This is a genomic window from Flammeovirga sp. SJP92, assembly GCF_001583495.1.
Lineage (GTDB): Bacteria > Bacteroidota > Bacteroidia > Cytophagales > Flammeovirgaceae > Flammeovirga.
The window spans coordinates 1-115343 of the sequence record NZ_LQAQ01000061.1 but is presented as its reverse complement, the minus strand read 5'-3'; the positions used below and the strand labels follow the sequence as shown (position 1 = coordinate 115343).

The window sequence follows — 115343 nt, the reverse complement described above, 5'->3', positions numbered from 1 at the left end:
TAGAGCAAGAAATGAAGAGGATCTTTATGAGAAAACGAAAAAGGTCAATTGGGCAAAATATATAGATGTTGATGGTACTTTTGCAATTGACAGTACAGTTTGGTCAGATACTTTTACGCATTCTAAGTATGTAGCTTTAAAAGTAAAAGATGCTATTGCAGATCATTTCTCTGAAGTATTTAGAAGAAGACCTAATGTCAATGTGCAGTCTCCCGATGTGTTGGTACATATCCATGTTTCGCAAAGAGAATGTATTTTATCTTTAGATAGTTCTGGAGAGTCATTACACCGTAGAGGTTACAGATCTGAGCAACGTCAAGCGCCATTGAATGAGGTGTTGGCGGCAGGGTTGATCATGTTGACTGGATGGAAAGGTGACAGACCTTTCTTGGATCCAATGTGTGGTTCAGGTACTTTGTTGGTAGAAGCGGCTATGATTGCCAGCAACACACCTCCGGGCTTGAAGAGAAAGTTTGCTTTTATGAATTGGAAGGATTATGATAGAAGATTGTTCAACCAGATTTTCAGAGAGGCAAAAAGAAATAGAAAAGAAATAGAGGTGCCAATTGTAGGTTCTGATATTGATAGAGCGGCCATTGATATTTCATATGCTAATGCAGAACGTTCTGGCTTAGATGAGGATTTAAGAATCTCAAAAAACAGTTTCTTTGACCGCAAACCTATCGGTGAAAACGGTATTATTGTTTGTAACCCTCCTTACGGTGAGCGTATAGGTAAAGATATCGAAGAGCTTTACAGAAAAATGGGAGATAAGCTAAAGCAAGATTTCAGCGGTTATGATGCATGGATTTTCAGTGGTAATATGAAAGCCTTGAAATACGTGGGATTAAGACCAAGTAAGAAAATTCAACTTTACAATGGTTCTATTGAGTGCCGATTAGCTAAATTTGAAATGTATAAAGGAGCGAAAGCATAATAAACTCCTTTTCAAAAATAGAAGAAACCTATCCGTCAATTCAATATGGATAGGTTTTTTTATAGATCTTTTTCAACTTGAATTATGAATAAAGTATTATAAAATTAAATACTTTTTTTGAAGAAATGGGATGAAGTATCGCGTATGTGATAACTATAAAGAAGTGTCTTATTTATAGGTTCTTAGATCTAATCAGAATTTTATAGGCTTTCGGGAATTTAAAAAAAAGGCATTCACCTTTCTCTAGTAAATGCCTTTTTAGTTATCATGAAGGTTTCTTATTATCCAACCATTAATAACGATTTCTTCTTGATTGCTTCAACTGTTTCGTTTAGAATTTTGAATGCATTATTAGCCATGATATTATCGCGATCAAGTGTAGGGTTAACTTCTACCATTTCCCAACAAACCACTTTTTCATTGCTAACAAGAAGTGTATTCAAGTCTTTTGCTTCCTCAACAGTTAAACCGTGTTCAACAGGTGTGCCAGTTCCTCTGCTGATAGAGGGGTCCATGCTGTCAACATCAAAAGAAATGTAAATCATATCACAATCCGCCAGTTTGTCAAGTGCTAGGTTGGCCGCTTCCTGAGTGCCTATTTTCCTCACTTCATCGACAGTGATGTTACGAATATTGTGTTTTTTCATGATTTCATTCTCAGGGCCTTCAGTATCTCTTACGCCAATAAATACAACGTCAGAAGGGTCGATCTTCGCAGATGTTGTACCTACTTTTTTGATATCTTCCCAATATGCTAGTGTTTCTTTTGAAGGATGATTGACAGCATTTTCTTTGTTGTCAATTCCAGAGACCATTGCCAAAGGCATACCGTGCATATTGCCTGATGGAGTAGTGTACGGAGAATGGAAGTCAGCATGTGCATCAATCCAAATCACGCCAAGCTTTTGATTAGGGAAAGCTTTTTTGATACCAGAAATTGTACCTGCGGCTGTAGAGTGATCTCCTGCTAAAACAACAGGGGTTTCACCTGCCTTTAATGTATCATATGTATGATTGCTGACTCTATTCAACATTGTAAAAACGCCATCGATGTGTTTGGCATCTGGATAGTTGTTGTTGTTGAATAAAATATTATTGACATCATCTATATTCTGTACTTTGTGCTCTTTAAAGAAAGTCGATTTTTGATCTAAACTAGCAACGATTAATGCATCAATTCCCATTCCTGCACCTCTAGTACCTGCAGCAATTTCCGAACGAACTGTTAGTAATTTAATAGTTTCCATAAAATGTGTGTATGTAAAAATATGTGGTATGTGTGTTATATATGTCACCATTTATGATTGAATATCCAAAGTGGAGTTAGTATGTGGTAAGTGCTACGAATAGAAAACTATTAGTATACAGTCACATCAATTCCCTCGGAAATTAACCGCAAAATAAATGAGTGTAAGAAATTCTAAAGAAAATGACTACCATTGAAGGTAGTAGAAAGGGTACAGAATTATGAAAATGCCAACAACTGGGATGGATCAAAGGAAAGATCCTCCATTACATATAGGGTATATGTTTGTTGTGTTAAATCCATTTTGGCAATAACTTTTTAAGTTTAATTCTACGCAATTATATGTTTAAAAATTATTATCTGCAAAAAAAAACTTTAAAAAACTTTTAATGCGGAGGTGAATTTTAGCGTTTTGAAAGTGTTATTTTGTCGTTCTATGGTATTGTAAAACAGTTTTTTATAGGTTATTTGATCTTGTGGCAATTACTTGAAATAAATTTTACTTTGAGCTATTGAACTATCCTTCTATATAATGAATCAATGGTGGTAACTTAACAAGTTTGCATCGAAAAACGAATCTCATTCTATCCTTATTCTAGGATTATATTTCATTAATTGTGGTTGAAGAGAGAACATTATTTATTTATAAAAAAAATAGATTTAATATGTAGAAAGAGTACACTGAATTGAGTACTAACTCTTTATTTAAAACCCGCTTTTTTTGAAATTCTAACCCATTCTGATTTTATAGAAATATGATTTTGAAAGTGATTATTAATGAGTTGTTCATTGCAAATACCTCTACTTTACTTAGCTATAAGAAATTTGATATGAGATTTATTACGTTACTACTTTTCTCAATGATCAGCTTTTTGATTGTTGAAACGCATGCTAGTACCCAAACTATTCATGGAGGGCATTACAGAAACTTTTTTATCGCATCTGGAGATACTGTTGTTGTGTCTGGTGATTTATATTTTGATCATGATTTTCAACACAACGGTCATAACTATTCTTCAGATGGAACGCATCACTCTAACTTTAAGATAGCGGAAAAAGGTGTTTTAATCGTTCAGGGTTCCTTGACAATTGACGGGTATGTAACTCATATCGCACAGCATGGGCGACCAAGTTCACAGCATAATAATCTTCCAGTGAGCGTATCAGGAGATATTTTGGTACAGAAAGATTTGAAGACCAACGGAGCAGTGCAGTTTAATGCATCACCAAAATCTAACTTAATTGTATTAGGGGATATCATCAAAACTCAGAATGTTTTTGGAGGCAGGCATGGTAATGCATCGATCAATAATGATATTATTGGTGCAGATCAGAGCCACCATTATTATGGGGAAAATACGAAAACAGATTCTCATTTTTTTGCAGGCCAAGGAGCTTCTGTATCTAGAATTACAGAAAATAATAAAGATAGAATTCCTCAGAACATAAAAGATATGATTCTTACTTATGCTCCAAATACTGGTGGGGGAAAAGCATTGCCAGTCAATTTGGTATACTTTAAAGGTGCTGTAAATAAAAACAATGTAGTACTGAAATGGGAAACTGCTTCTGAACAGAATTCGGAAGTTTTTATTCTTTTGAAGTCCAATAATAATGGTAAAAAGTTTGAGGAAATAAAGAAAATCAAAGCTGCAGGAAACTCAAATACTACTTTAAAATACAAATATACCGACAAAGGGGTGTCCTATGGTAATCATATTTATAAATTGGTAGAGAGGGATTTTGACGGTAAAGAACAGACTTGGACGCAGCTAATTAATGTGTCTTCTCATCTAGTTGATGATAGAGTGGTGAATGTCTATCCAATACCTTGTAAAACAGTATTGAATATTGAAATGTATAACTTGGGTGAAAATGATGAATTAGAAATTGAATTAATTCATGCGTCTACTGGGCAAAGAATTCAAGTAGTTCATGAGGAAGAATCTGAAGAATACCATCAACAATTAAATGTAGTTAATATCGAAAATGGTATTTATTTTTTAATGGTCAATGATAATGGAAAGGGCGTTTTTAAAAAAGAAATTTTAATACAGCATTAGATGTAATTAAATAATCCCTCACCTCTATTTTAGTAGTTTAGGAGTGAGGGATTTCTCAAACTATTATTTATTTGAAATCGATAAATTATAAATTTTTGAATCAATTTTTTTTCGACCGCCTATTGTAGTGTATTCACTGATGATTTGAATCTTTTTGTTTACACCATATCCTTTTGGGATATTAATTTCTACTATACCTTTTTGATCCAGCATCTTAACAGGTCTAAGTTTATATTTTGATGGATTTATAGACTTTACCTTGGTGTTGATGTCGTCTGCGATATAGAAACTCACATTTTTTCTTTTTTCAGATAACGTAACTTCTAAAGTGACTTTATTATGCAATGCTGTGTCATCTTTTTCCTTCACCATAATAGCGGGGTATTTTGTTTTTAACTTACCAGACTTGTAATACTCTTTTAAGTCAGTGGTTGGTTTACTATTCTCATACGAAGCGATAGATTTTAGTTCGCCATCTTTGTAAAAATATTTTCTAGTTTTTATTTCATTGTTTTCATAAAAAGCTTCTTTGTAAAGGGTGCCATTAGTATGGTACATTTTGCTCACGCCTTCTTTCTTGCCCATTACATAATTGATTTCCTGCTTCAATTTACCTGATTTGTAATACGTTTTGGAAAGTCCATCTTTTACCCCTTTGGTATAGTTTATTTCGGCTCTTTTTTTCTTAGAATTATCATAATTGTAAACATGTAACCCTTCTTTTATTTCATTAGAGTAGGGTGAGGCTTTAACAATTTCATCCTCTTTACTTTCTTGAGGGGTGTCACATGCAAAAACACAAAATAGTAAGCTGATTAATAAACAATAGTTGAATTTCATTTGCTTTGAAAATTTATAATTTCAGATAACATTAAAATTAATAAAAAACTCATTACAATGTTGATATTAAATCACACTGTAATGAGTTTAAATATTGAAGAATTTATTTGATCACTATGGCATTTTTACCACAAATGCATCACTAAAACCAAGATTTCTAATCCTTAATTTTAAAGACTGAGCAGTTTCAGTTGTAGGCACATTACCTACAGTATATTTATAAATCTTCTTATTATTTCTGATGATCTCATGTTCCTTAATTAAATGGCCTTGGCTTAATAACTTCTGGAAATGAGGATTTGTGTTGGAAACTTTTTTATTAGTAGCCAATATTTGGATGCTATAATTATCACCCTGAGGTGTGCTAGACTGTCCATGAAAACTTTGGAAACCTTGGAAAATAGCATTGGCAATTTCCTTTTGTCCTTTTTCAGAGTTGATATATTTTCTCTCATAAGGGTTAGAAAGGAACCCGCATTCAATTAGCACTGAGGGCATACTTGTATTTTTCAATACATAAAGATTATAGCCTCTGTCTTCTCTGTTCATCAATCCTCTTGATTGAATCAGTGTTTTCTTTTCAATACTATTCAATAGCACTTTTGCAAGAGCAACACTTACTTGATCTTGATCAGTGTCTACATGAGCTTTGGCTCCAACAATCCATTTGTTAGGGTTGGAATTACTATGAATACTCAAAAAGTAATCCGCTTGTGCTACTTCAGCAAAATCAACTCTGTCTTCAAGGCTGATGTACTTATCACTTGTTCTTGTATAGTAAACTTGAATATTGGGCATATATTGACGCATCAACATACCAATCTTTTTTGCTATACGAAGATTAATGTCTTTTTCGTGCATATACGCACTTGAACCTCTGGGTTTTCCAGGGTCTTTCCCGCCGTGACCGGGGTCAATTACCACCACATACGTTTTCTTGCTCTGTGCTTTGACATTTGTTGTTAATCCAAAAAGAGTAAAAAGTATAAGAGTGATAAAGATTGTAGTATTAAATTTTTTCAGTTTTTCCATTTTCTTGTTAAGGAGTAGGAATGTTGTGGGTTTGAATCAAATGATCTATAAAATTATCCACACTTTCCGAAACTACTTGATAACAGTTTTCAAACCCTGAGATCCCTCCATAGTAAGGGTCATCCACATCTTTATTTGAAGCTTGATTGTCGAATGTTCTCAATTTTGAAACTTTAGATAATTGCACATCATCATTTGCTAGTCGAGTAACGTTGGTGTAGTTACTATCATCCATTACAATAACGTAGTCAAAGTGATTTAAATCTTCTGTTAAAAATTGTCTAGCAATAGAAGCGAGCTCAACACCATGTTTTTGTGCTGTTGATCTCATTCGGGAGTCGGCTCTTTCACCGGCATGCCCTGCATATGTACCTGCAGAATCTATTTCAAAATACGCTTCTAAACCTCTTTCTGCTACTTTATGGTGCATTAGACCATCCGCAAGAGGTGAACGACAAATATTACCAAGACAAACAAAAATTACTTTAACAGTAGAGGTCATCAAAAAATGTATTTATATAAATCTATTATGTAAATCTAATTAAAATTTGAATCAATATGTTCTGTTTTTAAAAATTATGCCAATAAAATTGAGAAATATCAGTTTTGATCGGATTTAACTTAAACTTATCGTATTTTATTTCTAAATGTTAGTACTAAAATATAGCTTAGTATCGTAAACCATTTTTTCAGCTCATAAGCATTTTCCATTTTTCTTTGTAGGATATAATTGTGAGCGAACTATTTTTATATCAAAACAATGAAACAATTTTTACTAAAAGTGCTCTATTTCTTCTTATTTCTAATAGTTGCATCAATAGTTTTCTTTTTTTGGGCTAAATCTCCAAACCTTGAAAAATCCGATTATGCAAAAGTAGTTCAGTTTGATAATTCTCAGAAAACAGAGGATGATTCAACCATCAGTATTATTTCCTACAACATCGGTTATTTATCAGGGATGACCAACAACACTTCAGTGAGACCTACAGAAGAGTTTTATCAAGGAAATATGGATAAAGTGTTGAAAGATCTGAGAGCACATCGTCCAAATATTTTAGCCTTACAGGAAATTGATTATGGTGGAAAGAGATCTTATTATGTAAATCAGTTTGAAGAAATAGGAAAGAAGTTGGGTTATCAAAATGGCGGTATGACAATCAACTGGGATAAGACATATGTGCCTTTTCCTTATTTTCCTCCTTCAGTTCATTTTGGTAAGATGTTGAGCGGTCAAGCTATCTTGTCTGATTACGTAATTAAGGAACATGAGAGAGTAGAGTTGGCTAGGGTGAGAAGTCATCCTTATTATTATTCGGCGATGTATCTGGATCGTTTAGCAGAAAGGATATTGATAAATGTTGGGGGACAGGATGTAATGGTTTTTAATGTGCATACTGAAGCCTTTGATGTACACACAAGAGAGTTGCATATCAGTTTCTTGAAAGATTGGTTTTTGAGAGTGGAAGAAAAGATGCCTGTAATTATGGTGGGCGATTTTAATAGCGATCCTACTTATAAAGAAAAAGGTGTTTTAGAATTTTATAATGATGATAGAATAGGGGCAATGTGTTCAAAAGAAGGTTTATTAAAAGAAGGAACACTCACTTATCCAACAGATACAGCAGTTGAACAACTAGATTTTGTATTCTTCTCTACCAAACATTTTGAGTTGGTGGATTGGAAAGTTCTTTCAGAATTTGGTCAAGTTTCAGATCACTTTCCTGTGTTTACAAAGTTGAAACTAAAAAAATAAATATTTCCTCAAAAAGCATTCTGTAAAAGAGTGCTTTTTTTATTAGCTTTGTCAGCTTATGAAATATGCTGTAATTGATCTTGAGACAACAGGAGGGTCAGTAGCCCAAGGAGGAAGAATTATTGAGATAGCCATCATTGTATTAGAAGATGGTGTTGAGATTGATCGCTTTGAGTCGTTTGTGAACCCTGAAATGAATATTCCGCCATTTATCCAAAACCTTACTGGAATAAAGAATGGTATGGTGAAGAGTGCTCCAAAGTTTTTTGAAATAGCCAAAAAAGTAGTCGAAATCACTAAAGATTGCTTGTTTGTAGCTCACAATGCTGATTTTGATTATAACTTCGTGAAAGATGAGTTTAAATCGTTAGGCTATAAGTATAGAAGAAACTCTGTTTGTACTGTGGAGTTGTCAAGAGTTTTATTGCCAGGAAAAAAGTCTTACAGTTTAGGGAAACTGTGTGATGAAATAGGTATACCTCATAATTCTAGGCACAGAGCGATTGGTGATACAGAGGCTACCGCAAAGTTATTTCAGCTATTATTACAGCAACAAAAAGCCAATGAAGTCATTGAAGAAATGACAGAATATGATGTCTACTCTTCAAAGAAACATTATCAACTCTCAAAAGATAAAATAGATAATCTTCCTGATGAAACAGGAGTGTACTATCTCTACAACGCAGAAGAAGAGTTGATTTACATCGGTAAAAGTAAAAATATTAGAAAAAGAATCCTCCAACACCTTTCTAATAAGAGCACACCTAGAGCCATAAGGATGGCTGAAATGGTAAGAGATGTGAAAACTACGCTTACAGGAAGTGAATTAATTGCATTGTTATTAGAATCTGACGAAATTAAGAAACACCTTCCAAGGTTTAACAGAGCACAGCGTCGTGCGAAGACCTTCTTTGGTATTTATCAGTCTTATGATGACAATGGGTATATCAATTTCAGTATTGCTCCTTTGTCTGAAGGTGATCATCCTGTAACAACAACTTTTTCAAGAAAAGAAGCGGAAAAGATTCTGGACAGGATGGTGGATAAAAACAATCTTTGTCAGAAATTGGCTGGCATTGACCACAGCGATAAAGCTTGTTTTAGGTATCATCTGAAAAACTGTAATGGTGCGTGTATAAATGAGGAAACTCCTGAAGAATACAACAAAAGAGCACTACAGGCTTCGATGAGGTTCAGCTACGGTGTTCCGAATATGTTCTTGATTGACAAGGGGAGAGAAGAGGATGAGAGAGCTGTTGTTCAAATTGCAAAAGGGATCTATAGAGGCTTTGGGTATATCAAGATGAATGAAAATTATTCCCCAAAAGAGCTTGAAAAAGTGATCACACATTATGACGACAATGCTGATGTAAACAAAATAATCCGTGGAATTCTTCGAAAGAAAAAAGGTATTGAAAGAAAAGTTTTTTATTAAGCTATCACTTACAACATTCTCATTATTATTACTTCAATTGCAAGCGGTAGCCAATGAAGGTGTTTTGATGTTTAGCAATCAGAATATTGATCTTGGTTTAGTAAGTCATGAAGTAACCTATCATATTGTCATTCCTTTTAAAAATATCGGTAAGCAAGAAGTTCAACTTCTTAAAATTGATACGGATTGTGGATGTTCTAAAGCATCGTTTTCTCAAAGTAATATTGCTCCCGGGGACTCTGCTACAATCAGTGTTGACTTTAAACCTACAGAAGGAGAGTCGCCATTTTATAGAAGTATTATATTGTTGACGAATGGGAAGATTTCACAGTATACCATTTCATTACAAGGAGTTGTTGCCCATGCTGCGGAAGGAATATTGGTCAATAAAGAGTATATCACTCCCTGGAAATATAAAAAAAATGCAGTTCCATTACTTTCTAAATATGCATTGAAAATAGAAGGTAAGAAAGGTGAAACAATAAGCTATCCATTGTATGTCACCAACTTGGGAGAAAAACCTCTGGTACTCAATCAATTTGATACAAAAGGAAAAGCTGAAACAATGCAATACCCTAGAATGGTGCAGCAAGGAGAAGTTTTGATGATTCCTCTTCAAATAAAGCTTACAGAGAGCGGTGTCTTTCGAGACTATTATAAACTAATAACGGATGAGAAAAATATCCTGATCCGTTTACAGACTATTGTAAATTAAAATGCCAATTGTTAAACCTCAAAAGTACAAAGTGCCTTTCTGGCATTTCAATGGTCATTTGCAAACCATTCTCCCTTCTATACAAAGAAAAATAGAAGGAATCACTTATAAGCGAGAAAGAATTGAGCTTGAAGATGGGGATTTCTTTGATTTTGATTGGTTGAAAAATGGAAATCAACGCTTGGTAGTGGTCTTGCATGGTTTAGAAGGTGGTACGGACAGGCATTATTGTAAAGGTATCGCTAAACTTTTCTCTGAGCATCAATGGGATGTTTTGGGATGGAACTGTAGGTCTTGCAGTGGGGAAATCAACAGACTTCCTCGATTTTACCATCATGGAGATATCAAAGATGTAGAAGTTGTTTTAGCTGAAATAGAAAAACATAATTATAAGGAAATCGCTTTTGTAGGTTTTAGCATGGGTGGTGCTATTTCTCTCAATACATTAGGAACACCTTCTTTGAATTTGAGTAAAGTAATTGGTGCAGTTGCAGTATCCACACCTATTGATTTAAAGACCTGTAGTGATGAGTTAGAAAAAAGATCAAAGCGATTTTACAATCAAAAATTTTATAAAAAACTAAGTGCAAAAGTCGTTGCTAAAACTAAAGTAATGGACGGATTAGATGATACACAGATTCAGGAAGGGAAGATCAATTCTCTTAGAGATTTTGATCATTTCTACACAGCTCCTTTACATGGTTTTAAATCCACTGATGACTTTTATTATCAGGCCAGTCCTGAAAGAAAAATACATAATATCCAGAAGCCAGTTCTTCTTCTAAATGCATTAAATGACCCTTTCTTAACCAAAGAAAGTTACCCATTTAATCTAGCAAAAGAGAGTAAATACCTATATTTGGAAGCTCCAAAAAAAGGAGGGCATGTTGGCTTTTGTAGAGATAAAGAATACTACACTTATTCTGAGCAGAGAAGCTTGGAATTCCTAAACAATTGTTCGGCATTTTAGAATTTAAAGAAATGAGTATGATCAAGTCAAAAACAATACTTCGACTCCTAGTTTTATTTAACCTGTCATTTTTAATGTTTTCATGTCTTTCTAAAGAAGGAGCAAAATCTGATCTAGAGAAGTCATACCTGCCAATGGCAAAAGGAAAGCCTGGTGAAATGGTTTTAGTAATGGATTCAGTACAATGGAAACCTCAAGATGGTGTAGGAGCTGATTTATACAAAATGGTATTAGGGAAATCAAGGGGAGTTTTACCTCAGCCTGAGCCACAATTTACAGTAACGCAAGTGATTCCTTCAGGTTTTACGAGTATCTTAAAGCAAGCAAGAAATGTATTAATTGTTACCACTTTTGATCAAAACACCAGAGAAAGTGCAGTATTGAGATCATTTTTTGGGAAAGGTGTAATTGAGAAACTAAGAAAGGAGCAGGATAAATTCCATTTCATCAAATATGATGCTTGGGCACAAGGACAAACAGTGGAACTTCTATTTGCTAAAGATGAAGCAACATTAAGAGAAATATTAAAAGACCCTGCTAAGCAAAGGATGATTGCTGAACCTTTCCATGATTTAGAAACTAAAAACCTTCAAAAAGCAATCAACAAAACTTATTCAAGAGTGACGGACAAGTTTTTAAGAAAAAACATGAATGTCTCTATGAAATTATTAGATGGTTATAAAGTAGCTCAGAATGACGAAAATTTCCTTTGGTTAAGACATCCAGAGCAAAGCTTTGATAAAAATATTTTCATTTCAAAAGTGCCTTACACTGACCAAAAACAATTTGATCCTGAGCAAATTGTATTGGATAGAGATAAGCTTGCTAAACAGTATTTATATGGAGATCCAAGCAATCAAAACTCTTTTGTTGTTACAGAGAAATTGGTGCCTGTTGAATCTCAAAATACAAAAGTAGATGGACGTTTAGCAGTAGAGACAAGAGGGCTTTGGAAAACCAATAATATTACGATGGGTGGCCCGTTTGTAAGTTATACTTTCACGGACAAGTCTGGAGCTTATTTATACTATGTTGAAGGCTTTATTTTTGCTCCAGGAATGGATAAAAGAGAGCTTGTGAGGGAAATGGAAGCCCAATTAAAGACATTCAAGGAAATAGACTAGAGAATTTAAATATGTATTATTATATTAGGGGGAAGTTAACGAAAAAACTTCCCACTTTCGCTGTGTTAGAAGTACAGGGAATAGGGTATGAAGTTCGTTGGCCTTTAAATGCATTCAGTCTTTTGAATGAAGGAGAAGAATGTACTTTATATACTTATCTATATGTGAAAGAAGACGTTCAGCAGTTGTATGGATTTGCAACAGAGAACGATAGAAGCTTGTTTTTATTATTGATAAGTGTTTCAGGTATAGGACCCTCCACTGGATTAGCGTTTTTGTCTTCTCTGTCTTCATCTGAAATATGTTCTGCTATAATGCAGGAAGACTCAAAGACCATTCAAAGTGTAAAAGGCATTGGAGCCAAAACAGCACAAAGAGTAGTGATTGAGTTGAGAGATAAAATATCTAAGTTACAGTATTCAGGAGAGTTAACGCAGACTACTGTTGCTGCAGCGCCAGATAACGCTAAAGTGGATGAAGCTATGGACGCACTTGTAGCCTTAGGTTTTACAAGAGCTGGAGCACAGAAATCGATTAAGCTGATAATCAAGAAAAATGGTTCTGACTTGTCAGTAGAAAAATTAATAAAACTAGCTTTGAAAAATAATTAATCTCCTCAGCCTATAGATAAAACTTATACTTTTTGAGCACTCCGCGTGCATTTAAATTATCAACATAATCTGACCTCAATTTGTTTCGCTTTACAGTTGCAACTATTGTCAACGTACTTTTATATATGTTCGTTTTTACGAACGCCTATTCGTCTTCAACTTATAAAAGTACCGCATACGAGGTTTTTCAGCAAGAAGGACCTCAGGGGATAAGTCAAGAACAGGACACAAGTAAATATGTGCCCTCTAAGCCTTATGAAAAAGATAGGTTCGGGGATCCTATTGCCTCTCCAGAGCGTAAATCTCCATTAATCAGTACAAAACCGAATACTGAGACGAGTATTAGTATTGATTCTACAGGTAAAAAGTATAATGTCAAAGAGACATTGAATGGAGATCTGGATTACAGAACACCTTCTTATATAGAATATGATGCTTATAAAGATTACCTCTTTAAAAAGCAGATGGCTAACTATTATAATAACCTTTCTGTCGCTCAAGATGGGAATGATGCGTTGCCGGGTAAAGATGGCGGACGTTTGATTCCAGAAATTGAGTTAGGTAGAATGGCTGACTTTCTATTTGGTGGCAGTACTTTAGATTTCGAATTGAATGGTAATGCCATGCTTGATTTTGGGTTTCTTTTTCAAAGAGTAGATAATCCACAAGTGCCTGTTACACAGCAGAGAAATGGAGGTTTTAATTTTGATCAGCAAGTAGGCTTAGGAATGGTAGGTAAGATTGGTGACAAGATGGAAATGACAGCCAATTTTGACACCAAAAGTACTTTTCAGTTTGATCAGCAATATAACATGAGTTATACTGCTTATGATTATGATATCATACAAGATATTCAAGTAGGTAATGTAAGTTTTAATGTAAGAAACTCTTTGATTACAGGTGCTCAAAACCTGTTTGGTGTTTACTCAAAGTTACGTTTTGGCAATCTTTATGTAAGTAGCGTTTTCTCTTCTCAAAGAGGATCTCAAGAATCAATTACAATTAGAAATGGAGGGCAGAATAGAGAGTTTGAATTTAGAGCAGACACTTATGATAATAACCGACATTTTTTTATTGGACATTTCTTTAGAGGTAAATATGAAGAGGCATTAAAAACAACTCCAAATGTCATTTCAGGTGTTGTTGTCACAAGAATGAAAGTATATGTGACCAATAGAAGTAACGATACTGAAACCCAAAGAAATTTAGTGGGTCTTACCGATTTAGGTGAAGCTCAGCCGTTTAATTCAAAATGGTTTGATAATTCAAATACTGATCCAGCAGCAGGCAATAATGCCAATACTCTATATGAAGCTGTCAAAAAATTGGACCGTCAATCTGACGCAATAAAAGGACAATTAGAAGGACTTGGGTTGCCAAATGGATCCGAATTTGAGATATTAAGAAGTGCAAGGGAGCTTTCACCAACGGAATTCCAATATAATCAACAATTAGGCTATATATCACTTTCATCTCCTCTAAGAAATGATGAAATTTTAGCTGTTGCATTTGAATATACATATAATGGAGTAGCTTATAAAGTGGGTGAATTGAATGAAGATTTACCAAACCTGGCACAAGATGAGGTGATGTTCATGAAACTATTAAGCCCCTCTACTATCATTACAAAGGTACCTGATCCTAATGATCCAACAAAAGAAGTTGTATTTCCAATGTGGGATTTAATGATGAAGAATATCTACTCTTTACAAACATCAGGAATACAAAAAGAGGATTTTCAATTTAGAATTATCTACAGAGATGATGCAACAGGTATAGATAACCCAAGTATTCAAGAAGGGGCTATTGAAGGTGTTCCATTAATCGAAGTGACAGGTTTAGATCGTTTGAATATGAACTTAGAACTTCAAAAGGATGGTAACTTTGACTTTATCGAAGGTGTGACCATAGACCCTCAGAATGGGCGAATTATCTTCCCTGTATTGGAGCCATTTGGTTCTACATTAGAGAATAAGTTAAGTTCAGATGGTACCTCGATTCAAGATAAGTACGTCTTCAACGATCTTTATGATAAAACGCAAGCAGATGCAATTCTGAATACTAAACAAAATAAGTATTTCATGCTTGGTAGTTATAAAGGTGGTTCTTCAAATGAAATATTATTGCCAGGTATTAACATTGCTGAAAATTCAGTTGTGATTACAGCTGGAGGCGTGACCTTGACAGAAGGAGTTCAGTATACTGTTGATTATCAATTTGGGCGAGTAACAATTTTAGACCAAGGAGTATTAAGCTCAGGTAAAGATATTCGAATCACCTACGAAAGAGCAGATTTATTTAACTTCCAAACTAAAACACTAGCAGGTGTTGACTTGGAATATCACTTTAGTGAGGATTTTATCATTTCAGGTACATTATTACACCTTTCAGAAAAACCACTTATTTCTCGTGTAAATGTAGGTAGTGAGCCTATTAAGAATACAATGTGGGGGCTGACTATGGATTATACAACTGAATCTAGATTCCTGACTAAATTAGTAGATGGAATTCCTGGTTTAGACACTAAAGAAAGGTCGACATTCTCTTTTAAAGGTGAGTTTGCACAGTTAATTCCTGGAACTCCATCATTGATTGGTACCGATGGAACAGGTTACATAGATGACTTTGAAGGAGCTGAAGTACCTTATGATTTAGGTTTGAATCCTACCTCTTGGGCGCACGGAAGTACTCCACTTAAGGTATTGAAAGATCAAGGTTTTGAGGATAATCCACCTATCACGCCAGAAGATTCATTGAAATACAATGATCGAAGAGCATTATTATCTTGGTATAATATTGATAACGTTTTTTATTATACATCAGGCAATACAAGTAGACCTTCCAATATTTCGGATGAGGATATGCAAAACCATTACGTCCGTTTGATTCCTTATAATGAAGTCTTCAAAAACCGACAGGCCAATCAGATCAATACCAATGAAGTAACATTTGATTTGGCCTATTATCCAACAGAAAAAGGTCCTTACAATTACAATACGAATCTTAATATAGATGGGACACTTAAAGATCCAACCAAAAATTTTGGTGCGATCACGAAAGCTATTACTACTGATGTAGATTTTGATAACTTGAATGTTCAGTATTTGGAATTCTGGATGATGGACCCTTTCATTCAAGGACAAAATGCGTTGGTAGAAGGTCAAAATAACAATACGGGTGGTAAACTATATATTGATTTAGGTAGCGTTTCTGAAGATGTAGTTCCTGACGGAAGACATTTTTTTGAAAATGGTATGACGACAAACAAAAATCTTCTTAACAAATCAGTTTGGGGGTACTCGCCTACCACACAATTTGTCAATAACGTATTCAATACAGCAGTTCCAAGAGCTGCACAAGATGTTGGTTATGATGGTTTGACTAGTGAAGAGGAAGCGGATTTTTTTGAAGACTTTGTAACAAAAGTTTCTGGAGTTCTATCGCCAGAGGCTATTAACGCTGTTCTTGCCGATCCATCGAGTGATGACTTTAGATATTATTTAGGTGGAGATCTAGACGAACAAGACCTTAAAGTCTTAGAACGTTATAAACGTTTTAATGGACCCGACGGTAACTCACCAGAAAATTCTGGGGGTACATCTTTCACTCCATCTAATACGAATTACCCTAACAATGAAGATTTAAACGGAGATAATACACTCAATGAACTGAATGCTTATTACGAGTATGAGTTTGATATGCGTCCAAACCAGCTTTCAAATAGTCCTTATGTAGTGGATAGGGTAACTTCTGAAGCACCAGATTCAAGAGAATTGGTGACATGGTATCAAGTACGAATCCCAATTCGTGATGAAAGTCAATATGAAAAGTTTGGTAGTATAGACAACTTTAAATCAATTAAGTTCATCCGTTTATTTATGACAGATTGGGAACAGCCTGTCGTACTTAGAATGTTGAATTTCCAATTAGTAGGAGCACAATGGAGACCTTATACATTGAATATTGATGATGAAGCAGGTGATCTTTCTACTGCAAAAATGAATATTTCATCCGTTAATATCGAACAAAATGGTGTAACAGATGAAAGCGGTAAAATTCCTTATGTCTTACCTCCAGGTTTTGAAAGAGACTATGATGCTACATCAACGGTGACAAGAAGAATTAATGAACAATCTCTCCAAGTTTGTATTGATGATTTGAAAGATGATGAAGGAGTTGCTGTCTTTAAGAACTTCAGTTTGGATCTTGTCAATTATAAGAGGATTAAAATGGAGCTTCATGCTCAATCTGATAATGCAAAAGATGAAGACTTAAGGGCATTTCTAAGGGTAGGTACTGATTTAGTAGAAAACTATTATGAAATTGAAGTCCCATTATATATCACTCCAAGGTATTCTACAACACAAAATGCAATTTGGCCTAGAGAAAATGAAATAGATATTTCTCTAGAAGAGTTATACACTCTGAAAGCGGAAAGAAACAGATTACAACCCAAAGAAAAAGATGAAATTTATCCTAAAGTACTATCTGAACCCAATATAAGAAACTATAGAGTAAGAGTAATTGGTAATCCTGATTTGAGCGCTGTTCAGACTGCAATGATTGGTGTTCGAAATCCTAAAACGTCCAATGTGAGTCCTTACAATGTATGTATATGGGCTAATGAATTAAGAGCAACTGAATATAGTACATTCTCAGCTTGGGCGGCTAATGCATCTGTAGATGCAACCTTGGCTGATTTTATGAATGTAAAGGCCAATACAAGGTATAGTACTGTAGGCTTTGGAGGAATTCAAGATAAAATAGGTGATCGTCAGAGGGAAAGTAATCTAGAGTTTGGTATTTCAACAAACATTAATTTAGAAAAGATCTTTTTGAATAGGATAGGTCTAACGATTCCTATATATATGAGCTATGATAGAAAAGGATCGAACCCATATTTTGATCCATTAGATCCTGATACACCATTGTCAATTTCTCAAGATGGATTTGAAACAGCTTCTGCAGGCAGTTATTATGCAGATCAAGTCCAGTATTTTGAAGAATCTAGAAGTATCAATATATCTAATTTGAGTAAAGTAAAGATGAACCCAGAAGCTAAGAGTTACCCTTGGGATATAGAAAACCTAAGTTTAAGTGGGTCTTATTCAGATACTCATATGCGAGATAAAAATACTGAAGCCAACGATAGTAAACAGTGGAGGTTAGGAGCAGCTTATACCTATCAATCTCCTTTGAAAACATGGGAACCATTTAAAGAGGCTGATATGGGAGAATGGGGAGCTATTGTTTCTGATTTTAATATTATGCCTATTCCTACTTCTTACTCTATAAGAGCGAATTTAGACCGTTATTATCGATATACACAGTTCAGAACTCTTAAGTCTGGGACAAAAGAATTTACCACTGAAGGTATTCTCCCTACTTATGAAAAGTCTTTCAGATTTAATAGGGGATATAATATAGGTTGGAACTTTGCGAAGAGTTTAAAAATTGATTACACTGCTGATGCTCAGGCTTTGATTGATGAACCCGAAGGTGCAATTGATAGCGATGTAAAACGTGATACAATTATGAGTAATCTTCTGAATTTTGGTCGTATGAAACAATTTAATCAGACTATTGCTGGTACTTATAATATTCCAATCAATAAAATACCAGCTCTCGATTTTGTGGGAGCAAATGCAAGGTATACTGCTAATACCAATTGGACTGCAGGAACTTTAGGGATTGCAGATACTTTAGGTAATGTAATAGGTAATGAACAAACGATTTCATTTGGTTCTAAGTTAGATTTCAATGGTATTTATAAAAAAATTGGATATGTCAATCACTTAGAAAATGGGGTTTCATCTCGTTCTCGAAGCAGGTCTAGATCTAGAAATTCTAACTCTAAGAATAAGAAAGATAATACAAGATTGGCTTATGAAAAGATCAAGTTAAAAGATAAACTCAAAAAGTTAAGAGCAAAGCAAAAGGAGTTAAGAACTGCTGATAGTGATAAGAAGAAAGCAGAAAAAGAGAAGATAGAAGGAAAAATTGTGAAGCTTAAAACAAAAATTGAAAAGTATAAAGCAAAAGAAAAAGATGTTGCTCCTTTAGAATTGAAAATTGAAGAGTATAATACTCAGATTGCTTCACTATCAGAGAGTCAAGAAGAGTTAGAGCAAGAAAAGAAAAATACCAAGCTTGCAAAAATTGATGAGGAAATAAAAAAATATGAACAAGAACTCTTGGCTGTCAATAAAGAGTTGAAAGATAGAGAAACACCTCGCAAATCTGGAGGTGAACAGCTTGCTGATGCGGGTATTCGTTTGGCTACTATGATCAAAGATATAGATCTTAGTTATAATGAACAGAACAGAACAATTCTTCCAGGGTATATGCCAACTGCAAAATATTTGGGATTTGATGAGAACTTTGGAGCTCCTGGTGTTGGTTTTATTTTGGGTAGTCAAGATCCAAATATTCGATTTGATGCTGCTAAAAATGGCTGGCTTGCTCCAAGTGAATATCTTAACCAACAGTTCATGCAGACACGAAGTGAGAATTATACAGTAAGAGCAAATCTAGAACCTTTTAAAGATTTGAAAATTCAGTTATCTAGCGAACACCGAACAACTCAATCTTATACAGAGGTGTTTAGATTTGATGGAACAACACAAAATTACGAATCATTATCTCCTCAAAGAACAGGTACATTTGGTATGAGTTTCTTTAGTTTACCAACAGCTTTCAGTACTCCAGATGCTAATAATCAGTCAGCAATATTTGATCAGTTTGTTGCTAATAGAGAGGTTGTTAAGAATAGGTTAAATGCAACAAATACACAAGGTCAATATGGCAATAATGACCAAGACGTTTTAATTCCAGCATTTATTGCAGCTTATACAGGCCAAGATGCAGGTAAAGTTGGCTTATCAGCATTTCCTACTTCAATACCTATTCCCAATTGGGATATTCGATATACAGGTTTGACGAATATTAAAGGTTTAGGAGATATCTTCAAAACCATTACCCTTTCACATAGTTATAAGTCAAATTACACTGTAGGTAATTATAATTCATCTCTCTTGTATGGTGCTACTGAAATTGGTCCAGATAAAGGTATCAACGATCAACCTACAGCTAGGACTGATGATGAAGGAAATATTGTCCCTGTATATGTGGTGAATCAAGTAAATATTGAAGAACGCTTTGGACCTTTGATTGGTATTAACATCAAATTAATGAATGATTTACAAATCAAGTTTGATTATAACAAAGGTAGAATGTTAGCCTTGAATTTATCCAATGCTCAAGTCACAGAGCAATTGAATAATGATTTTACAGTGGATATTGGTTACACAAAAGCCAACTTGAAACTGCCATTTAGATCAAAAGGTAGAACTACGGTATTGAAAAATGATATTACTTTTAGAGTTGCTTTTTCAATTCGAGATAACCAAACTACGCAATATAGAATTGATGAGGATAATGTGGTGACTGCAGGAAATATGAACTTAGCTTTACGTCCAACTATTAATTATATGTTGAATGATAGAGCAAGTCTGCAATGCTATTTTGATAGAACGATCAACGATCCAAAAGTTTCCAATGCATTTAGAAGAACTTCTACAGCATTTGGCTTCCAGTTCAAGTACTCGTTGACGCAATAAATTATTGATATTCAAATATAAAAAATGCCATCACAAAATAAATTGTGATGGCATTTTGCTATTTTAAAAAGCTAAAATTAAAGGTTTCCTCTCAAGGCCTGTTCTCTTTCAATAGCTTCAAAGAGTGCTTTAAAGTTTCCTTTTCCAAATGACTTTGCACCTTTACGTTGGATGATTTCAAAGAAAAGGGTAGGGCGATCTTCTACTGGTTTAGTGAAAATTTGAAGTAAATAGCCTTCCTCATCTCTATCTACAAGAATATTGAGGGCTTTTAATTGTTCAATTTCCTCGTCAATATCACCCACTCGATCTCTTAGATCATCATAATAATTATCAGGAACATAAAGGAACTCAATCCCTCTATTTCTTAATTCTTGGACCGTATAACAGATGTCATCTGTAGCAACTGCGATATGTTGCACGCCGGCTCCGTTGTAGAAATCCAAGTATTCTTCAATCTGTGATTTTTTCTTTCCTTCTGCAGGTTCATTGATTGGGAATTTGACATAGCCATTTCCATTTGAAACTACTTTGGACATCAATGCGGTGTAATCTGTTGAGATGTCATTGTCATCAAAAGTGAGTAATAGCTTAAAACCCATTACATCTTCATAAAAGTTGACCCATTTGTCCATTTCTCCTAAATCTACATTCCCGACACAATGGTCTACATATTTGAGTCCGACTGTTTTCGTAGGGAAATTTGACTCTCGTGCTTCAAATTTAGGAAGAAAGGTTCCTTTGTAATTTTTGCGTTCTACAAAAGTATGAACTGTGTCTCCATAAGTTTTGATTGTGGCCATTACCACTTCTCCATCATTATCAGCTAAAACTCTTGGAGTATGCACAGGAATAGCTCCTCTTTTTACGGTTTCTTCAAAAGATTTTCTTGCATCATCTACCCAAAGTGCAAGTACTTTTACACCGTCTCCATGTTTGTGTACATGATCTGAAATTTCTGAGTTGGATGAAAGTGAAGTTGTAAATACAAAACGGAGTTTACCTTGTTGTAAGACGTAACTACTGCGATCTCTTACACCAGTTTCAGGACCTGAGTAAGCAATGAGTTCAAAGCCGAAGGCAGACTGATAAAAGTAAGCGGCCTGTTTTGCATTTCCGACATAGAATTCGATGTGATCGGTTCCGTTGATTGGAAGAAAATCAACTTCCTCCATCTGTTTTGTACTAGACGTTAGCATGTGAGTAATAATTAAATTGTTATTTATGATATATGTGTTTGAGTGTTTATCAGAAACATGCTTCAAACCTTAAGTACTTGAAGTGAAAATGATCCGTTTTAGCTTGTGAGAAAATTAATAATTGAGGAAGATAGTGATGCTTTAATCAATGAAATTAAACTCACGCTATGAAAAGAGATAGATTAACACTAAAAGTGGGGGTTATGCATGCTCTAATAAAAGTATAGAGCCAAAAAAAGCCTTTATGTTCCTTGAGTAAATGAAATGCACGACTTAAGTCATGTCTTTCAACATGGAAAATAAAGGCTTTTATATATTTAGTGTTGTCTCATAGATGAGATTAAAATTTCTTTAGTAATGTGTTTTTATATACGTTGAATAAATATAATTAGTTTAATTGATCTTTTAAAATTCTAAACTCAACAATTGGAGAAATTCTTTCATAAAGAATATTATATACCGCTCTAGTTATCGGTAAATCATTCTCAATTTCAAGACGTTTAGCAATTTCAAAGATACTTTTAACTGCATAATAGCCTTCAGCAACCATTTGCATCTCCAACTGAGCGGCCTTAACTGAATAACCGTGGCCAATCATATTACCAAACGTTCTATTTCTACTGAACTGAGAGTAGGAAGTCACCAACATATCTCCCAAATAGGCTGTGCCTAATAAATTACGTTTGATATGATATGCTGCTTTAAGGAAATATTGAACTTCTTGCATGGCATTGGAAACGAGAACAGCTTGGAAGTTGTCACCGTAACCCAACCCGTGAGCAATACCGCAAGAAATAGCTACTATATTTTTCATCACTGCAGAATATTCAACCCCATAAATGTCTCTGATTGAGGTGGTTTTGATGTACCTGTTACTCATTGCTTCAGATAAAGCCGTGCCAAATCTCTTACTGCCTGAAGCTATTGTTAAGTAAGCCTGTTTTTCCATTGCTACTTCTTCAGCATGACAAGGACCTCCAATTACAGCTACTTTTTTATGATGCACATTAAAATTCTTTTCAATGTGTTCAGTGACTAGAATATGTTTTTCAGGAATAAGACCTTTAATTGCTGAAATTACAAATTTATCTTTAAAATCTTCTGGAGTAAGATCTTTAATAGCATCTAAAACAAAAGCGGCAGGAACAGCTAATAAAATTGCATTGGCACCTCTAATAGCATCCTTAATATTACTATATGGTTTTACTTTTTCACTCGAGATTTTAGCTGAGGGTAAGTATCTAGGGTTTGAATGGTATTGTTTGATGTGATTGATATCATCTTGGTTTCTGATCCACCAATGCAAAGTTGTCATACCTCCATCAGATAAAATTTTTACCAATGCAGTTGCCCAACTTCCTCCGCCAATCACAGCTATCTTAGAGATATCTGGTATCTCCTGTTGATTATCAGTGATTTGTATGTTTTGAATTTCTTTTCCCACTCTATTATACGGTAAATTTTAAGTAAAGGTAATAAATACACTTTAGAATGCAGGTCATTTCACACTACAATAATGCCTATTTAAATTCGGCTTTACAATTGAAATCCAATCAGATTTTAATTATTGCCTGAAAATAGTGATACGAATTTCATTTTAAATATTACGTAATTTTGTCAATAATTAAAAATGTATGTTAATTTGTTTAATTATTTCAATTAACTATAGATTTAATTCAATTTTTTGTAATTTTGAAGTTATTACTATCTGAAACAAATCTGATATGAAAGATATACAATCATTAGAAAGCTGGTCTGTAGTAAAAAATGGCGGTCCAATCGCCATTGCAGGTCCATGTAGTGCAGAGTCTGAGGAGCAGTTAATGGATACTTGCCGTCAGATTACTGAAGAGATAGGTATTACGCTATTGAGAGCGGGTATCTGGAAACCAAGAACTAGACCAGGATCTTTTGAAGGTATTGGTGAGGAAGGTTTGAAGTGGTTTGCAAATGTGAAGAAGGAATTAAACATGCCTATCACTACTGAAGTTGCTAATGCTCAGCATGTTGAGTTAGCACTGAAGTATGGTGTTGACGTGCTTTGGATTGGTGCTCGTAGTACTGTAAACCCTTTTACGATCCAAGAAATTGCTGATGCATTGAAAGGTGTGAAGGATGTTCCTGTAATGATCAAGAACCCTATCAACCCTGATGTTGCTCTTTGGAAAGGTGCTATCGAAAGAATTTATGGTGCTGGCGTACGTCAAATCGCTGGTATTCACCGTGGTTTCTCATCTTTTGAGAAAACTCAATATAGAAATGTTCCAATGTGGAAATTAGCAATCGCTCTTAAAACTGAGCTTCCTAATTTACCATTGATCTGTGACCCATCTCATATTGGTGGTACACGTGACCTTATCTATCCTGTATCTCAAAAAGCAATCGACTTAGACTTCGACGGTTTAATGATCGAAACTCACAGAGATCCAGATAATGCTTGGTCGGATGCTTCACAACAAGTTACTCCTAAGCGCTTAGCTGAAATCCTTAATGAAGTAAACATTAAGAAGAGCACTACTGACGCTGAAGAAGTAAATTCTAAATTAGATGATCTTCGTGGTAAAATTGATCGTTTAGACAACGAGTTATTAGAAGTATTATCTCAAAGAATGAATGTTGTTGGTGAAATTGGAGATTACAAGAGGGAAAACAACTTGACTGTATTCCAGGCAGGTCGTTGGATCGATATCTTCCAAAATCGTCCAGAGCAAGCAGCGAAGTTAGGATTAAGCAAAGCATTCATGGAGCAATTATTCAAATTGGTTCACGACGAGTCTATCCGTCTTCAAACTGCAGTTGTAAACACAGAAAAAGCGTAACGAACGCTCTGTTTTTATAGATATTAAAGGCGGTTCACTTTGGTGTTTCCGCCTTATTTTTTTGATCTAAAAGCCAATCGGCACAAATTAATAGAACGATGAGTATCAATAAAGTATCTATTTTAAAATCTGTTGATCAAAATACTTTTGAAGGTTTAAAAGGATACACCAATTTAGCAGTTATTGTAGACGAAAATACAAAGCGAGACTGTTATCCAATTGTAAAGGATTTATTGCCTGAACATCTACTTATTGAAGTAGTAAGCGGAGAGGAAAATAAAAACTTAGAAACCTGTCAGCATATCTGGCAAGAATTAACCAATGCTAGTTTTGATAGAAAAGCGGCGGTATTAGACCTTGGTGGAGGTGTGATTGGGGATATGGGTGGTTTTTGTGCCTCTACCTACAAAAGAGGAATAGATTTCTGGCAAATGCCAACTACACTTTTATCTCAAGTTGACGCTAGTGTTGGTGGGAAATTAGGTATAGATTTTGGCAAATTGAAAAATCATATTGGTGTTTTCAGAATTCCAGATATGGTATTGGTATATCCTGAATTTATTAAAACATTACCTCAGAATGAATTACGTTCTGGTTTTGCCGAAGTGATCAAACATTGTTTAATCGCAGATGCTGATCATTGGAAAACGGTTTCATCAAAACCTCTCTCTGAACAAGATTTGACGACAATTATTCCTCATTCTATCAATATTAAGGATGGAGTGGTGACTTCTGACCCTACAGAAAAAGGATTAAGAAAAATCTTGAATTATGGTCATACTATCGGTCATGCTATTGAAAGCTACCTTTTGGATATTCCTGGCAGAAAATTATTGCACGGGGAAGCAATTGCTATCGGAATGATTGCAGAGGCGTACCTTTCTGTGAAGTTTACAGGCTTAAAGGAGGATGAATTAAAGCAAATTCAAGAATATATTTTATCAGTGTATGGTAAGGTTGAGCTTTTAGAAAGCGATTTAGAACATCTTTATGCTTATCTGCTCCAAGATAAAAAGAATAGCGGTAAGAAATTGAGCTTCTCATTACTTTCAAAAATTGGTGATTGTACTTTTGATCAATTTATTGAATGGAATGATATTGAGGAAGCGATTCGATATTATATTGCTTTATAATATAAACAGTATATAGCACTGAAAGCTCATTTTGATAAGAAATGGGCTTTTTGTTTTATAAACCAAATGATGTGAATATCAAGTTATTTTTATCAGACTCAATTTATTCTATTACACAGTGTGAGAGGTTGTATTTTCTTTTTTGAATTTGATAATTAGGTTAAAAGCGATGGCTATATATGGCGTATTTAATTGATGAAAAATGCAACAGAAACACACTGTAAAGTAGATTTTAATTGAGCTAATAAACTCTTTTATAAGGCAAAAGAATGGCCTGTAGCTATTATGAGGAAGTTAATTTCCTGTAGAAACTAACACTGGGTGAATAATTTTTTGAATTAGACGGTCTGCTTGTTCACGGTAATGGAAATTTTTCAGCTTCCATCCTCTGTTTTTAGCAACCATTTCTAATAAGCTATGTTCTTCATTAAGAAAATTAGTGATTGTAATGATTTGTATACTTTTATCTACTTTATTTTCAGATAATTCCACAAAAAAAGAATGCTTTTCTGAAAGGTTAAATGGAAATTTTAAATCCTTGCTGTCGATCAATAAAATTCTCTTGTTTTTTAATAGTGGGGCTATTTCTTGGATGGCATGTAAGACATCATCTTTTGAAGGTACTTTAGCTAACTTCAAAAAAACATAATTAGGTGTAGCAGAAATACTGTAATTCATATCCTTATATTTTTTCTTTGTTGTGCATTGTTAGACAAAGTTAAATAAAAAAATCATTCTAATGACATAGCTTACCTAAAAAAGGTGATCTAAGTCAGTAAAATGATTTTTAGCAGGAATTAATATGAATTATTTACATCTGAACATTCTCCAAAACATCAAATGGAAGTGGAATGTCTTCTTTGCTGTCTCCAATACAAGTTCTGACATCAATTTCAATTGATCTTGCTATAGTAGAGATTGGAACATCATTCGCAGAGCCTTCAAATGGATTCTCACCTACAGTACCTATTCTCTCCATAGTATGAAAAACCCACGATACCATAGCGGCAAACGGAATGCCCATCCAAACTAATAACCCTCCAATAAAAGGATGAATACCAATCAGACTTTCACCAAGTTTGGCAAATTCTGGAACTAAACCGAATGGTAAAATGAAAATAAAAATCCATACAAAAAACACATTCAAAGTGGCGTATTGTCTTGGATAAGGGAAGTTTTTGATCCTTTCAGATTTCCCTTGCAGTGCCAGTAAAGTTCTTAAAATATCTTCCAATTTCAGAAAAGAGAACTCCCAAATCAGTCCTTTTTCCTTAAGAGAACGTAAATGATTGGATTGTAGCTTAATAATATGTGCCGCTTTATTCCCTCCTACATCCATGACTTTCTTAAGTTCATCAGGCTGTAAATAATGGGCTAAAGCTTCTTCCTCAGGAACTACAAACTCAGGTGTATGAATTTTTTGAGCCCATTCTCTATTGGTGGGATGATCCATAAAACTCTCCCATGGCTTTTTAGCTCTCATCGCATAACGCAATGCCGTCAGCCAAGCCATATGTCGATGGACTAATATCCTTTTCTGTTTGGATAATTCTTCTTTGGAAAGTTCCTGCCCTTCTTTTGCGTACTCATTAGTGACCATGTCTCCAACGTATATTGCAAATGTTCGGGAGTCATTCACTATTCCTCCCCATATTTTCCGCCCTTCCCAAAGGCGACCATACACAGCATTATTCCGAAAACCGATCACAAAAGCCAGAGCCGTACCCACTAATGCAATTGGAGTCCAAGGCATAGCAATCCATTTTTGTTCTAAAACTTCATAAATGAAAGTAACTGTTGTAGCAAGCATCACAAAAAACAATGTTTCTTTTCGTGTCCAAAGAAACATTTCAGATACCGAGAAGTATTTTTTTATCAGCATAGATTCGAAAAAATAATGTTTTTACGTATCTATGAATCTAATCATTAAATGGGAATTATAAAAAAGAGATTATTTATTTTTGACCATCTATTGAAACTATCATACAACTTGGATTTGTTGAGTTTACAATTGATTTAGCTCGTATAAAATAATGAATTCCTCAAATTTGTTGTCGGATAAGATTTTAGCTGTTTCTCCCCAGAAATATTCAAAGTGAAGGTCATCTTTCACACCCCAACATCCTGTTTCCTGGTTAATTATTATTAATTCTTGTTCTTGATTGCTGTTTATTGGCTCCCCTTTATAAATAAATTTCATTGAGTCTCTCTCAAATAAAATAGGTTCACCTATTACTGCTATTATATTTTCGAATTTGATATTTGTTTTATAAATATCCTGTTTTGAAAATGTATACGTTCTGGAGAATGTATCAATACTAATTTCATTTGGAAATACACGAATAATATTTTTCTCTCCAATTATATTTTTGGGAACTTTCATGGAATACTTTCCATCTTCTTGGGTGAATGTGGAATACACCTGATCTAAAGTTATCAAAGTTACTCTCATGTGTTTAAAGTCAACCTTATCTTGATCATAGGAACATTCTATTTGCCCTTTAATAGTTACAAATTGATCAGTATTGGTAACATCAATTTTATCTTGATTGGAAGGGGTTAATGATTGGCTAAAAGCTTCGGTGCTCAATGTTAAAGAACTCGCTATGATAGCACTCATCGCTAATTTATAGGGAGAAAATTTAAATGTTTGCTTCTTTCGGAGCGGTAAGAAATTTTGGCTTGGTTTGATTCTGATACAAATGTTTTCACCCTTTTCCTCAAAAAGATTTTCAACTTCAGGAGTAGACAAGTCCGTTAAGTCATACACCTTTTTAGAACAAACTTTGCAAAATCTACCTTTTTCAGCGGGAGTCATTTGATCCCAGTTCTCATGACAAGGATTGGGTATGGTTAAAAATTTTTTCATGAATAGTTTACTTTAGAAAGAGTATTGTTTTTTGAAAATTATGAGGTACTATTTATATGGAAGAAAAACTATCAATTCTCTTCTGAAGTTCTTCATTAATTGCTAACCTTAAAGCAACATGATCTTTATCCATATTTTCTGGAAGCCACTTTTCGCTTCTTTCAGTGCCGTCTTTCATGAAAAAATAAATATAGAGCCGATTATGCTTTGCCTTTTTCACTTCAAATCGTAGAATGTCTTTATAAAAAACTTCCTTTGTTTTGAATTTCACATTAAAAATTAATTTATCCTCCTCAAAACTTATAAAGGAAAAAGGCCACGCTTTTTTAGGTTTAAAAAGGAAGGTAGGATGTAATAGAATAGATAAACTTGCGAGACTAAAACCAATGGCATCAATAGGATTCACACCTCCCAACCCGAAATGATAGTAGGCGTAGGCGATTTGACAAGTTTCAATTATTCCTACAGTAGGTGATACTATTTTGATAAACCAATGAATAAACTTGTTTGACTTGATTTCAAGTTGACCCATTGTACTTACAGGAATGTATACGTCTTTTTTTCTTTGAAAGGGAAGTAGTGTTTTATTCTCCGTCTTTTGTAACATTAGCTTTTTAGTTTAGTTCATTAAATAAGTAAACCAAACTTTTTTTTAAGTGATTAAGAAGGATTAGATCTCAGGTTTTTGTGATGAAATAGAAAGATCTATTTTTACTCTTCCTTCATTAATTATACAAAAACTTAGTTTGCTTATTCTCTTATAAATCTAAGAAACATTTGCGGGGTTCAAAAAGAAAGTTTGATTTATGTTTTTATCAATTCTCTTTTGTATCAATACTAACAATCCATTAATTGTATTTTCGTCTGTTTCTTTTATTTCATGTCCTAATAACCAAGGAATGCGAGTTGTAGAGCCGTCTTTATGGGTAAAAGTAAGATAGCTTTTGGAAGATTTTTTGTCTCTGTCTTCAAAGCTCACCACATCGTTCAAGTTGATACTTTTGCTACTCACTCCTAATCGATTAACAATAAGTTCTTCTCCATCAAAATATATAAAACGCTTATACCAAGAAGTGGGTGAATTTTCTAAAAAGGGTTTAATGGCCAATAAAAAGCTAGCTTCACCAAAGAATAAGAGATCATCAAACCAAAAGTTTTTTAAAAAAGAAACAATGGTAAAATCTGTAGTGAATAACTCTTTCAGATAGGATAAAACATCAAAACCTAAGGCCAAAGCTCCTGCATAAGTTATGATTTGAGTGAAAGTAAAACCTCCATAGTACTTTGGCTTTTTTACTATTCCATTGAGGTCGAGGGGGATATAAACGTTTACACTAGACATAAAAAAATAGATAGTCAAAGAGATAGTATTTATTTACATGTGTTTACACGTTGTTTTCTTGAAATAGGTTGCATTTTAAATGTTAATCTTGTGAGAATAATGATAAATTTTATTGCTATTATCTATTTTTTCAAGATGGATAACTGTTTTTAATGCTATAAATACCTGTTGTTTTTTGTTTTGTAATGGTTATTTTTAAACTTATAAGTAATTGATAGTTAGACACTTGTGTTTTTATTGTGTTCAAATTGAGTGGAAGCCCCTATTTACAAAGTCTTAATATCTCCTTAAAATTGAAGTCATAAAGCAATTCAATTATTTAAACTAAATCAAAGATGAAACGACTATTATGGTTTCCGTTAGTTGTCTTATTCTGTATAGGGCAATTTGCGTATGCTACGGAGGATTCGGCTCCTACTGCATTTGTAGAGATTGGAGCAGGGCAAACACCAACTACTGATCCAATTTACTCCAGCTGGAAATATGCTTGGGGTAGTTTTTTATATAAAAGTGACGACTTAGGAGAAGCTAAAACTATCAGCAAAATTTCATTTTACGGATATAAGAATTTCGGTGGATGGGAAAAATCGTTTGCCAATCAACAGATTTATATCTCTTTAGTAAGCAGAGATGATGTGCCGTTATCGTATCCAGATTTGAATAATTATACAAAGGTATTTGACGGAACTGTAACGTATCCTCCTAATGGTGCAGATTGGATGGATATTGATATTGAGGATTTTGAGTACGACGGAACGAGTGATATCATCATCCACTGGCAGAATCATTCGGGAGAGAGTTATGTTACTTCTGGATTATTTTATGGTACAGTCAATCAAGATCATCAAGCAGTGAGCGGTAGTGATAATAACTTCCCGACAGGGGTAGCAGGTTGGAGGCCTTTTAATAATGCTACGCCGAACATCAGATTTCATTATTTAGTGAGCAATGATACACCATGTACTCCTTTGGCCGTATCACCTGAAAATAAGGATACTAAAGTAAAAGTAGATCAAGCTTTAGAGTTTAGTTTATGTAATTCAGATCGTTATGATTTCTATTTAGGTACTGAAGAAGACAATTTGCAACTTATTGTTTCTGATCAAGCAATAACAGAAGATGGCACTTACACTTACAATAGTCAGACATTATGGGAATCTAAAAAGACTTATTATTATAAGGTGGTTGCTAAAAAAGGAGGTAAAGAGATCTCTTCTCCAGTTATCTCATTTACAGCTCAAAAATATATTGAAGAGTACCCTTTTATCGTTGATTTTGAAGATTTCTATATCAGTCAAATTACAGGTAATAGGATAAATAGAACTATTAATACCAACTTTCCTGATGACTCTGATTGGGAGTTCGATGAATATTGGAATACTGGTGATATTGATGGTTTCCCGGAAGGAATTTACAAAGGTGAAATGACAGGTTACGTTTCTGCTTGGAGGACGGGTGATTATTCACTTATAACTCCGAGAATGAACTTGCCAGAAAACAGTGAGATCTCTTTTTATTGGAGAACGGGCTCAAACTCACCATCAAGTGGAACTTATTTAGAGATCTCTACAGATGGAAAGGAAACATGGTCTGAAGTAGCATCAATGATGCTTGAAGGAGATATGAAAGAGTATAAATACGAATCTTTCAGTCTAGGAGATTATTCTGGTGAAAATGTTTATATCCGTTTTAGATATCACGAAACTTCTAGCTGGAGCCCAAAATACTTCTGGATAGATGATATCGTTATAAAAGAACAAAAAATGGAGCCTGAGATTCAAATTGCTACGGATAAACTTACTTATGCTTCCGTAAGTGTTGGCAGTAAGATCAGTCAATCGGTAACAGTGACAAATACAGGTAAGGCACCATTGATTATCAGAGGAGGTACTTCTACAGGACCGTTTTCAACAGATTATACTGGAACGATTGATATTGGAAAATCAGCGGATATCAAATTATATTTTGAACCTACTTCTGCAGGTGATTTCGAGAATGTATTCACTTTTGAATCGAATGCAACTTCAGGTACTAACGATATTACATTAATAGGAAATGCTTATCAACCGCTTACTAATTTCTTTGAGAATTTTGATAACAGCACTGAGATGCCGGCTAAATGGAGTCAAATCAGAAGTAGCTGGGACAATTACACAAGTGTACAAGTGATTGATGGTGCGCTTGAGTATTTTACAGGTCCGCATTGTGCTCGTTTGATGAACTTGAATGATTTTGAATCGAATGTGATTTTAGTATCTCCAGGGGTGAAAAACTTTGATACCAACAGAATCGTTTTCCAAGCAAAAAAATCAAATGATGCATATGATTTGACGCTTGAAGTAGGTTTAATGACGGACCCAACAGATTCTTCTACTTTCGTATTGAAAGAAACATTTGAGTTGACAAGTGCATATAAACAATTCAATTTACTATTCAGCCATGCTGACAAAGGGCCTTACATTGCTTTCAGACATGGAGGAAGAGAACAAAAAGTAACAGCTGCTTTAATTGATGATATTTCTTGGGAAAAAATTTCAAACGGATTCCCACTTGCTGCAGTTCCAGTATCGCCAGCCTCAAACGCAGTGGATGTAGACATCATGAAAGGTTTGAAATTAGCATGGAATGATGGTGGTGGAGCCACTGAAGGATACAAAATCAATGTAGGGACAGATTATCCGCCTACCAACATGATTGCTGATAAAGAAGTGGACTTAGAAACGGCTGAACTTAAATTAGAAAACTTAGAATATAATACCCAATACTATTGGCAAGTAGTGCCTTATAATAGTAATGGTGAACTGCCTAATGCTCCAGTATGGTCATTTACAACCATCCCTGATCCAACTGTTGAGACTCTCCCATATCTTGAAAATTTTGAGACAATGAAACAAGGAACGACAAAACCAATGGGTTGGTCAATAGACGATTTGAATCTTGACGGTAACGAATGGAAACAGATTACAGATGATGGATCAAATGATTTGGTGAAGGGTTCTGGGGCAATGCAGATTTCTGGTAAAAAAGATGATATTCTGTATTCGGTGCCTCTAGCTTTGGAGAAAGGTACAACTTATGATTTATCGTTCTCTATTAGAACGGAATTAGATGAGCTAGAAGGAAAATGGCACACGGAAGAGTTAGAGGTGTACTTGGTAGAAGATAATAAGAAAACGGCTTTGGGTGAAGAAGCGTTAGTGAAAACTTCTACCGTGGAAGATGCATGGAAAGATGTGAGCGTTACGTTTGAAGCACCGAAAACAAAATCAATGTTTATTGCATTTTATGCTAAAACTACAACGCCTACAGGTGTACTTACTTTAGATAATGTAGAGTTGGATATTGCAAAAGAAAACCCAATCACTTTTACATCTACGCCTATCGAAACAGGAGCGATTTATCATGAATATAGTTATGTAATTACAGCTTCACATAAAGAAGAGAAAGCACTTGAATTCTCATTAGAAGATGCACCAGAATGGTTATCAATTGAAGATCATGGTGACGGAACGGCGACTCTTTCAGGAAAGACAACTAAAAAAGGAACTTATTATGTAAGAGTAAACGCCACTTCAGGAGAGCAATCAGCTAGTCATCAGTTTAATTTAGAAATTGAAGATATTGATAATCCATTAGCCTTCACTTCAACACCTGAATTATCCGTGAAAGTATATGGTACTTATGAATATGCAATTGAAGTAGATTGTGCAATTGATGAGGCAGTTACTTTGGAGTTGGTACAAGGTCCTCAGTGGTTGTCATTAGAAGAGATGGAAGGAAAGTATACGCTCAGCGGTACGCCTGATGCTACAGGAAGTAATGTGGTGACATTGAAAGCCTCTGTTGCCTCTTGGGAATTAAGTCAATCGTATTCACTGAAAGTGGAAGATATTGATAACCCATTGATGTTTACTTCTGTAGACTCATTATTTGTGATGGAAGATGAAAGCTTCGAACACCAAGTAGTGGTTGAAGGATTAGAAGGATTGACGATTTCATTAGCATTAAAAGAAGCAATGGAAGGGGTAGAATTAACGGACAATAACGATGGAACGGCCACGCTGACAGGTAGTTTGATGGAAACTTCAACAATTGTGGTTGTAGCTTCTCAATCGAATTGGAGCATCGAACAAGAAATTGTAGTGACGGTAGAAGAGAAGCAGGTGACGGATGCATCTCTTGATGTAAGCACGATTATGTTGTATCCGAACCCAATGACTGATCAATTTATCCTCAAAGGAGCTGAAAAAATTGAAAGTGTTTATATCTACAGTTTAATCGGTGAAAAAGTAAAATCTTACGAAGGCTTATCTCAAGCATCACAATTCCAGTTTAATGTATCTGACCTTGTAAAAGGATGGTATGTTGTTCAAGTGAACAGCGGAGGGGCTACGAAGACTTATAAGATTCAAAAACAGTAACTCATACTAACCATAATATAGGCTGTCAACTTCCAAACAAGTTGGCAGTCATTACCTTCCTATCTATAAATTTTATAATGAAAAAGAACTTTATTTTCCTTTTACTATTTTGTGTACTGGGGATGAACACCTACGTTGGTGCCCAAACAAAAAATAGCTTAGAAGAAGTAACTTATAATGGCGTTGCAGTGGAATTGCCTGAAAATGCCAATTCTTATTTTTCGAATAAAAGAACATCTCAAACTTCTGATCAATCTGCCTACGTTATACTTCAGTTTTATCAAATTCCGAACAAAGAGAAACGTTCAAATTTGATGAACAATGGTGTTTTGCTCAACGATTATTTAGGAAACAATGCCTATTTAACGGAGATCAATTCATTGAATAGCAGTATAGATATTAGTACTATTCGATCTATAGTAAACCTTGTAGATGTACAGAAGTTAGATCCATTGTTGATGAAGTCAGAATTGCCAAAATATGCAATGTCGGGCAAGCACTCCATTGTATTGGATTTACTTTTCTTTTCTGGGGTGAATACTCAAAAAGTACAATCAGACTTAGAAACATTAGGCGCTGAGGCTATCACTTTTTCACCTTATTTCAACAAAGTAAGATGTCAAGTGCATATTGATCAACTAAAGGAAATCAATGCTTTTTCTTGGTTGAAGTATGCAGGGCCAATCCCTCCAAAAGTGGAGAAAGACGATATTGTAGGGCAGAAAATGGTGGGCCAAGATGCCTTGATGGGCTATTTGGGAGCTGATCAGATGCTGACAGGAGAAGGTATTACGGTTGGTATTTGGGATCAAGATGTTGAACCTCACCTTGATTTCAATGGCAGAGTAACTTCACATGAATTAGAAGACCACCTTTTTGCTCATGGTAATCACGTGGCAGGGATTATGGCCGGCCGTGGCTTGGTAGACCCTATGGGTGTGGGTATTGCTCATAACGTAAAGATTGAATCTTGGAATTTCAATATAGGTAGAAATGGCTTGACAACTGGTGAAGAAATGATGGGTGCCGCTTTAGAAAATGAAGTTTCTATTACTCAAAACTCATATGGTATTCCTCACCCAGGTGGTTTTTTATGGCCTTATATCAACAGTGATGCTGAATTGGATCAAGTGACTTGGGAACAGCCTCATGTATTGCATGTTTTTTCTTCTGGTAATTCAAGAGGTAATTTCCAATATGGGACAAGTTCTAAAACAGCAAAAAATATCCTGACCGTTGGAGCGCTAACGCAAACAGGAGCAATGAGTAGTTTCTCTAGCTGGGGTCCTGTAGATGATGGTCGACATGGTCCACACATTGCGGCAAAAGGTGTTGATGTATATTCATGCTCATTTTTTAATGATTATGAGTTGATGGATGGTACTTCTCAAGCGACTCCATTGGTGTCAGGTGTGGCTATTCAACTTTATGAATTATACAAAAAGGAAAATAGTGAGTTGCCTAGAGCTGATTTGATCAAAGGGGTGCTTTGTAATACAGCTACAGATTTAGGTGAGGCAGGACCAGACTTCGCTTACGGCTATGGTGAAATGAATGCTTTGAGAGCGGCGAAAGTGATTAAGAATAATCATTTTGCATCAGGTAATGTAGAGACAGGTGATCAAGAGACTTTCAAAATCTGGGTGCCAGAAGGGACGGGTCAGTTAAAAGTAATGCTTTCGTGGAGCGATTATCCAAGCATTCCTTTTACACCCAATGCTTTGATTAATGATTTAGATTTAACAGTAGTACACAACGGGACAACAACTCTTCCTTTGGTGTTAGATGCTCAAAATCCATCACAATTGGCCACAAACAAAGAGGATCATTTAAACAATATTGAGCAAGTGGTGATTGACCTTCCTGAATCAGGTTACTATGAATTTGTGGTGAATGGTAATACAGTTCCTCAAGGTCCTCAAAACTTTAGCATCACATGGGATTTTGTAGAAAAAGGAGTGACTTTATTATCTCCAGTTGGAGGTGAATCTTACGTAGCCGAGAAGGAAATGATGATCTATTGGTCAGCTCCTCAAAATAATACTGACGCGTTTGTTGTTCAAATCTCAGAAGACAGTGGAATGAATTATCAAACTGTTGCGGAATTGGCTCCAAGTGCTAGAAATTATACTTACGCTACTTCTTCAGAAGCAAAAGGTAATTTGAAAGTAAGAGTGATCAATGGTAAATATTTTGATGAAAGCACCACTGGATTTAGTGTTATTGGTCGTCCTGAAATTGTAAGCAGTTCATCAGATGTGATGAGCTGGACAGGTGTTGTTGGAGCAACTTCTTATGAAGTAATGAGAATGGAAGAGGGAGAAATGAAAGTGATTGATGAAGTAACCACCACACAATTTTCACCTGAAGCAGGACAGTATTGGTACGCCGTAAGAGCGGTCAATAAAGAGAAGAATATAGTTGGAGTACGATCGAAAGCGGTTGATTTGAGTGTAAAAGGAGCAATTAGTAATTTCCCTTTTGACGAAGGCTTTGATGACGGAGCTTCCAATTATTTGACCATTGAAAAATCAAAAGCGGGTAACGCAACGATCAACTACGATACTGAAGTGAACTCTCATTACTTGAAATTTGAAGGAGGACTTACAGGCGCCACTTTTTACGGTGATGGTTCTACGCAAGAGGTTTGGAATGCCAACCCGACATTTATTTCAACAGCGACGCTAAAAACCGAAATTCCTGATGGGATTAACTCATTATTATTCACTTTAGATGCTAAAATGGCTTACTCTGTTTCTAGAAACCAAAGTATTTTCAGAGTGTATGTCAACGGTCAACCTGTTTCAGATATCAAAGGCCAAAGTTATTTCTTGGGCAGTGAAACAGCCCTTCTGAAAAGAGAAAAAATGTACTTTGATTTAACGGACTTTCTTGGCGAACCTATTAAGATCGAATTGAAAGCACTTTGCCGTTACCCATCAGGTGTGATCTCTTGGGCTATTGAAGGAGATCAAGTCGGTATTGATAATATTCACCTTTCTGAAAAAGCAGAATACGACGTGGCTTTATTGGAAATCGATCATCCTAATCATTCATTACGTTTAGAAGAAGCGGAGGTGAAATTTATGATTGCCAATATTGGATCAAAAAATCTAGAGACGTTTGATTTCTCTTATGAAGTCTACAAAAATGGCGTATTGAATCAAGAAGAAAAAGAAACGTTTAGTACTGAATTACCAACTTTCAATACTAAAAACTACACGTTTGTTGCCTTAGGAGATTTTTCTGAAGAAGATGCTTTATATTATGTAAAAGGTAATGCAGAGCATGCTAACGACTCCAAAATTGAAAATAATACGCTTCAAGGAAGTGGATTCTATAATTTCGGTTACATCGTTCCAATGGCCGCTCATGATTACACACAAACAACTACAGTAAGTGATGATGTTGTTTTCACAGATGGCGGTACAAGAGTGTTTAATTATCCTGATAACACAAGAAGTGTCCACAATTTTGTTCCGGCTGATCCAACGAAAAAAGTAAAAGTCGAATTTACTTCTTTCCAATTGGAGGAAGGGTATGATTACCTGTATGTATTTGATGGAACAAATGCCAGAGGTGAACCAATTGCAGTCTTGAACGGTGCATTAGGCGATAATAATCAAACTACATTTACTTCAACAGTATTAGGCGGTGGATTAAGCTTCTTATTTTATTCTGATGAAGCAGTTAACGAAGAAGGTTGGGTGGCTACGGTATCTCAAGTAGAACACAGTGTTGATTTCGATGCCGGTGTTACTGCAATTCAGCACCCTGTTACTCATGTTGGCTTAACAGGTGCAGAGAGAGTATATGTAACAGTATCTAACTTTGGTAAAGAAGACATTTCATCTTTCAAGGTTGCTTATACCATTAATGATGGTACTCCAAGAGTTCAAAATGTAAACCGTCTTCTGGAATCGGGAAGATCTGTAGATATTGAATTTGATGAGCCAGATGTATTCAACACTTTTGGAATTCAATACGAAGTGAAGGCTTACACTATTTTGGAAAATGATGGAGTAGGAAGAAATGATACTTCAGTGGTAAGGTTTAAATCAGATTATGAACCAGCGCTAGGATTTGGTGGTGTGTTTATCACGAATGTAATGATGGGTGATATCAATCAAACCTCTGGCGATAATATGTATGAAGATTATTCAGGGCAGGAATTAACAATCAAATATGGTGAAACTGCGGAATTGATTGTAACCAAAAATGATGGTTCTGGTGCAGGTAAATATTGGATCGACTGGAATTTCAACGGCAAGTTTGAAGAGGAAGAAGGGTTTGAGTTCGAACCTATCAATCCTCAGCAAATGAAAGGCATCATTGATCCGCCTTATGATGTTGAACCAGGCAAAAAGAGGTTGAGAATTCGTGTTTTATCATTTGGTGAAATGAATCCTGAAGGAATTGTTTTTACAGGAGAAGTGGAAGATTATTCCATTATTTTAGAAGGACAAGCACCAAAACATGATCTAGCTGTAAAAAGCATTGAGCTTGAAAAATACATAACACCGGATGCTTACGCGATTCCTGTCATGATTGAAAATAAAACACCTAACTCGGAATCATACCAATTGAAATTGATCGTAGATGGTGTTGAAAAAGAGGTGGTTGAAGTGAGTGGTCATGAAGGTAAATCAATGAAGGAGGTTTTATTTTCTAGCATTGATTTAGTAGAAACAATTACCGAAATTAAAATTGAGTTAATTTCTTCTACAGATGAAGTAATTGGCAACAATATTCTTCAGAAGACAATTAATGTGCAACCATTGAATACTGTTTTTGCTTATAATATTTTAGGTGCAGAAGGTGTTTATCCGGGACCGATCAGTTTCCATATGCAGAACATCAAACAGCCAAGAAATATCAAGCAGGTGAATGGATTTTATGTCTATGCGGGTACAATTGCCAAGAACAAATGGTACAACAGTTCAACTGGCGGAATGCTTTCTACAATTGATCCATTTACGGGTGAAATCAGCAATATTGGCTTCTCTGATATTGAGTTGAGAGATATGTGCTACAGTGAGCCGAAAGACAAACTTTACGGTATGGCATATTATACACCTGAAATTTACAGTATCGATAGAGCAACGGGAGCGTCTACTTTGGAAGGTACTTTAACGAATACATCCATCAAAACCATTACTTGTGATATTTCAGGAGTGCTGTATGGAATGGATCAACTTGGTAATATCTATATCATCAACGATGAAGATTGGACAACAACAAAAATCAGTTCACTACCAATTTTCACCGGAACTTCTCCACATCCGCACCTTTTCTTTGATCATAATATTGGTAAAATGTATTTGGCATCAAGAGACAATCAGCTCACGACAGACTTCTATCAAATATGGGAAGTAGATCCTTGGTCTGGCTCTCTTAAGGAAGGCGTGATCAACGAAGGTTTGAGCAAAGCGATTGGTTTCTCTATGTTCTATGATAAAAAAACTGCAGAATCATTACACAGTATTAATAGTGTAAAAATTCAAGGATTATCGACTTTCGGGACAATTGATGAGGAAAATAGAGAGATCAAACTGATTCCAGCAAAGCAAATGGATATTGCGGAGTTGACATTACAATTCTCTATTTCTCCAGGTGCTCAATTATATTATAAAGGCAAACAAGTGGATTACACTTCGGTATTTGACCTCACAGCTCCAATTGTGGTAGAAGTACGATCATTTGATCAATCTAATGCATCATTATGGTCTATAGAATGCTTGCCTCCATTAAATGATGAAGCAGAAATCACATCTTATGCCATCTCAAGCTTGTTGAATAATGATCTTGTAGCTGACATTGAAGGTGTAGTAACCACTGATGGAATTTCAATCGATGCTCATAAAGAAGATAATCTGACAAACGCATTGGTATCTATCGAAAAAGCAAATAGATCTATCATCTTAATGGGATCAGATACATTGATGACAGATGAAACGAAAGTGAATCACTCTGATGATTTTATGCTGAAGGTAGTTTCAGAAGATTTAAGTAAAACAAAGTACTATACAGTCACTACTGCGAGACAGCAAAATGATCAAGCGGAACTTCAATCTTTCACCCTTCTAGCAGGTTTAAATGATCACCTTGCAGATGATATTGAAGCTGAAATCACTGATCAGGAGATTTTATTGGATGAGTCGCTGTTTGACATTGAAGGAAAGTTGGTCATCAGTTTCAAATTATCTACAGGAGCGGTGATGACACAAGATCAATGGATTCAGACGTCAGGCGTGGATAGTTTAGTATTGGAAGAAGGTTTGGAGTTTGAAGTTTTCTCAGAAGATAAATTAACAAAGGAAACTTATACTGTAAAAGTGAAAGACAGTACTGATCCAACATCTATCATTACTTTCTCTAAAGATGTGATTAATGTATTCCCTAATCCTACGGAAGGAGAGGTGAAAGTCAAGCATCATGAGGCAGGGACTATTTTTATCATGGACATGAATGGTAAAAAAGTATTTACTCAAGAATTAGGGGTAAGTCAAAATCAATTGAATTTAAGTCATCTATTATCAGGGATGTATATTGTCCGATTTGAAGGACAGACATCAGAGTTATGGTTGACAAAACTAATCATCAAATAGATTTGAATAGAGCGTGATTTAAAGTGGGCTATAATTTTGTAGCCCACTTTTTTATATTTTATCAGTTTCCATAAATTCTGCTAGTATTTTTCGTTGCTTTACTGCAAAAGTGAGTAATTGATTGTTACCTGTTACTTCCAGCTTTTTGCAGATATTATATCTATGATTCTCAATGGTTTTGATGCTTTTGAAAAGCTGATCAGCAATCTGAGGAGATGACTTGCCTTTTGAAATAAGCCCCAGTACTTCTAGCTCCGTTTTGGTTAATTGGGTGACTAAAAGCTTATTTTTTCGTATTCTATCAATTTTTTTTTGATTGATCTGAATGAATTGTTTAAATTTCTCACAAGTGAACTTTTCATTCTGTAATACAGCGTCTATACAGCTCCTTATTTCTTTCATCGCATTTTCCTTGAAGATATAACCGTCCACATCAAGGCTTAATGCTTCTTCAAAAGTAAACAGGTCACTATGACTTGTGATAAAAATAACTTTTGTATTAGGTGCTATAGATTTTATTTTTTTAACCATCTCAACACCATTCATTTTAGGCATTTCGATGTCGGCTATAATTAATTGAGGTGATAATGATACGGCTTTTTGATATCCGTCTTCACCGTCTTCTGCTTGACCAATGATTTGAGTATTAGGAATAACGTCAATAATTGGAATAAGAGCTGAGCGTACAATAGGGTGGTCGTCAACAAGTAAAATTGAATTGGTATTACACATTATAATTGCAGATTGTTAAGTTTATAATGTTATTTAGTTGAAAATTTTGAAATAATCAAATATTACAATATACATTTCCAACTAATTTAAATCCTCTTTTTTATTCTATCTCATGATTAACAAACTACCATATATTCTTTCATCTCTAATAGTTTTATTGATTACTAACGCTTACGCTGAAGAAACACCTAAGTTTTACAATGATTCTGCAGAAGATCTTTTTTATGACTCTCCTTTAGAAAGTTATAAAATGGCAGAGAAGGCTTTAATAATGGCCACTAACATGTCATCCACGCATGAAATTGTACGCGCTTACGTTAACCTTTCAAGGTATTATACTTTTAAAGAAAACTATCAGAGGTCATTGGATAGCCTGTATGTTGGGGTGGAATACATCAATGAAATTCCAAGAGAAACTGCAGAACAGCTTTTACTTTCTATAAGTCAAAATCACTTGATATTGCACAGTAATAACCTCACTTTTGATCAATTTATCAATAGCAATGATGAGGAGGTTTTCTGGCGAAAAAATTATAATGTATTAATCAAACTATCAGCCTATTATTATAATAATTACAGCTATTTAAATGCCAATGATAACCTTCAAAAAGCATTGGTTTTAGCTCAAAACTTAAACGACAGCAGTTGCATTGCGGAGGTGAATTATCAGATTGGAAGATTGGCCGTTGCGATTGAGAAATATGACCGTTCCTTAGTTTATTTTGATAAAGCACTTCCTTATACAATTGAATCAAAAGATTCATTGAGAGCATCAAAAATCTATAGTTATATGGGAGAAAGTCAAATGCTTCTGAAAGAGTATTCTACTGCCGATTCCCTATTTTTACTAGCACTATCTTTCTCATCCAAAAGTACCAAAAACCATTATTTAGTGCTTAAAAACCTTGGTAAATTTAATTTTAACCAAGGAAAATATGCCGTCAGTAAATCCTATTATCTTCAAGCTTTGGGAAATATGGGAAACAATTATGATTCTGATAAAGCATTTATTTTCAATGAACTTGGTGATATCTCTCTTTTAGATCATCAATTGGCTGAAAGCAAAATGTATTACGATTCAGCTATTTGGTATTCCAAACGTTTCCAAGATTTTAAAAACTTAGAAGAAGCATTAGTAGGTTTATCAGAAGTAGCAGTAAAAAGAAAAGATTTCAAGTTATCCAACGAGTTATTAAGGAACTCAAAAATTGCCCAATCCAAAAGTACAGAACAGAAAGAAATGGAAGCGATCTCCTATTCCAATGCTTATTTTGATACTTATTTTAAAGAATTACAGATCATTGATTTACGACAAGATAAATACATTAAAGACCTTATTCTAGAACAAGAAAAAGAGAAAACCAGCCTCCTGATTGTTCTTTTAATTGTGGTGCTGTTGGGCGGTGTGCTTTTAGTATTATGGTTTATTCAAACCAGAAAAAATGCAAAACTTGAAAGAGAAAAAGCAAAAGTAGCAAGAGATCACAACGAAGAATTGATGATGATTAATAGTGTATTGTCTCAATCTCAAAAAGAACTACTCAATGCCAATCAAATTAAAGACAGAATGTTTTCAGTGATTGGGCATGACGCAAAAGGCCCTTTAATTAGTGTAAGAAACCAAGTTTTTGGCTTGATCGGCAAGGTGGATAAGGAATCTACCGTGTATGAAGAATTAGTCAATTCTGAAATTCTAATTGATAACGTCATCCGATTAATCAATGACCTTCTGAACTGGGCCATGTTGCAAGACGAAAAAATAGAGTTAAATATAGAAAAAGTAGATTTTAAAGAGATTCTGGAAGCCAACCTAAGCTTATACCAGCAGGTCATCGACCGTAAAAAAATTGTTTTTGATATCGATTTACCTTCCAATACAATATTAGATACCGATTATCAATTGCTAAGTTTTAGTGTGAGAAATCTCTTGTCCAATGCCATGAAATATTCTCCAGAAGGAGGTGAAATAAAGATTTTATCTCAAAGAACTGAAAGCAGTTTTACCCTTTCAATAACAGACCATGGCCCAGGTATCACAGAAGAAAAAATGGATTCAATATTTAGAATGCCCGAAAGTTTTGTGGCCCCAAGCCCAGATCGAGAAGGTCTAGGTTTTGGATTGCCAATGACTGCCAGGTTTGTGAAATTATTGAAAGGAGAAATTTCATTAACATCTGAATTAAAACAAGGATCTACATTCTCTTTGGAAATTCCTTGTTTAAAATAACAGATGAGAAGTTGGTTGTATTGTAAACTAAGCTTTCATTATCTAGTTAATCGACATTTCTGCAAGCTTTTTATGTCCTACTTTCAAGCTTCTTTCTTCTTCATTTTTCCATTGATGAAAAACGAAGCAAAAAATCTAGGCTTAGAAGTCAAAAGCTAAATTCCATTCCTTTCGCCTAAATGATTTTAAACTCGCTAAAGCTCAAACAAGAAAATCATTTTTAACGGCTCAATCCATGGAATTCTTAACGCTTTTCCCTTCAAGGCCGGGGGAGCACTACCAAACTAAAAATGGTAGAAAACCCACTGGCGCGAATGTTAAGCGAAAGCGTCATTCGTGTCAACGGATCATCAGAAATCTCCTGATTTCTAATAAAAGAATAAATAACTAAAACTTGGTTTACATTGTATCAACTTCCTTTGCCTTCAAAGCCTTGAATTTTTTGCTTCGTTTTTGTTTCAAGACAAAAGTGAAGAACAAAGAAGCTTGAAAGTAGTACTCTGAAGGTTTACACCACTTACTTTTAAAAGAAATAGATTCTATAAAAATCACTATTTCTTTGAATATTAATCCCTTCTTGTAAATAATATCGAAGATCATCAAAAGTTAGTTTCTGATTTAAAAACAAATTACGATATTTGCGTGATCTGTACCCTTGTGTGCAGGCAAAGCAAAAAAAATTAGACAATTTCATTCTATAATCAATGGGATTTAAGGAATACAAAGGGCTTGATCTAGTTGCGGCGAATAAAGAAGTCCGTCAATATTGGGAAGAGCAAAATATCTTCGATAAGTCTGTCTCTACAAGAGATGGCAATCCATCACATGTTTTCTATGAAGGACCTCCTTCAGCAAATGGTGCACCTGGTATTCACCACGTAATGGGCCGTGCTGTAAAAGATCTTTTCAATAGATACAAAACATTAAAAGGATTTCAAGTAAAGCGTAAAGCTGGATGGGATACTCACGGTTTACCGGTAGAGTTGAAAGTTGAAAAAGAGTTAGGCATTACAAAAGAGGATATTGGTACTAAGATTTCTGTTGATGATTACAATGCAGCTTGTAAGCAAACTGTAATGGAATTCAAATCACAATGGGATGAATTGACAAAGCAAATGGGATATTGGGTGAACCTTGATGATCCGTATATCACATTTGACAAGAAGTACATGGAATCTCTATGGTACTTGTTGAAAGAATTATACAATAAAGATCTTCTTTATAAAGGATACACAATCCAGCCTTACTCTCCAGCAGCGGGTACTGGTCTTTCTTCTCACGAATTGAACCAGCCAGGTTGTTATAGAGATGTAACGGATACTACAATCACAGCACAATTTAAAGTAGAAAAAGACGACAAGTCTGCTGCTTTATATGAAAATGCTCACGGTGATGTGTATATCCTAGCTTGGACAACAACGCCTTGGACACTTTCTTCAAATGCTGCGCTAGCTGTAGGAGAGAAGATTGATTATGTAAAAGTGAAAACTTACAATGCGTATACACATGAGCCAATCACAGTGATCTTAGCCAAAGATCGTTTGAATGCTTATGTAACGAAGAAGCAATTGGATGCGGACTTCGATGCGTATGAAAAAGGTGCAAAATTAGTTCCTGCTCAAGTAGTAGGTGAATATAAAGGTGCTGAACTTGTAGGTGTAAAATACGAGCAATTATTACAGTTCGTAAAACCTGAAGGAAAAGCATTTGAAGTAATCCCTGGCGATTATGTAACTACTGAAGACGGTACAGGTATCGTTCACATCGCTCCAACTTTTGGTGCAGATGACCAGAGAGTAGCTAATCAAGCAGGTATTTCTCCAATCGTAGTATTTGACGAAAAAGGCAATCCACTTCCATTAGTTGACAAAACAGGTCGCTATGTAAAAGAAATGGGAGAGTTCGGTGAGCAATTCGTAAAAGCAGAATACGAAGAAGACGAAGTATCTGGTGCGAAGGATTACAAATCAATGGACGTTCGTATTGCTATCAAATTAAAGACGGAAAACAGAGCGTTTTTAGTAGCGAAGTATGTCCATAGTTACCCTCACTGTTGGAGAACTGATAAGCCAGTATTGTACTATCCATTGGATTCATGGTTTATCCGTACAACTGTTGTTAAAGACCGTTTGGTTGAATTGAACAAGACCATCAACTGGAAGCCAAAAGCAACAGGTGAAGGACGTTTCGGAAACTGGTTAGAAAACCTAGTAGACTGGAACTTGTCTCGTTCACGTTATTGGGGTACACCTCTTCCTATCTGGAGAACTGAAGACGGTAACGAAGAAATTTGCATCGGTTCAGTAGCAGAATTAGGAGAGCAAGTAAAGAAATCAGTAGCGGCAGGCGTAATGCCAAGAGATCCGAAGTACATCACTGACAGCGGTGAATTGACGGAGGAATTTGACTTACACCGTCCGTATGTAGATGATATTATCTTAGTGTCAGAAAGCGGTAAGCCAATGACTCGTGAATTAGACCTTATCGATGTATGGTTTGATTCAGGGGCGATGCCTTATGCACAATGGCACTATCCATTTGAAAATAAGGAAGTATTTGACGGATCTTTCCCTGCAGACTTTATTGCTGAGGGTGTGGATCAAACACGTGGTTGGTTCTTTACATTACATGCGATTGCAGGTATGACTCAAGACAGCGTAGCGTTCAAAAACGTCATTTCAAATGGTCTTGTATTGGATAAGACAGGTACTAAAATGTCGAAGCGTTTAGGTAACGTGATCAACCCATTCGAAACAATGGACGAGCACGGTGCGGATGCGACACGTTGGTACATGATTTCTAATGCAAATCCATGGGATAACTTGAAGTTTGACTTAGAAGGCGTAAAAGAAACAAAACGTAAGTTCTTCGGAACGTTATACAACACGTATTCTTTCTTCTCATTATATGCTAACCTAGACAACTTCACGTATTCAGAAGCTGAAGTTCCTATGGAAGAGCGTCATGAGTCAGACCGTTGGATCTTATCACGTTTGAACACGTTGATCAAAGAAGTGGATGCCGCTTTAAATGATTACGAGCCAACGAAAGCAGCAAGAGCCATCCAAGCGTTTACAATCGAAGACATGTCGAACTGGTATGTAAGATTGAACCGTAAGCGTTTCTGGAAAGGTGAGTATGCTTCTGACAAAATCGCCGCTTACCAAACACTTTATACATGTTTGGAGACGATCTCAGTATTAATGTCGCCAATCGCTCCATTCTTCTCGGATCGTTTATTCCAAGACTTGAATGCAGCAACAGGTAAAGATCAAGCAGAGTCAGTACACTTAGCGTTCTTCCCTAAAGTAAATGAAGAGTTGATCAACATTGACTTGGAAGAAAAAATGCACTTGGCACAAGTAATTTCATCGTTGACGCACTCTATCCGTAAGAAAGAGAAGCTGAAAGTACGTCAGCCATTACAACGTATCTTGATTCCAGATGTAAACGCTAAAGTAACGGCTCAAATCAAAGCTGTTGAAGCAGTTATCGCTCATGAGGTGAACATCAAAGAGATCGAGTTCTTGACAGAAGAGAACGAAGGTATGTTTGTGAAGCACATCAAACCAAACTTTGCTACATTGGGTAGAAAGTACGGTAAATTGATGAAAGGCATCGCTGGAACAGTAAACCAAATGTCTCAAGACGACATCAAAGCAATTGAATCAACAGGTTCTTACACATTTGATGTTGACGGAAACGAAGTTGTTCTTGGAATTGAGGATGTATTGATCACTTCGGATGATATCCCAGGTTGGTCAATGGCAAAAGATCAAGGTATTACAGTAGCATTAGATATCACTTTAACAGAAGAGTTGAAGAAAGAAGGTATCGCTCGTGATATTGTAAACCGTGTGCAAAACATCCGTAAAGACACTGGTTTAGAAGTACAAGACAAAATCAATATCGTTGCCGAAAAAGGTGATGAATTGGTAAACGGAGCTTTTGAATCATTCAAGGATTATATCTGCGAAGAAACACAAGCAGTTTCTCTATCAGTTGAAGACAGCGTTGCAGACGCAACAGTACTTGACCTTGACGGTGTAGAAGTAAAATTAAAAGTAAGCAAGTAATCTTAGCTTACATATTGATATTGAAGACGGGTAGCAGAGATGTTACCCGTTTTTTTTTGTGCTTGTCAAAAATCTATGTTATAGGTACCATGTCGCAAGTGTTAAGCCGATAGGCGCCACTTGTGACTAATCATTGGCGAAGTCTCCCGACTTCGATATTCACAAAACAAATATGATATCGAGCTTAACTTGATATTTGTTTTAAAATTGGTTTTTGATAGGTTTCGAAGTCAGGAGACAATATCCAATCACAGGTAATGCTGTTGCTTAACACTTGTGATATGGATTTGCAAGGCAAACGTTTTCCATTTTATATTAATTCCCCCTGATTCATAGTTTAATCATCAAAATCCAAATGAAATAGGAGGAATGATTTTGATATCCATTACTTCTTCTGTCTTTGGGAAAATTGAATTGCCATTTTTTCGTCAAAAGTTAACTCGTCTTCAATTTTAGAATAGAGAGTGAATTCATTGAAAATGATTTTATCCTCATCAATAAAAGTCACTTCTTCATTGTTTTTATCAAGTAAACCTTTGCTTCCTACTTTGATTCCAAACTCTTTTTCAGCATAAGGAAATAGTTTTTCATTTGCTTCAATTTCGCCATGCGGAGATAAGTTTCCTTTGAACTGAGCCTTATGTAATGTAAATATTACTTTTTTCATAATATTGATTATTAATTAAACATTTGTTTCCATTTTATATTAGCCAAAACTTTTCCAAACTAAAAATTCATGAAAAAATGTCTATATACTAAACATTTTGTCATGAATTGCTTAGTTTTAAACTAGAAGTGTAGTAAGAAATAGTGTATTCCAATTCAATTTTAATTTACTTTTCGTTTTAGCGTTTATAAATGTCGAATAGTAACAATGAGAATATAATATGACATACTTCAAATGTCGCAAGTGTTAAGCCGATAGGCGCCACTTGTGACTAACTATTGGCGAAGTCTCCCGACTTCGAAATACACATTTCAATTCAAAATTTTTAAACAAATATGAAGTGAGCTAAATTTTGACATTGCTTATCTAACAATTTATTTTAGTGTTGTTTCGAAGTCAGGAGACTTCGCCAATACACAATCACAAGTGACGCTATCGCTTAACACTTGCGATATTCTTACTGATTTTGTTATCTTTAGAATTAGAAAATAAAGCAACAAAAACTAACGATTCATGAGCAGAAACTATAAATTTTTCGATCAGACAGCATGCTATTTTGTAACGATGACGGTCGTTCATTGGATTGATGTATTTTCAAGAAAAGAATACAGAGATATTTTATTTGAAAGCCTTGAGTATTGTAAGAAGGAAAAAGGATTGATTGTCCATGCGTATGTAGTGATGAGTAATCATGTACATTTAGTTATATCATCAAAAGGTAAAGTGAAACTAGAATCCATAGTTCGAGACTTGAAAAAGTTTACTTCTAAAAATATCATTAAGTCTATTCAAGGTAATATTTCAGAAAGTAGAAGGGATTGGATGTTATGGATGTTTGAAAGGACGGGACAACGGAATAAAAACAATTCAAAATATCAATTCTGGCAACAACATAATCATCCGATTATTCTCAATAGTTCTGATATTTTAAATCAGAAAATTAATTACATACATCAAAACCCTGTACGTAATGGTCTTGTTGTGGAGGCGTCTGATTACCTCTATTCTAGTGCTCGAAATTATGAAGAGAAGAAGTATGTGATATTTGATGTTGAAATGATTTAGTTTTTGGTGTATTTCGAAGTCGGGAGACTTCGCCAATATGCAATCACAAGTGACGCTGTCGCTTAACACTTGCGATATGGTTATGTAATAAAACTCTCAAGCCTTCTATTATCACCATGTTTCTTAGAAGTAATCCCTATCATATTGCAATTAAAGTTTTTTAGTTGTAAATTATATGTCCCATTTAATAAACCGATTAACGATATGGAACTAAAAACAACTTTAATAGATGCGTTAGAAATCGCATTAATAGAAGATCAAAACAAGGAAAATAGAAAAGAAGCTTTCAAAGAATTAAAGTATTATGAGGATTTAATTATGAAGTTAGATGTATCATTAGGAGTGTTTGAAGCTTCATTTATTAGGGATGCCCATAAAGATCATCTGATAGAATTTTTAGATTTAGCGTATACTATTAAAAAAGAGGAAAGATTTAGGGAACTGAAAGAAATTCTAAACAAATTATTAATTCAAGTAACAAAATAATATAAGTCGCAAGTGTTAGTCCATGAGCTGTCACTTGCGATTTTTTTTATATGAGAATCTATTTGGTGATCTAATTTTAAGGCAAACTTTTTGAGGGGTACTTAATTGAATTTTTTTAACTATCAGCTACTATGAAAACATACACAAACTTTATACTCTTATTGTTTCTGTTTTCCTGTGAAAATCATAAGCAAGAAATTGAGTTCTATCAGCAAAAAATAGCAGAGTTGGATTCCATCAACCTTATCTTAGAAAACAAAGTAAAGGAGGGGGATATTCAAATTAATACCTTGAAAGGTGTGACGGATAAATGGGATCAAGAAGCTTTAAGGGAAACAAATGAATTATTGTTAGGGCAATTTAGAACACTTAAAATGGACTTCAATAGATTGTCTAAAAAAGGGAAAACAGATCCTAAGATTTTTTATCCATTCTTAGAGTTTAATTTGCCTGCAAAATTATATAAATCATTTCAGCTTCTTTCTGATACTTATCGTATTTCACTAGCAGTAAATCCCTTTTATGTTAAAGGGCATTTTAATGAAGATGAAGTAGAGGATTATGCCATTTTCATTGAAAACATAGAGAATAATAAGCAAGGATTGGCGGTTTTTATGGGAGGAGACTTTGAAAAATACTATGTTTTTGGTGCTGGATATGAATTGAATAAAGATGGTTTTGATCTAAACGGAACGCTGGCTTTATCAGTTACAAATACTGCTAATGTATGGATAAAAGAAGATGAGCCAGAGCCAGTAATTAAATCTCCTCAAGTGATCTATATTGGTTTTACCAATTTCTCTTCTTCTGTTGCTTACTTAGAAGATGAAAAATTAAAGCTTTACTGGCAGGCAGACTAATATTCAAGACTCAAATGAAAACAATCATGAAATATTTTTATATCTCTTTTTTCTTTCTACTTATTTCTTGTGGTCCTTCGAAAGAAGAACTAGCACAATATCAATCGCAGATAAAAGCTTTAAATAACAAGAATACCTCACTTCAAAATCGTTTGCAAGAACAAGAAAGCCAACTCAAATCCTTAAATAATTTGGTTTCTCTTCAAGAAGAAAATGATAGTTTACCTCAAGTTATTAAAGAATTGGATAGTAAACTTACTAGTTTACGTATTAATGATCAGTTGATTGGCTTTGAAACCACTTTTCCTTATCATTTACCAAATGGGATAATTAATACGATGAGATCTTTATCTGAAGAGTATACAATTATATCTGATATCAACCCATTCTTTTTGGAAGTACACTTTGATGGAGGTGAAAGTTGTGGAGAATACTTAATACGTATAGAAGATGTTGCTTTAGAAAGGGGAGGTTTTATTTTATTAAAAGAATGCAGACCTGAATGGTATATGGTATTAGGTGCAGGTGAAAATTCTGGTAGTAGTGGTAACGATCTTAGTAATATTGTTGCTTATTACATTGAAGATGCAAAGAATGTAAAGGTGAGTTATGGTGCTGAACAAAAGAAAGTAACTCCTCCTGGAGAAAAAGTGGTTAAATTTCGCTCCTCTGATGGAACTTCTGCAGTATTTTATAGTGGTGAGGGGGAATACAAATGGGAGTGGTTAGAAGATTAAGATAAACCTATGAAATTCTTTATTTAAGAAAAGCAGGTTCCCTAAAATTGGAATAATACAATTAAATAAAAAAAGATCATCACAAAATGATGATCTTTTTAATTCCTTTAATAACCCAAAAACTATTTCTTATTGCTGTTTTCGTGTACTAAATAACAATTTTTATTTCACTAAAGCAAGAAATAATATAATTAAAATGCTTTTGGAGTTAAATATTTTCAAATCTACATCTTTAAACAAGGTGTACATCGTAATTTAAGTTAACTCGACATTTGATTTTTGAACGACCGATATTCCGTTCGAAAACACTTCCTCGATTACGTTGTATACCTTCTCTAACTCGTCTTTTGTGATGGTATAGGTTGTATTGATGTATACTACATTACCCAAGGGACGTAAGAGTACATTTTCCGACAAGAAATATTTATATAATTCATCTTTGATCGAATTGAAGTATGAAGTCTCTTTTTCACTATCATATTCGATGGCTAGGATCGTTCCCGTTTGCCTTACAGACTTACAGAAATGAGCGGATTTAATCTTTTCTCTAAAGACTTTATGAGAAGCAACAATATTTTTAATCTGTGTTTGCCTTTCCTCACTCAGCAACATTTCCAAACTTTTCGAAGCTACTGCACAAGCCAATGGATTTCCAGTGAAGGAATGACCGTGGAAGAACGTCTTCAATACATCATCAGTCAAGTAGGCATCATAGATCTCATTGGTACAAATCGTAAGGCTCAATGGCATAATTCCTCCTGTCAATGCTTTGGACATCGTGATGATATCAGGCGTGTTGTTTTTGAGGTGATGCGTTGCGAAGAGTTCACCGGTTCTGTAAAAGCCAGTCATTACCTCATCAGCAATACATAATGTACCATGATCATGAGCAATTCCCATCAATTCATCCAACCACTCACTTTTGTACATTCTCATCCCTGAAGCCCCTTGAACAAGCGGTTCAAAAATAAAAGCACAATACTCTTCCGTTTGACAAAGTGTTTCCATGCGAGTTCTCACTTCTTCCCAATTTTCTTCTGTAGGGAAAGGAAGGAAATCCACATCAAATAGATAATCTTCAAAAGGCTTAGAGAAGGGTGAGCGATCTGCCATAGATAAGGCTCCAAAAGTATCACCATGATAGGCTCCCTCAAAAGCAATCACCTTTTTACGAGTATGTATTCCTTTGTTGTAGAAATACTGAATGATCATCTTGATCGCTATCTCATTGGCAGTACTTCCGTTATCTGAAAAGAAAACACGAGAAAGGTCACCTCTCAACTGAGGAATAAGTTGCTCTGCCAATTTTACTGCAGGTTCGTGCGTAAAACCTGCAAAGATGATATGATCTAAATCTAAAGCCTGTTGCTTTAAGGTCTCTGCTAACTCTTCATTGCCATGCCCATGAATATTGACCCACCAAGAGGAAACCGCATCTATAATTTCAGTTCCGTCTTCCAATATGATTTTAGTGCCTTTCGCTCTTTTTACTGGAAGTGGTGGAGGAGCCAATGTTTGAGCCGTAAATGGATGCCAAATACAACTCTGATCTCTTTCTACTAAACTCTTATGCATGTGCTGAAACGGTAATAATGTTGTTGGCAATTAAGTTTTCTCTGACGATCAAAGCGTACTTTTTAATGGTTTCGGCCTCAAGGTCTTCTAATTGAGGTAATCTTAATAGGCAAGGGACATTCGCATGTTTAAGAATCACGCTTTCTGTGTCCTCATTTTTCTCTCCATTAAATACGATTCCGACCAAATCAAGTCCTCTTCTTTGGATTTCACGAATGGATAATAAAGAGTGATTGATACTTCCTAAGTAGGTATTGGATACTAATACGATGGGCAAATTGTACTTCTCAGCAATGTCAATGACCATTTCGTCATCATTTAATGGTACCATCAAACCACCTGCACCTTCAACAATCATGTGTTCTTTAGAGTGCTCTGGCAATGTGATGTTATCCAACGACACTTTGATATTTTCTCTTCTAGCTGAAGCGTGAGGAGACATTGGATATTTTAAAAGGTAAGCCTCAGGTATTTTATCAATCTTCGTTGGAAGAAGTTTGTGTACTGTTTCTGTATCTGTAGGAAATCCTGCTTGAACAGGTTTCCAATAAGAAGCTTGTAATGCTTCAGTAAAAATAGCTGAGACTACTGATTTCCCGCTATCCGTACTGATGGCTGATATAAATAGGTTCATGATTTTATTTTTTTAAGATGAAAAACAAAGGGTGATAAGTGAGTGTGACCTTGTCATTTTTAGAAAAATGATCTTGGTATTCTGTATTAAACCGTTGTAAGATTCTAGCATTCCATACTTTCTGATTTTTGGCTGTACCATTTACTCCAGTGTTTTTCATGTGTTTCAATACTGCTGTTCCTGAATCAAAAAGGCATTCTTCTTTCCACTCCCAAGCGTCAAGTAATTGGAAACCATTTTTCTGTAGTAAGAACTTCCATTCCTCCATAGATAGGTACTCCAAACCTTGATTAAGTAATGCTTTAATTTCTAAAAAATTGGAAGGTCCAAAAGTAGAAAAAGCAAAATGTCCTTCAGGTTCAAGTGCATTATAAATTCTCTTCAAAAGTGCATCAATATCTTCCATCCATTGTAAAACAGAAGTAGAAATGACCAAGTCCAAATGTTGAGGAAGTGGAATATTTTCTATATCACCCACTTTAAATTGTAACCTTGGAAACTCCCTCAAAAGTTGATGTGTACAAAGCGGATCAAGATCATTGACGATATAATCACCACTGATATTTTTTTCTATTTGTTTCGTTAGAAAACCAGAGCCACATCCAATCTCAAATGCCTTATGAAAATGCGTTTCACGCTTTACAATTTCCTTATAAAGCTCGTTGGTAATTTCTTTTTGGATAAATGCCTCTTTATCATAAGTGCCTACATTTTTTCCAAAACGAGAAGCTACTTTTTGTTTGTCTACAGTAATCATAAGCTTAATGTTTGATTGAGTTGACCAATGCTCTCCCATGTGTGATAATGATGGAATGGAAAGTGATGTGTATCGATTAGTTGCGGTGTGATTCCCTTGGCAATCCATGAATTCATCAAATTGTCAGAGGGGAAAATTCTATCTTTTTGACTTACTAAAACTTGGTCAAAAGTGACGGTTTTCGATGGGGATTCACATTGTCCTAAGAAAGCGAGTTCCTCTTTTAATGAATCGATTTCTCTATCGTTATTTTCAATAAATGAGGTATACACCAAACGATCACCGATCATTCTAAACGCAAACTTCTCCCAAGATTTTTGAGATAAAAGCTGAAGGGTTCCATTAAAAATTGCGGTTGGAATTCCTTCTGTATCATCCACCGGTTTTAATGAACCGTTGATGGCAATAGAGTAATTATAATCAGAGTAAGTTTCCATAAATCTTGAAGCCACAAGAACTCCAAAAGACCACCCAATTACTATTTTTTCTTTATAGGGAGTAATGGCTTCAATGATACTGTTGAAATCAAGGTTTTCATATTGACAGACCATCAAAACATCCTTTTCAGAAGTTAAGTTTTGCTCGAAATAATGCCTGCTTTGTCCCCAACCTGCAAAAAAGATAATGACGCTATCAGAATCCTTTTTATTTAACCAATGTGTCTGCATGTGTTTCTGATTTTTTGTAGTGATTAATCATGTCCAATACCTTGTCTATCTCTTCTTTGGTATGATTGGAAGTGATAGAAAGTCTCAATCTCGCGGTTCCTTTTGGAACTGTTGGATAACGGATAGCACTCACAATAATTCCCTCTTGATTTAGAGCCTCGGCTAAAGCCAAACAATCTTTATTGTCTCCAATTATGATGGGTTGAATGTAGGTTGTAGAAACAGTGTCTATTCCTGATTCCTTCGCTTTTTGAATAAAGTAATTGGTGTTGTTCTCCAATTGTGAGCGAAGAGTGCCTGCTTTTTGGGTTTTCTTCCAAGTAAATAACAACCACGCAGTATTAATCGGAGGCAGGGCTGTAGTGTAGATAAAAGAACGGCAAGTATTGATTAAATACTCCTTCCATTCTGCTGATAGAACCACAAATGCACCCACTGCACCCAATGCTTTTCCACAAGGTGCAACAATCACATCAATGTCATCAACTTTGCCTTCTGCTTCACATAAACCCAGTCCATTTTCACCAAAAGCACCTACACTGTGTGCTTCATCAATGATCAAATGACAGTTATATTTTTGCTTTAACGCTACCAATTTCTTTACATCACAACAATCGCCATCCATGCTGAAAAGGGCCTCAGAGACAATAAATACCTTATTGAAATTATCTCTGTGCTTTTTTAGAAGTCGTTCTAAGTGATCATAATCCAAATGTCTGAATCGCTCAAACTGTGCTCTCGCCAACTTCAATCCGTCCACTATACTTGCATGATTCAGTTTGTCCGATAATATCAAATCTCCTTTTTGCGGAAGACTTGACATCAAACCAATATTGGCGTGATAACCACTATTCATCCATAAACACGCTTCTTTTCCATACGCAGAAGAAATTGTATTTTCCAGCTCCGTACAGATACTAGAATGTCCTTCCAAAAGGCGTGAGGATGCACTTCCAAAGCTGAAAAAATCAGATTGGTTTTCTTTTAAAAACGCTTCTTGAAGTCCTTTGTCAGACGCAATACCCAAATAATCATTGGAAGTGAAACTGATAAAGTCTTTCCCTTGGTATTGCACATGACCTCCATCTTTACGGTCAATCTCTTTCAAAGACCTGTATTGATGGGTTTCTTTAAATGCCGATAATTGTTGTGATAGCTCCATCTTGTGTGAGGTAAGAGGGAAGAGGTAAGAAGGAAGAGGGCAGATGTCATTTTACCTCTTCACTCTTACCTCAACCTTTTCTTCTAATATATTACAGCGTCTTTCTCCAATTTTGTTTTCGCTTCTTCTTTGAAAGATGCTCTTGGAGACAAACCAAGTGTTTTGAACATGATCATGTCCACATCTTCCTCAGGGTTTGGAGTAGTAAGTAATTGATCGCCGGCGAAGATGGAGTTAGCACCAGCCATAAAGCAAAGTGCTTGTGCTTCAGTACTCATTTCAGTTCTACCTGCAGATAAACGAACCATTGCTTTCGGCATGATGATTCTAGCAGTAGCAATCATACGGATCATTTCCCATGTAGAAACCATTTTGTTGCCTTCCATTGGCGTACCTTCTACAGGAACCAATGCGTTTACAGGAACTGATTCAGGGTGAGTAGGAAGACATGCTAAAGTAGTCAACATTCCGATTCTGTCTTCGTCTGTTTCACCTAACCCGATGATACCACCTGAACATACTGAAATCTTTGCTTTTTGAACGTTTTTGATCGTCTCTAAACGGTCATCAAATGTTCTTGTCGTAATTACTTGTTCGTAATATTCTCTACTTGTGTCTAAGTTGTGGTTGTAAGCGTAAAGTCCTGCTTCTTTTAATGCTTCCGCTTGCTCTTCGTCCAGCATTCCTAAAGTAGCACAAACCTCAAGACCCATTTCATTGATTTGACCTACCATGTCCAATACTCTTTCGAAGTCTTTGTTAGATCTCGCTTCTCTCCAAGCCGCACCCATACAAAAACGAGTAGAACCATTTTCTTTGGCTTGTTTCGCTTTGTTGACTACCGACTCAGTGGTCATTAATTTATGAGGCTCAACATGTGTATTATAGCGTGCAGATTGAGAGCAGTAGCTACAGTCTTCTTTACATCCACCAGTTTTTACAGAAAGTAAAGTACATACCTGTACCTCACCAGTTTGTTGATATTCTCTGTGAATAGTTGAAGCTTTGTACATTAACTCCATTAAAGGTAAGTGATAAATTTCAGCTACCTCTTGTCTAGTCCAATCATGTCTAATACTTGCTTGCATGTCATACTTAATTTTGTGAAGTCTAAGTACCTGGAATTAAGTGAACGGATATTTTATCTTATCTTTTTTATCCTACTCTTCGTTAGATTTTTATCACGTAGCTATGGCTATGCTCTTCAAATCTGCCTCGATTAGAATAAAAAATAACAACCTAAAATGATCCCTTAACTTCTTTCCATGTACATATGCCATGTCAAACTATATTCTTCTATCAAGTTCTAAGATAAATCTTCATTTTCTATTATCTCATCACCAACCTATCCTTAAAATTTAGGATGTAGAAGTCTATAGCTTAACCGACGGTTAAACGACTTCTTGGTTATGAAAAATTTGATAATAGAATTCCCTTACGAGTATTGGACTCGTCAAAAAGAAAACGATTTATAAGATTAAAACTTAATACGTGTTGGAGGGAGGATATTCGAGAAAAAGTAGTTTTAGTAGAATCTAGCAAGTTTTTGTATAGACTGGCAGATCGACTACTTTCAGAAATACTCTGTGGGTTGCTCAACAGCGTTAATTGTGAAATTTCTAACTCACTTAATAGGAAATCATCCTCTTCAGGCGGATCATCTAAAGCGAAGTTTTGTCTGATGACAAATTCACGAATTAAAGTTGGAGCATTCAAATGTAGGCACACGTTCAGTGTACAAATTTTAATTTCCCTTTTGAGAGAATTAAAAATTGCATAGTTTTTACGCGACCATCTCTTGAAAAATACCATTGCAAAATTAACTTTTAATTCATTTGCAAAGTAAGGAAGGTTTTAGTTTAGTTCGGTAAGATTAGTCAGTTTTTTAGGAAAACTTATATAATTTGTGTCATCAAACTTATGAAATAGAATTTTTGTCACTCTTCTTAATACGTGATTGAGTGGTTAAAAGGTAAGTGATTCCGAACATAATGATCATTCCACAATACTCATAGATATTGTTCATAAAGCTTAGATCATTGAAATCTAAAAACCAAATGTTTCCGATTCCTATAAAACTTGCAATAATAACTAGGGTCCATCTGTAAATATTCATAATTATATGTAGTTGTAAGTTGCTTAGGTTTATTCTAACATGATATACAAAAATATCTTCGGGTGCCGTGCTTTACAAAAATATACTGTTAATGAGTTTTTACTTGGAAGTAGTTTTTGGTGATCTGTGTCATTTAATTGTGAATGTTTTGTTTTTGTGATATTTAAAACAATAAAATTTTGTCATTTTAAAAAAGACCAAGCATCTCACTTGGTCTTCAATATTTTAGATTTCCACTTTTGTTTTATTGTATTTTCTGATTTTATAAAGGTGTTTCCCAAAACCAAAAGCTCCATCTAACACAGAAGCTGTGGCCACTCCTCCCATCATAGCTCCCACAACACCGGTAGTACAGATGTCGCCACCTGTGATGTAAAGTCCTTTGAATGGTGTTTGAGGTTTGATCCAGTCGCTTAAAAAACGTTGTGGTGTGTGTGCCAATCCATACATTCTTCCTGCGAGTTTAGAGGTGAAGTTCTCCATCGTTAGAGGTGTGGATAATTCACAATAATCTATTAATGCACTAAATCCCGGATGTTGTTTTTCAACACAGGCAATTAAGCCTTCAGCAATTTTACTTTTCAATGCTTCATAATCTTCTCCTCTTTTCTTCCAAGGCTCATCTTTCCATTTTTCAAAAGCTTCAAAATCTGCAAAAGTGACAATTTCAGCGGTGTGCTGTTCTGGATTCTGTTCTTTTAGAGAAGGAAAGGAAAGGTAACAGCTTTCAATTTCTCCACCTATAATATCATTTCTAGTTTCATAAGTAGCATCATGATTATAGGAACCAGAAATCCAATAATTTTCTCCTTTAACGCCCAATTTTGAAGGGTTTTCTTTCAATCCAATGTAAAGAGAAATCGCACTCATTCCTCCTGAAAGAGCTTCTAGTTGAGGAAGGAAGTTTACTTTTTCTTTTACCAAATGATTAAAAGTGCCATGGAAACCAACTGAAGAAATAATAACTGGAGCAAAGTATTCTTTTTCTGTAAAGGATTTTCCATGTTTTTCTTTCACTTTCACACCTACAGCTCTATCCTTCTTTATAATGATCTCTTCTACATCTTGATTGACCATTAATTTGCCTCCACTTTTTTCAATAGTCGGTTGAATGTACTTTGCGATATTTTTAGAACCTCCTTCTGGATAATACCCGCCGTAAAAATAATGTGTTACAATCAAACAATGCATTCCAAAAGCACTTTTTGAAGGTGGTAAACCAAAGTCTCCCCACTGTGAACAGAGCACGGCTTTCAATTTTGGATCTTTGAAATTCTGATCCATATACTCTTTTGTGATGGATAAAGCCAGTGCTTTTCCTTTTTTTGGTTTGTAGAGATTGCCGAGTATTTTTAGTATTGGAACTTGAAAGGAAGAGGCATAATTTCCTTCCATCCATTTTGATGCAATTTTTACATCTACAAAATATTTTTCAATCGCTTCTTTTTCTTCAGGAAATTGGGCGATTAGTTTTTCTTTATATTCTTCTGGATGAGAAGGAACATCAAACGTAAAGTCAGGGTAAACAAATTTCTCAAACACATGAGGCATTTTGTTCCACTTTAAGTTGTTTTCAGTAATGAAGTTAAAAATTTGTCGAGACATACACCTTTGGTCCATATTTCCAATGTAGTGGACACCAACATCAAAGTGATATTTCTTTCTTTTGAAAACATGTGTTTGCCCTCCGATTACCCAGTGTTTTTCGAGTATCAGTACTTTTTTCTTTTTGATTTGAGAGAGGAGGGAAGCTGTGGTCAATGCACCAATGCCGCTTCCTATAATTATAGCGTCATAGTTATTATGATCTTCTCTGACAGTCATGTTAGTCGATTTTAAGTGTTATTGGTTGAGTGTTCATTCAATATACAAATAATAATCAACTTGGTACATAAGAGCATGTTTGAAAAAAAACCTTGATAAAAGTAATTTCTTTCATCAAGGTTGTTATGATTGATTATTTATTATTGAATTATTCTCCCTCACCTAGTTCATAAGTGGTACTGCCGCCAAACAATCCTTTAGGGAATACTTTTTTGACGAAAGATTTTTGTCCTTCTTCAATTTCTTTGATTTCATGATTTGCTTCTTTCAAGGCATCTTGCCAAGCAGGACCGAAGCCCATCATATTGCTATTCAGTTTATCAATAGCCGTTTGATATGCATGAAAAGTAAGCAATTCTTGTCTGCCGGGTTTATTGATTAGAGCTTTGTTGCTTACCCTCAGGTTTTCATTTTCTCTTTTCAGTCTTTCAATTTCTGATTTTTTACCAGAGATTGCTTCAGCATCAATTTCTAATTTATCATGAAGGTGGTTTTTCAGTCTTTTAATTTCACTTTTTAACCCGGATTGTTTTATCCAATCTTTTACTTGAACTAATGCCGCTACAGCCAGACCAATTCCAAGGCCAATCAATACTGATTGAATATCAAATGTTTCCCACATAGTATTTTATCTCAAAAGTGATGAAAATGAAGGGCTTGAATTCAATTTTCATTTTCGTATCCATAATTTACGAAGTTCTGATGTAAATGTTTAATATAAATTTCCTTCTTTTAAGATTTATACATTCATACAACATTATTCACAAATGGATGTTTATGGAGTTGTAGTTATTCTACGCCTCCCATCACTAAAAAGCTTCACCAATTCTGAAGTAAACGCCCCAATCATCATTCCCTACTGCACCGTCAAGTCCCACGTTCATATGATTTTTAGGGAAAACATTGAATCGGTATCCTACACCGACGCCTGGCAATAAAGTACCGTTTTGGCTATCATCATTGGCACCCGCTACTGTTGCTAATCCTCCAAAAAAGTTGATAGCCATTTTTTTATGGAAATTCCACCGGTATTCTGCCTGTAAATTATACATGGAATTTCCTCTATATTTTCCTTGGGTGTATCCTCTGATGTCACTCTCTCCAACAATAAACTGCTGGTTGAAAATTAAATCTCCGATACCAAAACCGATATAAGCTCTAGTAGCCAGTACATCTTTTCCTCTTCGGAAAGCAAAGTATTTATTAAAATCAATGGAGACTTTTGTGTTTTGAGTTTCATTCCCCAAAAATTCTGGGTTCATATCTAGATTAATATTACCAATATGCCCTTTGTAGGGGTAGTATACATTATCTCTATGGTCATAAGAAAGAACAATTCCGAGGGTTTGTAAATTAGAGGCAAGTGTGGTGTCTTTTATAACGTCAAATGAAGTGTTGAAATCAGTATTCATATAATTAAGACCTAAAAACAGGTGTTTAACAACTCTTCTTTGCACTTCTATTTTGATAAAATTCACTCCTGTATTATAGTCTACAAAATCACCTCCAATAGGAAAAGGTACATAAGTTTGAAAGTTGATACTTCCTAAACCTGCAGCAAATGTGATTCTGTATCGGTCTTCTTTCAAATAAAATCTAGAGAATACAAGTCCAAACCAAGAGTCATTGGTAGTCCACATCCCCAAAAGTCCTGTCACTGAAGAAGGTGAAATGGTATCTTTCTGACTTAAATTATACATGGCCATGGGCAATGCTCCAATAGAAAACCCCAATGACCTGTTGTAATTAATATAGGGAATCGGCATGAAGTCAACTTTTTTATCAGTCCTTGTATCACCTCCGCCACCTCCTGTACCAAAGCTTTGAGCGTGAGTTGGGGTATTACAGATGAAGAATAAAGATGCAATAAGAATAGAGAGAAATAGTTTCATTGACGAGGTTTTTTTTATTAAATATAACAGAACTAAGCCATAGTAATAATGATTTCAGACAAAAAAAATCCCTTTAAAGTAAAATACCTTAAAGGGAAAAATTGGTGATTTAGTTTTAGTTAAGTTGTCAAAGGCTAGAAAATAAACCCGATACCTAGCTCGAGTAAATTATCTTCTTTGGCGGCATATGGTCCCGTTGCTCGATTGTTTCTGAATTGGTAGTCAATCTTAAAAGCAATCTCCTCTCTTGGTTTGAAGTTCAAACCTACTGTGATAATGTCTGAATTAAAATGGACCATATTTGCATTATTTTCAGCTAAGAGGTTTTTATTGTAATCTTTGTGTGTATTGATATATTCGTATCTAACAAACAAAGGGATTTTTACATGATGCGGATCGATAAGCGCATTCTTTTTTCTTAAGAATGAACGTTCTCCAAATAGGGATAATAGATCATAGCTTCCTTCCACAAGGTAGCCTACATTTTGGTTGGCCATTACTTGACCTACGCCTCCATTACCCATTTTTGTTAATTCAAAAAGGTCATCAGTGCCAGACATAAAACCATGAGTAGCCAATGCCATAAACTCCCAGTTCTTTTGTTCATATCTTGCGTAAGCAGTGTATAATTGTGCCACAGCATCAGCGGTTTTATAATCTCCTGTAGAAGTTTGAATCGTTTGATTATTTCCTGCCTGTCCCACATACATTGAAGCGCTTAGCGTCCAGTTTTTTAAACCAACATAATTGATTTGTCCATTGTAGGCATAAGTAGAAAATGCTTCACTGTCAAATCTTGGTTCTCTACCTTGACGAATAAAACTTCCACTTAAAAAGTGTGACCCATCTAAACCTTGCGTAATTCCTGTAGCATAGTTGAAGCTTGGTGAGATAACTCCATAAGCACTGACACCCATACCCATCCAAGTTGACGGAACAATGATTCTTTCTACATCCGAACGGTTTACAGATCCAAACATTACAGGCTCATCATTATTATTGATATAACCAATATTCATTGGATATAAACCTGCTCTTACGTTGAACGATTTATGGATGGAAAAATCTAGGAACGCTTCTAAGATCAACTCAAAATGACTGTTTCCAGCAGGATCTTGAAGGTATTCGATCATCACTTCTGAGTTCCAGATAATTTTATCTGTAAAACGGTAGCCAAAGAAAGTGGAGAAACGGTAAAGGTTGTTGTATGATAACTCAATATCATCTTCCATGCCTAACGGAATATCATTTCTGTTGACATAAGAAATCTCACCAAAACCAGAAACACTCCATGGCTTTTCAGAATAAAAAATCTTAGAAGCGGCTTTAGCAAGCCCAGGTTGTTGTTTGAATTTAGTTTCAGGCTCAACTTCTTCATTTACTTCTTGTGAAGATTCTTGAGCATATATAGTACTAGAGAAAAGGCTTAGACCTAATCCTAGCAAGAATAATATCTTTTTCATGATAGAGTGGTTTGCTTCTATAGCATAGAAGTAATTGTAAATTATTGAATGGGCGATATAGGATCGCTTCGAATAATTTAGAGTATGTCAGGTAACTATTTATTGTAGCAACAAATAGCAACAGACATGCCCTTAAGCCACTCGTGGAGGGGGAGGAATGATGTCAGCTGTTGGAGTAGGGTAGCTTTGATCTAAATAGAAAAAAATCAACTGCTCTTTAAAGATCAATTCTTTATCTTCCGCTTCATGAATAAGCTGACAAGCTTTTACAAAGGTAAAGACCTTAGGAATAAAACTTTTGGATTCGTTTTGAGAAAAGGGGTTGTCTTTGATATTGTCTAATTGACCGTCCCAAAATAAGTTGACAAAAATCTCAAAAAAGGACTCTACTTTATTATCATAAAGCGTGTGCTCTTCAGTAGAATAGTTGGCTTGAGAAAACAATACAGCATCAATGTCCACACTGTAATTCAATGTGTGGAGTGCCACCCATATAGTAAATAGGTGTCTGAACAAATGCTTATATGTTTTAGTAAATCTCAAAATTATTATGATAGTAGTATAAATCCTTATGCAAATGTAACGTAGAAAAGTTGGAATAAACTGAAGTCTTTGACGTTTTTTAATTCTGTCAACATCTGTAAATTAACCTAAATTGTACTTACTTAGTTAATTTGCTATAATTTGTAATTGTTTCTAAATGATTGTTTTGATGTTTTTTAACATCAACAATGTGAAGAATGTAGTAATTGCAACGATTATCTGCCAAACATGAATTATTAATGTTTTTCTTTTTTACATTTGCTTAGTACAATTTTAACGCATCTTTCAAATACGCTCTTAGAAGAGGAAAAGCGATTGATAAATTTATAATCAATGTCGAATTATCAAGAAAAACTAAATCAAATTTCTCAACAACTACAACAATTAAATTCCAAATCTCAAAAGTTTTCAATGATGAGATTGGTGACGGTAGTTGCGGGATTATTTGTGTCTTATTTTGCCTTTCAATTTTTTGAAGAGGGTGGTCTTTTTATCAGTATAGTTACAATTTTCATAGTATTCATTCTTCTTGTGAGAAAGCATACTGAGGTTTCAAAGAAAATCAATGAACTAGAATTGCTTCAACTTTTAACCCAAAATGAGGTAAACATAAAAAGTGGTGAAGCTAACATTTATGATGATGGCGAAGATTATCAAACAACCGTTCATAATTATGGTCATGACTTAGATGTTTTTGGCAGGCACTCTTTGTATCACTTTATTAACCGTTGTTCAACACAATGGGGGAAAAGTTTACTGGCTTCGTTTTTTGCACAAGACAGCCACGCTACGCCTACTGAGGAAATTGAAAAACGTCAGAGAGCAGTAGAAGAGTTAGCATCAAAAGAGTCTTTTTCTGATCAGCTTAAATTATTTCTTTTTGATAATGTAAAGCAGAAAAAGGTCTTGAATATTAATGCGATCGCTTTGAAGAATTTTAAATTCAATAGAGAAAATTTCTTCAAAGGGTATTTATTTTTAGTACCGGTTGCCTGGTTGTTGATTTTTGTAAGTGTGAGCACCACTTTCGAATATTCTAAAGAAGCAGCTGCAATTTTGGTTTTGGGTAACTTCTGGGTAATGGGAAGAATAGGCAAGGATATCGCATCATTTATGGCTTACCTTGATAGTACATCAGAGTCTTTATCCCGTTTGGCAAATGCTATAAAACTGATCAGTGAAGAGGAATTTAAAAGTGATTTATTAGCTCAAAAAATCAAAGAATTGGAAGGAGGAGATTTTTACACTCCATTACTCCAACTCTCAAATGACATAGAGCAGTTGTATATCAGAAAAAACATGCTGGGTCTAGTGGTGCTTTATGTGATCATTCCCTTTGATATTTTAGTAGTCTTTAAAATCAGAAAATGGTTCAATAGGTATCCAGATTTATTCGATAAGCTTTTTGACGTAATTGGTGTGTTGGAAGCATACAACAGTTTGGGTACTCATAAAAGAAATCATTCAGAATGGACAATGCCAGCCTTTGAGCAAAGTGGTGATTTTGTTTTTAAAGGTACAGATTTGGGACATCCATTGATTTTTGAAGGAACAAATGGTATTCAAAGTGGTGGTGTTCGTAATACTTATAGTTTAGATCATACCAATAGAATCAGCATTGTTACAGGATCAAATATGTCGGGAAAAAGTACATTCTTAAGAGTAGTTGGTGTCAATCTTCTTTTGGCTTATGCTGGTACAGTTGTTTGTGCTTCTTCTTTTAGAATGGGTAAAAAGCCAAGGTTGATCACTTCCATGCGTATAGCAGATTCTCTAAGATTGAGTGAGTCTACCTTCAAAGCAGAACTAGAACGTATACGATTAATCATTGATGCTGTAAATCAGGGTGGATGTGATTTATTTTTAGTTGATGAAATGCTGAGGGGCACTAACTCTGTCGATAAGCTGAAAGGATCATTTGCCTTGCTCCAAAAATTACAGCAATCCTCTGAATCACATATATTGGTAGCTACTCACGATCTTCAGCTTTCTGAGTTTGAAGATAAGAAGCCGGATATCACAAAGAACTATCATTTCGATTTCGATTATACTAATAATGAATTTGATTTCGATTATAAATTAAAAGATGGAGTCTGTGAAAAGTTTAACGCTTCTCTATTACTTAGTGAGTTAGGGTTAGATACTGAATAATTAAATCCATATAAAAAAACAGGACGTTGTAATTGAAACAACGTCCTGTTTTTTTATTTATGCTTTAGTAATTAAAGCTACGGCATGAACTGCCATGCCTTCTTCTCTGCCTACAAATCCCATTTTTTCGGAAGTTGTAGCTTTAATAGAAATATCTTCTTCGTCTACGTTCATCACTTCAGCCATACACTTTTTCATGGCAGGGATGTGAGGATTGATCTTCGGACGCTGTGCAACAATTGTGCAGTCAACATTCCCAAATTCCCATCCTTGTTCACGGACGATTTTCATCACATCTTTCAATAATATTTTACTGTCAATGCCTTTGTATTGAGGATCTGTATCTGCAAAATGATATCCAATGTCTCTCATGTTTGCGGCACCTAATACTGCATCACAGATAGCGTGGATAAGAACATCTGCGTCAGAATGTCCAATTAAACCATGTGTGTGATCTAACTGAATACCACCTAACCATAATTTTTCACCTTCACCTAATTTGTGAACATCGTAACCTTGTCCTACTCTTATTTTCATAATAATATTTTTTTTACAAATATAATTTTTTTGACAAGGAATAAAATGCTTAAAAGGTAAGACCGAAGGCTAAATAAACACCAAAGTTATCAGAAGTTGGTGTGTGATAGGTGGTTCTCCAAATGGTATACACTCTCATCACCTTGAAAATATTTTCAACACCAGTACCTACTTCCACGTAAGGCATGGTTGGATCTAAAGGTTTAGCTTCTCTGTTTGGGTTGTATCTTTCTCCCTCCAAAAGCTGAGGATGCACACTTTGATTTTGATTTTTCTCAGTAAGTTCACCATATACCACATTACAGATGCCTACAGCTCTCCATCCTAGTTTTTTGACCAACGGAATCCTGTTTAAGATGTTGCCTTCAAAACGGTGGATCAATTGAAAAGAGGCCCATTTATCTCCGACAAATTCACCCAAGTTCATAAGGTTGAAAGCGAATTTGTTGTAAAGAAGAGGTACATTATTACCAAATGGCATAGCTAACAGCGGGAATGGTGTTTTTGTAGGAATGTAGCCGGCAGTCAGTGTATAAGTGGAAGTTCCGTATTTTCCTAACCTTGCTTTTTGATCAAGGCCTACTCTAAGTTGCTGGAAATTATAATTACTGCCGAATAGGTTATTGAGTCCAATAGTATAATCAATTGTGATTCTTGGTCTATTGTCTTGAGAAATCTTCTTTCTGTTGTGAGTACGTGTAGCAACGTATTTATAACCTAAACCATAAGTGAGTTTAAAGAAAAATTCAGAGCCATTCAAGCGATCAAATACGGGTTGATTATCAATGAAGTCACCATCCATTTTGTAAGGGAAAAGAGGATCTATAATTCTTTTGGTGAATTTAGCCTTGACATTTAGACCTCTCATGATGTCTGTCTCATACCATATATTGGTGTTTTGCTCCATGTAAGGGTAACGCATGTCTCCCCAGCGCAATGATGCTAAGAAGATAGGCCTGCTATTAAAATTAGCCTGGTTTACACTGACTCTACTTAAGTCATTGAAATGTTGCACTCCAATGATACTCCACTTTTCTTTATTAATAATAGCCCTAGCAGTAAAACCGTATTTCCATTTTTTATCTTTTACACCATAAGCTCCAAAACCGCTGAAAGAGAATTTATTGCTGAACTCATTGTTAGTTCTTAAACCGAACTGTAAGCGATGTTTTTCAACACTATTACGAGCATAAATAAACGGAAGTGGACCAAGTTCTATAGGACCGTATTTTTTGTGGCCACTAATAATCATATCACCAATACTGGCCAGCATTTTTACTCTAGGAGTGTCTTCTGCGGAGTCGATCATGGAGAAAACTTGTGCGTCAGTACTTGATAGTTCTTCATGTCTATGATTATTCCAGAATTCTTCATTATTACCGTCAAGATAAGCATCCGTGGCCACTATGACAGGCTGTTCATAAAAGGAACGAGGTTTGGGTGCATTGATGACAAAGTCCTTATTTCTAATATTAATTTTGATCTTTACTTTAGCCCATTTGTCGGCAATTTTACCCACTGAGACAATAAAATCCTGATCTTGTGGCAACCAAGCAGTATTGCCATCTTCTACTACTTGAGGAATATAATTCTGATCGATATGCACACTGTCAATAAAATTGATGTTAGCTCCTTGGCCCAGCATACCGTCAATTTTCACTAAAGCAAAATGATGAGTGGAATCGGCAATGTACAACGTTCCTGCAAAAGCCAAATCTTCTTTTCTACGGGGCTCAAATTCGATCTTGTGACAATTTACTCCATTTATCTCTACTTTTTTAGGGTCTAAAGTGTAATCATAGAAGTTCTTCCATTCAGAAGTGATGGGGGAGATGAAGGTCTTTCCTACAAATAAAAAATTGTTTTCATAGAGATTGAAATCCACAAAAGAAGAACCTATAATTTGAGTAAGCATTTCATCGTCGTCAGGTCCAACACTTCGGATTCTTGATTTGATGATTTGTTCCGTCTTTGAATCAGGATTCTTAATATAGTACATATTTGAAAGCACTTCAGAAGCAAAAACAGGAATGATAGGTTGTCCATTTTCATCCACTACTTTTTCAAAGTTTTCGAAGCTGTCCAATATGTCCTGTACTACTTTTTTCTTTTTGAAGTTTTCATTCACATTCCCCACCCAAATATTGGTTTTTGTGTAGCTTTCGTACTGATAGGCTTTTAATTTTTGCCTGTCATTAAGGGATTTGTTTTTTTGGACAGCACGTAAAATAGCCCATGCAGGATTTTCCCATTTTTTAGTACGGATAACAACCTCGTCTAGCTCTTTAGCAGAGGTTTTAAGCTTAATGGTAATCTTATTTCGGACATTCTTCTCATTCAACCTTTTTTTCTGAGTTGAATAGCCCATAAAAGAAGCGATTAGGACCTTTTTATTAGCGGGTAAAGGTACATTGACCGTAAAGTTTCCATCCATATCAGAAAGTGTACCGATTGTAGTCCCTTCAATATAAACACTTGCGTATGGAATCGTTTCGTTTGTTTGTTGGTCAATTATTTGCCCAGTTACTTTAATACTGTTTTGGCAAAAAGTATTTATTGAGATCAGTAAAAAAAGTACTACTGAGATATATCTAGTCAAAATGATAAAATTTAATCTTCTAAACACATAGAATCACGAAAAAATTAGATAACTCTGTTTGTCTGGTAAAAAGAAATCTATATAAGTGGTAATTCGTAAAATTATTAAATAAAGTTAAGCTCAACAAATATTTGCAAACTATTTGTTAAACCGTTTAAAGAATTCAAAATTTTGATAAACAATCAAATACAACCACCCTTTATTATTCCTATTAAAAAATGATTGTTATAGTAGATGTGAAGTTTCATTAATTATTTTTCAATGAATCGTCTTTAAAGTCAAATGTTTTTTAAAAAATACGGTATTTCACTGTCAAGTAGAAGAGATCAACACAAAAAGGCTGGATTACTTTTGACCAAGTATTTTGTTTGATTAACTTGCCGACCAATTTACTTTTTTGGAAAAAGAAGAACTATGCTAGCACTTTTATTTTATCTTCCTTTCATATTAACATATGCACTATTGGGGGTTTATGCGGAACGAAAAGTTTCTGCATGGATTCAAGATAGAATGGGGCCTGTGAATATTGGTCCATATGGTTTGTTACAAACCGCTGCAGATATATTGAAATTATTAATGAAGGAAGATATTATTCCTAAAGCCGCGGACAGACCTTTATTTAAGGTAGCTCCAATTTTGATTTTTATGCCTGTATTTGCAGGTTTCGCTGTTGTGCCTTTTACCAATGGTCTTTATGGATCTGGAACTGAGGTAGGTGTTTTTTATATATTGGCTATACTGTCTCTAGAAGTATTAGGTATTTTAGCGGCAGGATGGAGTTCTAATAATAAATATTCCTTATATGGTGCGATGAGATCGGCGGCGCAAATGGTTTCTTATGAAGTACCTTTAGGCCTTGCTGTTTTGTGTGCAGTAATGACAGCTCAGTCGTTGAACACTGAAATTATTTCATTACAACAAGGTATTTTTACGGTAGATCAAAATTATCTTTTTGGTTTGAAAGGTTTAGGGGTTGAAGTGACACAGTTAGGTGGTTTTTTAAACTGGAACATCTTTAGAAATCCATTTTTGATCATCGCTTTTTTTATATTCTTTATTTCTTCATTGGCAGAAGCTAATAGAGCTCCTTTTGATATTCCAGAAGCAGAATCAGAAATTATAGCAGGTTATCATATTGAATACTCAGGGATGCGTTTTGCATTTATGATGTTATCAGAATACGGCGTGATGCTTTTAGGGTCTGTATTAGCAGTAGTACTTTTTTTAGGTTCATGGAACACACCATTTATTAATATAGGTCCTGTACGTTTGGCTGATTGGACTTCGGGGACTATGGGAGAAATATCAGCTTATGTTTGGGGATTTGTATGGTTAATGAGCAAAGCATTGTTCTTAGTATTTGTACAAATGTGGATCAGATGGACATACCCTAGATTAAGAGTGGATCAATTGATGACATTATGCTGGAAATACCTTACACCGGCAGGTTTAGTACTGGTGTTTATCACGGGTGTTTGGAGGTTGTTAATGATATAATCCAATCAAATAGAAGCCTTCAGCTTCACTTGTTAGAATAATAAATAAAAAGTCCTATTTACATTTTCTTAATTTGTAAATAGGACTTTTTGTATTTAAAAGGATGGAAATTATAACTCGAATAAAATTTTCAAGGCCATCCATAATTCCCTTTTCTTATCCACATCCAATAGGAGTTTTGTCAGCCCGTCCGCCGCCACAGCTTGATGACCGTCAATTTCCGTAGGGATGTATTTTGCTATTTTTTCATTAGAAAGTGGACTTTCATTGTGATTGACAAAATACAGGAAATATTGAGGTTGCAGTTTATTAACCAATGCTTCTAGATTTTCTTTCTGTTCTAAAACATTGATGACTGCCACTTCTTGAAGTGTAAGCTGTAAAGCTCCCAATATTTTTAATAACAATTGAAACTCTTTACTTCTAAAAATATCAACACCACTATGCTCAATAAAAATGACGATATGTCTTTTATTTTCACCATAGTAATCAGTAGGAAGTTGTTTTCGAATCACTTTTTTAGGAGTGATTGCTGGAGTTTTTTCTGTTTCAGAAGCCTTTTCTTCTACCTTCTCCTCTTCCTTTTCAAGCTCTTCCTCAGGGATCTCTATATCTTCCAGCTCTTCGGGAAACAGATATAAAGTATCAAACATCTGTGAGATAAAACCTAGTTCGTTTTCCATAAGGCAAAGATAAGATCATTTGATTTAAAATAATTTTTTTATCAATGAATTATGTTTAATTTTTTTGATATATAATATTTACAATTATTTTTGAGCATAATATTTTTTAGACAAACCTGATCGAACTTTATAAATTATGACATTCAGCTCACAATTCAAGCAATTAGGGAAAGTAGCTTTAGCATGTGGTTTAGCAACTTCTCTTGTAGCGTGTGGTGGTTCATCTGAAACTGCACAGAGTAAAGAAGAAGCAAAGAAAGAAATCGCAGCTCAAAAAGCTACAAAAGCTGACTTCAATCTTATTCTTAACAATGCTCCTGAGCCAACAGCAATTCCTGTATTATTAGAAAGAAGTGGTGCTGAGTTTGATGCTACTCTTTTAAATAAAAGAGAGAGTGCAACATCTTACACACTAACTGAAGCCTCTTCAGCATTAAACTTTGGTGTTTATATCTCTGATATTGCTTATTTATCAGCTTTTGGTAAAGCACAAGAAGCAATTGATTACTTTACAACAGCTAAAACATTATCTGATAAATTAGGTATCTCACAAGCAATGGGTGAAGACTTAAGCGAAAAGTTAGAGAAATCTTTATCAGATAAAGAAGCAATGTTGAAAGTAATTTCAGCATCAGAAGGAAAAGTAAAGCAATTCTTAAATACTAATTCACAGTATGACGTTGCAGCGTTAATCGTGACAGGTACAACTTTAGAAGCTTTACACATTTCATTAGGTTTGGTACATAACGCTCCGGCGGATCTTCCTGAAGCGGCTAGAGATGCATTATTAGTAGACTTAATGTCTTCTATTGCTAAACAACGTTCGTCAATTGACGCTATCGTTGAGATCTTAGCACCATTGCAAAATGGTAGTGACAAAGCAGTAGAATATGCAAAGTCATTCAAAGCATTACAAGCAGAATATGACAAGCTTAACTTCGATGAAAAATTGAAAGACAACAAAGGTGGATATCAGTTAAAAGCTGACGATCTTAAAGGTATTTCAGTGATTGTTGAAAAATTAAGAACAATGACGGTTTCTGAATAGTTTTTTAGAATCCTATAGATTTAAGAGTCCTGTGTTTGAAAACACAGGACTTTTTTTGTTTCTTTATAATACTATTACAACAACTGAATGACGACGTAAGCATCCTATTTCAGCTTTACGAAACAATCTTACTTATGAACGAAAAAGTATTAAAATCTCTTACCAAACTCTTTGCAATCATGGCCTGTGCTGACGGATCTATTGATGAAGCACTGGAGATTTTAGAGGAATACTTAAAAAATACACTTCACGAGAGTAATACCAATACATACGTTGAAATATTTGAACTGCAAGCAAGACAGAATGTCGATGAAGAGTTGATACGATCAATTGCACTTTCGGCGGCTAGAGATCTTACTCTGAGGCAACGTATTGTAATGGTCATAGACTTATTGGAACTGGCTTATTCCAATGGAGTATTCTCTGAAGAAGAACAGGCAATCATGAGAGTGATCTGCGACGCATTCAACCTTGACTTTAACAGGCTGGATAGAATGCAGAAGTTTATGAATACGAACGATGTACATAAACTCTCTGAGATAGAAGGTTGTTTGACTATTACCAATGATAAAGATTTTAAAACAGAAGGAAAGCATCTTTACAGAAGAGATGTAGATGTTCCTTTGGCTGTACTTTACATGCCTTTGGCAAGAATGTACTTCGTGAAAACGACTAAGAAAGGTCAAATTTTTGTGATTAACGGAGAAAGAATGCAGACAGGAAGAGCCTATCCGCTAGATGTGGGTGGTGTGATCCGTATTAATACTCCTAAAAGTGGTTCAGTGAACCTTTATCATTCTGAGATTGCCGCCATTTTTATTGGCAGTGAGTCAACAGACCCTATTTCATTTGAAGCTAAGAAAATCAATTACTACTTCGGGAAAAAGCAAGGTCTGCATGATATTGACGTCATAGAGGAAGGAGGAAACATGGTGGCTCTGATGGGGGCTAGTGGATCAGGGAAGTCTACTTTGCTCAATGTATTGAATGGTACACATAAACCTAAATACGGGGAAGTATTGATCAATGGTATTGATATTCACAACAGTCCCGAAGAAGTGAAAGGTGTATTGGGGTATGTGCCTCAAGACGACCTTTTGATAGAAGAATTAACTGTATACGAGAATTTATATTATGCAGCTAAGCTAAGTTTTGCTCATTCTGATCATGATGAAGTAGAAAAAATCATCATGAGAACAATTGAGAACTTGGGTTTGTATGCCGTAAAAGACCTTAAAGTTGGTAACCCACTGGAGAAAACTATCAGTGGAGGACAGCGCAAACGATTGAATATTGGTCTTGAACTGCTCAGGGAACCGAGTGTACTTTTTGTAGATGAACCTACTTCAGGGCTTTCATCTCAAGATTCAGAAAACGTTATTGATCTCTTGCGTCAGTTGACAAACCGTGGGAAGTTGATCTTTGTAGTCATTCATCAGCCTTCATCAGATATTTATAAGATGTTTGATAAATTGTTGGTGTTGGATGTTGGTGGATACCCTGTTTACTACGGAAATCCGATTACTGCGGTAAGTTATTTCAAAGAAGAAGCCATGTATGCAGATGTTGAAAGTGAGTGTACGCGATGTGGTAATGTGGATTCTGAAGAGGTTTTTGAAATCATTGAATCCAAAGTATTGGATGAATATGGTAGAAGGACTAGAAAGAGAAAGTGGAAGCCGGAACATTGGTTTGAACGCTATAAAGAATATGTAAAGGTTCCTAAGATTGATACTGTCAAAGAGCCACCTAAAAGTGTGTTAGATCTTCCTTCAAAAATAAAGCAATTCAGAATCTTTGTTTTAAGGGATTTGAATACAAAACTTAATAATAAACAGTATTTGGTGGTCAATTTACTGCAAGCACCGTTGTTGGCCTTGATGCTGTCACTGATAGTTTATTTTTATCATTTAGATGAATTAGGTAATAGGGTAGATTATGTATTCAGAGAGAACATGAACATGCCTTCCTATATCTTTATGGCAGTTATTGTCGCTCTCTTCCTCGGTTTGATGATCAGTGCGGAAGAACTTATTAAAGACCGGAAAATACGGAAAAGGGAAGTTTACTTATCACTGAGTAGGATATCCTATTTATGTTCTAAAATGGCTATTCTTTCAGGAATGTCAGCAATTCAAGTATTAGTTTTTGTATTGATTGGCAATACCATCATGGGCATAGGGTCAATGTATCTGGAGTATTTCGTTATGCTTTTCTCCACTGCTTGTGTGGCCAATATGATTGGATTGAATGTTTCCAGTGCATTTAAATCTGTGGCAACGGTTTATATTCTGATTCCAATTATCTTGATTCCTCAATTACTTTTGGGTGGGGTGGTTGTGCAGTATGCTAACATTAACCCTGTCTTCAAAAATCAGGAAGGTAAAGTTCCCATGGTGGGTGAATTGATGGCTTCAAGATGGGCCTTTGAAGGATTAATGGTGGAACAGTTTTCTGATAACTTATTTGAAAAACATTTCTTCACGTTAGATACTGAAATTCACTCTGCAGATTATTTAAGGACGTATTATATTCCCACTTTAATTAGTAAATTGGAGGACTGCAAGTTGTATCTTCACAATAAAGAAGAGGATAAAATTACACGCTCTAAGTTTGAAGATAACCTTGTACTGTTAGCCCATGAATGTAAAAACTTCGAAAATGAAGATGAGTATGGAGCTGAAATGGATTTTAAAATCGATTTTGATCCCAATGATTTCACTTTAGCAGATGCTAATAAACTTCATCAATTCTTCTTAGATGCAAGAGAACATGTTAACATGGCTTATATCTATTGGAAGAAAAAGAAGGAAGAAAAAGTACAAGATTTATTGGATAAGTATGGTAAAGAAAAGTACCTTGATCTGAGAGATACCTATACTAATGATAAAGTCACAGAATTTGTAAAAAATATAATTGCAGAAAAGAGAATTGTAGAATACGGTTCTAAACTTGTGCAACGAATTTATCCAATCTACCACGCACCCAATGAAGCGAAAGGTCCTTTTGATTTCAGAACGCACTTTTTTGCACCTCAGAAGCATTTTATGGGCAACCTTCATAAGACCTTCTGGTTCAACATCGTCATCCTTTGGGTAATGTATATTTTGCTCTTCATAGCCTTGTATTACAAGCTATTGGATCGTTTTGTGAAATGGATAGAAATAAAATTAGCGAATAAGGATACAATAAGAGTTTAAACGTGAACGTTTATTCATAAATAAATTTTTGTTATCTTTCAAAGACAAAACTTTGTGGTGGCTAAAAAAAAGCGCACCTTCGAAACCTTTAAACACACTTTATAGAATTAAATAAGATGAAAAGAGCATTTATCGCATTTCTACTTACAGTTATGTCAGTGGTAACTGTCAGTGCACAAACAACAGAGATTTCAGATGTAGTTCTTCAAAACTCAGTGCAGGAAGACGGAACTCAACTTCAACTCAATGGTGCAGGAGTAAGATCAAAGTACTTCTTATCATTGTATGTGGGAAGTCTTTATTTACCTGGAAAATCATCAGATGCGAACAAAATCTTATACAGTAGTGACATGAAAATGATCCAGCTTGATATTATCTCAAGTTTGATCACTGCAGAAAAGATGGAGGAAACTGTAAGAGCTGGGTTTAAAAACTCTTTAGGTGGAGACACTTCTAGTTTACAGTCCGAAATCGATAGTTTTATCGCTGTATTCGGTGAGGAGATTGAAGTGGGTGACATCTTTAAATTTGTTACTTCAGGTCAAGAATTAAAAGCATATAAAAACGGTAAATTATTAACTACTGTTACTGGTGCAGAATTCCAAAGAGCACTTTTTGGAATTTGGTTAGGCAACAAGCCAGCAGACAAAAAGTTGAAAAACTTAATGTTAGGTGCTAAATCATAATTCATCAGAAGTATAAGAGCATGTTTGAAACATATCTCTTTTGATAAAATATATTAGCTAGACATACTCTAACTGATGTCATTTAAAGGTTTCAATTTCCTAGGTGGAGGTTGAAACCTTTTTTATTGAGATGAATTCCAATGTAAAGGCTCATTTTTAGTGTGCTATTAAATATTTTAACTCTTTTGTAATCATCAAAATGAGGACATTTTCCGTATATGGTTTAATATTGCTTTTGAACTTACAATAGAGATAAATAAACTATGAAATATACTTTTTTTAATCGCGACTTATCATGGCTTCGTTTTAATGAAAGAGTTTTGCAAGAAGCTCAAGATAAAAGAAATCCACTGTATGAAAGAATTAAATTTTTAGCGATTTACTCCTCAAATCTTGATGAATTTTTTAAGGTGAGAGTATCAGATATCCGTCAAATTAAACATCTAGATAAAGAATTAAGAAAGAAACTGATTACAAAGCCAAACAGGCTATTAAAGGAAATAAAGAAAGAAGTAGATAGACAAGGAGAATTACTGGGTCGTATTTTCAGAAATGAAATAACTCCTGAATTAAATGCTCTAGGAATTCATATTGTATCTGCGGTAGAAATAAGTGATGGGTATAAAGAATTTGCCATTGATTATATTAGCAATAAACTTTCAGAACCCTTAGCGATAAAAGAAGATTTTTCATCTGAAGAAGAATGCCTTTTCATTGAGAATGAAAAATTATACCTGATTACAGCAAAAACAGGTGGAGGGATTATTTGTGTGCAGGTGCCTGAGGGAAATAGATTTATTGAACTTCCTACAGCAGAAGGCCATAAGATTGCTTACATTGATGATATTTTGAAAGTATACCTTGAAGAAAAATACCACAAGACTTTCTATGAGCTTAAAATCTCAAGAGACGCAGAATTATACATTAAAGACGAATATTCAGGCAACTTATTAGAAAAAATCAAAAGTTCATTGTCTAACCGTAATGTAGGGCAGATTACAAGGGCTTTGATTGATGCAAAAGTGGATAAAGAAACAGATACACAATTACAGACTGTTTTGGATATCAATGATACTGATATTGTTTATGGTGGTGTATATCATAAAATGAAAGACTTCTTTGGCTTTCCTAATCCTATTGGTGAACAACTGGAAAATAAGAAACTTCCGCCTATTGATCCTAAATTTATCAAAACTGATAAACCGCTGTTTTCAGTGGTTAAAGAGAAGGAGCGGATATTACATTTTCCATTTGAGTCTTATAATGGCATTTTGAAGTGGATCGAAGAAGCATCTGAAGATAAGGATGTGACCACAATAAAGATTACTTTATATAGAGTGTCTTCGGATTCCAAAATTGCGAAAGCGTTGCTTAGAGCAGTAGAGAATGGTAAAAAAGTATTCGTATTCATTGAAACGAAAGCTCGATTTGATGAAGAGAATAATATAAAGTGGGGTAAAAGATTGGAAGATGCTGGAGCAAATGTACGTTACAGCTATCCGGGTATTAAGGTGCATTCCAAAATAATGTACATCGAAAAAGAAGCAACCAATGAGTGTTTTGCCTATATCGGCACTGGGAATTTCAATGAAAGAACTGCATCAATTTATACCGATTTTGGTTTGCTGACAGCTGACGTAAATTTAGCACAAGAAGTACATCAAGTTTTTAGAGTGCTGGAAGGAGACCTAATAGTACCAAAAGTGAAGCATTTGCTAGTTTCTCCATTTACATCAAGAGCAACTTTTGATCAACTTCTTGATAGAGAAATGAAGAAAGCAAAGAATGGGGGAGAAGGAAGGGTGTTCTTAAAGCTCAATAGCATTGAAGATACGAAACTGATCAAGCATTTATACAAGGCAAGTAATGCAGGTGTGAAGATACGCTTAATTGTGAGAGGTATCTGTTGTTTGATTCCAGGTGTAGAAGGTCAAAGTGAAAATATTGAAGTAATAAGCATCATTGACCGTTTTCTGGAGCATTCCAGGGTTTATATTTTCGGATCAGGAGAAGATGAGAAAATGTATATTGGTTCTGCAGATTGGATGACTCGAAATATTGATCATCGTATTGAAGTTATAACTCCGGTGTTGGAGAAAGAGAATTACCAGATCATTAAAGATATAATGCAAATACAATGGGAAGATAATGTGAAAGGAAGAATCATTGATGGTGATCAGATCAATGTGCATTTAAACCATTATTCTCATCAAGAAAGCTCACAGGAACGTACTTATTTTTATTTAAAAGAGAAAAATGAGGATGTAGTGTAGCAAATTTCTAGCATACAAAAGGCCCACTTTGTCGAGTGGGCCTTTTGTTATTTAATAATATAACCTTCAGCGACGCTTTCATATACTTTATAATTTCGGAAGGTTTTATATTCAAATTGATTACTTATGCTATCAGATATTGTTTCAAGTGAATCTTTTAGCTGTTCATTGGTGTTAAGATGTGGGTCAATAATATAAACATCCTCAAAATTCAATAGGGATGTAGAGTCGGCATCAAAAAATAAATGCCATTCCGGTAATCCTGACCAGGAATAATTTAAGTGACTTCGATTGGATACATAGTTTTTAATTTTGTTTTCGTTCCGAATTTCTACAATGGATTCAATTACCTCTTCCATTTTCATCGAGTTAGTAACAGCTTTCCAGTTACAAATTATAGTATTTGTGAGGGTGTTCCATTCCACAAATGCTGATTCATTTTTAAATACAATCATGTTGGAAGCGATTGTTCATGATTAATGGTTAAAATATTTATAGAAAAGATAGCGACTAAAAGTCTTCATCTTTTGTTTTAACAATGTATGAAATTATTTCATAAAATATTAGTAGCCAGTACCTTATTATGTATTTTTTAATATTTTTATTAATCACCACAATTGAGTGAATGGTCAGATACATCAAAATTCATGAATCGATAAGAGTAATGCCACCATTCTGTCGAAGTAGGACCAAACCCGTATTTCCACATAGTGTCGGCCAATAATTGCCTGTTTTCTAAGACGTTATGTGGTAAATCCTTATAAGCAGGCCATGCTTCCTTACCGAAAAAATCATAAGGAGTGCCCATTTCTACTTGTTTGCCGTCCATGGTGCAAAGTGTTAAATCTACCGCTGAACCTCTGTTGTGCCACGAGCCTTTTCTAGGGTCAGCCACATAGCGGCGGTCAGGATAAACTTCCCACATCTTCCATTGTACACTTAATGGACGGTAACAATCAAATAATTTTATTCTATAACCCTTTTTAAGAAGTTCATGTTGTACCTTTATAAGTTGTAAGGCCACTTTTTTACGAAGCATTGCCTTAGAACAAGGGTAGAGGACCTTTTTTGTGAAATTGTTATCAGTAGCATAACGTATGTCCAGTACAAACATGCTGTCCATTTTGATCAATTCAACAAAAGCAGAATCTGATAAATCAGCAATAGATTGCCAGTATTTGTCTTGTGCTACCTTTTTTTTGATAATTGAATGAATTTTTTGATCCATTTTAGTATCAATTGCCAAAGGTATCGTATATAATAAAGTATCAGTTACTTGTGTTTTGATACAGCTGTTTGTTAATAGAAAAAGTAAAAAAATACAAACAAATTTGTTCAACATTGGTTGTTTAATTTTAGGAGATATACATAAATGAGTTTTTATAAAGGAGAAGAAATTTTTTTAGGGAAGCAACTTTTAGGTGAATTGTATTCATGTAATCATGAAGCACTCAACAGTCCTGAGGTCATGAAAAAAGTGATGGAAGAAGCGGCTTTAGCTGCTAATGCCACTATTGTACAATCTGTTTTCCATCATTTTTCACCTTATGGAGTTTCTGGTGTAGTGGTGATACAAGAAAGCCATTTTGCCATACATACATGGCCTGAGCATCAGTTCGTTTCGGTTGATTTTTACACCTGTGGAGAAACCGCTTTTCCTGAAAAAGCAATGGAGCATTTGATTGAAGTTTTATCTCCATCGAAATACGATTTGAAAGAAGTGAAAAGGGGAGAATTAAATAAAATTGAAAAATTCATTCCTGAAGAGTAAATTTTTTAATTCACTCAATTAAAGTTCTTAAATTTGCAATGTTCTCAAATTAAAAATACACTAATGGAAGTTACTATAGATCATAAATCAGGCTACTGCTTCGGCGTTGAGTTTGCAATACAAATGGCAGAGGAAGAAATGGATGATTCTGGAAAATTGTATTGTTTAGGAGATATTGTCCATAATGATATGGAGGTGAAACGTCTTCGTGAAAAAGGTTTAGTAGTGATTGATCGCGATGAATTGAAAGATCTAAGTGATTGTAAGGTATTGATTAGAGCACATGGTGAGCCTCCTGCAACTTACAAAACTGCAATAGAAAACAATATTGAGTTGATTGATGCATCTTGCCCGGTAGTGCTGAAACTGCAGAACCGTGTAAAAAATGCTTACGATAAAACATCAAGTCAAGAAGGGCAGTTGGTTATCTATGGCAAACCTGGACACGCTGAGGTAATCGGTTTAACAGGTCAAACAGGTGATAACTGTATTATAGTGACGGGAATCGAAGATTTAGAATTAGTAGATTTCAATCAACCTGTGACGTTATTTAGCCAGACGACAAAATCCACAAAAGGGTTTTATGAACTGAAAGCTGAAATCGAAAAGAGAATTGATGAAGTGCACGGAGAAGGTGCTCATGAGACATTGTTTAATGCAAATGATAGTATCTGCCGACAAGTTTCAAACAGAGAGCCTCAGATGGTAAAATTCTCTGGAGAAATGGATGTTATTATCTTTGTGAGTGGTAAGAAGTCTTCCAATGGAAAAGCATTATACAATGTGTGCTTGAAAAATAATCCAAGAAGTTATTTTGTCGAAAATGAGAATGAAATTGATTTGTCTTGGATTGATGTAGGAGATAAAGTTGGTATTTCAGGAGCAACTTCAACTCCAATGTGGTTGATGGAGCAAGTGAAAGCTTATTTGGAATCACATGAGAAGTTTGCGGTTTTAAGTTAATTTTAACCTGTTAAAAAATATTAAGAAGAAAAGCAGAAATGCTTTTCTTTTTTTATGTCTGCATGTTTTTGCTTGTTGTTGACGATGTTAGATTGGAGTGAGAATGCTGTATTGAGTTGAATTTAAGTGTTTTATTGTTGTGTGTGCATGTTTTTATTTTTTTTGATAATTCGTCTCATGCACCCTTTTTTTGCCTGTTAATAACTGTTTTCATTAAAAAGTTGTAATTATTTACATTTATTAATGAAGATAATTCAAATAGTGTTTGCGTGTTTATGCGTGTTTTTATATGTTTGTGGTGTAATCAAAACACTTTATTCATCTAGTCACGATCATAAAATGCTAAAAGAAGAAAGACAACAATTTATTTTGGATGAAATCAGAAAAAACAATAAAGTTTTATCATCTGAATTGAGCATTTCCCTGAATGTATCAGAAGATACAATCAGAAGAGATTTGCGTGAGTTGTCTGATTCTGGAAAAATCAGAAGAGTGCATGGAGGTGCAGTGAAAAATGCAGATAGCACCGAAGAGCATTCAGATGTATCTTCTTATATTCCATTCAGTTATGAAGATAGAGAAGTCTATTCAAAAGCTAAAAAAGAAGTAATCGCTGATAAAGCAATTTCTTTGATCAAAGATGACTTAGTAATTTTGATTGACGGTGGTACCACCAACTTGGAGATTACGAAAAAGTTGCCAAAAGACTTGAAAGCAACCATTATCACAAACTGTTTACCTATAGCAACAAGTCTGGCTCCTTATCGTTTTCTTGATGTTTATTTCTTGGGAGGAAAGTTGCTTCCAAATGCTTTGGTAACTGTTGGTTATTCTGTAATCAATGAGTTGTCAGACATTAAAGCAGATTTATGCTTTATGGGAACAAGAAGTATTGATGTCAACCGTGGTATTACTGATATCGATAGAGAAGAAGTAGAAGTGAAAGGGGCAATGGCAAATGCCTCAAGAAAGGTGATTTCAGTAGCAGCTTCAGATAAGTTAATGACTGCTCAGCCTTTCTTAGGTGTTAAGCTAAAGCATGTGAATACGATTATTACGGAACTTAATCCTACCTCCGATGTACTGCGACCGTTTGTAAATGAAGGAGTCGAGGTCATTTAGTCCAAATCGCATGAAGCATGAAATGAAATGAATTAAAAAAAGCCCTAAATACACAACAAAATCAATTACTAACACTGTTTATTTATCTGAATTCACTTTTTAGAAAGAGTGGGACTGGATTCCTATTCCCTAATTTTTCAAGATGGTAGTTCTTCAAATGACAAAGAATGGTTGAAATTGTGTATTAACTTCAATCTGACGACAGACAACACGAATTTCGATTCTAAATTTAAATTTTTTTTACAAAAAAGGCTTTAGCTACAGTAGGTGAAGGGGACGCTCTATACCTAAATGTATCAAACTTTATTTTCGTATCTAATTCTATTCTTTTGACAAACATGAAAAAATGTCTACTAACGTTATTAGGCATCCTTTGGATGTTAGGTAACACCTATGCTCAGGAGCGAGCAGTAACTGGTATAGTTCAGGACGCTACAGACAATTCGCCACTTCCGGGCGTGAATGTCTTAGTAAAGGGTACTTCATTAGGTTCTGTTACAGATCTTGATGGTAAATTCACAATCTTATTAAAAGAAGAACAGAAAACATTAGTATTTTCATTTATAGGTTATCAAACACAAGAAGTTAATGTTGCTTCATCATCTAAAGTTAATGTAAAATTAGACATTGATGCTGAGGAACTTGATGAAGTAGTTGTGACAGCCTTAGGTATTGAAAGAGAGGAAAGATCTCTTGGTTATGCCGTACAAGGTGTAAAAGCAGAAGATATGGGCAACGGTGCCGCTACCGGTAACATGATGAACTCATTGTCTGGTAAAGTGGCAGGTGTACAAATCACTCCTTCTAATGGTGCAGGTTCTGCTTCAAAAGTGATTATCCGTGGTAACGCTATGTTAGGTGGTAATAACCAACCGTTATATGTAATTGACGGAGTCCCGATTTCAAATAACATCTTAGCAGATGGTAGCGATGGAGATGAGTCAGATATCTCAACAGGTGACGGTCTTTCATCATTGAACCCTGATGATATTGCTGAAATGTCAGTATTGAAAGGTGGTTCAGCAACAGCACTTTACGGTTCAAGAGCCATCAATGGTGTAATCTTAATCACAACAAAGTCAGGTAAAAAAGGATCATCAGGTGTTGATTTCTCACAAGGATTCTCAATGGATTTCATTGGAATTACTCCAAATGAGCAAAGCGTATACGGTAACGGTTCAGATGGCCGTTTAGCTTCAGATAGAGATCAGTTAGGGATGTGGGGGCCAAAAATCGAAGGACAATTAAACACAGCTTATTATGACGGTAAGGAAAGAGCACTTACGCATTACAATAATTACGATGATTTCTTCCGTACAGGTCTAACTAGCAATACATCGGTAAGTGCTTATGGATCAACTGAAAAAGGGTCTATCCGTTTCTCTTACTCGAATATGGATAACCGTGGTATGGTTCAAAACTCGACTTATAAGAGAAACACTTTCTCAATTAAAGGTGATGTGAAATTGAGTGAGAAAATTAAAGTTGATGCTCGTCTTAACTACACCAATCAGAAAGCGAATAATAGATTGGTTATGGGTAGTTCAGTTAACTCATATATGTCAATGTTAATTGGTATGCCTTCTACAATTTCACACCACTGGTTGAAAGATTACAAAGATGATTTAGGTAGACCAATTGGTTATACAAACCAAGATCAAAACCCTTATTGGTATATTCATGAGCGTAAAAATGAGGATGAGTTGAATCGTGTGGTAGGTATGGCTTCAGTAACTTATGACATCACAGATGACTTAAAAATCTTAGGTCGTACAGGTATTGATTACGGTGCAATGAGATTGAATTTATTAGATCCATTATATTCTCCATGGCAACCACAAGGTAGAGCGTTTGAAAGAACGAGCCTTGAAATGGAATCAAACTCAGACTTCTTAATTTCATACAACAAGAAAGTAGGTAAATTTGATATCAATGTGAACGCAGGTGGTGCTTATTTACACCAAATCAGAAACTTCACAGATGTAGGATCATCAAAATTCTCATCATCTGACTTCCAAAACCCTGGAGCAGGTAGTGATGTATTCCAATCGTACTCTACTTATGAAATGATGATGACATCATTATATGCAACAGCTTCAGTAGGTTACAATGGTTATTTATACTTAGATGCTTCTGTTCGTAATGACTGGTCATCAACTTTACCAATGCACAATAACTCATTCTTGTACCCTTCATTATCAGGTACTTGGGTATTCTCAGACATGGATTGGAGTGTTCCTGAGTGGTTATCATTTGGTAAGTTAAGAGCTTCATGGGCACAAGTTGGTTCAGCAACAGATCCATATAGCTTGTATTTACAATATGATATTGATAACTGGGATCACAACGGCTTAAACTTCGGTAACATCAAAGGAAATGATATTCCAAATGCCAACTTGAAGCCAGCAATCCAAACTTCTTATGAATTTGGTATGGACTTAAGATTATTCAATGATAAGTTAGGAATTGATGTTGCACGTTACTCATCATCTTCTGTAAATCAAATTATCCCAGTATCTATTTCAGATGTATCAGGATATGACAGAGCAATCATCAACGCAGGTGAGATTGTGAACAGAGGTTGGGAATTTGCAATGGATTTCAAAGCAATTGAAAAAGGAAACTTCAAATGGACTACAGCTGTAAATGCGGCATATAACTATAACGAAGTAGTTTCATTAACAGAAGGCGTAGATTTCTATGAAATTGCTTCAGCAGGTGGTATTTCTATCCAAGCCAACCCAGGTCAAGCTTACGGAGCATTAGTTGCGAAGAAAGCATTAAGAACTCCTGAAGGAGGATTTGTAGTAGACGGCGAAGGTCGTATCATGCAAGAAGATGAGCCTTCAATCATCGGTAACGGTGTACAGCCTTGGATGGCAGGTTGGAGAAACACATTCAACTATAAAAACTTAAGCTTATCAATCCTTATTGACGGTAAGTTTGGTGGCGATATCTACTCTTCAACAAATGCTTCAATGTATGCTTCTGGTAAGCATGAAAACACAGTGGCAGGAAGAGAAGAATTCTACAACGGAGGTACTTGGAACCCTGGCAACCTTTACACAGCTGTGGAAGGAGATAATGGAGATGTTACTTATGAGAAATTTGAAGGTAACGTAGATCCACAACAGTACTGGGGCCGTTATGGAGGAATTGCAGAGTTTAACTTATACGATGCATCTTTCATTAAGCTTAGAGAGGTTTCAGTTTCGTACATGTTCCCTAAGCAATGGATGCAAAAAACTCCAATCAAAAACTTAAGCCTAACTGCTTCAGCATTTAACGTAGGTTACTTATGGAAAAGCACTCCAAATGTTGACCCTGAAGCAAGTTTCAGTTCAAGAAATGTATCGGGTGTTGAGTCAGCGACTTTAGCACTTCCAAGAACATTGAACTTCAAGTTAAATGCTAACTTCTAAAAGTTGAAAAAATGAAATTAAGAAATATATTATTAGCGGCTACTGTTGCTGCATCATCACTAATGGGTTGTACTCATAGATTTGAAGAGATAAATGACAACCCTTGGACATCAAACGACATCGATGTAAAACACATCATGGCCTTTTCTCAAGCAAAAATGTATGCTTCAGGTCATGAAGCTTGGAGATCTTCTATCATTATGGGTGGAGCTTATGCTCAAAATACAGCTTGTGCTTACTCAACAGGTATAGGTTTCACTACCAATGATGGTTATACAGAACCTACCTTCTCATTATTGTTCAAAGATATCATCAAGAACATTGAGGACTCAAAAGTAAGACTTGAGCAAGAGGAAGGAGTGGATCATTACATCGCTCAGTTTGATATCATCAAGGTGGTGAATATGCTTCGTGCTACTGAACTGTATGGTGATATTCCTTACTCAACTGCAGGTAAAGGCTTCACAGAAGGCATCTATTATCCAGTATACGAATCTCAAGAGGAAGTATTGGAAATGATGGTGACAGACCTATTGAATGCAAGAACTGCCATCAAAGCTTCTTCAGCTGAACAATTCACTTCTCACGATGCGTATGATGCCTCAACTGATAAGAAAGATCAGTACACTAAATTAGCCAACTCTTTATTGATCAAGATTGGTATGTTGATGTCAGAGGCTAACCCTTCTAGAGGTGCTGAGATCTTCAAAATGGGTTACAATGATGATGGAGGTTACATTTCATCATGGGCTGATGCTTCTTATGTAAGACACGTTGAAGCAGGTGGTCCTTGGGGACAGCACGTAAACGGTATTGGTATTGCTGTTGAAGGACAAGTAGGTGGTTTCTCTCACGCATATCTTTCTGAAGTAGCATTGAAATATATGCAAGCTAATCATGATCCACGCATCTTCAGACTTGTAGCACATTGTGACGTTGTAGGAGGCGTAAGTAAAGCTGTAGATAACCCTTCATTATACCACAATTTTGATCCATTTGCACAAGCAGGAGCAGAAGGAGAGTTCAAGAAAGTACACTTCAGAGGTCTTCGTTTTGGTGACAACGGTGATGGCAACAGAGGTTTGTTTTATAGAAAAGATACAGATGCAACACAACAAGCATCTTTTTGGAGAAATCAAAATGCAGGAGATAGAACGGAGTATACTTTCCAAAATGAAGGACAGTTTATCACACTTGCAGGTATGAACCCAGCAACGTTCAACAGAACGATGCCTTCTATTATTGTAGGTGCGGATGAGATTGCATTCTTAATTGCTGAGGCTTCTACTATTCCAGCTTACGGTATCAATGATAATGATGCTTTTAGAAGAGGTGTAGAATTAGCGATTTCAAAATATGACGCTCTTGGTTTTGGTGGTGGAGATTATGAGAACAATTTCTCAAACCTTTACAAAGAACAAACTAACCCAGATTACAATCACAATGAGAACAAAACTCAATATGTGAATGATGCAGTGGCAAGATATAATGCAGCGGCAGATAAACGTGATATTGTAGTAACGGAACACTGGTTATCGCAAATCGGAAATGGATATACTTCATTTACTTTAGTCAACCGTACTGGAGGCCCTTCATTCTTGAACAAAGTTGTTCCTGTAGAAGCAAGAGATTATGATCTTCCTTCATATGATAAAGATCCAATTGAAAATACAGATGCAAATTTAGATGGAACATTTGAAGTAGTATTGCATAGAGGGGGTGTGACAGATTATGTAAGACCATCACGTTTCCCTTATCCAAACAAGGAGTTGAACGCGAATGGTGACAATGTGAGTGTTGCAATGCAAAGACAGAGGGGTTCAATTTCTGAAGCTACTCACTTTATTGCAGTGCCACAATGGTACAGTAAAAAATAGGAAAAAAGTTTGAAAGCCTGAGAAATCAGGAGTACGGTTAAACTAATAGATGAACACATTGAGGCTCAACATTTTTTGTTGAGCCTCTTTTTTTATGAATTATCATTGAAGTATTGAGTAAAAAATAATATTACATCATATAACATTGCTGATAATAAGTGTGCTTTGATTTTTTCTTTCGCTTTTACGGCCAAAATGAACTTTTAGTTCTGTGTGATTAGAATTATTCTACGACTTCTTTAAATAGTGATTCAAAAAATACAGAATACTTTTCTTTCTATAGATTATTAAAAAATAAACACTAATTTAATTCAATAACTCAATTACATTCTTAACCAAAAAGGTCTAATCAAAAATTATATAACTAATTTATTTCTATTCAATCTACAATGAAAAAATACTTACTTATGTTACTGTGCATCATGGTTATGCAGAGTAATTTGTTGGCACAAGAAAAAGTGGTGACAGGTACTGTAAAAGATATTACAGACGATTCACCACTTCCGGGTGTTAATGTTTTAGTTAAAGGAACTTCCTCAGGTACTGTGACAGACTTGGATGGGAAATTTACCATACAGCTAACTGATGATCAAAACGCACTCATTTTCTCTTTTATAGGCTATCAATCCAAAGAAGTTGATGTTTCTACAGCGACAGACATTATGGTCCAATTAGAAGTTGATGCCGAAGAACTTGAAGAAGTTGTAGTAACAGCTTTGGGTATTGAACGTTCGGAACGCTCGCTCGGCTATGCCATGTCGGAGGTGGGGTCCGAGGAGTTAGGTTCAGCAGGTAATTCAGCCAATGTGATGAATTCTCTTTCTGGAAAAGTGGCTGGGGTACAAGTAGCACCTGTTTCTGGTGGAGCTGGCTCTTCTTCAAGAGTGGTCATAAGAGGTAATGCGGTCCTAAGTGGTAATAACCAACCGCTTTATGTGGTGGATGGTGTGCCTATTTCTAATAATCAAGTCAAAGATGCAGGCGATAGTTCTGATTCTGGAGATGTAAACACAGGGGATGGTTTATCTTCCATCAACCCTGACGATATTGAATCTATGTCCGTTTTGAAAGGTGGTTCTGCTACAGCACTTTACGGATCAAGAGCCATAAACGGTGTGGTATTGATCACCACTAAATCGGGAACTAAAGGAAAAGCATTGGGAGTAGATTTCAATGTGGGCGTTACTTTTGATGCATTGGGAATTACTCCAAAAGATCAAAAGGTGTATGCTCAGGGTACAAACGGAACGCTTCCTCCTGATTCAGACCCTAAATCAGTAACAACAATGTGGGGCCCGAAAATTAATGGTCAAAGCATGCGCTTTTTTGATGGTGTAACAAGACCGGTGGGTGCTTATGATAACTACAGAAGCTTTTTCCATACTGGCCGTACTTGGAATACCAACATTGCATTGACTTCAAGTAATGATAAATCGACGGTACGTTTTTCTTATGGAAATATGGACAGTAAAGGGCAAGTGGATCACTCAACGTATAAAAGGAATACCTTTAACCTAAGAGGGAAAACACAAATGATCAATGATAAGCTTTCCCTTGATGCAAGAGTAACTTACGTCAATCAGCAAGCGCATAACCGTTTGGAAATGGGTAATTCGGTGAATAACTACATGGCCAATTTTATCCAAATTCCGAATACTATTAATGAAGAATGGCTTCAAAACTACAAAGATCCAACTACCGGAAGACCTATTGGTTATAATAATGACGATGAAAACCCTTACTGGACTTTGAACGAGGTGGTCAATCAAGATCAGCTGGATAGAATAATAGGTATGGTGAGCTTGACCTATGAGTTTACTGATTACTTAAAATTGATGGGTAGAGCTGGTACAGATTATAGTACTTTCCGTCAGAATGTTTTACAGCCTTTGTTCACGCCAAGGTTTTCTCAAGGTAGAGCTTTTGAAAGAACCAATTTGGATAGAGAAAACAACTTCGATTTTTTATTGATGTTCCATAAGCAGTATGGTGATTTTGATATTACCGCCAATGCCGGAGGTGCTTATATGCACAAAGAGGTAGATTATACAGACTCAGGATCTGAAAACTTTACCGCTATCGATTTTCAGAACCCTCTTGCTGGTTCTTCAAGATTTCAAGATTTCAGAAAAAGCGAAAGAGCAATAGCGTCAGTGTATGCTACAGCATCGGTGGGTTATAAAGGATATTTGTTCTTGGATGTTTCTGCAAGAAATGACTGGTCTTCTACACTGCCATTAAATAATAATTCATTCTTCTATCCATCTTTATCAGCATCATGGATTTTCTCAGACATGGATTGGACCATGCCGGATTGGTTCTCCTTTGGTAAAGTTCGTGCTTCAGTAGCACAAGTAGGTTCAGATACAGATCCTTACAAACTTAATCTGAGATATGGTTTAGATGGTTGGAATCACAATGGAGTAAATATTGGTAATGTTGAAGGGGGGGAAATTCCAAACAGTACTTTAAAGCCAGCCATACAAACCTCTTATGAAGTTGGTATTGATCTTCGATTCTTTGAAAATAGATTTGGATTGGATTTCGCTTGGTATAAATCCTCTTCAGTCAATCAGATTTTGGGTGTAGACATTTCAAAAGGTGCAGGATTTGAAAGAGCGCTGATCAATGCAGGTCAGATCGATAACTCAGGTATAGAATTAATGCTGAATTATATGCCAATCCAGAATGATAACTTCACTTGGGATATCACATTGAATATGGCTTATAACGACAACGAGGTGGTATCACTAACGGAAGGTGTCAATTCATTCCAGTTATTATCCTTAGGAAGTGTGTCTGTACAGGCAATTCCTGGAGAATCATATGGTGTGATTGTCGGTAAGAAATATAAAAGACATCCAGATAACAATAGCATCATAGTGGATGACAGTGGTAGACCAGTGGCTGATGATGGCGTTCATATCATTGGTAACGGTGTACAACCATGGATGACGGGTTTACGAAACTCATTCACCTATAAGAATGTATCTTTCTCATTCTTGATTGATTCAAAATGGGGAGGAGAGATCTATTCTTCAACAGAATCTAATCTCTATAATTTAGGTAAGCATGAATCCACGCTGACGGGCAGAGATGAATTTTATGACCCTAATCAAACTTGGAATCCTGGAGGTTTAGTAAGAGAGGATGGTTCACCTTTTACAGACAATATTGATCCTGAACAATATTATGGAGCTGTATCTCAAATTTCAGAGCATTTTATTTATGATGCATCATTTGTAAAACTAAGAGAAGTGACCTTGTCGTATCGATTCTCAAATGATTTGCTTGGAAAAACACCGATCCGAAACCTTTCAGTATCAGCCAATGCCTTTAACCTGTTTTATTTATGGAGAAATACGGATAACATAGATCCTGAATCTTCATTTACTAGTGGAAATGGACAAGGTATTGAGTTTGCCAACTTAACGATCCCAAGAACTTACGGGTTTAAATTAAATGCTAACTTCTAAATTCTCTTTGATAATGAAATTCATAAAATATTTTAGATATAGTATTCTTTCCTTGTTTATGCTGATGGGCTGTACCGATGAGTTTGAGGAAATGAATAGAGATCCATGGAAGAGTAATGATTTGGATCCTAAACACCTTTTTACATTCTCCCAGCTTAAAATGTTCTCTAGTGGACATGAAGGTTTTAGAGGAAATCTTATAATGTCAGGCCCGTTGTCACAAAATTTGGCTTGTAATTATACTCAAGGTTCTGGTTTTAGACGGAATGATGGTTTTACAGAAGCCACATGGAGTTTGATTTTTGGTGATGTAGTCAAAAACATAACTGATATTCAAAGCCGATTAGGTGAACAAGAAGGTCAGGAAGGGAAAATTGCACAAGCACAAATTGTCAAAGTGGTGAACCTGCTTAGAATGACAGCCCTTTATGGCGATATTCCTTACACAGAGGCAGGGCAGGGTTTCACTGAACGAAATTTTTATCCAAAGTTTGATGATCAGGAAACGGTATTGAATACGATGGTGACAGAACTTGAAGAAGCAAGAAGTGTACTCCTGAATTCCTCGACAAATACAAACCTGTTTACTAATACGGACGCGGCGGAATTGTATGAGCCAAGTACAGTAGGCGCAGAAAAATACGTGAGGTTAGCCAACTCATTACTGATGAAAATTGGAATGATGATGTCACATGCTGATCCTACAAAGGGACAGGAGGTTTTCTTGAAAGGTATGAATGGTGACGGCGGTTATATTACAGATTGGTCGAATGCTGTGTATGTCAATCATGCAGATGTAGGTGGACCATGGGGACAGCATGTCAATGGAACAGGTGTGGCAGTGAGAGGCGAAGTTGGAGGTTTTTCAGGACCTTTTATGAGTGAATTGGCCTTGAAAAACATGCAACAGAGAGAAGATCCAAGGTTATTCAGAATAGCATCTCACTTGACTTTGGATGGTAGTGCTTATGTGAGTATGGAAGATACTGCACGCTACACCAATTTTGATCCATTTGCTCAAGCAGGAGGCCCCAATGAATTCAAGGAAGTTCATTTCAGAGGAATGAGATATGGTGAAAATGCTTTTGGAACAAAAGGATTATTCCATAATTCAAGTACTGATCAAGTAGTTCAAGCGGCGTTGTGGGCTGACCAAACAGATTATGAATTTGAAGGAAAAGGACAGTTTGCTACGCTAGCAAGTTTAGCCCCCGCAACATACAACAGAGTAACACCTTCTATTGTGATTGGTGCTGACGAAATGAACTTTATGTTGGCTGAAGCGGTAATCCGATATGGGGTGGCAGGGGATGCAAAAACCTTCTTCACAACTGCGGTAACTCAAGCTTTATCAAAATATGACGCTATCAATTTTCCAGGCAAAGAGTTTGAAATGAAGATGGAGGAATTATATAAAAGGCAAACCAATGATGCTTATAGCCATGACGCCGCTGTGGCAGCCTATATTGCCAATGCGAACCAAGCCTATGATGATGCCACAGACAAATTGGAGGTTATTGCTTATGAAAGTTGGATTTCGAATATTGGAGATGGTTACAACGCTTTCGCAAATTGGAACAGAACCAACAAACCTTCTATTGTACGAGCAACATTATCGCAGGAAGATGACGGAACCTATAATTTACCTTCATACCCAGGTGACCCATTATTGGAGACATTAACACCTTCTGCAACACCTGAAAATGTGCCTTTGCATTTGGGTGGAGTGACCAACTATGTAAGACCTGCAAGGTTCCCTTATCCAGATCGAGAATTGACGGTTCACCCTTCAGAAACCAACAGAGTCATCGAAGAACAAAGAGCCAATTCGCCAAGTAATCCTGACTTTATAGGTATAAAACAATGGTATAGTTTCCGATAAGTGCAAATTTGATCAAAGATATATCCTCTAGCATTCAGTTGCTAGAGGTCTTTTTGTATGGTATAACATTCATAATATTGAACAGAATAACATTGCTCTGTGTTTATTTACAAAGGTTAGCAATTTTATGCGTGTTTTTGCATGTTTGAATGCGTGATTATTACTGTTTTTTTTTATTTTTGCTGTACAAAGAACACTTTATGAGAACCGCACCATTATTGGTCTTACTAAAAATTTATTACCGTGTCGATCTTACAATACATAAAAAATACCTTGAAAGTGGCTGCCATCGCACCTATGGTTGTAATGACAGCTTGTACTACTGATATGCCGAAACAGGCAGAAGAAAAGAAATTAGTAGATTTTGTTGATCCTTTAATAGGCACAGGTGAGCATGGTCACACCTTCCCGGGTGCAACTTTGCCCTACGGAGGCGTGCAGTGTAGTCCTGTCAACGGCGTGAGCGGTTGGGACTGGGTAAGTGGTTATCATATTTCAGATTCATTATTAGTAGGTTTTGGTCATTTGCACTTGAGTGGTACAGGTATTGGAGATTTAAATGATTTAATCGTGTTGCCTACTGCTAAAGCACATGCTTTGGATCCAATGGAGCAAAACCGCAATAAACTGCCTTATACACAACGTTATTCTCATGATAATGAAGTGGCAAAGCCTGGTTATTATGCTGTTTTATTGGAAAATAGTGGCATCAAAGCTGAAATGACTACAGGGACAAGAGTTGGTTTTCATAGATGGACTTACCCTCAATCAGCAGAAAGCCCTTCTATGATTGTCAATCTGGGTTTTGCAGTGAACTGGGATGGTGTAATGAAGTCATCATTAGTACAACTTGATGATTATAGAGTGCAAGGGGAGCGTTTGTCAAAAGGTTGGGCTGAAGATCAGAGAGTGTATTTTGAAATGAAATTCTCACAGCCAATTGAGAAAATTAATATTGAGAAAGAAGGAGAAAGATTAGTAGGTCAAATCTTTTTCAAGAGTGTTGATGCACAAAATCAAATCACAGCCGCAGTGGGTGTGTCTTCAGCTACTTTAGAAGGTGCTCACGTAGCTTTAGAGCAAGAAGCAGAAGGTTTTGACTTTGATTTGAAAAAGCAGAAAGCAAGTGATGTTTGGGAAGAGGCTTTAAATCAGATCAAAATCACAACAACAGACGAAAAGTCTAGAGAAATTTTCTACACTGCATTATATCATACTAAAATTGCCCCTGTGACACACTCAGATGCGCAAGGTAATTATAAAGGTGCAGACCACGAATTGCATCACGCTAACGGTTTCAGATATTACAGTACTTTCTCACTTTGGGATACATTCCGTGCTGTTCATCCATTATCAACAATTGTAGAGTCTGAAAAAAGAAATGCAGATTTTATCAATTCTATGCTAGCACATTTTGATGAGACAGGACTTTTGCCGGTATGGGCATTAGCAGGCAATGAAACGAACTGTATGACAGGTTATCATGCCATGCCTGTTTTAGCAGATGCAGTCTTAAAGGAAATTGAAGGTGTTGATCCTAAGCGAGTTTATGAAGCGATGAAAGTGACATCAATGCAAGATGAGCGTGACTTGAAAGCCTATAGGAAATATGGATTTATTCCTTCTGACAAAGGAGGAGAGTCTGTAACTAAGACTTTAGAATATGCTTATGATGATTGGTGTATTGCTCAAGTGGCGAAACATGTTGGTGATGACGCTGGTTATGTACAATACATGAAACGCTCGGAGGGCTTCAAACCACTTTTCGATCCTAAAACTGAATTTATGAGAGGTCGCTTGACGAATGGTACTTTCAGAACTCCATTTGATCCAGCAGAAGCAAACCATAGAGAAAATACAGATTATACAGAAGGAAATGCTTACCAACATAGCTGGTTTGTATTACAAGATGTGCAAGGTTTGATTGATTTATTCCCTTCTAAAAAAGCATTTGTATCTAAATTAGACGAGTTATTTACCGTTTCCTCAGAATTGACAGGAGATAATGTTTCACCAGATATTACTGGTTTGATTGGTCAATATGCTCACGGAAATGAGCCATCGCACCACATTGCTTATTTATATGATTATGCTGGTGAAGCATGGAAAACACAAGAAAAAGTTCACGAGATTCTTTTTACACAATATGATAATACTCCTGAGGGAATCAGTGGAAACGAAGATTGCGGGCAGATATCAGCATGGTATGTGTTCAGTAGTTTAGGTTTCTATCCTGTTAACCCAGCACAGGGAATTTATGTGATTGGTACACCGATTTTCGAAGAAGCTGTAATTAATACATCCAATGAAAACCAATTTAAAGTAGTTGCTAAAAACGTATCAAAAGAGAACAAATATATCAATAAGATTACGCTGAACGGTAAAGTAATTGACCGTTTGTACATCACTCATAAAGAAATTATGAGCGGTGGGGAATTAGAATTTGAAATGACCAATACACCAAACAAGCAATTGGGAGCTCAAAGTACTATTCCTATGAAAGCATTCTAGAGATTAAAAATTATTAACCATTATTGCTCAAAGTAGGAGCTTAAAAAACAAGGAAAAGGAGTAGCTACGATTCTAATATGTAAAATGACAGCTTTCTTTAGAGGTATTATTACATACTATTTGACTCCTTTTCTGACTTAGGATTATGAACGTAACATTAGAAATTTGCTCATATACTGTTGATTCCGCCATCAATGCCCAACGAGGAGGGGCAGACAGGATAGAATTATGTGGAGGAAGATTAGAAGGAGGAACAACACCCAGTGAGGGGATGATGAAATTGGTAAGAAAAAGTGTAGATATTGATGTTTACCCGATTATCAGACCCAGAGGTGGCGACTTCTATTTTACCGATCTAGAGTTTGAAGAGATGTTGGAAGACATCAAAACCGCTAAAAGATTAGGTATGAATGGAGTGGTGATTGGGGCGCTTACTGCAGATGCTGAAATAGATGTAGAAAGATGTAAAGCACTGGTAGAAGAAGCCAAACCTTTGGGTGTCACTTTTCATAGAGCTTTTGACATGGCAAGAGATTCTCACAAAGCACTAGAAGACTTAATCGGTCTTGGTGTGGATAGAGTATTGACGTCAGGTCAGATGATGACGGCTCCTGAAGGAGTTGAGGTATTGAAAGGTTTAGTGGAGCAAGCAGATGGTCGTATTGAGATTATGGCAGGAAGCGGTGTTTTACCAAAAAATGTAAAGGAAATTATAGAAAAAACTGGGGTAACTGCAGTACATTCTTCTGCTTCGAAATTGGTAGATAGTCAGATGACTTTCAAGAACAATGGAGTAGCAATGAGTAAAGAAAGTACTGGCTCAGAATATTTAAGAGCGGTAACATGTGATAAAACAGTGGAGTCGCTCAAAAATGAAATAAATAAATAGACGACAGCAAATGAAACAGCAAATTCTTCAACTACTCGCTTTAACTGTATTAATGGTAAGCTGTGGACCTAAAGAAATTCCATCTATAGGAGACAAAGTTTATCATGTATTTGATCAAGAGCACCTTTACTTTGATCCTGAATTGACAAAAGACGGCATTAGAGTAAGTGATACGCAACCCTTCTATATTGAATCGGGACGTATCATGCTTCGTAAACTAAATATTCCAAAATTCGAACGTGAAACCAAAGTCTCTATTATAGTAGAGGAAACTTCAGCAGGTGATCGTTGGGATAAGGCAGGGTCTGTGTTTGTAATGGATGCCAATGGAGTGAATATGTTGACGGTAGCTCAAAAGCAATACAAGTTGAAGCATAGCGATGATGCCGAACAAACGGATAATTATCCGGGTATGATTGCAGAAGGAGAATACAAACCTGCTGTGGAATTGATGCGTTTTATGACTCCTTTTGGAGTGGGGCATTATTCAAAACAAGATACTTCAAAATACCCTAACAGAATGCCGGTTTATATTGATGGATGGGCAGAAAAAGCGATGTGGAAACAGGATATCACTCAGCTTTTACCTTTATTAGAAGGAGAGGTGTATATCGGTGTTCACATTGACACTTGGACCAAAGAGGGGTATAAAGTAGATGTAAAATTACGATTTGATGAATCTGAAAATGCCTATGCACCTGCCAAGAAACGTTGGGTAGCTCCAGTATTGAATTCTGTAAGATATATTCCGCCTCAAAGAGGTTGTGATAAATTCCAAAGAGCAGATGTGGGAACTTCAGTAGAAATTCCTGCGAATGCTAAAGATGTTCAGTTGGCGTATATCACTACAGGTCATGGTGGACATTCTGGAGGAGATGAGTTTGTCCCTACAGAAAACATCATTAAATTAGATGGAGAAGAATTCTTCAAGTTCACACCTTGGAGAACGGACTGTGCCTCTTTCCGTAGATTCAACCCTACATCAGGAGTTTGGTTGAAGAAGAGAAATGTAGATTACATTGATTGGGAAGCCAAAGGGTACAGAACGAAAGAAATTGAAGAGCCGGAAGCATCATCGGATTTGTCAAGATCTAACTGGTGTCCAGGTTCAGATGTACCACCTATGATCATTCCGATGGATAAAATTTCGGGTCAACATGAGATTACGGTGAGTATGCCAACAGCACAAAAACTGAAGGAAGGAGAACAAAACTTCTGGTTTGTTTCTGCTTACTTGTTTGGTGAATTAAATTAATACCAAGAAATATAAGACTAGCTCAAGGCATGATCGCCTTGGGCTATTTTAGCATAAATGAAATAAGATGAAGAACATTACTTACCTAACTTACGCATTTCTATCACTACTAATTTTGAGTTGTTCAACAGATTGGGAAAGCCAAGAGCAATTGAAAAAATCTTATCCTTTACATTCCGATTGGGAATTTAAACAAGCCAATAAGGAGCAATGGTACCCTGCGACCGTTCCGGGAGTAGTGCACACTGACTTATTTCAAAATAAACTAATTGAAGATCCATTTTACCGTCAAAATGAAAAAGACTTACAATGGATTGAAGAAGAAGATTGGGTTTACAAAACAACTTTTGATTTACCGACTTCTTTCAAAGAAAATCAACATTTTGCTTTAAATTTTGAAGGTTTAGATACTTACGCTGATGTTACTTTAAACGGTAAAAAAGTCATCTCTTCCGACAATATGTTTGTGGGATACAATAAAGAAGTAACCTCACTATTAAAGGAGAAAGGAAATGTACTGGAAGTCTATTTTCATTCACCAATCAAAATAACAAAACCACTTAGAGAGCAAGCAGGCTTTGAATATCCTGCCGACAATGATGCAAGAGAGGAAAAATACAGTATCTACTCACGTAAAGCACCTTATTCATTTGGTTGGGATTGGGGCCCACGTTTTGTGACTTCAGGGATTTGGAGACCTGTAGAATTAGTGGTTTGGAATAGTGCCCAAATTAATGACGTTCACTTACAGCAAGTGAGCTTGACAGAAGAAAAAGCAAAGTTGAAAGCTACGGTTGAAGTAAAATCAAGTGTAGTGGGAGACGCCAATATCCGATTGATAAACAATTCATCAACATTCTCTTCTCAAGAGAAAAAAGTAATGTTGAATAAAGGTTTGAATGTGATCGAATTGGAAGCAGAAGTTGAGAACCCAGAATTATGGTGGCCAAATGGTTTAGGAGAGCAAACAAGGTACGAAATCATCACACAATTGAATGTAGATGGCAATTTTGTGGATCAAGAATCACATAAAATTGGTTTTAGAACTGTGGAAGTGATCAACGAACCGGACAGTATTGGTGAAAGTTTCTTTGTGAAAGTCAATGGACAGCCCGTATTTATGAAGGGAGCCAACTATATTCCGCAGGACAGTTTCTTACCGTCAGTGACAAAAGATCGTTACGATTGGATGATTGAAAGTATGGTAAGAGCACACATGAACATGGTGCGTATGTGGGGTGGTGGTATTTACGAAAGTGATTACTTCTATGACCAATGTGATGAGAAGGGACTTTTAGTATGGCAAGATTTTATGTTTGCCTGTACAATGTATCCGGGGGATAAAGACTTTATCAGAAAAGTAAAAGAAGAAGCAGCTTACAATATTAAGCGTTTAAGAAATAGACCATCATTGGCTTTATGGTGTGGTAATAATGAAGTAGGTGTAGCTTGGGACAACTGGGGCTGGCAAGATTCTTACGGTTGGTCTGAAGAGGTACAAGCGAAATTACTAGAAGATTACAATAGATTATTTAAAGAAGTATTGCCAGAAATGGTAAAAACATATGATGAAGGCCGTTTCTATTATCCTTCATCACCAATTTCAAACTGGGGTAATTTAGAAGACTTCACAATTGGCGATAACCACTTCTGGGGAGTTTGGCATGGAAAATATCCATTTGAAAGCTTCAAAGAATACGTTCCTCGTTTTATGAGTGAGTATGGATTCCAATCTTTCCCTTCATTCAAAGCCATCAAGAAATTCACCATCGAAGAGGATTGGGGCTTGGAAACGGATGTCATGAATACACACCAGAAAAGCTATACAGGTAATGGTTTGATTAAAGTCTATATGGAAAGAGATTTTAATGTACCCACTGACTTTGAAGATTTTGTTTACGTAGGACAACTACTTCAAGCAGATGGTATGCGTCAAGGTTTTGAAATTCACCGTAGAAGAATGCCTTACTGTATGGGTACGTTGTACTGGCAATTAGATGATTGCTGGCCTGCTGCCTCTTGGTCTTCTATTGATTATTATGGAGAGTGGAAAGCATTACACTATGCGGCGGAAAGAGCCTTCGAGCCACAGTTGATTTCTACTGATATTGAAGATGAATTACTGACAGTATGGTTAGTAAATGATGAGTGGAAGGAAATTGGTGCAACATTGAATGTAAAATGGAATACATTTGATGGTAAAGAGCTAGTAAAGAAGTCGTTGCCCATCAAGGTAGACGGAAATACTTCTAAGGTAGTTTTAGAGAGTACATTAGAAGAGCTTTTAGGGAGAAAATCGACTTTAAAAGAAAGAAAATCAATGTATTTGACGTTGGAAGCAGAAGATGCAAACGGAAAAGTTATTGCTAAGAACTACGCATTCTTCTTTAAACCAAAAGATCAAATCCTTCCAAAAGCAAACATCAAAACAACTGTTGTAGAAGAAGGTAATACCTTAAAAATAAAATTGAAGTCGGATGTATTTGCTGAAAGCGTAGCATTAAGTCTAGCAGGAGAAGCAACAGCACATTTCTCAGATAATTACTTCCATCTTGAAGCAAATCAAGAAAAAGTAATCACACTGGAAAGAACGACGATCAATGCTGAAGAATTGAAAAAAGCATTAGAAGTAAAATGCTTGAATAATATTTAAGATATACCCCTTGAACCAAATAATATTAGTCCATGGCAATTGTCATGGGCTGATAAGGTTCTTGTAGAAGCGTAGTCAACTACGCGACAGGGAAGCAATCCAAAGAGTAAATAAGGGAGAAATCCCACTCTTAGAAGCGTAGTCCACTACGCCAACAGCACATAAAATAACCAAAAAACAATCCTAATTAACCAACACGAACCAAGTAGAACGAAATGAAACGCAGAGATTTTATCAAAACCACTGGATTATTTACTACAGGCCTATCAATGGCTGGAGGTACAACGATGGCCTCAACATTATTTGAAGATAAATTTACATCACATAGACCTCCTGTTGCGGAAAGAAAATTCACATCAGAGGCTGTTGAGAAAATCATCAAAAAGGTAGCGAAGAAAATTGGGGATGACGAACTCAGATGGATGTTCACCAACTGTTACCCTAATACAATAGATACCACAGTTGAATTTACCATGAATGAAGACCGCCCAGACACCTTTGTGATCACCGGTGATATTCCTGCCATGTGGTTGAGAGATTCAACAGCACAAGTTTGGCCTTACCTTCCTCTAGCCAATGAGGATGATAAGCTGAAAACCATGATCAAAGGTTTAGTCAATCGACAAGCAGAGTGTGTTTTATTGGACCCTTATGCAAATGCATTTGAGAAAGACCCGACTGTAAAATCAAAATGGGCTGAAACAGATATCACAGATATGAAGCCGGGTACCCATGAGAGAAAATGGGAAATTGATTCATTATGTTATGCGGTAAGATTAGCCAATGGTTACTGGAAGAAAACAGGAGATGCCTCTATTTTTGATGCTACTTGGCAGAAGTCTGCGAAACTGATTGTAAAGACTTTCAAAGAGCAACAACGTAAAGACGGAGTGGGGCCTTACACATTCTCAAGAGTGACTCAAAAATACGAAGATACCATGGCCAACTGGGGTGCAGGTGCATCTATGAAACCATGTGGTTTGATCGTATCTTCATTCCGCCCTTCTGATGACTCAACTTTATTACCCTTCCTTATTCCATCCAATTTATTTGCGGTAGCATCATTAAAACAATTGGCGGACATTTATACAAATTTAGTGAAGGATAAAGCATTTGCGAAGGAATGTTTAGCTTTAGCTGAAGAGGTAGATAATGCCATTAAAAAATATGGTACAAAAGACCATTTGGACTTTGGTGAAATTTTAGCCTTTGAAGTGGATGGTTTTGGTAACCAATATTTTATGGATGATGCCAATGTTCCAAGTTTACTTTCAATGCCTTACTTGGACTGTATGGATGCCAATGATCCTTTATATCAAAGAACAAGAGACTTTGTGTGGTCAGACAGCAACCCTTATTTCTTTAAAGGAAAATATGAAGGAATCGGCGGTCCGCACGTAGGTTTGGATTATGTATGGCCAATGTCTATTATTCAGAAAGGATTGACTTCAGAAGATCCAAAAGAATTGAAATGGTGTTTGGAACAATTGAAAGCGACGCACGCAGGAACAGGATTTATGCATGAATCTTTTCATAAAGACAATCCTGAGAAATATACACGTTCATGGTTTGCATGGACCAATACTTTATTTGGTGAGTTAGTATATAAAATTTATCAAACTCATCCTGAATTACTGAAATAAAATAAACGGACATCAAAACTGATATCAATGGGTTTTTGATGCTAGAATACCTAATAGAAAATGATTTTAAGAATAATCTCTATCCTCAGTGTTATCACTCTTTTTGTAGCCACTTCAACCATGGCTCAGAAGTACCCAACACCTGAAAGTTATTTGTGTTTTCAATCCTCAGCACCAATCAAAATTGATGGTGTTTTAGATGAAGAAGACTGGGCAGATGCTGAATGGACACAGGACTTTGTTGACATTGAAGGAGACAAACAACCTAATCCTCCATTTCAAACAAGAGTAAAAATGTTGTGGGATAAAGATTATTTGTATATCGCAGCGGAGCTGGAAGAACCTCACCTTTGGAGTACAATCACTGAAAGAGATGCAGTGATTTATCAAGACAATGATTTTGAGGTATTTCTTAATCCTGTACCAACGTCTTCACAATACTATGAGTTTGAAATGAACCTGCTCAATACTATTTGGGACTTGATGATGACAAAGCCTTACAGAGACGGCGGAAAGTATATGAATGCTTGGGATATCGATGGCTTAAAATCAGCGGTGAAAATGTATGGTACTTTGAATGATCCTACTGATAAGGATGAAAAGTGGACATTGGAAATTGCCTTCCCATGGAAAGTAATTGGACAAGAAAATCCCTTAGCCATTTTCCCAAAAGAAGATACACGTTGGAGAATCAATTTTTCAAGAGTAAACTGGGACTTGGAAGCAAAAAAAGGGGAGTATGCCAAAAAGATCAATCCTGATACAGGAAGACCTTATCCGGAACACAATTGGGTATGGTCGCCTCAAGGAGAAATTGCTATGCACATGCCGGAACAATGGGGTTATCTTCATTTTACGGAAAGTAAAGCAGGAGAGAAAGTCAGTAAAGAAATCAAAGAAACGGAAGGGGAAAGATTACACCGTCATTTGTATGATATCTATTATAAACAAAAAGAGTTCTTTCTAAAAAATAGAGTATATGCCAAAACCTATGAGGAATTGGGTGGAGTGGATAAAATGCATTTTGAAGGAGAAGAAGTAACTCCAAAAATGGAACGAACACTTACTGGTTTTCAATTGGTATTGGAAGTCCCTCAGGAAAAGAAAATTTACATTATCAGAGAAGACAGTTCAACTGATATAATTGAAATGAATTAGAGTATATTTATGATTGAAGCGAATCAAAATTGATTTGAAATATAAAAAGTATGATATAATGTTAGGGTGACTTGTAGAAGCGTAGCCTGCTACGCAATAGTCTGAAAATGTGCGTATGTTGATTTTTTTTTGATAAAGTGCAATTAAAAAATAGTACATCTTTTTTTGACATACACGTAGCAGGCTACGTTGCTACTGAGGTCCTATACAGCAATTTGAAATTTTGATAAGCAGAAAGAAAAAGAAATCTTATAAATACTCGTAAAAACTACTACACATAAAATGGAGAAAAGAGAATTTCTTAAAATCGCAGGACTAGCAACAGCAGGGGCCGTGTTAGGACTTCCCGTACTAGCAAAAGGTAAAAAGCTTCCAACACGTTGGATGTGGCTTCACTCGCACGATGATTGGACAGACGCTCAATGGGAAGAGAAATTAGATGTACTCAAAGACTGTAACATTGAAGGTGTTCTTTTGGGAGGAAATGAAGCTTCTTACAAAAGAATGTATCCATTGCTGAAAGCCAGAAATATTGAGATGCACGCATGGATGTGGACACTCAACAGAAATGGAGATAAAGTAGCCAAAGAAAATCCAGATTGGTACGCCGTAAGTGGTGATGGACGTTCATGTTATGAATACCACCCATATGTTGATTATTATCAATGGGTGTGCCCATCAAAAGAAGAAGTACAAGACCATATTGTAAAACAGGCCGTTTCTTTGGCAAAAATTGAAGGAGTAAAAGGAGTTCATTTGGATTATGTAAGATATTCTGATGTTATTCTCGCTTCATCACTTCAGCCACTTTACGGTATAGTACAAGATAAAGAATACCCTGAGTGGGATTTCTGTTATTGTGAAACGTGCCGACAGAAGTTCAAAGAAGAGTCAGGCATTGATATCAAAGAATTAAAAGATCCGACAGCATCAGAAGAATGGCGTCAGTACAGATACGACTCCGTTACACATTTAGTAAATAAAATCTATGATGCTGTACATAAAGAAGGAAGTATGCTGTCAGCAGCTGTTTTTCCTTACCCAGACTTAGCTAGAAAAATCTGCCGTCAGTCATGGGATGATTACAAGTTGGACATGGTGTTCCCAATGATCTATAATAATTTCTATGAGGAACCAATTGACTGGATCAAATTCGCCACAGAGCAAGGTGTTTCTGATGTGAAAGGGAAGTTCAAAGAGCCACTGATCACTGGTCTTTATACACCTGCTTTACCAAAACAAGAGGATATGGAAGAAGCCATTAAATTGGCCAAAAAAGGTGGAGCCAAAGGTTTTGCCATCTTTGACTTGGCAGGAATGCAAGAACCGCATTGGAAAGCCTTGAAGAATGTGAAATAACTCCTTCTGATTTATATATATAGCTTTATCCCGATTTCCGACTTTGTGTTGGAGGTTGGGATTTTTTTATTGGTGTCAGTATTCGAAACTAGAATGAATTTTGCCTTGACATAACTATAAATGAAATAAATACAGCAATCTATCTTAATCTAAATGAGAAAACTAACATTATTACTTCTGCTATTAAATATAGCTACATTCTTTAATGCACAAGAGGTTCAAAAATCAGAAAATGATTTAAATGAAAAAGTAAATCGACACCTTATTCCATTGTATTCATCAGCTGTAGCGGATTCTACTTTTGAAGACTTAATGCCTTTGAAAGAGATGATTGGTGATGATAAAGTAGTATTTATTGGTGAGGCATCACATTTTTTAGGCAATCACGTCGCAATGAACTCACGCCTTGCTCAGTTTTTGATTCAGGAAATGGATTTTGATTATATCCTTTTTGAATCGGGCTTTTATGATGTACAAAAGGCACAATGGAACATCAAAAAAGGAAAAGATGTTTATAGAGAATTAAGCTCTTCTGTATTCGAATTTTGGAGTTCTGCCAATGAATTTCAAAACCTCAGAAAAGATATTGAAAAGTACCATGTGAAAGTGGGTGGCTTTGATTATCCTTCACGTGAGGTAGGGGAGAGTATTTATTATGATTTAAAAGAATATCTATCAAATGAAGTAGAGGAAGAACTCTTACTGGATTGGTTTGATGCTTATCAGGTGATTTCAAGGTGGACTGTTCCTAAAAGTCTAGCTCCTTACAAAAAAGCTTTTCCCATCATTAGAAAAGCGATTGCTCAAAAAGAAGTAGGCACTTCTCGACGCAAAAAACAGCAGTCCTTTTGGTTAAGAGTCTTAGATTCTCAAGATGAGTTTGTTCAATTTATTGAGGCTTACCCCAATATCAGTTCTATCACAAAAGAGAATTGGAAAGTTGAACATGCACAGCCAAGAGATGATGCGATGGCTAGAAATGCATTGTGGCATATAGAACAGAACCCTGATTCAAAATTCATTCTTTGGGGAGCTACAGGCCATGTTTCAAATGAAATAAAAAGCGTAAAACATCGTGATTATGATGCGTTCCAATCTTTAGGAAAACAGGTCATTGCTAAACTGGGAAAGGAGAATGTTACTGTACTTTCAACTACTTCGAGTTTCCCGGAACTGAAAACACAAGAAGAATATAGTTTAGAACATGCTTTGGAAAATTCGGGCCATCACTACAGTATGCTTCCGCTTTCTACTTTTGACACCTTATTGTATGGAAATGCACTAGGGTTGGAGCCTTTGCAATTGGAATGGAATAGTGCAATTGATATACTTTTTTACGCTGATACATTAAAGGGAATCACAGAATATGAGACTCCATTAGATGAAAATGTGGTGTATACAGAAGTCAATCAAGGGATAGATACTCTTTTACAAAAGCTGACAGATACAAAAGAGCTGATGAAAAGTATTCCTAAAAAAGAAGTGTATTTGTATAAATCAGTTTCAAGAAAAGATCATGATATACAAACCTATTCAGGTATTTTGATAGATAAAGAAACACAAGAACCCATTCCATTTGCTAGTATAGGGTTACCTGAAGAACATATAGGCGTTTCTAGTTCAGACAATGGTTCATTCTCTATTGCAATACCACTTTATATCACTGAGTTTAGAGACAGTCTAAACATTTCATGTATCGGGTATAAAAAGAGAACTGTTGCTCTTTCAACAATCACGAATTCCACAAAGATCTATTTAGAAACAGATACTAAAGAATTAGCGACGCTAACAATTAGGGATAAACCTATTTCAGCCAAAAAAGTGATGAGAAAAGTAAGGCAACGCCTAAAAAGGAATTACTATCAAAACCCTTTCTCATTCCAAGCTTTATATAAAAGCAGAGTATACGACGCTAAGAATGATCGATTTATTCTAGTAGAAGCTATTGCAGAAATCAATGATACAAATGGCTATCAGAAAAAAGGTAAAGAATATAAAGAAAGTAAAAAAACATCTGTCACGCACGCACAGTTAACACAATTGAATAATGATACAGGAGAAAAGCTTTCGGTAAGAAATGACCTTTTTAAGGATTACAAAATATGGGGAGGGGCTACGATTACTGAACCTGTAGGTGGATGGGGAACTAAACAAGAAAAACATCTTTTCCTTGCTCCCAGAATTTGTCCTGTCAATTTTCATCAATATACTTTATTGAACTCCATCAGAAAGAGGCATTATGATTTCGAACTATTAGAAGAAACGGACACTCACTTTGAAATATTGGCCACAGCTACCATTGAGAAAAATACTCATTTTTATAATACTCTAATGTGGTTTGACCCTTCCATTTTTCAAGTAAAATTAAAAATCAATGCTAAAAGTTTTGTGATTGAACAATGGGAACAGCTTGCCATTTATCCAGATGAAAAAGGAAAAGTGATGGACGTAAAAACCAATTACTTTGTCAATATTCCAGAAGATTGTCGTTATCAGAAGGATAAGTTTATCTATCAAGACCCAGAAAAGGATGGTAAGTACCATCTAACGTATTGGAATCGCTATAATACCTTCTCAAATTACACATTTAATGAAGGGATCTTTCTTCACTTTTACCCTGATCAGCAGATTAAATTAGGGAAGCCTTTTGCTTACAAGAAAAATAAAGAGAACACCCCTGATTTTTGGGAGAAAATTAATTTAGAGCTTTAAACAAAAAGGCTAAAGTGATCTTAACCACTTTAGCCTTTCTTTTTATAGATTATTCTGTTTTCTCTTCTTTTTTCTTTCCTCTCTGCGTTTCTTACGTTCCGCTTTCTTGTTCTCCTTTTCCTCCTTTGTTTTCTTCTTAAAGATATTATTGAAGAACATTTCCACATCAGTGCCTTCCTTAAAATCCTCACAGTCCAAAGCATCTGAAAGATAATCAGGCAGGGCAGGGAAGTAGGTAAATAATTCTTTTGAAAGTGCTTTGTCTTTTTGAGTTTCCTGAAGCGTAAGTGCGGTGATAGGAAGGGCTAATTTACTGCCACTACCATTCACACCTGAATTAAAATGAATTTGATTGGAAGTAGCACCCACTCGGGTTACCATAACTAGATTGGGATTAATACTTGCAAACCACGCATCTCCATAATTTTGTGATGTGCCCGTTTTACCACCAATAGGCAATCGAACATTGTATCTGCTTCTTAAGGCAACGCCTGTACCTTCTCGAGTTGCTTTCTGAAGAATTTCTGACATCAAAATGGAAGTCTCTTCACTCAATACCCTTTCCGATTCAACGTGACCACTTTCATAAATCACTTTTCCATCTGTGGTTTTGATGCTTGTGATCCATCTAGGCTCTATTTTAAAACCGCCATTGGCAAATGCCGAGTAAGCAACAGCCAACTCATAAATACTGGCATCCACAGTACCCAAAGCGGTTGAAGGGTAATCTTTCAATTCCTCACTAAAACCTAGCTGTGTCCAAAGGTCTTCTAAACGATCAAAACGGATAGAATTGTATAAGTTCACCGTTGGGATATTCAAAGATTTAGCAAGTGATGCAGAAAGAGTATACATTCCGCCAGAAGTCTTACTATAGTTCTCAGGTTTCCAGCCGTCCTCTTCTTCAATTTCATTCTTTAAATATTTACAGGGACGAGTTCCTTTTTCCAATGCGGCGGCATAAACTATAGGTTTGAAGGTAGAGGCCAATTGTCTCTTTGCCATAATTTGATCATAAGGATGTGTCCTGAAATCAATACCACCCACCCAAGCTTTTATAAAACCATCATTAGGATTAAGGGCTAGAAAACCAGCATGCAACAATGAAAGTTCTTTTCTAATGCTATCTTCTATGCTTAGTTCTTCAACCTTGATCCCTTCCCATGTAAAATACTCCCTTGATTTTTTAGTTTTTGGTTGATCAAATTTCTTAGAAGCAGCAACGACCAATCGCTCTAATTCTTTTTTACTACTTCCTCTGGCATACTGTTTTTCTAGCAGTCCCTGCATAGTGGATAAATGCTTTTGGAAAGCAAGAAGAGCATTGTATTGCAACTTTGCATTCAGGGAAGTTTGAATAATTAAACCATCCTTTTCAAGATCATAGTCTGTTTGATTGGCCTCATTATATTCTTCAACGATCCCTTTCGCTTTCTTCTTAACATGAACAAGGAAATAGTTGGAAATTCCTTCATTTTCAATGTTAGCATAATCGAGTTGAAGCGGTAATACTTTTAGGGAATCATATTCTTTTTGGGTAATGAAATCATATTTCAACATTTGGTTCATTACCACATTTCTTCTTTTTTGAGCATTCTGAGGATATAATCTTGGGTTGTAAAATGTATTCGCTTTTAAAATACCAATCAGAATAGCACTTTCTTCAATTTTTAAAGCAGATACTTTCTTATTAAAAAAGCGCTCAGATGCGGCTTCCACACCATACAAGTCTTCACCGAAAGGCACCGTATTGAGGTACATCCTTAAAATATCTTCTTTAGAGTAAAGGCGTTCGATTTGCTGTGCAATTTTGATCTCATTTGATTTATTAAAAATCATGGAAAATGGACCATAATCCTTTCTTCCATACATGTTTTTCGCCAATTGCTGCGTAATGGTACTACCACCGCCACTACTTTTATCACCTAATATGATACTCTTAAACAGTACTCTCAGTACACTTCTTGAGTCAACTCCTTCATGTTTAAAATACCTTGCGTCTTCTGTGGCAACTAAGGCATTAATAAGATGTTTGGGGAGATCTTTAAATTGTACATTGGTTCTATTCTCGGCGAAGAATTTACCAATCAGAATTTTATCTTCGGAATAAACTACAGAAGCAGTTTCGTTTTCATAATTTAATAGTTCTTCATCAGAATATCCTGAACCAAACGCTCCAGAAAGGAAAAGGAGAATAAAAGATATGCCAAGGAGTATTAACCCAAAAATGGATAGAATGATGGTTTTCTTATTCTTCAAAATGAAAAAGTAGAAAGCACGAAAGTTTTGATTGATTATCGCAATCCACTTTTGTTGGTTGTTCGTAGTACTCATGAATGTTTGATATGCTAATATTATCTTGTTGGGGAACAAGCAACAAAAATAACCGTTCCTTTTCTTTATTCTAAAAACAATAAGATTTCTTAACCTTTTGATTGTTAGAATCTTCAAGCACCAAGGCTTTTAACATTCCTAAATGCTCCATATTTGTTGAAACAAGTTAATTATTTTCACGTGAAAGAAATGTAGTCTTAGTACTTAAACAGTGAAAGATAAAAGAAAATGAAAAAGGTATTAGTCATCAATGGAGGTCAGAAATTCCTTCACTCTCAAGGTAGCTTAAATAGGTCTCTGGCCCACTTATCAGTAGATTATTTAAAAAATAGAGAAGGTTTTGAAGTGAAATCTACTTTTGTAGATGAGGAATATGATGTCAATGAAGAAATAGAAAAGTTTGTATGGGCAGATGTCGTGATTTACCATACACCGATTTGGTGGTTCTCTATTCCTTTTGGCTTTAAACATTACCTTGACCAAGTTTTAACTAATGGACACAACAAGCTTTATGCTTCAGATGGAAGATCTAGCAAAAGTCCAAAACTCAATTATGGTAGAGGTGGTTTATTGCAAGGCAAAAAATACATTTTGACAACCTCTTGGAATGCTCCAATCGAAGCTTTTGAGTTAGAAGGAGAACTGTTTGAAGGAACAAGTGTAGATAATGGCCCAATGTATGGGTTCCATAAAATGAACAGTTTTATCGGAATGGAGAAATTGGCAACTTATCATTTATACGATGTCATGAAAGATCCCAAAATCGAATCAGATTTTGAAAAATATACAAAAATGTTAGACGAGGTTTTATAACCATGTAGGGGTAGACCTACGTGTCAACCCAAACCACGGTTCACCTCCCAAAAACATATTTACCCACAACAATGTGGTCTAAAATATGAAACAAAAAATAAGGGCAACCTCAAAACGAGATTGCCCTTATTTTATAAACTGAATGTGAAAACTACTTCTTAGAAGCCGCCGCTAATTGCACACAAACAGTAAGTACACGCATAGCCAACTTGATTTCACCCATAGAAGGTAAAGTTGGAGCGATACGAATATTCTTATCCTTAGGATCGTTTTTGTAAGGGAAAGTAGCACCTGCTGCAGTCAATTTCACACCAGCTTCCGCTGCTAATTTCACTACTTCTTTCGCACATCCCTTAGGTACGTCAAGGCTAATGAAATAACCACCTTTTGGAACTGTCCAAGTAGCAATACCTTTACCACCCAAGTCTTTTTCTAAGATTTCGATTACCGCATCAAACTTAGGAGCGATAATTTTAGCATGTTTCTTCATATGCTTTTGAACTCCTTTGAAGTCCTTGAAGAAACGTGTATGTCTTAATTGGTTGATCTTATCAGGACCGATTGTCGCCATTGACAAGTGACCTTTCATCCAGTTGATATTATCAACAGAAGCACCCATACCAGCAACACCAGCACCAGCAAAAGAGATTTTAGAGAATGAACCGTAGATCAATACTCTGTTCTCAGTACCTTCCGCTTTACAAGCCTCAAGGATGTTCTCTAACTCATCTTGGTCGCTTGATAAATGATGAACTGTGTAAGCATTATCCCACATGATGCGGAAATCCTTCGCAGCAGTTTTCATTTTAGCCAAACGCTTCACTGTTTTCTTCGAACAAGTATAACCTGTAGGGTTTGAGTATTTAGGTACTACCCAAATACCTTTAATGCTCTTGTCTTCAGCAACTAATTCTTCAACTACATCCATATCCGGACCTTTTTCAGTCATCGGAACAGTGATCATCTCAATACCGAAATGCTCACACACAGAGTAGTGTCTGTCATAACCTGGAGAAGGACATAAGAATTTGATTTTGTCCTGCTGCCCCCAAGGCTTTTTGCTTTCAGGGAAACCATGAGACATTGCTCTCGCAATTGTATCATGCATTAAAGTAAGGGAAGAGTTACCAGCTGCAATCACCTCATCTGTTGAAGAAACCTCTAAGAAATCTTTGAAAATTTCTTTCATTTCAGGAATACCATCAAGACCTCCGTAGTTACGAGTGTCAGCACCTGCTAAAGTTTTGTAGTCCTTAGATGTTACTAAGTCCATCATTGGTAAGGATAAATCAAGTTGTTCTGTACCTGGTTTACCTCTTGTCATATCCAAAGCTAATCCTTGTGCTTTGTAATCTTGATATTTCTTCTGTAGTTCTTTTTTTGTTAGTGAAGCCATTACATACTGATATTAAAGTATAATTACCTTTTTAACATCGTCAAAGCTATGAGTTATTTTTTAATATTTAAATTATTAACATACATTTTTATCATATATATAATAGAATAATATGATAGTAACGAATATTGCAAAAGGTGTTTGATATATAACATGAAGTGTTATAAAATTATATAAAAGGTTTGGGTACTTACTTCAATATATTTTGCTGTCATTCATGATGAAAACGATGTTATATTGCATCGAAAATTCTAAACCCAAGTTCAGCTTCATTACCACTTTTAAAAAACTCAACTAGTTCCGGATACTTGGTCATCATACCATCCATAAGGTTTTGAAACACTTTTTTGTTTTTAGGCGAATGAATATCTTCAAAAGCTTTTTTATAAAGTTGTCCCCCTTTTGGAGTATAAAGCCTTACCTTATAATCTTTGTTGATGGGATCATACTTTATTACGAAACCAAGGTAATTATTGACGGTTTTCATACCAGCTTTATCCAGATAGTTGTATTGAGGGTGAAGTAAAACTTCTTTTAGAACAGCCAAATGTATGATAGGAGTGAAGAACATGTTCCAAAAATTGGAATAGTCAATTTCTGTAGTGTCATTTGAATCATAGAGGTCAAGTATTTTAATCGACGATTTATTACTTGAAATGTAAGAGAAATTAGCATCAGGTCCGTAGGTATTTTGGATGAATTTTAAAGAGTCTATATTGTCAAAGTAACGATAACCATAGGCTACTTCCTTGTCAATTGAAGGAGAATCATCACCAATAAACAGCCAATTGATATCCCTTACCTTTTTTCCCATTGCCCCAGCCACTCGAGTGTTGGTTTCAGCATCGTAGAGATTGAAAATTCCATAACCATCTTTGATGGTTTGCTTCCCATCTTTATCATAGAAATTAAGTATTGTAACATCTTTGGCTAACATGGAAATGAGCCATTGAAAATTATCTTTCTTTGCATTTCCAATTTTATAAAAATGGTTTTTACTGTTTCTCTTTGTACTGTAATAATGCATTGTGCCTTTATCGCCATAATGTTTTACACTCGAAAGTTCAGGGCTGTTGTACCGGACTTCCATAAATAGTTTGCCGTTAGGGTAGTAGTATTTCCAATCGCCCATTTCACGGTCTCCTCCATCAACAAAGTCACCCTCCTTTGCCAAATTGCCATTGTTGTACCATTCTTTCATTTTTCCGGTGGCTCTATACTCTGCATTTTCATATATAATTTCCCTGATTTTTTGGCCCTTTTCATTAAAGTCTTCCCATTTTCCGAATTTGAAGCCTTTCAAATATTCTCCTTTGGACATCACCTTTCCATTCGTATAAAAAGTCTGATACACTCCTTTTTTTCTTACCCCTGATATGTCCTCAGCATAAAACTGACAGTATATTTTTTTAGGTTCTTTGTAAAAGATTTTATGTTCAAACCGTTGCCCTTTCTGAGAAATCACCTTTATGTATTTGGCCATTTCTGGGTAGTTTGTATGTTTAAGTTTTTCAGTCAAATAAAATTCAGTATCAAGTTGTGTCATTTGTTCACTGAAACGAGAGGACATTTTAAAACGGACTTTATATTGAGTGTAATCAGCCACAGCTTTCCCTCTTATGGTTTTTGGGGCCCACTTCAAGTATGCATATTTTGTAAATACACGCAATGCTTCTTGCTCGAAGACAGAGTTGCTACTTTGCTTGACTGTGATTTCACTAATTGTGCTATCTAAATCCACATAAAAACGAATATCTACAGTCCCTTCAATTTTTTGTTCATATGCTAATTGGGGATATTTGATGCTGTTTTTAATTAAATTACTGAACCCCATCCGGCTTAAGGGGTGTGCTTTTGAAATCGGTTTTTTGTTATAAGTGTATTCATGATTGTCTTTATCCCAACTTTTACCCTCTGTAATTTTATTTTTCTCCCATACTTCCTCATAAAGTAACTTGCCATTTTTTGCATAAGATGTCCATCTTCCTGTCTTGTGATAACGCTCATATTTTCCTTTCAGCTTTATCTGATCAGTGCCTTCCCATTTCTCAATGTATTTCCCATAACCTTCGATGACTGAGTGTTTTCTTTCTTCATCCCAATAATCAAGCATTTTTATGGTAGAAGAGGAAGATCTCTTCACGGTCATTTTGGGTGAGCCGTCTTTGTACCAACTTTCCCAAATACCATACTTTTTGCATCCTGTACTGAATTTTTTATAATGCCCCTGGTGTTTCTTTTTTCCATTTTGATGAAACACTGTATAGAGTCCCACTTTATCTTTTCCAAGCTGATCAATAGAAGTGAAGGTGGCGTAAACGGAATCAGTTGTGGCATAAAGCAGTTGATGATTGTAATAGCCATCTTCAGAGAATGTTGTGTTTTGAATATAAAAGGCTTCACTTTTATGCTCTATTTCTTCAAGGTCTTGATTGAAGAAACGTACGATGTTTTTTTGTGCATAAACTGTTTGAAAAGTGAATAGTATAGCCACTAATGAGAGTAGTCGTAACATAAGTAATAAGTAGTTTAAAGTTTTATTTGCATGATTTAGTTAAAAATATGCTTTAAGTTTGGTCACGATGTAAAAATAGAAAATAATATATAGTCCAGCTTCATATTTAGGTAAAAAAGAGTATTACAGAAACAACCTTATAAGGTGACGAGCCATCACCTTATAAGGTTGAAAGGTGTCACATTCTAATGTGACAATCTGTAACAGCTTAATGTGGCATTGTGTCCCATGTCCATGTGACGACCTGTCCCATTATAATGTGACGGAGTTCAACCTTATCAGTGGGTTATAAATGGAGGAATTCGGAGAGGAAGAAGATCACTAGCGGAGTAAATAAAAAAACCTAGCTTTAGTAACTAAAAGCTAGGCGACAAATCACTTTTTTATAACCTTATGGAATGATAGAATTTTGTATGAATACCATATTTAATGAACATTCATCTCCGAAATAATAATATGTTTTTGTAAGAAATATAAAATCTTAGTTACAAAGGATTCCCCCCCAACGCAATATCTAATTCAGGACAATTTTTCCAAAAAGCAGGGTAATTTTTGATTTTATTATTTTCTAAATTGATATGATGCAAATCCTTCATTTCACAAAGTTCTTCAGGCACTTTTAAAATATCTCCATTGATAATCACTGCGAAATCAAGTCCTTTCATACCACTAATGCCTCTTATGGTTCCCATTCTGTG

At 35.6% G+C, this 115343-nt stretch carries 74 protein-coding genes (1 of these 74 running past the window's edge); 41 read left to right on the top strand and 33 right to left on the bottom strand.

Going from position 1 to position 115343, the window contains the following annotated elements:
• Nucleotides 1–937, top strand: the 3' portion of a protein-coding gene (locus AVL50_RS13195; RefSeq protein WP_253764282.1) for a class I SAM-dependent RNA methyltransferase. 203 nt of this gene lie to the left of the window's left edge; the window shows 937 of its 1140 coding nt (coding positions 204–1140); its start codon lies beyond the left edge, outside the window; its stop codon occupies nt 935–937.
• A 281-nt stretch (nt 938–1218) separates the two neighbouring features.
• On the opposite strand, the gene rocF is transcribed toward AVL50_RS13195, so the two are convergent.
• On the bottom strand, nt 1219–2184 hold the full coding sequence (rocF, locus tag AVL50_RS13190) for an arginase (RefSeq protein ID WP_062616970.1): 966 nt from the start codon (nt 2182–2184) through the stop codon (nt 1219–1221).
• An 829-nt stretch (nt 2185–3013) separates the two neighbouring features.
• Here rocF and AVL50_RS13185 point away from each other — a divergent pair.
• A complete protein-coding gene (locus tag AVL50_RS13185) occupies nt 3014–4246 on the top strand; it encodes a T9SS type A sorting domain-containing protein (RefSeq protein ID WP_172826835.1) in 1233 nt (410 codons plus the stop codon).
• A gap of 63 nt (nt 4247–4309) precedes the next feature.
• Here AVL50_RS13185 and AVL50_RS13180 read toward each other — a convergent pair whose 3' ends face one another.
• The 3 genes from AVL50_RS13180 to AVL50_RS13170 all read right to left on the bottom strand — a co-directional run bounded on the left by AVL50_RS13180 (nt 4310) and on the right by AVL50_RS13170 (nt 6620).
• Nucleotides 4310–5086 (bottom strand): toxin-antitoxin system YwqK family antitoxin, encoded by a 777-nt coding sequence (locus tag AVL50_RS13180; RefSeq protein ID WP_062616968.1) that lies wholly within the window; start codon nt 5084–5086, stop codon nt 4310–4312.
• A 114-nt stretch (nt 5087–5200) separates the two neighbouring features.
• Nucleotides 5201–6118: an N-acetylmuramoyl-L-alanine amidase gene (locus AVL50_RS13175; RefSeq protein WP_062616967.1), complete on the bottom strand. Its 918-nt coding sequence runs from the start codon at nt 6116–6118 to the stop codon at nt 5201–5203.
• 7 nt (nt 6119–6125) lie between these two features.
• The gene (locus AVL50_RS13170) at nt 6126–6620 is read right to left on the bottom strand and encodes a low molecular weight protein-tyrosine-phosphatase (protein ID WP_062616966.1); all 495 of its coding nucleotides are present in this window, start codon (nt 6618–6620) and stop codon (nt 6126–6128) included.
• A gap of 258 nt (nt 6621–6878) precedes the next feature.
• Between AVL50_RS13170 and AVL50_RS13165 the strand changes: the two genes are divergently transcribed.
• From AVL50_RS13165 to sprA, 7 genes are all read left to right on the top strand, one after another.
• Nucleotides 6879–7871, top strand: a complete 993-nt coding sequence (locus tag AVL50_RS13165; RefSeq protein WP_062616965.1) for an endonuclease/exonuclease/phosphatase family protein — start codon at nt 6879–6881, stop codon at nt 7869–7871.
• Between the two features lie 58 nt (nt 7872–7929).
• Nucleotides 7930–9306: an exonuclease domain-containing protein gene (locus AVL50_RS13160; RefSeq protein WP_062616964.1), complete on the top strand. Its 1377-nt coding sequence runs from the start codon at nt 7930–7932 to the stop codon at nt 9304–9306.
• Complete coding sequence (locus tag AVL50_RS13155; RefSeq protein WP_062616963.1) at nt 9257–10021, top strand: DUF1573 domain-containing protein; 765 nt, start codon at nt 9257–9259, stop codon at nt 10019–10021. Before AVL50_RS13160 ends, AVL50_RS13155 begins: the two co-directional genes overlap by 50 nt.
• 1 nt (nt 10022) lies before the next feature.
• Nucleotides 10023–10991, top strand: a complete 969-nt coding sequence (locus AVL50_RS13150) for a YheT family hydrolase (RefSeq protein WP_062616962.1) — start codon at nt 10023–10025, stop codon at nt 10989–10991.
• Nucleotides 10992–11008: 17 nt separating this feature from the next.
• Nucleotides 11009–12115 (top strand): DUF4837 family protein, encoded by a 1107-nt coding sequence (locus AVL50_RS13145; protein ID WP_172826834.1) that lies wholly within the window; start codon nt 11009–11011, stop codon nt 12113–12115.
• 11 nt (nt 12116–12126) lie between these two features.
• Entirely contained in the window at nt 12127–12726 is a 600-nt protein-coding gene (ruvA, locus tag AVL50_RS13140; protein WP_062616960.1) for a Holliday junction branch migration protein RuvA, read from the top strand.
• 125 nt (nt 12727–12851) lie between these two features.
• Nucleotides 12852–20345 carry a cell surface protein SprA gene (gene sprA, locus AVL50_RS13135; protein ID WP_062616959.1) on the top strand — a complete coding sequence of 2498 codons (7494 nt, stop codon included), beginning with the start codon at nt 12852–12854 and terminating at the stop codon, nt 20343–20345.
• Nucleotides 20346–20422: 77 nt separating this feature from the next.
• Here sprA and hppD read toward each other — a convergent pair whose 3' ends face one another.
• Nucleotides 20423–21544, bottom strand: coding sequence for a 4-hydroxyphenylpyruvate dioxygenase (hppD, locus tag AVL50_RS13130; RefSeq protein ID WP_371259033.1), 1122 nt, complete (start codon nt 21542–21544; stop codon nt 20423–20425).
• A 388-nt stretch (nt 21545–21932) separates the two neighbouring features.
• On the bottom strand, nt 21933–22988 hold the full coding sequence (locus tag AVL50_RS13125) for an NAD(P)H-dependent glycerol-3-phosphate dehydrogenase (protein ID WP_253764281.1): 1056 nt from the start codon (nt 22986–22988) through the stop codon (nt 21933–21935).
• A gap of 280 nt (nt 22989–23268) precedes the next feature.
• On the opposite strand from AVL50_RS13125, the gene AVL50_RS13120 reads away from it, so the two are divergent.
• Together AVL50_RS13120 and aroB are read left to right on the top strand one after the other, a co-directional pair.
• Nucleotides 23269–24363, top strand: coding sequence for a chorismate mutase (locus AVL50_RS13120; RefSeq protein WP_062616958.1), 1095 nt, complete (start codon nt 23269–23271; stop codon nt 24361–24363).
• Nucleotides 24364–24461: 98 nt separating this feature from the next.
• Complete coding sequence (gene aroB, locus AVL50_RS13115) at nt 24462–25496, top strand: 3-dehydroquinate synthase (protein ID WP_062616957.1); 1035 nt, start codon at nt 24462–24464, stop codon at nt 25494–25496.
• A gap of 294 nt (nt 25497–25790) precedes the next feature.
• On the opposite strand, the gene AVL50_RS13110 is transcribed toward aroB, so the two are convergent.
• The 5 genes from AVL50_RS13110 to AVL50_RS13090 all read right to left on the bottom strand — a co-directional run bounded on the left by AVL50_RS13110 (nt 25791) and on the right by AVL50_RS13090 (nt 29707).
• Nucleotides 25791–26174 carry a hypothetical protein gene (locus AVL50_RS13110; protein WP_062616956.1) on the bottom strand — a complete coding sequence of 128 codons (384 nt, stop codon included), beginning with the start codon at nt 26172–26174 and terminating at the stop codon, nt 25791–25793.
• 133 nt (nt 26175–26307) lie between these two features.
• Entirely contained in the window at nt 26308–27345 is a 1038-nt protein-coding gene (locus tag AVL50_RS13105) for a bestrophin family protein (protein ID WP_253764280.1), read from the bottom strand.
• A 156-nt stretch (nt 27346–27501) separates the two neighbouring features.
• On the bottom strand, nt 27502–28365 hold the full coding sequence (locus AVL50_RS13100; RefSeq protein ID WP_062616954.1) for a hypothetical protein: 864 nt from the start codon (nt 28363–28365) through the stop codon (nt 27502–27504).
• A gap of 52 nt (nt 28366–28417) precedes the next feature.
• Nucleotides 28418–28972, bottom strand: coding sequence for a hypothetical protein (locus AVL50_RS13095; protein WP_062616953.1), 555 nt, complete (start codon nt 28970–28972; stop codon nt 28418–28420).
• A 159-nt stretch (nt 28973–29131) separates the two neighbouring features.
• A complete protein-coding gene (locus AVL50_RS13090; protein ID WP_062616952.1) occupies nt 29132–29707 on the bottom strand; it encodes a hypothetical protein in 576 nt (191 codons plus the stop codon).
• A gap of 335 nt (nt 29708–30042) precedes the next feature.
• Here AVL50_RS13090 and AVL50_RS13085 point away from each other — a divergent pair, with 335 nt between their 5' ends.
• Both AVL50_RS13085 and AVL50_RS13080 read left to right on the top strand, forming a co-directional pair.
• The gene (locus AVL50_RS13085; RefSeq protein WP_062616951.1) at nt 30043–34128 is read left to right on the top strand and encodes a T9SS-dependent choice-of-anchor J family protein; all 4086 of its coding nucleotides are present in this window, start codon (nt 30043–30045) and stop codon (nt 34126–34128) included.
• 77 nt (nt 34129–34205) lie between these two features.
• Complete coding sequence (locus AVL50_RS13080) at nt 34206–40736, top strand: S8 family serine peptidase (protein ID WP_082795801.1); 6531 nt, start codon at nt 34206–34208, stop codon at nt 40734–40736.
• Nucleotides 40737–40787: 51 nt separating this feature from the next.
• Here the strand turns inward: AVL50_RS13080 and AVL50_RS13075 are convergent, their stop codons facing one another.
• Nucleotides 40788–41468 carry a response regulator transcription factor gene (locus tag AVL50_RS13075; protein WP_062616949.1) on the bottom strand — a complete coding sequence of 227 codons (681 nt, stop codon included), beginning with the start codon at nt 41466–41468 and terminating at the stop codon, nt 40788–40790.
• Between the two features lie 112 nt (nt 41469–41580).
• On the opposite strand from AVL50_RS13075, the gene AVL50_RS13070 reads away from it, so the two are divergent.
• Complete coding sequence (locus tag AVL50_RS13070) at nt 41581–43695, top strand: HAMP domain-containing sensor histidine kinase (RefSeq protein ID WP_062616948.1); 2115 nt, start codon at nt 41581–41583, stop codon at nt 43693–43695.
• 704 nt (nt 43696–44399) lie between these two features.
• A complete protein-coding gene (gene ileS / locus AVL50_RS13060; protein WP_062616946.1) occupies nt 44400–47771 on the top strand; it encodes an isoleucine--tRNA ligase in 3372 nt (1123 codons plus the stop codon).
• Between the two features lie 385 nt (nt 47772–48156).
• Here the strand turns inward: ileS and AVL50_RS13055 are convergent, their stop codons facing one another.
• Nucleotides 48157–48438: a hypothetical protein gene (locus AVL50_RS13055; protein ID WP_062616945.1), complete on the bottom strand. Its 282-nt coding sequence runs from the start codon at nt 48436–48438 to the stop codon at nt 48157–48159.
• A 513-nt stretch (nt 48439–48951) separates the two neighbouring features.
• Here AVL50_RS13055 and AVL50_RS13050 point away from each other — a divergent pair.
• From AVL50_RS13050 to AVL50_RS13035, 4 genes are all read left to right on the top strand, one after another.
• Complete coding sequence (locus AVL50_RS13050; protein WP_062616944.1) at nt 48952–49503, top strand: transposase; 552 nt, start codon at nt 48952–48954, stop codon at nt 49501–49503.
• A 204-nt stretch (nt 49504–49707) separates the two neighbouring features.
• Nucleotides 49708–49989: a hypothetical protein gene (locus AVL50_RS13045; protein ID WP_062616943.1), complete on the top strand. Its 282-nt coding sequence runs from the start codon at nt 49708–49710 to the stop codon at nt 49987–49989.
• A 131-nt stretch (nt 49990–50120) separates the two neighbouring features.
• Complete coding sequence (locus tag AVL50_RS13040) at nt 50121–50849, top strand: hypothetical protein (RefSeq protein ID WP_062616942.1); 729 nt, start codon at nt 50121–50123, stop codon at nt 50847–50849.
• A 26-nt stretch (nt 50850–50875) separates the two neighbouring features.
• A complete protein-coding gene (locus tag AVL50_RS13035) occupies nt 50876–51586 on the top strand; it encodes a hypothetical protein (RefSeq protein ID WP_157491323.1) in 711 nt (236 codons plus the stop codon).
• 255 nt (nt 51587–51841) lie between these two features.
• Here the strand turns inward: AVL50_RS13035 and bioA are convergent, their stop codons facing one another.
• From bioA to AVL50_RS12975, 11 genes are all read right to left on the bottom strand, one after another.
• A complete protein-coding gene (gene bioA, locus AVL50_RS13030) occupies nt 51842–53161 on the bottom strand; it encodes an adenosylmethionine--8-amino-7-oxononanoate transaminase (protein WP_062616940.1) in 1320 nt (439 codons plus the stop codon).
• Nucleotides 53154–53795 (bottom strand): dethiobiotin synthase, encoded by a 642-nt coding sequence (gene bioD / locus AVL50_RS13025; RefSeq protein ID WP_062616939.1) that lies wholly within the window; start codon nt 53793–53795, stop codon nt 53154–53156. The genes bioA and bioD overlap by 8 nt, the downstream gene beginning before the upstream one ends.
• 4 nt (nt 53796–53799) lie before the next feature.
• Complete coding sequence (gene bioC / locus AVL50_RS13020; RefSeq protein WP_172826833.1) at nt 53800–54552, bottom strand: malonyl-ACP O-methyltransferase BioC; 753 nt, start codon at nt 54550–54552, stop codon at nt 53800–53802.
• Nucleotides 54549–55220, bottom strand: coding sequence for a pimeloyl-ACP methyl esterase BioG family protein (locus AVL50_RS13015; RefSeq protein ID WP_062616937.1), 672 nt, complete (start codon nt 55218–55220; stop codon nt 54549–54551). The genes bioC and AVL50_RS13015 overlap by 4 nt, the downstream gene beginning before the upstream one ends.
• Complete coding sequence (locus tag AVL50_RS13010; RefSeq protein WP_062616936.1) at nt 55198–56382, bottom strand: 8-amino-7-oxononanoate synthase; 1185 nt, start codon at nt 56380–56382, stop codon at nt 55198–55200. The genes AVL50_RS13015 and AVL50_RS13010 overlap by 23 nt, the downstream gene beginning before the upstream one ends.
• 83 nt (nt 56383–56465) lie before the next feature.
• On the bottom strand, nt 56466–57470 hold the full coding sequence (gene bioB / locus AVL50_RS13005) for a biotin synthase BioB (protein ID WP_062616935.1): 1005 nt from the start codon (nt 57468–57470) through the stop codon (nt 56466–56468).
• Between the two features lie 1253 nt (nt 57471–58723).
• The gene (locus AVL50_RS12995; RefSeq protein ID WP_062616933.1) at nt 58724–60322 is read right to left on the bottom strand and encodes an NAD(P)/FAD-dependent oxidoreductase; all 1599 of its coding nucleotides are present in this window, start codon (nt 60320–60322) and stop codon (nt 58724–58726) included.
• Nucleotides 60323–60470: 148 nt separating this feature from the next.
• Complete coding sequence (locus AVL50_RS12990) at nt 60471–60944, bottom strand: hypothetical protein (protein ID WP_062616932.1); 474 nt, start codon at nt 60942–60944, stop codon at nt 60471–60473.
• A gap of 187 nt (nt 60945–61131) precedes the next feature.
• Nucleotides 61132–62214 carry a BamA/TamA family outer membrane protein gene (locus AVL50_RS12985; protein WP_062616931.1) on the bottom strand — a complete coding sequence of 361 codons (1083 nt, stop codon included), beginning with the start codon at nt 62212–62214 and terminating at the stop codon, nt 61132–61134.
• A 134-nt stretch (nt 62215–62348) separates the two neighbouring features.
• The gene (locus AVL50_RS12980; RefSeq protein ID WP_062616930.1) at nt 62349–63677 is read right to left on the bottom strand and encodes a hypothetical protein; all 1329 of its coding nucleotides are present in this window, start codon (nt 63675–63677) and stop codon (nt 62349–62351) included.
• Between the two features lie 132 nt (nt 63678–63809).
• Entirely contained in the window at nt 63810–64166 is a 357-nt protein-coding gene (locus AVL50_RS12975; RefSeq protein ID WP_157491322.1) for a hypothetical protein, read from the bottom strand.
• Between the two features lie 387 nt (nt 64167–64553).
• On the opposite strand from AVL50_RS12975, the gene AVL50_RS12970 reads away from it, so the two are divergent.
• Complete coding sequence (locus AVL50_RS12970) at nt 64554–66371, top strand: hypothetical protein (RefSeq protein WP_062616928.1); 1818 nt, start codon at nt 64554–64556, stop codon at nt 66369–66371.
• Nucleotides 66372–66428: 57 nt separating this feature from the next.
• Here the strand turns inward: AVL50_RS12970 and ispF are convergent, their stop codons facing one another.
• Both ispF and AVL50_RS12960 read right to left on the bottom strand, forming a co-directional pair.
• Nucleotides 66429–66908, bottom strand: coding sequence for a 2-C-methyl-D-erythritol 2,4-cyclodiphosphate synthase (gene ispF / locus AVL50_RS12965; protein ID WP_062616927.1), 480 nt, complete (start codon nt 66906–66908; stop codon nt 66429–66431).
• Between the two features lie 49 nt (nt 66909–66957).
• Nucleotides 66958–69507, bottom strand: a complete 2550-nt coding sequence (locus tag AVL50_RS12960) for a DUF5686 and carboxypeptidase-like regulatory domain-containing protein (RefSeq protein ID WP_172826832.1) — start codon at nt 69505–69507, stop codon at nt 66958–66960.
• 414 nt (nt 69508–69921) lie between these two features.
• Between AVL50_RS12960 and AVL50_RS12955 the strand changes: the two genes are divergently transcribed.
• Nucleotides 69922–71004 (top strand): complex I subunit 1 family protein, encoded by a 1083-nt coding sequence (locus AVL50_RS12955; RefSeq protein WP_062616925.1) that lies wholly within the window; start codon nt 69922–69924, stop codon nt 71002–71004.
• 110 nt (nt 71005–71114) lie between these two features.
• Here AVL50_RS12955 and AVL50_RS12950 read toward each other — a convergent pair whose 3' ends face one another.
• Nucleotides 71115–71687, bottom strand: coding sequence for a hypothetical protein (locus AVL50_RS12950; protein ID WP_062616924.1), 573 nt, complete (start codon nt 71685–71687; stop codon nt 71115–71117).
• 136 nt (nt 71688–71823) lie between these two features.
• Here AVL50_RS12950 and AVL50_RS12945 point away from each other — a divergent pair, with 136 nt between their 5' ends.
• The 4 genes from AVL50_RS12945 to ppk1 all read left to right on the top strand — a co-directional run bounded on the left by AVL50_RS12945 (nt 71824) and on the right by ppk1 (nt 78894).
• Complete coding sequence (locus tag AVL50_RS12945; RefSeq protein WP_062616923.1) at nt 71824–72735, top strand: hypothetical protein; 912 nt, start codon at nt 71824–71826, stop codon at nt 72733–72735.
• 134 nt (nt 72736–72869) lie between these two features.
• The gene (locus AVL50_RS12940; RefSeq protein ID WP_062616922.1) at nt 72870–75935 is read left to right on the top strand and encodes an ATP-binding cassette domain-containing protein; all 3066 of its coding nucleotides are present in this window, start codon (nt 72870–72872) and stop codon (nt 75933–75935) included.
• 116 nt (nt 75936–76051) lie between these two features.
• A complete protein-coding gene (locus tag AVL50_RS12935) occupies nt 76052–76621 on the top strand; it encodes a chalcone isomerase family protein (protein ID WP_062616921.1) in 570 nt (189 codons plus the stop codon).
• 263 nt (nt 76622–76884) lie between these two features.
• Nucleotides 76885–78894 carry a polyphosphate kinase 1 gene (gene ppk1, locus AVL50_RS12930; protein ID WP_062616920.1) on the top strand — a complete coding sequence of 670 codons (2010 nt, stop codon included), beginning with the start codon at nt 76885–76887 and terminating at the stop codon, nt 78892–78894.
• A gap of 47 nt (nt 78895–78941) precedes the next feature.
• On the opposite strand, the gene AVL50_RS12925 is transcribed toward ppk1, so the two are convergent.
• Together AVL50_RS12925 and AVL50_RS12920 are read right to left on the bottom strand one after the other, a co-directional pair.
• A complete protein-coding gene (locus AVL50_RS12925) occupies nt 78942–79349 on the bottom strand; it encodes a hypothetical protein (protein WP_062616919.1) in 408 nt (135 codons plus the stop codon).
• Between the two features lie 149 nt (nt 79350–79498).
• Nucleotides 79499–80122, bottom strand: coding sequence for a M15 family metallopeptidase (locus AVL50_RS12920; protein ID WP_082795850.1), 624 nt, complete (start codon nt 80120–80122; stop codon nt 79499–79501).
• Between the two features lie 144 nt (nt 80123–80266).
• On the opposite strand from AVL50_RS12920, the gene speD reads away from it, so the two are divergent.
• The 15 genes from speD (at nt 80267) to AVL50_RS12845 (ending at nt 107587) form a co-directional block, all read left to right on the top strand.
• Nucleotides 80267–80665 (top strand): adenosylmethionine decarboxylase, encoded by a 399-nt coding sequence (speD, locus tag AVL50_RS12915; RefSeq protein ID WP_062616918.1) that lies wholly within the window; start codon nt 80267–80269, stop codon nt 80663–80665.
• Nucleotides 80666–80728: 63 nt separating this feature from the next.
• Entirely contained in the window at nt 80729–81628 is a 900-nt protein-coding gene (locus AVL50_RS12910; protein WP_062616917.1) for a 4-hydroxy-3-methylbut-2-enyl diphosphate reductase, read from the top strand.
• 339 nt (nt 81629–81967) lie between these two features.
• Nucleotides 81968–82750 carry a DeoR/GlpR family DNA-binding transcription regulator gene (locus tag AVL50_RS12905; RefSeq protein WP_062616916.1) on the top strand — a complete coding sequence of 261 codons (783 nt, stop codon included), beginning with the start codon at nt 81968–81970 and terminating at the stop codon, nt 82748–82750.
• Nucleotides 82751–83088: 338 nt separating this feature from the next.
• Nucleotides 83089–86172 carry a SusC/RagA family TonB-linked outer membrane protein gene (locus AVL50_RS12900; protein WP_062616915.1) on the top strand — a complete coding sequence of 1028 codons (3084 nt, stop codon included), beginning with the start codon at nt 83089–83091 and terminating at the stop codon, nt 86170–86172.
• 11 nt (nt 86173–86183) lie between these two features.
• Nucleotides 86184–88049: a SusD/RagB family nutrient-binding outer membrane lipoprotein gene (locus AVL50_RS12895; RefSeq protein WP_062616914.1), complete on the top strand. Its 1866-nt coding sequence runs from the start codon at nt 86184–86186 to the stop codon at nt 88047–88049.
• 389 nt (nt 88050–88438) lie between these two features.
• Entirely contained in the window at nt 88439–91525 is a 3087-nt protein-coding gene (locus AVL50_RS12890) for a SusC/RagA family TonB-linked outer membrane protein (RefSeq protein WP_082795799.1), read from the top strand.
• Between the two features lie 13 nt (nt 91526–91538).
• Nucleotides 91539–93407 carry a SusD/RagB family nutrient-binding outer membrane lipoprotein gene (locus AVL50_RS12885; protein WP_172826831.1) on the top strand — a complete coding sequence of 623 codons (1869 nt, stop codon included), beginning with the start codon at nt 91539–91541 and terminating at the stop codon, nt 93405–93407.
• 243 nt (nt 93408–93650) lie between these two features.
• Nucleotides 93651–95918: a GH92 family glycosyl hydrolase gene (locus tag AVL50_RS12880; RefSeq protein ID WP_216639046.1), complete on the top strand. Its 2268-nt coding sequence runs from the start codon at nt 93651–93653 to the stop codon at nt 95916–95918.
• A gap of 145 nt (nt 95919–96063) precedes the next feature.
• Nucleotides 96064–96807 (top strand): copper homeostasis protein CutC, encoded by a 744-nt coding sequence (locus tag AVL50_RS12875; RefSeq protein WP_062616911.1) that lies wholly within the window; start codon nt 96064–96066, stop codon nt 96805–96807.
• 10 nt (nt 96808–96817) lie between these two features.
• Complete coding sequence (locus AVL50_RS12870; RefSeq protein WP_062616910.1) at nt 96818–98062, top strand: PNGase F N-terminal domain-containing protein; 1245 nt, start codon at nt 96818–96820, stop codon at nt 98060–98062.
• A 67-nt stretch (nt 98063–98129) separates the two neighbouring features.
• Entirely contained in the window at nt 98130–100715 is a 2586-nt protein-coding gene (locus AVL50_RS12865) for a glycoside hydrolase family 2 protein (protein ID WP_062616909.1), read from the top strand.
• A 215-nt stretch (nt 100716–100930) separates the two neighbouring features.
• The gene (locus tag AVL50_RS12860) at nt 100931–102358 is read left to right on the top strand and encodes a glycoside hydrolase family 125 protein (RefSeq protein WP_062616908.1); all 1428 of its coding nucleotides are present in this window, start codon (nt 100931–100933) and stop codon (nt 102356–102358) included.
• Nucleotides 102359–102418: 60 nt separating this feature from the next.
• A complete protein-coding gene (locus AVL50_RS12855; protein ID WP_063850696.1) occupies nt 102419–103516 on the top strand; it encodes a carbohydrate-binding family 9-like protein in 1098 nt (365 codons plus the stop codon).
• 282 nt (nt 103517–103798) lie between these two features.
• Nucleotides 103799–104875: a putative glycoside hydrolase gene (locus AVL50_RS12850; protein WP_062616906.1), complete on the top strand. Its 1077-nt coding sequence runs from the start codon at nt 103799–103801 to the stop codon at nt 104873–104875.
• Nucleotides 104876–105028: 153 nt separating this feature from the next.
• Nucleotides 105029–107587: an erythromycin esterase family protein gene (locus AVL50_RS12845; protein WP_062616905.1), complete on the top strand. Its 2559-nt coding sequence runs from the start codon at nt 105029–105031 to the stop codon at nt 107585–107587.
• 42 nt (nt 107588–107629) lie between these two features.
• Here AVL50_RS12845 and AVL50_RS12840 read toward each other — a convergent pair whose 3' ends face one another.
• The gene (locus AVL50_RS12840; protein WP_062616904.1) at nt 107630–109921 is read right to left on the bottom strand and encodes a transglycosylase domain-containing protein; all 2292 of its coding nucleotides are present in this window, start codon (nt 109919–109921) and stop codon (nt 107630–107632) included.
• 228 nt (nt 109922–110149) lie between these two features.
• Between AVL50_RS12840 and AVL50_RS12835 the strand changes: the two genes are divergently transcribed.
• The gene (locus AVL50_RS12835; RefSeq protein ID WP_062616903.1) at nt 110150–110734 is read left to right on the top strand and encodes an NAD(P)H-dependent oxidoreductase; all 585 of its coding nucleotides are present in this window, start codon (nt 110150–110152) and stop codon (nt 110732–110734) included.
• A gap of 151 nt (nt 110735–110885) precedes the next feature.
• Here the strand turns inward: AVL50_RS12835 and AVL50_RS12830 are convergent, their stop codons facing one another.
• The 3 genes from AVL50_RS12830 to AVL50_RS12820 all read right to left on the bottom strand — a co-directional run.
• Entirely contained in the window at nt 110886–112130 is a 1245-nt protein-coding gene (locus tag AVL50_RS12830) for an aminotransferase class I/II-fold pyridoxal phosphate-dependent enzyme (RefSeq protein ID WP_062616902.1), read from the bottom strand.
• 232 nt (nt 112131–112362) lie between these two features.
• The gene (locus AVL50_RS12825) at nt 112363–114645 is read right to left on the bottom strand and encodes a TonB family protein (RefSeq protein ID WP_082795797.1); all 2283 of its coding nucleotides are present in this window, start codon (nt 114643–114645) and stop codon (nt 112363–112365) included.
• Nucleotides 114646–115130: 485 nt separating this feature from the next.
• On the bottom strand, nt 115131–115343 hold a 213-nt coding region (locus AVL50_RS12820; RefSeq protein ID WP_216639045.1), incomplete at its 5' end, for a hypothetical protein.

What these genes read in the sequence shown, in the direction of transcription:
- rocF (WP_062616970.1), bottom strand. Translation starts at nt 2,184, where the DNA reads ATGGAAACTATTAAATTACTAACAGTTCGTTCGGAAATTGCTGCAGGT.
- AVL50_RS13185 (WP_172826835.1), top strand. Translation starts at nt 3,014, where the DNA reads ATGAGATTTATTACGTTACTACTTTTCTCAATGATCAGCTTTTTGATT.
- AVL50_RS13180 (WP_062616968.1), bottom strand. Translation starts at nt 5,086, where the DNA reads ATGAAATTCAACTATTGTTTATTAATCAGCTTACTATTTTGTGTTTTT.
- AVL50_RS13175 (WP_062616967.1), bottom strand. Translation starts at nt 6,118, where the DNA reads ATGGAAAAACTGAAAAAATTTAATACTACAATCTTTATCACTCTTATA.
- AVL50_RS13170 (WP_062616966.1), bottom strand. Translation starts at nt 6,620, where the DNA reads ATGACCTCTACTGTTAAAGTAATTTTTGTTTGTCTTGGTAATATTTGT.
- AVL50_RS13165 (WP_062616965.1), top strand. Translation starts at nt 6,879, where the DNA reads ATGAAACAATTTTTACTAAAAGTGCTCTATTTCTTCTTATTTCTAATA.
- AVL50_RS13160 (WP_062616964.1), top strand. Translation starts at nt 7,930, where the DNA reads ATGAAATATGCTGTAATTGATCTTGAGACAACAGGAGGGTCAGTAGCC.
- AVL50_RS13150 (WP_062616962.1), top strand. Translation starts at nt 10,023, where the DNA reads ATGCCAATTGTTAAACCTCAAAAGTACAAAGTGCCTTTCTGGCATTTC.
- AVL50_RS13145 (WP_172826834.1), top strand. Translation starts at nt 11,009, where the DNA reads ATGATCAAGTCAAAAACAATACTTCGACTCCTAGTTTTATTTAACCTG.
- ruvA (WP_062616960.1), top strand. Translation starts at nt 12,127, where the DNA reads ATGTATTATTATATTAGGGGGAAGTTAACGAAAAAACTTCCCACTTTC.
- sprA (WP_062616959.1), top strand. Translation starts at nt 12,852, where the DNA reads ATGTTCGTTTTTACGAACGCCTATTCGTCTTCAACTTATAAAAGTACC.
- hppD (WP_371259033.1), bottom strand. Translation starts at nt 21,544, where the DNA reads ATGCTAACGTCTAGTACAAAACAGATGGAGGAAGTTGATTTTCTTCCA.
- AVL50_RS13120 (WP_062616958.1), top strand. Translation starts at nt 23,269, where the DNA reads ATGAAAGATATACAATCATTAGAAAGCTGGTCTGTAGTAAAAAATGGC.
- aroB (WP_062616957.1), top strand. Translation starts at nt 24,462, where the DNA reads ATGAGTATCAATAAAGTATCTATTTTAAAATCTGTTGATCAAAATACT.
- AVL50_RS13110 (WP_062616956.1), bottom strand. Translation starts at nt 26,174, where the DNA reads ATGAATTACAGTATTTCTGCTACACCTAATTATGTTTTTTTGAAGTTA.
- AVL50_RS13105 (WP_253764280.1), bottom strand. Translation starts at nt 27,345, where the DNA reads ATGTTTCTTTGGACACGAAAAGAAACATTGTTTTTTGTGATGCTTGCT.
- AVL50_RS13100 (WP_062616954.1), bottom strand. Translation starts at nt 28,365, where the DNA reads ATGAAAAAATTTTTAACCATACCCAATCCTTGTCATGAGAACTGGGAT.
- AVL50_RS13095 (WP_062616953.1), bottom strand. Translation starts at nt 28,972, where the DNA reads ATGTTACAAAAGACGGAGAATAAAACACTACTTCCCTTTCAAAGAAAA.
- AVL50_RS13090 (WP_062616952.1), bottom strand. Translation starts at nt 29,707, where the DNA reads ATGTCTAGTGTAAACGTTTATATCCCCCTCGACCTCAATGGAATAGTA.
- AVL50_RS13085 (WP_062616951.1), top strand. Translation starts at nt 30,043, where the DNA reads ATGAAACGACTATTATGGTTTCCGTTAGTTGTCTTATTCTGTATAGGG.
- AVL50_RS13080 (WP_082795801.1), top strand. Translation starts at nt 34,206, where the DNA reads ATGAAAAAGAACTTTATTTTCCTTTTACTATTTTGTGTACTGGGGATG.
- AVL50_RS13075 (WP_062616949.1), bottom strand. Translation starts at nt 41,468, where the DNA reads ATGTGTAATACCAATTCAATTTTACTTGTTGACGACCACCCTATTGTA.
- AVL50_RS13070 (WP_062616948.1), top strand. Translation starts at nt 41,581, where the DNA reads ATGATTAACAAACTACCATATATTCTTTCATCTCTAATAGTTTTATTG.
- ileS (WP_062616946.1), top strand. Translation starts at nt 44,400, where the DNA reads ATGGGATTTAAGGAATACAAAGGGCTTGATCTAGTTGCGGCGAATAAA.
- AVL50_RS13055 (WP_062616945.1), bottom strand. Translation starts at nt 48,438, where the DNA reads ATGAAAAAAGTAATATTTACATTACATAAGGCTCAGTTCAAAGGAAAC.
- AVL50_RS13050 (WP_062616944.1), top strand. Translation starts at nt 48,952, where the DNA reads ATGAGCAGAAACTATAAATTTTTCGATCAGACAGCATGCTATTTTGTA.
- AVL50_RS13045 (WP_062616943.1), top strand. Translation starts at nt 49,708, where the DNA reads ATGGAACTAAAAACAACTTTAATAGATGCGTTAGAAATCGCATTAATA.
- AVL50_RS13040 (WP_062616942.1), top strand. Translation starts at nt 50,121, where the DNA reads ATGAAAACATACACAAACTTTATACTCTTATTGTTTCTGTTTTCCTGT.
- AVL50_RS13035 (WP_157491323.1), top strand. Translation starts at nt 50,876, where the DNA reads ATGAAATATTTTTATATCTCTTTTTTCTTTCTACTTATTTCTTGTGGT.
- bioA (WP_062616940.1), bottom strand. Translation starts at nt 53,161, where the DNA reads ATGCATAAGAGTTTAGTAGAAAGAGATCAGAGTTGTATTTGGCATCCA.
- bioD (WP_062616939.1), bottom strand. Translation starts at nt 53,795, where the DNA reads ATGAACCTATTTATATCAGCCATCAGTACGGATAGCGGGAAATCAGTA.
- bioC (WP_172826833.1), bottom strand. Translation starts at nt 54,552, where the DNA reads ATGATTACTGTAGACAAACAAAAAGTAGCTTCTCGTTTTGGAAAAAAT.
- AVL50_RS13015 (WP_062616937.1), bottom strand. Translation starts at nt 55,220, where the DNA reads ATGCAGACACATTGGTTAAATAAAAAGGATTCTGATAGCGTCATTATC.
- AVL50_RS13010 (WP_062616936.1), bottom strand. Translation starts at nt 56,382, where the DNA reads ATGGAGCTATCACAACAATTATCGGCATTTAAAGAAACCCATCAATAC.
- bioB (WP_062616935.1), bottom strand. Translation starts at nt 57,470, where the DNA reads ATGCAAGCAAGTATTAGACATGATTGGACTAGACAAGAGGTAGCTGAA.
- AVL50_RS12995 (WP_062616933.1), bottom strand. Translation starts at nt 60,322, where the DNA reads ATGACTGTCAGAGAAGATCATAATAACTATGACGCTATAATTATAGGA.
- AVL50_RS12990 (WP_062616932.1), bottom strand. Translation starts at nt 60,944, where the DNA reads ATGTGGGAAACATTTGATATTCAATCAGTATTGATTGGCCTTGGAATT.
- AVL50_RS12985 (WP_062616931.1), bottom strand. Translation starts at nt 62,214, where the DNA reads ATGAAACTATTTCTCTCTATTCTTATTGCATCTTTATTCTTCATCTGT.
- AVL50_RS12980 (WP_062616930.1), bottom strand. Translation starts at nt 63,677, where the DNA reads ATGAAAAAGATATTATTCTTGCTAGGATTAGGTCTAAGCCTTTTCTCT.
- AVL50_RS12970 (WP_062616928.1), top strand. Translation starts at nt 64,554, where the DNA reads ATGTCGAATTATCAAGAAAAACTAAATCAAATTTCTCAACAACTACAA.
- ispF (WP_062616927.1), bottom strand. Translation starts at nt 66,908, where the DNA reads ATGAAAATAAGAGTAGGACAAGGTTACGATGTTCACAAATTAGGTGAA.
- AVL50_RS12955 (WP_062616925.1), top strand. Translation starts at nt 69,922, where the DNA reads ATGCTAGCACTTTTATTTTATCTTCCTTTCATATTAACATATGCACTA.
- AVL50_RS12950 (WP_062616924.1), bottom strand. Translation starts at nt 71,687, where the DNA reads ATGGAAAACGAACTAGGTTTTATCTCACAGATGTTTGATACTTTATAT.
- AVL50_RS12945 (WP_062616923.1), top strand. Translation starts at nt 71,824, where the DNA reads ATGACATTCAGCTCACAATTCAAGCAATTAGGGAAAGTAGCTTTAGCA.
- AVL50_RS12940 (WP_062616922.1), top strand. Translation starts at nt 72,870, where the DNA reads ATGAACGAAAAAGTATTAAAATCTCTTACCAAACTCTTTGCAATCATG.
- AVL50_RS12935 (WP_062616921.1), top strand. Translation starts at nt 76,052, where the DNA reads ATGAAAAGAGCATTTATCGCATTTCTACTTACAGTTATGTCAGTGGTA.
- ppk1 (WP_062616920.1), top strand. Translation starts at nt 76,885, where the DNA reads ATGAAATATACTTTTTTTAATCGCGACTTATCATGGCTTCGTTTTAAT.
- AVL50_RS12925 (WP_062616919.1), bottom strand. Translation starts at nt 79,349, where the DNA reads ATGATTGTATTTAAAAATGAATCAGCATTTGTGGAATGGAACACCCTC.
- AVL50_RS12920 (WP_082795850.1), bottom strand. Translation starts at nt 80,122, where the DNA reads ATGGATCAAAAAATTCATTCAATTATCAAAAAAAAGGTAGCACAAGAC.
- speD (WP_062616918.1), top strand. Translation starts at nt 80,267, where the DNA reads ATGAGTTTTTATAAAGGAGAAGAAATTTTTTTAGGGAAGCAACTTTTA.
- AVL50_RS12910 (WP_062616917.1), top strand. Translation starts at nt 80,729, where the DNA reads ATGGAAGTTACTATAGATCATAAATCAGGCTACTGCTTCGGCGTTGAG.
- AVL50_RS12905 (WP_062616916.1), top strand. Translation starts at nt 81,968, where the DNA reads ATGCTAAAAGAAGAAAGACAACAATTTATTTTGGATGAAATCAGAAAA.
- AVL50_RS12900 (WP_062616915.1), top strand. Translation starts at nt 83,089, where the DNA reads ATGAAAAAATGTCTACTAACGTTATTAGGCATCCTTTGGATGTTAGGT.
- AVL50_RS12895 (WP_062616914.1), top strand. Translation starts at nt 86,184, where the DNA reads ATGAAATTAAGAAATATATTATTAGCGGCTACTGTTGCTGCATCATCA.
- AVL50_RS12890 (WP_082795799.1), top strand. Translation starts at nt 88,439, where the DNA reads ATGAAAAAATACTTACTTATGTTACTGTGCATCATGGTTATGCAGAGT.
- AVL50_RS12885 (WP_172826831.1), top strand. Translation starts at nt 91,539, where the DNA reads ATGAAATTCATAAAATATTTTAGATATAGTATTCTTTCCTTGTTTATG.
- AVL50_RS12875 (WP_062616911.1), top strand. Translation starts at nt 96,064, where the DNA reads ATGAACGTAACATTAGAAATTTGCTCATATACTGTTGATTCCGCCATC.
- AVL50_RS12870 (WP_062616910.1), top strand. Translation starts at nt 96,818, where the DNA reads ATGAAACAGCAAATTCTTCAACTACTCGCTTTAACTGTATTAATGGTA.
- AVL50_RS12865 (WP_062616909.1), top strand. Translation starts at nt 98,130, where the DNA reads ATGAAGAACATTACTTACCTAACTTACGCATTTCTATCACTACTAATT.
- AVL50_RS12860 (WP_062616908.1), top strand. Translation starts at nt 100,931, where the DNA reads ATGAAACGCAGAGATTTTATCAAAACCACTGGATTATTTACTACAGGC.
- AVL50_RS12855 (WP_063850696.1), top strand. Translation starts at nt 102,419, where the DNA reads ATGATTTTAAGAATAATCTCTATCCTCAGTGTTATCACTCTTTTTGTA.
- AVL50_RS12850 (WP_062616906.1), top strand. Translation starts at nt 103,799, where the DNA reads ATGGAGAAAAGAGAATTTCTTAAAATCGCAGGACTAGCAACAGCAGGG.
- AVL50_RS12845 (WP_062616905.1), top strand. Translation starts at nt 105,029, where the DNA reads ATGAGAAAACTAACATTATTACTTCTGCTATTAAATATAGCTACATTC.
- AVL50_RS12840 (WP_062616904.1), bottom strand. Translation starts at nt 109,921, where the DNA reads ATGAGTACTACGAACAACCAACAAAAGTGGATTGCGATAATCAATCAA.
- AVL50_RS12835 (WP_062616903.1), top strand. Translation starts at nt 110,150, where the DNA reads ATGAAAAAGGTATTAGTCATCAATGGAGGTCAGAAATTCCTTCACTCT.
- AVL50_RS12830 (WP_062616902.1), bottom strand. Translation starts at nt 112,130, where the DNA reads ATGGCTTCACTAACAAAAAAAGAACTACAGAAGAAATATCAAGATTAC.
- AVL50_RS12825 (WP_082795797.1), bottom strand. Translation starts at nt 114,645, where the DNA reads ATGTTACGACTACTCTCATTAGTGGCTATACTATTCACTTTTCAAACA.